Origin of the sequence: Sorangium sp. So ce1014, from assembly GCF_051521505.1 — a bacterium.
Taxonomy (GTDB): Bacteria; Myxococcota_A; Polyangia; order Polyangiales; family Polyangiaceae; genus Sorangium.
Genome location: NZ_CP150356.1, coordinates 3,610,858 through 3,726,200, shown reverse-complemented (window position 1 = coordinate 3,726,200; position 115,343 = coordinate 3,610,858). Strand labels below are relative to the sequence as shown.

Genomic DNA, 115,343 nt, shown 5'->3' with positions numbered 1-115,343 from the left:
GCGCTCGAGCGCCGCCGGCGTGGCCAGCTGGTGGATCGCCGACAGCGGCACGAACGAGAGATCGACCGGCGCGACGTCGGGGCGCTCGTCGAGCTCCGCACGGCAGAAGCGGATGCCCGCCCCGGCGCCGCGGGCGCACGCGGCGCGCTCGGCATAGGCGATCATCGCCGCGGAGCCGTCCGCGCCGGCGCAGCCGAGGCCGAGCTCCGCGAACGCCTCCAGGTGCCGCGCAGGCCCGCAGGCCCACGAGAGCACGCGCTGCACCGGGCGGGCACCGAAGCGGCGCGCGCACGCGAGCAGGAAGTCGCGCTCCGCGGCGTAGTCGCGGTAGCTGAAGGCCGCATCGTAGAGCGCAGGCTCGCCCGGCGCGGGCGCCTCGCCCGGCGCGAGCGCCTCGCCGGGCGCGGGCGCCTCGCCGCGCGCGCCGGGCGAGGCGGCGCGCGCCCCCTCGATGGCCGGGGGCGCAGCCGTGGCGCGCACCGGGGCGACCCGCTTCGTGTAGACGATGAGATCGTCGCCCGGCGCGTAGAAGTCGGCGATGACCGCCGCCCGCGTGAACTGCACCGCGTCGTAGAAGCGCACCGCCGCGCCGTGCCCCTCCCGGCTGCCCGTCTCGACCCGCACGAGGCCGCCGCCCTCGCGCGCGATCTCGCCCTCCAGGGTCGAGACGAGCCCGCGCGCCACGCCCGACCGCGCGAAATCCGGCGAGGTCGCGATCCAGTACAGGTCGTACGTGGACTGCGTCATCGGCGTGCGGCCATAGCAGAGATACCCCGCCAGCCGCGGCGCCCCGCCGTCGCGCGGCGCGCCGTGGAAGCTCAGCACGAACCGGTAACCGTCCGACGAGGGCTGGGCCAGCGCCACGTCGACGAGCTCCAGCGCCACCGCGCGCTCGTCGTCGGTGAACGCAGGGAGCGACTCGAGCAGCTCCGCGATGAGCGGCCGGTCCTCGGGGCGGAGCCCGCGCTGCGTGCTCACGGCGCCTCGGGCGCGGCGGCGAAGGCGGCGCGGGCAGCGGGGAGCACGGCGGCGCGGCCGCGCGCCGGAGGGCGGCCCCGCGCGCGCAGCAGATCGCCCTGGCGCGCGCCGCGGGCGAGCGCGGCGCGGAGGATCGCCCAGATGACGTCGGCGTACGAGAGCCCGGCGCGCGCCGCCGCCCGCGCGAAGCCGGCGTCCGGCGAGAGGTCGCAGTTCGGGTTGACGTCGATGACGTAAGGCGTGCCGCGCTCGTCGAGCCGCACGTCGACGCGGCCGTAGTCGCGCAGCCCGAGCACCTCGAACGCGCGGCGACCGATGGCGACGACCCGGCGCAGGTCGAGCGGCCGCAGCACCGCCGCCGTGGAGGGTGTGCCGAGCGACGCGGCCGTCTCCGGGCGCCACTTCGACTCGTACGTGACGACATGCGGGTGCCCCTCGGGCAACCCCTGAAAGAGGATCTCGCCGGGCGGCAGCACGCGCGGCGCGGGCCATCCGAGCAGCGAGACCGAGAGCTCCCGCCCGTGCACGTAGCGCTGCACCACGACCGGCTGGCGGCACTGCGCGACGACCGCGGCGACCTTGTCGCGGAGCGCGGCGCGATCGTGGACGACCGAGCCCCGATCGATCCCGGTCGAGCCGTCCTCGCGCTCCGGCTTGACGATGACCGGAAACGCGACGTCCGGGATGCGATCCGGACCGTCGACCCGCACCGTCTCGGGCACGCGCACGCCGGCGCGCGCGAGGATCCAGTTCGCCTCGGCCTTGTGAAGGCAGCTCCGGAGCGCGACGTGGTCGCTGCCCGTGAAGCGGAGGTCGAGCCCCGCGAGCAGCCACGCGCACATGACCTCGCGGCGGCTGTCGCCGTCGAGCGCCTCGCACAGGTTGAAGATCACGTCGGGGCGATGATCGCCGATGGCCGCGAGCACCTCGCTCGGCCGGAGCACCGGCCGGTGCGCCACGCGCACGCCGGGGGCCGCGGCGAGGGCCGCGAGGACGCTCTCGGCGACGGCCGCGCTGCCGTCCACCCGGCCGAGCCGGAGCCGACCGCTCCCCACCCGCTGCGCGAGTGGCGGCTCGTCGACGGCTTCCTCCGGGTCTCTGTTGGACAGGAGCAGTATCCGGGGCTCAGGCACCGCGCGCCTCCGCGCCACAGCGCCGCACGCCCGCGCGGGGCGGAAGAGCGCGCGACGGCGGCGCCGAGCTCGGGGAGCGACCCGAGGCAGGACTGTCCGAGCCGGAATGTGGAGAGAGCGCCCCGTCGAAGGACATACGAACGCGACGGAATCCATGCATGCAAGTGGCGCCACTTCACCAGCTTGCCCGGCAATCGCAAGGGGAGATTTGCGCTCTCTGGACGGAATGAACGATGCAGCGCGCCATGGTTCAGAGGCGCCGCGACGCATTCAATCCGGCGCGATAGGCCCCCTGGCGAGCTCTTCTACGCGCGGGAGGCCCGAGACAACGGGCGTCTGGTGAGCCCGCCGCCAATCCAGGAGCCTCCGTGACGGATCCAGGAGCGCCGGTGACGAGAGGAGAGGGCTGGAGTGGAGGGAAGAGGGGAGCCCGGCAGAGCGCGAATGAGCGACCGCGGAGGTGAATCGCTGGAGCCGCCGGGGACGCCAGAAAGGGGCTTCCCTTCCCGGCGCCCTCGAGCCTGCGCGGCCTCAGGCGGCCTGGTGGGCAGCGCGCGGCCGACGATCGGCCGGGAAACAGGCATGGATCTCGTCCATCCCGAGCGTCTCCTTCTCGAGGAGCGCCTTGACGAGCGTGTCGATCTCGCCCTGCCGGGACTTCACGATCTCGACGGCGCGCGCGAGCTGGGCGTCCGTGAGCGCACGCGCCGTCTCGTCGACGCGGTCGAGCAGGGCCGGGCTCCGCGCGGGGTGCCCGTCACCGACACAGATGGGGCCGAGGTGGCTCATGCCGAGCTCCGCGACCATCTTCCAGGCGATCGTCGCGGCGCGCTGGATGTCGTCCGAGGCGCCGGCCGTCATCGTCCCGAGGATGACCATCTCGGCGGCGCGGCCGCCCATCAGCATGCAGATCTGATCCTCGAGGTACTCTTTCCGGTACATCAGCCGATCCTTCTCGGGCAGCGCCTGGGTCACGCCGAGCGCGCGGCCCCGCGGAAGGATCGACACCTTGTGCACCGGATCGCAGCTCGGCGCGAGCAGCCCGACCGCGACGTGCCCGGCCTCGTGCACGGCGGTCGCGTAGCGCTCGTCCTCGTCGACCAGCACCCCCTTGCGCTCGAGCCCCATGAGCACGCGGTCGCGCGCGCGGTCGATGTGCGTCGGGTCCACCGCGTCGGCGCCCTCGCGGGCCGCGAGGATGGCCGCCTCGTTCAGGAGGTTGGCCAGGTCGGCGCCCGAGAAGCCCGGCGTGCTGCGGGCGATGGTGCCGAGATCGACCTCCCCCTCGAGCGGGATCGGACCGGCGTGGACGTTGAGGATCTCCTCGCGGCCGCGCACGTCGGGCAGCGGCACGGTGACCTTGCGATCGAAGCGACCCGGCCGGAGCAGCGCGGGATCGAGCATGTCGACGCGGTTTGTCGACGCGATCACCACGATGCCGGTCGCGTGGTCGAACCCGTCCATCTCGACGAGCAGCTGGTTCAGCGTCTGGTCGTGCTCCGCGGAGGCGGAGTCGCCGTGTCCCTTGGCGCGCGCCCGCCCCACGGCGTCGATCTCGTCGATGAAGACGATGCACGGGGCGGCCTTGCGCGCCTCGGCGAAGAGCGCGCGGACGCGGGAGGCGCCGACGCCGACGAACATCTCCTGGAAGCTCGAGCCGGACGCCGAGAGGAACCGCACGTCCGCCTCGCACGCGACGGCGCGCGCCAGCAGCGTCTTGCCGGTCCCTGGCTCGCCCGTGAGCAGCACGCCGCGCGGCGGCCGGCCGCCGAGGCGCGCGAAGCGGTCGGGGCTCTTCAGGAACTCGACCGTCTCGGCGAGCTCCTGCTTGACCTCGTGCATCCCGGCGACGTCGGCGAACCGCACGGGCGACCGCGCGACCCCGGCCTTCGCGTCGGAGAAGACCTTCGGGCTGCGGCGCCGGCTCACCGTGAAGAGCGCGAACCCGACCGCGGCGAGGACGACCACCGGCAGCACGGCGGACGCGGCGCGCGACGGCTCCTCCCGGGAGACGAAGTCGACCGAGGCGCCGGCGCCCACGAACCGCGAGACGAGCTCCTGCCGGAGCGTCGGCTCGTCGACGACGGCGGTCACCATCACGCCGCCCGCCTGGCGCACGAAGAAGCGATCGCCGCTCACCTCGACCGCGGCCGCCTGCCCCGCCTGCGCGATCTGGAGCAGCTCGGTGTACGTGGCCGCGCGCTCCGTGGGCGCCGCGCGGAGCGCGAGCCCGAGAGTCACCGCGAGCACCACCCCCAAGATCCCGAGTACCCAAAGCCGACGACCCGCGGGCCCCAGCCGCCTACCCACGTGCAAGAACCAGGAATTCACTGCTGCGCCACCTCACTACCCCAGCATTGGGCCGGAGCGGATCTCAGGTGTAGCAAGGATAAGAACCTCAGGAAGTTCCTTCTGCGATCATTCTGAGCGGCCTGAGCACAGAATACTGCGAAAGGGTGGTGGTGCCGAAAAACGGAACGCGGAGAAGGGACATCGAGGTAACGAAACTCCCTTCACACCCCTGATGGGCAATTGCCGAGCTCGCTGACCCCGAATTGACGAGCTCGCCGGGGGCGCGCTCTCCGGGACGAGGGGGAGCCGGCAGGGCAGGAAGACGCGCTACGCGCCGGCGGCGCGCTGGGCGTCCGGGGCGAGGGGCAGCGAGAAGCGGAATGTCGTCGTGCCGCCGGGGCTGCTCTCGACGGAGATGCTGCCTCCGTGGGCCTCCACGAGGCCCTTCGTGATGTAGAGGCCGAGACCGACGCCGCGGACGCAGCGCGGATCGCCCTCGGCCGCCCGCCAGAAGCGCTTGAACAGGTGCGGCAGAGACGCTTCCTCGATGCCGCGTCCCCAGTTGGTCACGCAGACCTGCGCGCTGGCCTGGTGGACGCTGACGGAGACCACGATGTCGCGCTCCGGCAGGCCGTACTTGGCCGCGTTGGAGAGCAGGTTGGTGACGATCTGCTCGAGCCGCCCGGGGTCCGCCAGGACGGCGGGCACGTCGCCCTGCACCTCCAGATGCACGGCGTGGCCCGCGGTCGCCGCGGTCGACCTGTCGATGATCTCCCGGAGCTGCGCGCTGAGATCGACCGGAACCCGCTCCAGATCGAGCTGCCGCGCCTCGATGCGCGAGGCGTCGAGGAGGTCGTCGATCATGCGGCGCAGCCGCTCGACGGACGAGGCGATCCTCCCGAGCTGCTTCTGGCCGTCCGCGACGAGCTGCTCGCCGGACCGGACGCCCAAGAGCTGGCTCGCGGTCGCGATGACCTGGATGGGCTGGCGGAGGTCGTGAGCGATGACGCCTACCCACTCCTGGCGCTGCCGTTCCAGCTCCTTGAGCGCCGAGATGTCCTGAAAGACGGCGACGGCGCCCTGGAGCTCGCCGTCTTCCGAGCGCACCGGCGCGGCGTTGACCAGCACCGGGACGACGGCGCCGTCGGCGAGGCGGCGCATCTGCGCCTCGGCGCTCGTCACGACCTCGCCGCGGCTGAGGGCCCGGATCAGCGGGCGCTCGAGCCAGTCCATGGGCTCCCCCGAGGGGTACCGGAGCTCGAAGCTCATCGCATTGCCCCAGGGATCGACCTCGCCCGCGCCACAGGCCGCGTACTCGAGCGCCAGCCTGTTGCACGTGATGACCCGCCCCTCGGCGTCGACGAGGATCGCCGCCTCGGGCATCTGCTCGACGACCGCCTCGAGCCGCTTTCGCTCGTTCGCCTCGACCCGGTAGAGCCGCGCGGTCTCGATCGCGCCGCAGGTCCGGTCGGCGAGCAGCTCCGCGACGCGCTCGTCATCCTCGGTGAACGGCGGACGGCCGGGGCGCTTGCCCAGATAGAGGTTGCCCACGCTCCGGCCGTGAAAGCGGAGCGGCACGCCGAGAAACGCCTCGATCGGGTGGTGGTGCGGCGGTAGCCCGATGAACTCGGGGTGCGCGCGGACATCGGCGAGCCGGATCGACCGGCCGCCGCGGGCCACCGCGCCGAGGACGCCGATGGGGCGCGGGAGGGCGCCGATCCGCGCGATCTGCTCCGCGGTGACGCCGCTCGGGACCCAGGCATCGAACGGCCGCAGGCAGTCCTCTCCGATGCCGAGCGCCGCGTAGTCGGCGCCCGAGATCTCCTTCGCGTGCCGCGTGATGACCTCCAGCACGGAGCGCACCCCCGAATCGGAGCGCGGCAGCCTCGCCAGCGCCTCCGAGACCTCCGCGCTCGCGGCGCCGACGGCCTCGATCTGCGCGCGGATGCGCCGCTCCGCCTCGTGGGCGCTCGCGACCTCGGCCTCCATCGCCTTGCGGCGCGCGATGTCCCGGCAGATCGCGGAGAAGCCGGTGATACGCCCCGCGTCGCCCGCGATCGGCGACACCGTGATCTCGACGTCGAGGGTCCTCCCGTCCCTGGTCAGGCCTGCGGTCTCGAAGTGATCGAGGTGCTCGCCGCGGCGCAGGCGCGCCAGGTTCTCCTTGGCTTCCTCGACGCGCTCGGGCGGGTACAGGGCGAGCACCGCGCGCCCGATCGCCTCCCCGGCGCTGTAGCCGTACAGGCGCTCCGCGGCCGGGTTCCAGCTCTGGATGGTCCCGTCGAGGTCGGTGCCGATCACGGCGTCGTCCGAGGAGTGCGTGAGGGTCGCGAGGAAGGCGCGCGCCCCCTCGGCCCGGCGCCGCGCCTCGTCGAGCAGGTCCAGGCGCGCCGCGCTGACCCAGAGCAGGGCCCCGAGCAGGAGCGTCGTGATGGCCGAGGAGAGCGAGAACGACGCCGCGAGGGGGTAGGCCCCGAGATCGGCGCCGATCAGGAAGAGCCGGCCGATCACGAGCGGAACCAGGACGACGAAGGGCAGGAAGCGCCGCAACAGGACGCCTCCGGGCCCGCTGGCCGTCAGCGCGGCGAACGCCCCGCAATCCGGCCGCGCCATGAAGAGCCCGGCGCAGAGCGCGAGGAAGGCGACCGCGGCGTGGAGCGCCATGCCCGTGAACGGGAACAGCGGCGGCAGCCCGTAAGCGTAGCCGACGCCGAACACGTAACCGGTCAACGCGGTCAGCGCGAGCGCCGCGGCTGAGAGCGCGCCGCCGTCCGAGAGCCAGCAGGCCCGCCGCGTCTTCACGGGCAGCGAGAGGAGCGCCGAGCCGATCAGGACGCAGCAGAGCGCGGTGTTCGGCGGGGGCCTGCCGGGGAACTTGCTCGCGAGCTCCACGCGCGCCGGGAACAGCAGGCGGTCGAGGCCGAGATCCCGCCCGACGACGTACTGCGCGAGGACCGCGACGCCGTACGCGATGACGAGAGCGGCGCACCCCTGTCCGAGCCGGCGGAGCGGCGCCGGACGCTCCCGCGCGCCCAGCGCCCAGAGCGACCCCCCCGAGAGGACGAGGGCGATCGCGGTGTTGGGCACCAAGATCGGCAGGCCTTCCACGATGGAAATAAGGGGGGTCGCCTGGAGCCACCAGCCGAGCAGGGCCGCGCACCCGAGGGCGAACGAGCAGGCTGCCGCGATGGCAACACCGCGCGGCGCGCCGTTCGATAGCGCCGTCGCCCCGCCGTCTCTCATGGTGCCTCCCGGCCACACCATAGTACCGGGGGCATCGGCGCGGCGCGGTTCCCCAGGCGCAAAATGGGTCGGGCGCTCGCTGTCCGCTCAGGATGGAACCGCGCGCTCCAGGGTGTGCCGGCCTCCTGCGCCGGGCCGGACGGAGCAGGCGGCGAGGCTCAGATCTGCCGCCCGAGCTCGGGCGGCGACGCCCTCGATCGATCGACCGCGCGAGGGCGCGCGGAGGAGCTCAGCGCTTGGTCCCGAAGATCGCGGCGTCGGCGGAGAGCCTCCCCGGCCCGACGAGGAGGAGCACGAGGGAGATGGAGAAGTAGACCGCCGCCACCTCGTAGGAGGAGCTGCCCATCGCGAAGAACGGATCACCGCGCATCAGGTGCGTCGCGACCGCGACCGCCATCGTGGCGGCGATGCCCAGCGACGCGAGCGGCGTCAGGAGGCCGAGGATCCAGGCGAGGCCGCCGCCGACCTCGGCGATCGCGGCCAGCGCCTGCAGGAACCCCGGAACGGGCGCGGTGGGCCCCATCCAGCTGAACGGGGCCTGGATCTTCCCCCAGCCGTGAAAGATGAACGCGATGCCGGTGACAACGCGAAGCACGAGCAGCGCGACCGAGGCCGAGAACGGCACGTCGGTCACCCGCAGGAATCTCTTGAGCATCGGGGAACACTCCTCTCGGCTCGTTAGTAAGGAAAAACGCAGGGAACATCAAGCGCGCTCACCGGAACTCGACGCGCCGCGATCCGGGGCGTCACGCCCGGATCCCCGCTGGCCGGGCCGGGCGAGCCGGCGCGCCCGGTCCGCGCTTCAAGCGCCGGTGTGCTGTTCGCGCCCCCGCGCGGGGGCCGCGGCGCTCGAGCGCCCGTCGCCGAGGGCGTCGAGGCACCGCCGCTTGATCGCGGCGAACTCGCTCGATCCCACGATCGCGGCGCTCCTCGGCCGCTCGAACGGCACCGCGATCTGCGCGCCGACGCGGCACGGCCGGCGGGTCATGAGGGCGATGCGGTCGGACAGGAAGATCGCCTCGTCGATGTCGTGCGTGACGAACAGCACCGTCGTGCGCACGTGACGGATGACGTCGAGGAGCAGCGCCTGCATCGAGAGCCGGGTCTGGGCGTCGAGCGCGCTGAACGGCTCGTCCATCAGCACGACGCGCGGCTCCGCGATCAGGACGCGCGCGATCTCGACCCGCTGCTGCATGCCGCCGGAGAGCTGCGCCGGATAGGCGTCCTCGAACCCCGACAGCCCGACGAGCTCGAGCAGCCGCCGGGACGCGTCCCGGCGCTCGCGCTCCGGGACGCCGCGCATCTTGAGGCCGAAGCCGACGTTGTTCAGCACCGTCTTCCAGGGGAGCAGCGAGCACTGCTGAAAGACCATGCCGCGCTCCGGCCCGGGCGCCTCGACCCGCTCGCCGCCGACCGCGATGCTGCCGCGCTCCGGCGCCACATACCCGGCGACGGCGTTCAGGATCGTCGACTTGCCGCACCCGGAGGGGCCGAGCAGGCTCACGAGCTCGCCACACTCGACGGTCAGATCGAGATCCCGCACCGCCTCGACGCGGCGGGAGCCCGTCCCCAGCGCCACGGACAGGCCGCGGATCTCGACGGCACCCGCCGGGCTCTCCCGGCGCGGCGCGCGCGCGGCGGACGTCATCGGCCCTTCTCCTCCGGCCGGTGCCAGGGGGTGAGCCACGCGCCGATCCGCTGGACGAGCGCGCTGCTGAGCATGCCCATCAGGCCGATGAGCAGCATGCCGAGGACGATGTCCGGATAGCGCTGCAAGTTGTACGACTCCCAGGTGAAGTAGCCGATGCCGTACTGGCCCCCGATCATCTCGGCGGTCACGAGGCAGAACCAGGACGTGCCCATGCCGATGCTCATGCCCGTGAGGATGCTGGGCAGCGCGCCCGGCAAGATCACCTCGAGGAAGAGGCGGAAGGGGCGCGCACCGAGGCTGCGGGAGCTCGCGATGAGCCGCGGATCGAGGGCGCCCACGCCGTGGAGGGTCGCGAGCAGGATCGGGAACAGCGCCCCCAGGGTCGTGATGAAGATCATGCTCAGCTCGGCCGACGGGAACATCAGGATCGCGAGCGGGAGCCAGGCGACGCCGGGGATGGGGCGCAGGACCTCGAGCGGCGGGAGGAGCGTGTCCTCGGCGAGCCGCGACCTGCCGATGAGGAGCCCGAGCGCGACGCCCGTGACGCCCGCGACGGCGAAGCCCGCGAGGACGCGGAGCACGCTGCTCCAGAGGTGCCGCCAGAGCTTCGGCGAGCCGAAGAGCTCCCGGGCCGCGACGAGGACCTCCGTCGGCGCGGGCACGTTGACGAACGTGATGAGGCCGAGGTCCACGCGCGACGTCGACGCCCACTGCCAGAGGCCGATGCACGCGACCACGGACAGGGCGCGCAGACAGGCGCGGCCGAGGTCGCGCCGCGGGCGCCGCTCGCGGAGCGCGCCGCCCGGCGCCGGGGACGCGCGCCGCAGGACCGCGCTCTCCAGCGCGGGCGCGAAGGCGGCGCGGCCGCCGAGCTCGGGCCCGGCCGGCGCGCTGCGCTCGGAGAGCATCGTCATGGCGCCGCCGCCGTGAGCTTCGTGACGTCGCCCCGCAGGGTCGCGAAGTCGACGACCGCCGCCGCGTTCTCCGCGGCCCATCGCTCGGCGTCCTCCTTCGCCAGGAACGCCGAGAGGCCCCCGCCGGGGTCCCTCGCGTACCACGCGCGATCGGCCAGCAGCTTCACCCCGCTGAGGCGATCGTGCACGAAGACGACGCGGATCTCCTTGCCCTCGGCCGTGAGCTGCTTCAGCGCGGCGAGCGCGGAGCCCGGGCTCCCGTACGCGCGCACCTTCGGCTCGCCCCCGACCCAGATCTGCGCGGCCAGCGCCGGCTCGGCGATCGGCCCGCCGGACAGGGCGTCGCTCCCGGACAGCGGGAGCTTGGCGTGGCTCGCGAGCCGCGCCTCGTAGTCGAGCCCGAGCTCCTGGGCCGCGCGCCGGATGTACCGGTCGTCCACGAACGCGCCCACGTCGAGGGTCGTGTCCGTGCGCTTGAGCAGCGTGAGCGTGTCCACGGCCACCTGGAGCGCGCGGCGGACCTCGGGCTTGATCGTGAAGTCCCGCGTCTGGATGCCGAGCGGCCCGTGGAACATGTAGGCGACCTCGGCGTCCACGCCGGTCACCTTCTCGATGAGCTCGCTGTATTTCTCGGGCTCCTCCGCGAACAGGCGGTCCGCCTCCAGCGCCGCCTTGAGGAAGGCCACGACGATCTCCGGGTGCTCCTCCGCGTACGCCGCGCGCACAAGGACGCCGTGCGCCGTCGGCACCTTGACGCTGGAGCCGTCGTAGATCTTCCGGGCGAAGCCGCGGAAGGGGAACAGCTCCGCGAACGGGACGAAATCGGCGTGCGCGTCGATCTTCTTCGCCTTCAGCGAGGAGCCGCCGACCTCCGGGGACTGCGACACGAGCGTCACGTCCTTCTCCGGATCCCAGCCGAGATCGCGGATCGCCCGGAGCAGCATGCCGTGGGCGGACGAGCCGAACGGGACGGAGATCTGCTTTCCCTTGAGGTCCTTCAGGCCCTGGGCCGGGGCGTCGCTCGGCACGACGATGCCGTTGCCGCTCCCCAGCGCGCTGCCGGAGAGCGTGGCGATGTAGAGGCTGCGGCTCCCCTGCTTCTTGTGGGCGACGCCGTTCAGCACGCCGGGGAAGTCGGCCATCCCGCCGATGTCGAGCTTCCCGGCCACCATCTCGGTCGTGAGCGGCGGCCCCGAGGTGAAGTCCTTCCACTCGATCTCGTAGGAGACGTCCCTGTACTTGCCGTCCTTCGGCAGGTGCTTCTCGAGCAGCTTGAGCTCCCGGATCAGGAGCCCGCCGGTGGCGCAGTTGATGGTCGTGTCCTGCGTCCCGATCGCGATGCGGATCGTCCGCTTCGCGTCCGGGGTGCACGACAGGCCGACGAGGATCGCCGCGAGGAGCAAGAGCACGCGCGCTGCCTGGATCATCGACTCAATCCCTCGCGAAGGTTCCATGTCGTCCGGCCCCGGCCCGGATGGCCTCGAGGGCGCGGGCCGTCGCCTTCCGCACCTCGGCGTCGGTGTCGCCCAGCAGCCGCTGGAGCGGCGCCTCGGCGGCCGCCGCCGCGAGCTCGCCGAGCGCCTGCGCGGCGGCCTTGCGCAGATCCGGGAGGTCGCTCCCGAGCAGCGCGACGAGCTCCGGCGTGGCCGAGGCGGCCCGGAGCCGCCCGAGCGCGAGCGCCGCCTCCTTCCGGACCTGCCAGGCGCCGTCCTCGAGCGCGCTCCGGAGGTGCGGCGCGGCGAGCCCGTGCGCCGAGCGGCCGAGCACGATCGCGGCCTCGACGCGGACCCGCCAGTCGGGATCGGAGAGCAGCCCGACGAAGTCCTGGACCTGCGCCGCCGCGCCGAGCGACTCGAGCGCGCCGATCGCGACCTGCCGCACCCGCGCGTCGGGGTCGCGCAGGCTGCCGCGGAGGGCAGCCGCCGTCTCGGGCCGCCGCAGGTACGCCAGGGCGACGACCGCCTCGCGCCGCACCTCGGGCGCAGGGTCGAGCAGCGCGCCCTCGAGGTGCTCCAGCGCCCGCGGATCGCGGAGCTCGCGGAGCGCCACGATCACCGACATCCGCACGAACGGGTCATCATGACGCATTGCATCAATCAGGTCCATGGCGGCGTCCGTCGCGCGGAGCTCGCGGAGCGCCGTGGCGGCCGCCTCGCGCACGTGGGTCTCCTCGTCGTCGAGCGCCTGGAGAATGGCGGGCACCGCGCGGGGGTCGCCGAGGTCCTCGAGGTGCCCCAGCGCAAGCGCCCGCACCGTCGGGTCCCCGTCGCGGACGGCCTCGATGAGCGGGTGGAGGATCTCCGGATCCGAGAGGTCCTCGATCTGCGTCAGCGCGAGCTGGCGCGCGCCAGGGTCTGGATCCCTGAGGACGCTCACGAGCTCCTGTGCGAGCGAAGGCTGTGTCATATCGTCTCTCCGCCTCCAGGACGCTACCGGATGAGAAAGGGGATCTTCACGGTGATGGCCTCTTTGGGGCAATCGATCTCGCACGCGAGGCAATACCAGCACTCGTCGTAGGCCATGTGTGCCTTCTTCGTCTCTGGATCGATGGCGAGGCAGTCGACCGGACACGATTCGATGCAGATGCGGCAGCCCTTGATGCAGGACGCCTCGTCGATCACGACCGGCAGATCGAGCCGGACGGCGGCCTCGGCGTGCCCCACGGTCCTGGCGCGCTGCGCCTTGACGGATTCGCGGTTGAGAAGGTGAGCCATCGATTGAACCTCGTTGCTCGTCAGAGCGGTGCGCGCTGCTCTTCGGCCGGGATGCGCAGCTGGCGGTAAGTCTTGAGCTCGCCGTCGTCGATCGGGAAGAGATAGGGATCGACGGGCCTCTTGAAGGCGACCATCTCGCCGTCATCGCCCTTCTTCAGGTTGACGTGGACGAACCAGCTGCGGTCGTCCATCTCGGGGAAATCGAGCCGGTGATGGTAGAGGCCCCAGCGGCTCTCGGTCCGGTACAGCGACGCGCGCGCGGCCATCTCCGCGCAGTCGCGGATGAAGTGGCACTCCATCACCCGCATGAGCTCGTGGGGGCTCGTCGCCGTGACCTCCTCGAGCTCGTCCTTCGCCCGCAGGAAGTACTCGAGCCCGAGCGTCATCCGGTTCCCCGTCTTCGGCGGCTGCAGGTAGTCGTTCACGAGGCGCCGCACCTTGTATTCGTACTGGTGAGGCGCCACCCCGCTCCTGCGCGAGAGCGGGGCGAGGATGCGCTCGCGCTCGGCGTCGACCGCGGCGGGGAGCGGCTCGACCGCGGGCGCGCGATCGAGGTAGTCGAGGGCGCTCTGGGCGCAGATCTTCCCGTAGGTGAGCGCGCCGAGGAGGTAGTTGTGCGGCACGCACGCCATGTCGCCGGCGGCGTAGAGCCCGGCCACGGTGGTCTCGCCCTTCTCGTTCACCCAGACCCCCGACGCGCTGTGGCCGCTGCACAGGCCGATCTCGGAGATGTGCATCTCGACGAGATCGCTCCCGTAGCTGTGCCCCCTCCCCTCGTGGAAGCGACCGCGGCTCGGCCGCTCCGTCTGGTGGAGCACCCGCTCGACCTCGGTGATCGTCTCCGGGGCGAGGTGGGTCAGCTTGAGGTACACAGGGCCGTTCGCGGAGTGGAGCTCCCGGTAGAACTCGAGCATCATCTGCCCGCTCCAGTAATCGCTCTCGATGAAGCGGTGCCCCCGCGCGTTCACCGTGTGTCCGCCGAGGGGCCCGGTCACGTAGGCGCACGCCGGACCGTTGTAGTCCTTGATGAGCGGGTTGATCTGGAAGCACTCGATGCCCGAGAGCTCGGCGCCCGCGTGGTAGGCCATCGAGTAGCCGTCTCCGGCGTTCGAGGGGTTCTCGTACGTCCCGTGGAGATAGCCCGACGACGGCAGCCCGAGCCGCCCGGAGGCGCCGCAGCAGAGGATGACCGCCCTGGCCTTGATGACCTCGATGTGGCCCTCGCGGGTGTCAAAGCCCATCACGCCGGCGACCTGCCCGTCGGCCACGAGGATCCGTGTGGCCATGACGCGGTTGATGACCCGCACCCCGGCGCGCTTCACCATGCGCGTAAGGATCTTCTTGAGATCGTAGCCCTCGGGCATCGGGAGGACGTAGCTCCCGTTGTGGTGGACCTTCTTGACGTCGAAATCGCCCGAGCGCGTCTTCTGGAACTTGACCCCCCACGAGTCGAGCTCCTGGATCATCGCGAAGCTGTTCCGAGCATATTCATAGATGGCGCGCTGGTTCACGATGCCATCGTTGGCCACCGTGATCTCCTTCACGTACTGCTCGGGCGTCGCATGTCCGGGGATGATCGCGTTGTTCAGCCCGTCCATGCCGATCGCGATCGCGCCGCTCCGCTTGATATGCGCCTTCTCGAGGAGCACCACCCGCCCCCGCGGCAACCGCTGCTGCGCCTCCACCGCTGCAGTGGAGCCTGCGCTGCCGCCGCCCACGACGACGACGTCCGCCTCTGTCACGCGAATATCCATTGCGAATCCTCGAGGTTTCAAGCGCGCACACGACGACCCCGCCGCCGATCAGCCCGGCAGCCAGGGGTCGGACGCGCCGCGTCTTCCATCACGGACGCAGCATCCGTTTTAACAGACGGAGCCTCCCTGGGCAATCGCTTTGTGGCCCTCGCCCGACAGCGGCGGCCGGTGGCCCGCGTGAGGGCGCCTTGCAAGCGAAAACTCAGGGGCGATCGTGGACGGCGCCGCGACCGGGGAGCCGCTGCGCGCAGGCGGGCTCACCGCCCGTGCGGATCTCCGACCCGCCCAGAAAGATTCGCCTTTCCACCATGGTTGTCTCCCCGAAGACGCGGGCGGGACGCTACCATGCGGGTCAACCCGTAGTCGTCCCATGGATCGGGGGAACCGCGCGCGGTCCTTCTTCTCATCGGTCACCCCGATCCACCGCGCCCGGCGCCTCCCAGCCGCGGCGCCCGCGCGCCGCTTCGCTGCATGGCCAAGCACCCGTCCCAGCTCGCCGACCTAGAGATCCAGCGCCGCCTGGGCGCTGGCGGCATGGCGGAGGTCTTCCTCGCCAAGAAGCGCGGCGCCGAGGGGACGTACAAGCTCCTCGTCGTCAAGCGGATCCTCCCCGCGCACGGGGCCTCGCGGCGCTTCCGCGCGATGTTCGTCGAGGAGGCGCACCTCGCGACGCGCCTGAACCACCCGAACATCGTCCAGGTCTACGAGTTCTCCGACCACGGCGAGGACGGGCTGCTCCTCTCGATGGAGTACGTCGAGGGCTACGACCTCGGCAAGCTGATGCGCGCCGCCCAGCAGAAGGAGTCGCGGATCCCGCCGCTCGTGTCGGCGTTCGTCGTCTCCGAGGCGGCCAAGGGGCTGCACTACGCCCACGAGCGCAGGGACGAGGGCGGCATGCCGCTCGCCATCGTCCACCGCGACGTCTCGCCGCAGAACATCCTGCTGTCGTTCGAGGGCGTCGTGAAGATCGCCGACTTCGGCATCGCCAGCGCCAACCTCTTCCGCGAGGAGCCCGGCGTGCTGAAGGGCAAGTTCGGGTACATGTCGCCCGAGCAGGCGCGCGGCGAGCGCGTCGACCGGCGGAGCGACATCTACGCCCTCGGCGTCGTGCTCTACGAGCTGCTCGCCATGCGCTCGCCCTACGGCAAGCTCGACGACGAGGCGCTGCTCCAGGCCGTCAAGGAGGGCCTCTTCGAGCCCCCGTCGACGCACGCGCGCGACATCCCGGCGGAGCTCGAGGCGATCGTGATGCGCGCCATGGCGCAGGCGCCCGAGGACCGCTTCCAGACCGCGCGCGACCTGGCCGGGGCGATCGCGCGCGTCCTGCTCGCGAAGCAGGAGCTCGTCGACAACGCGTCGGTCGAGCAGACCGTGGCCCACCTGCTCGGCCGCGACCGCGAGCAGGAGGCGCGCGAGAACGCCGCCGGCGGCGCGGAGGGGCCGGCCGAGGGCGACGGCTCCGTGGCGCAGCCGCAGACGCTCGCGGCGGTGCCGGCCGCGCGCACGGGCGGCGAGCACGAGAACACCGGCGCGCCGCGCGTCGTGCGCGAGGTGCGCCACGTGGCCGTGGTGACGATGCGCATCGAGGGCGTGGACGAGCTGCTCGGGGCGCAGGGGCGGCTCGCCGGCCGGCGCAGCGGGCGCTCGATCCGCACGACCCTCGACGCGATCGCCTTCAAGCACGGGGCGATCTGGTCCTGGGAGTCGCACGCGAGCGCGCGCGCGGTCGTGGGGCTGCTCGCGAACCCCTCACGCGCCGCCGCCGACGCCGCGTCGCTGGCGGTCGACGTGCACGAGGCGCTCGCGGGCGCGTCGGAGGACCTGCCCGTCGAGCTCCGCGCCGCCATCGGCATCGTCCGCGGCATCGCGTACGGCGAGCGCGACGAGCAGGGGCACCTCATCAACCACGCGCTCAAGGAGCCCGCGAACTTCCTCGCCGAGCGCCTCGGCAGCCGCACCCCGTTCGGCAAGACCTGGGTCGCGGGCGGCGTCTACCGCCTCGTCCGGCGCGACTTCCGCTGGGGCGACGCGCCGTCGCTCGATCTCAACGACGCCGGCGGCTACCAGGTCCCGCACCAGATGCGGCTCTACGCGCTGCAGCGCCCGCTCACCCGCGAGGAGCGGATGGCCGAGATCGCGCTCTCGCCGAACGACCTCGTGGGGCGCGACGCCGAGCGGGCCGACCTGCACGCCGCCTACCACCGCGCGGTCTCGCCGCCCGTGAAGGGGCTCGCCGAGCCGCCGTCGCCGCGCTACGGCGAGAGCGAGCCGCCGCCGCCGCCGAGCCGGCAGAGCAAGCCGCCGCCGCCGAGCCGGCAGAGCAAGCCGCCGAGCCCGCTGGGCGGCACGCTCCGGGGCCAGTCGGTGGCGCGCGTCCTCGTCGGCGAGATGGGCATCGGCAAGAGCGCGCTCATCTCGACGTTCCTCTCGGAGCTCCCCGGCGAGGCGCGCGTGCTCCACGTCGAGTGCTCGCCGGTGAAGAGCGAGCTGCCGCTCGCCACGGTCTGCGACGTGCTCCGCGACGTCACCGGGATGGGGCTCGACCACTCGATCGACGACGCCGCCCACGTGATCCGCGCCCTGCTCGGGCCCATCGCCCGCTCGCCGCTCGGGGCGCGCATCGTCACGCGCCTCGCCGAGCTCGTCACGGGCAAGCAGCTCGACCACCCCGAGGAGGACGCCACCGCCTACGGCCGCGACGTGGTGGTGCGCGGCGTGAAGTACCTGCTCGGCTCGCTGGCGCGCCACCAGCCGCTCGTCGTCGTCATCGACGGCCTCCAGTGGGCCGATCGCCCGAGCCTGGAGCTCATCTCGGAGCTCCTGAAGCAGCGCTCGGAGCGGCTCCCGATCCTCGTGCTGCTCCTCACCCGCCCCGAGGAGCGCGTGACCCCGTTCATCGAGGGGCTCGTGCGGATCGAGCTCCGCGGCCTCGGCGCCGAGGAGCAGATGCGCCTCGTGGAGGCGCGGCTCGGCGTGCGCGAGGGCGTGGCGGCCGTCTGCGGCGAGCTCGTGCCGCGCGTCGCCGGCAACCCGTTCTTCCTGCTCGAGATGGTCGACGCGCTCCTCGAGCGGGGCACGCTCGAGATCGTCGAGCACCCGGACGGGCGGCACGAGCTCGTCCGCCACGACCGGACCGGGGACCGCGGCGAGCCGCTCCCCTCGACCCTGGAGCAGCTCATCGGCGATCGCCTGCGCGAGCTGCCGCCCGCGGAGCACGACGTCGTGAACTGGCTGGCGGTCGCGGGGGGCCCGCTGCTCAAGGACGACATCATGAACCTGACGCGGCTCGCCGACGACGAGGCCGTGACGCGCCTCTGCGCCCGCGGCCTGTGCGATCGTCGCGCCGGGGCGGTGGACTTCCGGCACCCGCTCGCGCGCGACGTCGCCTACCTCGCGCTCGACGGCGCGAGCCGCGTGCGCATGCACCGGCGGCTCGGCGAGCACCTCTCGACGACGCCGCTCGCGCAGGGGCTCTCGGCCGCGATCGTGGCGCAGCACCTCGCGCGCGGCGAGGCGCCCGGGCCGGCGGCCGAGCTCTACCTCGACGCGGCGCGGGCCGCGCGCGCCGGACACCAGGCGCAGCTGTCGCGCCGGTACTACGAGCGCGCGCTGGCGCTCCTGCCGACCGGCGACACCCGCGTGATGATCGCGCACGAGGCGCTGGAGGCGATCTTCCGCCACCTCGGCCGCCGCCGCGAGCGGAGGAAGCACCTCGCGGCGCTGCGCCAGCTCGCGAAGGAGAGCGGCCAGGCGCGCTGGGCGGCGCTCGCGCTCGTGCGCACCGCGCGGCTCGACCTCGACGACGGCCACCTCGCCCGCGGCCTGCCGGCGGCGCAGCGGGCCGCCGAGATCGCGCGCATCGCGCGCCGCCCCGCGCTCGAGGTCGAGGCGCTCACGATCCTGTCCGAGGTGCTGCGCGAGCTCGGCGACGTCCAGGGCGCGATCAGCGCGGCCGACCGGGCCCTCCGGGTGACGCAGATGGGCGGGCTGACGCCGCGGGCGCGCGCGGAGGTGCTGCGCACGAAGGGGGTGCTGCTGCGCCGGGTCGGCCGCGTGCAGGAGGCGGTCGAGGCCTACGCCGAGGCGATCGCGGTGTTCCGCGCCGTGGGGGCGCGCCGCAGCGAGGCCCGCGCGAAGAACTCGCTCGCGGTGGCGATGTTCGTGCTCGAGCGCTTCGAGGACGCGATCGCGGTCGGGCTCTCGTCGATCTCCATCGATCTCGCGATCGGGGGTCGGTTCCAGATCGCGAAGACGCTGAGCAACATCGGCCACGCGTACGCCAAGCTGGGGGACATCTCGCGCAGCCTCGCTTACATGAAGCGGGCGCGAGAGGCGCACGAGCGCTATGACGATCAGGACGCGCGGGCCGACACGCTCCTCTGCTCGGCGGGGATCCTCCTCGAAGCGGGCGACCTCGACGCCGCGCACACCCTCTGCGCCGATGCGGGCGCGCTCATCGCGGTGACCGGCAGCGTCTACGACATGATCCACGAGCGCAACGTGCGCGGCCTCCTCGCGAAGGTGCAGGGCGACGTCCAGGGCGCGATCGCGAACGCCTCGGAGGCGCGGCAGCTCGCCGAGTCGCAGGGGCTGATGAGCTACCACGCGTACGCGACGGCCATCGAGGCGGGGGCGCGGGTGGACGCGGGCGAGGTGCACTCGGGGGTGCTGCTCGCCCGGACGGCGCTCGGCGCGGTCGAGGCGGGCAGCTCGGAGTACGGCATCGAGGTGCGCGACCTCTGCTGCGAGGCGCTGCAGAAGGGCGCGCCGGCGAGCGCCGGGGACGCGTACCACCGCGCCGGGATGCACGTGCGGCAGGTGGCGAGCTACATCCGCGACGCGCGGCTCCGGGCGCTGTTCCTGGAGCGCACGGTGGTGCGGCGCATCCTCGCCGCGGAGGCCGAGGGTCCGGCGGCGGGGCTGGACCCGCTCCGCCGCGGGGAGATGGCATGAGCGGTACCGGCGGAAGGACAGGGACGAAGCCGCGGCGCAAGGTCGCGGTGATCCTCTCGGGCGGCGGCGCCCGGGGCGCGTACGAGGTCGGGGTGATGTCGTACGTGCTCGACGCGTTCGCCCGGCTCCGCGGGGCGCCGCCGCGCATCGACATCCTGTGCGGGACGTCGGTCGGGGCGGTGAACGCGTGCTACCTCGCGGCGCACCTCGACGATCCGACGCTGGGCGTGCGGCGGCTCGTCAACCTGTGGACGCAGCTCAAGCTCGAGACGGTGCTCGGCTTCGGGGTCCGGCAGGCGATCTCCTTGCCGAAGCTCATGTTCGGCGGCGGCTCGGAGGGCGTGGGCCTGTTCGACGTCTCGCCGATGCAGCGGCTCGTCGAGCGCGAGATCCCGTGGCGCGCGATCGCGCGCACGCTGCGCCACGGCCACCTCTCGGCGGTCAGCGTGTCGGCGACCGAGATCGGGACGGGCCGCACGGTCATCTTCATGCAGACGGGCCCGGACGGCGCGCTGCCGACGACGGCGCCGCCGCGGACGATCATCCGCGGCGCGCTGATCGGCCCGCCGCACGCGCTCGCGTCGGCGGCGATCCCGATCCTGTTCCCGCCGGTGCGCATCGGCCGGGATCTCTACATGGACGGGGGCGTGCGGCAGAACACGCCGATCGCGCCGGCGCTCCGGCTGGGGGCGACGCACGTGCTGGCGATCGGCCTGTCGCGGGAGGTGCGGAGCATCGACGCGGGGGACAGCGGCAAGCCGCCGGGGATGGCGCTGGTGCTCGGCAAGGTGCTGAACGCGTTCCTGCTCGACCACATCCAGACCGATTTCGAGGTGCTGACGCGGGTGAACCACATGATCGAGGACGGCGAGCAGGCGTTCGGCCCTGATTTCCTGCACTCGATCAACGCGGCGGCGGCGCAGCGCGGGGCGCTGCCGTACCGGCGGGTGGAGACCCTCGTCGTGCGGCCGAGCGTGGATCTCGGCCGCCTCGCGGCGGAGCACGTGAGGGCGGGCAAGGTGCAGGGCGGTCCGGCGATGATGCGGCGGCTGCTCTCGCTGGTGGACGTGGGGGCGGCGAACGACGCGGATCTCGCGAGCTATCTCCTGTTCGACGGCTCGTTCACGCGGAAGCTGATCGAGCTCGGGCGGGCGGACGCCGAGGCGAGGCGGCACGACGTGGCGGATTTCTTCGGGAGCGCGGCGGAGGAGGCGGAGCCGAGGCTCTCGGACAGCGCGGAGTGGTCGATCCCGCCGCCGGTGGGCCCGGGCGGAGCCTAGATAGGCTCGTGCCTGGATAGGCTCGTCACCGGCTGCGCGGGAGGCCGTGCCGAGCTGCCCGGCCCTCGGAGGCCGTGTTCGTGGCGCGGCGGGGGCCCGCCGAGCTCGCCTGGGCCATTGCTTCGCCGGTAGGCCGGAGGAGCCATGGCCATCGGGCTCAGACCTCGGCCCGCGCCGCGCCGCGCCGCGCCACGAACACGGTCTCCGACGGCCTACCCTCTTTGCAGGACGCGTGACCGGGGTGAAGTAAAGCGTCCATCGTGGGTGCTCCTCGATCCACTCCACACCTCGCCGGTGGTGTGTGTGGACAGGCCATCAAGGACGAGTTGACCGCAGCCGGTCGCGCTCTCGTGATCGGCGCGGAGCACATCGCCGCACGCTTCGCGGGGCTCGTCGTCTTGATAGGAAATAGATTTTATTTACCCAGCAATCGAGCGCACATGATACAGTATGAACGTATCGATCAACGCGGCCAGTGGGCTTGTCGCCACTCGAAGAGAGAGTGAGTCCTCCACATGCGTTGCAGTACGCATTCCGTCTTCATCGCGGGCTCGGCGGAGCGTGTCTTCGGGGTGGTCTCCGATCCGGCGCAGATTCCCCGCTGGGCGGTTCATTTCTGCTCGAGCGTGCGCGCCGACGGGGACGCGCTCTGGGCCACGACCCCGCGCGGCGAGGTGCGCTTCGCCATGCGCGCCGACCGCGCCCTGGGCGTCGTGGATTTCGGCCACCTTGGAGCCGACGGTGCGTGGCGCTATTCACCGACCCGGGTGATGCCGGTCGAGGGCGGGGTCGTCTTTCTTTACACCTTCTTCCGGCGGCCGGGGATCTCGGACGAGCGCTTCGAGGCGATGAAGCGCGAGATGGAGGAGGAGCTCGCCCTGCTGAAGCGGCTCGTGGAGGGCCCAGCCGTCTTCACGACGAGCTCCCCGGGGCCGGCGAGCGCGGGGCCCACGCATTCGCTCGCGCGTGAGGCGCTGGCGAGCCCTGCGTGGCGCGAGCGCCTCGAAGCCGCGCGCCGTCGCGACGCGGAGGATCCGCTCGCCGCGTTGCGGGGGCGCTTTCATCGACCGCCGGGACCGGACGGCGTGGGGGCGGCCTATTTCTGCGGCAATGGGCTGGGGCTGCTCTCCACAGACGCGGAGTCGGCGCTCGCGGGGGCGCTCGACCAGTGGCGCGACCTCGGCTTCCGGGCGTATTTCGAGGCGACGCCGAGATGGCTGGACGCGGACGAGCTGCTCGCCCGCAGGCTCGCGTCCATCGTGGGCGCCGCGCCCGAGGAGGTGGCCGTGATGGGCAGCATCACCGCGAACCTGCACCTCCTGATGCGCAGCTTCTACCGTCCGGTGCCCGGCCGTCACGCCATCCTGCTCGAGCCCGATGCATTCCCGTCCGACCGCTACGTCGTCGCCTCGCACGCGGGGCTCGCGGGCGTCGATCCGGCGGCGAGCGTGCGCGAGATCCCCGTGCCGGCAGGGCAATCGTACGCGACCACCGAGGACGTCGTCGCGCACATCGCGGCGCACGGCCACGAGATCGCGCTCGTCCTGCTGGGCGGCGTGAATCACTTCAGCGGACAGGCCTATGATCTCGAGCCGATCACGCGAGCCGCTCACGCAGCCGGTTGCCTCGTCGGGGCGGACCTGGCGCACGCGATCGGCAACGTGGCGCTGAGATTGCACGATTGGAACGTGGATTTCGCCGTGTGGTGCCATTACAAGTATCTGAACGCCGATCCCGGCGGCGTCGCCGGCCTCTTCGTGCATGAGCGTCACGGGCGGGACACGCGGCTGCCGCGTCTCTCGGGCTGGTGGGGGCAGCGGAGGGAGACGCGCCTGGCCATGCCGGACCCCTTCGAGCCCGAGGTCGGCGCGTGGGGCTTCCGGCAGAGCGGGCCGCCGATCGCCAGCATCGCCACGCTGTCAGGGGCGCTGCAGGCGTTCGAGGAGGCCGGGATGGATCGGCTTGTCGAGAAGCGCGAAGCGCTGGTCGCGGAGCTCCTCGCCCACGTGGACGGGCTGCCGCGGGAGCGGGTGGAGGTGATCACGCCGCGGGGATCTCGCGGCGGGCAGATCTCGCTGCGCGTGCGCGGGGAGAGCCCCGCCGAGATCTCGCGGGGACTGTGGAGCCACGGGGTCCTCGTGGGCACACGGGCGCCGGACGTGGTGCGGATCGCTGTCGCGCCGCTGTATTGCAGCTTCGAGGACGTCTGCCGCCTGGGGCACGCGCTGGAGAGGGGGATGGTTCTTGACCATGGATAATCGCATCAAAGACGTCGTCATCCTCGGTGGAGGGACAGCCGGATGGATGGCGGCCGCATACCTCGGCAAAGCCCTCCAGGGCAGCGTGCGGATCACCGTGTTGACGGCCCCGTCCATCCCCAGGATCGGCGTCGGCGAGGCCACCATCCCCAACCTGCAAAAGACCTTCTTCGACTACCTCGGCGTCGCCGAGGACGAGTGGATGCGCGAATGCAATGCCGCCTTCAAGATGGCGGTCAAGTTCATCAACTGGCGCACCCCCGGCGAAGGCGCCGCGACGTCCAGGCCCCTCGACGGCAGGTCGGACCATTTCTATCACCAGTTCGGATTGCTGCCCGAGCACGATCACATCCCCCTGTCGCATTACTGGTACCATAAGCTGTCACGCGGACAAGCGGTCCAGCCGTACGACTATGCCTGCTTCTCCGAGCCGCCGATCATGGACGCGAAGCTCGCCCCGCGCTGGCTCGACGGCCGGCGGGCGACTCGATATGCCTGGCATTTTGACGCGCACCGGGTCGCGGACTTCCTCCGGCGCTTCGCCACGACGCGGCAGGGCGTATTGCTCGTGGAGGACGAGCTCGAGGGCGTGAACCTCGGCCCGGGCGGCGCCATCGCGAGCCTCGTGACAAAGAGCGGGAGGGTCCTCGAGGGCGATCTGTTCATCGACTGCTCGGGCTTCAGGGGCGCCTTGATCAACAAGGTCATGGGCGAGCCGTTCATCGACATGAACGATCACCTCCTCTGCGACAGCGCCGTGGCCACCGCCGTGCCGCACGACGACGAGCGGCACGGCGTCGAGCCGTACACCTCGGCCATCGCCATGAACGCCGGCTGGACCTGGAAGATCCCGATGCTGACCCGCTTCGGCACCGGCTACGTCTACTCGAGCAAGTTCTCCCGGGAGGACGAGGCAGCGCTCGATCTCTGCCGGCTGTGGGGCCTCGATCCCGAGCGGACCCCGCTGAACAAGATCCGCTTCCGCGTCGGCAGGAACCGGCGGGCGTGGGTGAAGAACTGCGTCAGCATCGGCCTCGCCTCCTGCTTCCTCGAGCCGCTGGAGTCGACAGGCATCTATTTCATCTACGCCGCCATCTATCAGCTCGCCAAGCACTTCCCCGACAGGCACTTCGATCCCGTGCTCATCGATCGCTTCAATCACGAGATCGAGACGATGTTCGACGACACCCGGGATTTCATCCAGGCCCACTTCTACCTCTCTCCCCGCGCGGATACGCCGTTCTGGAGGGCCAACAAGTCGCTGGCCCTGACCGACGGCATCAAGGAGAAGATGGCGCTTTACCGGGCGGGCATGCCGGTGAACGCGCCGGTGACGGACGAGACGAGCTATTACGGGAACTTCGAGGCCGAGTTCCGGAGCTTCTGGACCAACGGCAATTACTACGCCATCTTCGCCGGCCTGGGCCTCCTCCCCGAGCGCCCGATGCCGGCGTTGACCTACAAGACAGCGTCGATCGGGGAAGCCGAGGCGGTCTTCGCCAGGGTGGCGCAGCAGCAGCGACACCTCCTCTCCACGCTGCCCTCAAACTACCAGCTCCTCCGGCAGATACACGGCCAATGAGGGGCGCGACGGACCCGGCCAGCGCCGCGGAGGGGGCTCCCTCGGCGGCGCCCTTCGACGCGGGCGAGCTCGACGACCTCGCGTCGTTCGACATGGATGCGGTGCGGGGCTATCTCCCCGCCACGGATCCGGTCCTCCGGCTCCCGCCTGCCTACGATGCGTGGGAGCGCATCGCCGCGAGCCTCCCTGCGCTCCTCTCGGCGGAGAAGCTCGGAGAGGCGCTGGAGCGAATGCCCCTCTTGCCGGTCGACCGGCTCGAGGACGTCGGCCAGGTCCGGCGCGGCCTCTTGCTCGTCTCGATGCTGGCGTCGGCGCACGTCTGGGGCGGGAGAGCGCCTGCCACCGTCCTGCCGCGCAGCGTCGCCGTGCCGCTGTGGGAGCTCTCGGAGCGCCAGGGCCTGCCGCCGACCCTGGTCCACGCCACGATGACGCTCTGGAACTTCCGGCGCCTCGAGGACGACGCGGGCATCACGCTGTCGAACCTCGCCATCCTGCAGCTGTTCCACGGGGGCATGGATGAGCACTGGTTTTTCCGGATCGCGGTGGCCATGGACGCCGCGTGCGCGCCGGCGATCCAGGCGATCGTGCAGGCCCGGCGCGACAGCGCGAGCGGGCGCGTGGAGGGCGTGGCGCGCGCCCTCGAGGTCATGACGGCGGCCCTGGACGACATCCGCGAGATCCTCGCCCGCATGCCGGAGCAATGTGATCCGTACATTTTTTACCGGCGGCTCCGTCGGTTCATGAACGGCTGGCCCGAGCCGGGGGTCATCTACGCGGGGGTCGACGACACGCCCCGGCGCTTCGGCGGCTCGAGCGGCGCCCAGAGCCCTTTGCTGCAGGTCTTCGACGCGATCCTCGGTGTCTCGCCCTCCGACGGGGTGCGCTCGTTCCTCCTCAAGATGCGCGGCTCGATGTTACCGGGCCACCGCCGCTTCCTCGAGCTCGTCGAGCGCGGCCCCTCGCTCCGGGGTTTCGTTCGACAGCTCGCGCCGAGCCACCCCGCGCTGTGCGACGCGCACGACGCGTGCGTGAGCGCCCTCGTGCGCGTCCGGGAGGTGCACGCCGACATCACGGTCCGCTATATCCTCCAGGAGTCGGACGAGAAGCGTGCTCAGGGCACGGGCGGCAGCAGCCTCGTGGAATTTTTGAACGAGATGTGCGACGCCACGCGCCGACGTGCCGTCGGTGCAGACACAGCGCGGACGGCGCGTGCGTGAACGGACAGCGTCCGGGCGCGTGCTGAGCGCGTGCCGGGCGCCCCTGGGCGCGTGCCGGGGACCGCGGGCAAAAGTCCTTACGAACCCCTTGCCTTTTCGTGACGCGCGCGGGCAAGATGCGCTGTCCTGGGCCTCAGGCGACCGCCGAACGCGCGCCGTCCTCCGAGGAGCGGGCAGCTCCACCTTCGAAAGAAGCGGATATGACAACGGAACAGGTGATCGATCCTTCTGTCAAGCCCTCGGACCGATCTCGCTGGAACGACGCGAAGCTGGCGGTCATGGCCGAGGTGGCGCCTGTTGCGATGATCGTGTGTGACCGTGAGCGCGTCGTGCGCTTCTGGAACCGGCAGGCCTCGCGGCTGTTCGGGTGGACTGAAGCGGAGGTGCTCGGCCGCGAGCTGCCCTGCCTGCGCCCTGGCGATGTCGACGCCTGGTGGGAGCGCCGGGGCGACGAGGACGCCCCGCTCGCGGCGCAAGGTCTCCGCAAGGACGGCGCCCGCATCGATCTGGAGATCACGCCGGTGGTGGTGGAGCGCGACGCGTCCGGCGCGGCCTCCGGGCTCATGGCGGTCGTCAGGGAGGCCCGCGACAAGCACGCGCCGGAGTGCTCCGCCGAGAGGATGCGCGCGAACGACGCGCTCCGCGAGAGCGAGGAGCGCTTCCGCATGGTCGTCCTCGCCATCCAGGACGCGATCTACGATTTCGACGTCGCGACCGGCGCGGTCTGGCGCAGCGATACCTTCGAGAAGGTCTCGGGCGCGCCCAAGGAGCGCTACGCGGACGCAAGCTGGTGGCGCGAGCACATCCACCCTGACGACGTGAACAACGTCACCGACGCGCTCGGGTCGGCGATGGGCTCCGGCGCCAGCACCTGGAGCGCAGAGTACCGCCTGCGCCGGGCGACCGGCGAGTACGCCGTGCTCGTCGACCGCGGCGTGATCCTCCGCGACGCGGAGGGCAAGCTGGTCAAGGTCGTCGGCGCGGTCTCGGACGTGACCGAGCAGCGACGGCTCGAGGCGCAGGTCCAGGAGTCGATGATCCAGATCAAGGCAGCCGCCGAGGAGGTCGAGCAGCAGAATCGGCTCCTCGAGAACGAGATCCTCGAGCGCATGCGCAGCGAGGACAGCCTGCGCACCCAGAACGAGGCCATCCGGCTCATGTCGGCCCCCGTGGTCCAGGTCTGGGAGCACGTCCTGGCCCTCCCGCTGATCGGCGCGATCGACGATGTCCGCGCGTCGCGCATTACGGAGACGCTCCTCAATGAGGTCGTGCGCACGCAGGCCAGGGTCGCGATCATGGATCTGACCGGCATCGAGAGCGTCGATATCGCGACCACCAAGCACCTCCTGGACATGATGCGAGCCGTCCAGCTGCTCGGGACGCGCGGGGTGGTGTCGGGGATCTCGCCGCAGATCGCGGCCACCATGACGGAGCTCGGCGCCGAGACGCAGGGGCTCGTCACCTTCGGCACCCTGAAGGACGCGCTCCGCCACGCGGTCGCCTCGACCACGCGCGCCGCGACCGCACCCCGCTCGCCGGGGCCGAGCGCGGCAGCGGCGCGACCCGCAGGCCCCCAGGCCCAGCGGTAACCCCCGCGCGACGGTCCGTCGGCGCGGGCTGCCCGGACGACGGCGCGTGGCCGCCGTCCGGGCGCGGCGTCAGAGGACCTTCAGGAACGCGATCAGATCCGAGCGCTGAGCGCGCGTGAGGCGGATCGGGAACCGCCTGCCGTCCTTCGATTTGTTGTAGAAATCGCTGTTGAAGTAGTCGACGACCTCCTCGAGCGACATCGCCGAATTGTCGTGGAAATACGGGGCGTTCCGCGCGAGGCGCCGGAGCTGCGGGACCTTGAAGCGGCCGACGTCCTCGAGCCGCCCGGTCGTGGCCGCCAGCCCGATGTCCTTCGTGACCTTGAAGGGGACGACGACGCCGTCCTCGCGGACGAGCGGGAGAACGATGGGCTCGAAGACGCCCCCTCCGGCGTGGTGAGAGAACCTGAGACCGTGCCTGTTCCGCTCGGACACGCCCACGTTGAACGTCCGTGTCACGCTCGGCCCGAAGACCGGGTTCTTGACGTCCGTCTCACCGTTGCCGAGCGCCTCGACGTTCGAGAGGTTGTTGAACACGTTGGGCACGTTGTGGCACGTCATGCAGGAGCGCTCGAACACCTTCTTCCCGCGCTCCTCCGCCCGCGTCCGGATCCGGACCGTGTGGAAGGGATCGCGCGCCAGCACGCGGAACATCGGGTGCGACGGGTCGCGGAGCGCGGCGAGGCGCGGATCCGAGAGCTGCGAGAACTGGAACGCCTCGAGGTCGTTGCCGTCCTGGACCGTGAAGAGGTCCTCGAAGCGCCTGTCCGACTCCTGCGTGTGGCTGAAGACGGCGCCCCGGTCGGTCTCGAACATCGTGCGCGAGCGCGCGTCATGGAGGAACCCGTTCGAGAAGGCCAGGTTGACCAGCCGGATGGACTTGCGCCAGAAGAACACCTGCCGGAACGGGTCGTCCTCGGCGCGCTGGAGGTTGAAGCGGTTCGGGCGATACTTGATGAGGGCCAGCTCGTCGAGGTTGCGCATGCCGTCCGGGTCGCCCTGCGCGTCGCCGTGGAGGCCCGTGAACAGCGCGTCATCGAGAGACACCGACGCGGACAGCGGGGGGGGCGGGAGCCCGAGCTCCACCTCGAGCCCGCGGTGGCACGTGAAGCACGTGCGCTGGTTGCTCACGACCGTGCCCCCGAAGGCCACCGAGGGTCCCTCGAAGATCGCCTGGCTCTTGTCCTCCGTGTCGCTGTCCGGGGCCAGGCCGAAGAGGGCGCGGCCCCGCACCGGATCCGCCCCCGGCTGGGTCGGATTGAACCGAAGGGACTCCTCCAGATGCAGGTTGTGGGTGCCGCTGTTCGTGACCTTGATCTCGGACCCTGCCGCGCCGAGCAGCTCCAGGTCGTCGCGGGATCCGGTGCACGCCGCGAGGGACGCCGTGAGGCCGACGGCGAAGAGCAGTCGCAGAGGTCTCGTCGTCATGGCTAGCTCCCCTCCGGGCTGCAGAAGTTCAGGCCCTTTGTGTGAACCCCGGTGAAGAAGTCCTCGCACGTCCCGGCGCCCGCGAACGGCCGGATCGGCGGCGCCACGTTGCCGAAGGTCGCGTCGATATCCCAGGCATATCCCCGCGGGATGACGCCGCCGAACTGGGTGCCGTTGCTGTAGGTGGAGAACAGGTGACCGCGCGGCGGGAACGTGTAGTACTCCGACGGCTCGATCGTGACGCTCAGGAAGAAGCCGTTCCGGAGGTAGTCCGAGAAGCTGACCGCCTCCGAGGCAGGGAGCGTCTTGGCATAGCCCCGGATCGTCGACAGATCGATCCGGTTCGGGTCCGACAGGCACAGGTTCGGCGGCGGGAACCCCTCGACGACCTGAGCGTACTCGGGCAGATCCGCGCGCACCGTGTGGTCGTACGCGAGCGTGAACTCCAGATCGACGTCGCCGTCCTCGTCGGGCTGGAAGAGCGGCGAGCCGATGGCCCTCACCGTCGGGAGCTCGATGGCGATCGAGCCGGGCGGGGGCGACGCGAAATCGAGCTCGCTGCCGAGCAGATCCCGCGTGGTGGCGTCGTAATAGAACTTGAGGAGCCCTGCCTGGCTGACGATCCAGAACTGGTATCGCCCGTTCACGATGTCCTCGATCTCGGGCCAGAAGGGGTTTGGAAAGAAGCTCACCCCCGGGGTGCGATCGACGCTCGGAGAGGGCACGAGCACCCCCTTGCCGGTGACCTTGATCCGGACCGAGTTGTCCTCTTCGCTCCATCGCAGGGTGGCCTGCATCTCGCGTTCGCAGTTGTGTGGCAGCGCGATGACCGTGGCCTCCGGCGGGACGCCGGCGCCTCGGTAGAGAGGGACCTTCATGAAGCCTTCACGATGATCGCCTCCCGACTGCGCCTGCACAGGGGAGCCGGCGACGCCGGACGAGCCGGCCGTCAACACGCCGGCGCCGAGCACAAGCACGAACCCGACGTGACGCGGTCTCAGGTGACGTGGTTTGGACATCGAATGCTCCTGTCCGCAGAGGGGCGCCCGCGGGGGTAGGCGCTCGCTCCGCGCGCGAAGGGCAAAGTGGGACCGAGACGAGGCAGCGGCTTCACCGGCCGTAGCCGAGCCGTCAGCCGCCGCGCGACCGATGCATAGCCTGCGAGGACCAGCGCCTCTCGCCCCCACGGCGCAGAGGCACCCCTCGAACCCATGTATATATCCGAGATGGACGTAATTCAAAGACCAAATGAAATGGTCTTTACTCCATGACAGAGCCGCCGGAGACGCTCACGTCTCGTCACCGGACATCACAACCTGCTGAACTCGACGACAGCGCGGCTCGGCCGCGCATCGCAGCGGCGGAGTCCATGCCCTGTCAGGCAAAGCTCGCGGGGAGGCTGGGCAACCGGGGGAGTCGATGGGGCCCGTGCCTCCGTGTCCGCCTCCCTGGTCGACTGCAGGTGATGGTCGGATGGACCGTGAAGGCGAGAGCGCGAAGGCGGGAAGAACAGGGTCTGTTCTTCTCGCCTTCGCCTTCCTGTTCGTGGAGCGGGACCGCCCGGGCAGGGAGGCGCCGAGGGTCCGCTCAGCGCCTCGACCCGCCGGGGGCGCGCGAGCGCGTCAGCGCCCCTTATCCTTCTTGTCGCTCCCCTTCTCGCTCTTCTTCTTCTTCTTGTCGTCGTCCTTCTTCTTCGACTTCGACGCCACCTTCTTCGGCTCGTCGCGGCCGAGCGCGATCTCCAGGCGATCGCCGCGCGCCTTGGCCTTGTAGGCGGGCACGCCGTCCTTGAACTGCAGGGTGATCTCCGCGCCGTGCGGCGTGTTGACCACGCGCACCGACGCGATGCGCTTGTCCTTCCGGGCCAGGCCGCTGCCGGAGGACAGCGCGCGACGGTCGGGCAGCGACACCGTGAAGCCCATCGCGCCGGCAGCGCCGTTCAGCTCCTCGATGGCGCCGTCCATCTTCAGCTTCAGCACGACGGGGCTCCTCACGGTCCCCTGACCCCACTCCTTCGGGCCCTCCTGCGCGTCGTCGTCCGCCTCCGCCTCGTCGTCCTCGCCGGGGCCGCCCGGGATCGCGGCCGCCCGCGCGAGCGGGTCGTCGGCCACGGCGCCCGGGTCGGCCGGCGGCGTCGGCGGCACAGGCTCCGTCGTCGACAGCGGCGTCGCGCCGAACAGAGGGACGTTCGCCGTCAGCACGCCGCCCGGCGCGGCCGCCGCCCCCGCGGCCGCCGGCAGCGCAGGCGCGCCGGGCGACGCCGGCAGCGCCGGAGCGCCCGCGGCGGTCTGCGCGGTCCCGGCCGAGGGCGCATCGCCGCCCTGCAGGCCGAGGAGGCGCGCGGCCCCGAAGACAAGGAGCACCGCCGCCAGCCCGAGGAAGCTCCCGGCCGCGGCCGCCTTCTTGTTGAAGCGCGGCGGCTCGGCCTCCTCGCCCGCCGTCTCGTCGGCCTCCTCGCGCACCAGCCGGCGGCCGCCGGACTTCAGCGCGCCGGCCGGCGGCAGCGCCGTCGTGCGGCGATGGCCCCCCTCCTTGGACTCGTCCCCCTCGCCTGCCGCGCGCGCGGCGCGCCGCTCCTTGATCCGCGCCAGCATGCCGGCCATCGCGGTGGCCGCGCGCGCCCCGGCGCCCGCGAGCGCCGGGGCGATCTTGCCCGCCACGGCCTTGCCGGCCATCGCGGCCTTCTCGCCGACGTCGCGCAGCCGGCTCGGCTGCGCGTCGGCCGCCGGCGCTGCGCCCGCGTCCTCGGCTCCCTCCTGCGCGGAGGGGGGCGCCGCGTCCTGCGCCGAGACCGGCGCCGCGTCCGCCGCGCGCGCCTCCTCCGCCGAGGGCGCCGGCGACAGGTCGCCGTCGTGGTCGTCGTCTCCCTCGATCGCCGCACCGCCGCGCGCGGCGCTCGCGGCGCTCGCGCCGACCGAGGCGCGCTCGCCCTGCGGATCGCGCGCAGGCGCCGGCGCCGACGACGCCCGCGCCGGCGCGCGCTCGCCCGGATCGCGCGGCGGCGGCGCCGACGACGCCCGCCCCGGCGCGCGCTCGCCCGGAGCGGCCGGCGGCGCCGACGACGCCCGCCCCGGCGCGCGCTCGCCCTGCGGCGCCGACGACGCCCGCGGGCCCTCGCCCGGCGGCGGGACCGACGGCGCCCGCGCGGGCGCTCCCGCGTCGAGCGCCGCCGCCGGCCTCGCCGGGGGCAGGGACTCGGACGACGCCGCGCGCGGGCGCGACGCCCTGGCCGCGCGGGGCGCCTCGTAGCGCAGCGTGACAACGAGCTGCGGCACGCTCGTCGCCGGGTCGACCTCGACCTTCACGTGGTCGATGTACGCCTCGCGGCGCGTGCCCTGCTCGACCTCCTCCAGCTCGAGGGAGCGGCCCACCTTGAGGAACTCCAGGTTGGAGCCGACCTCGAGATCGTCGAGCCCCCCCGCGCGCACGCGCGCCTTCATGGGCGAGCCCAGCCCGTCGATGTGGAGCCGCACGCGCGCGCCCCGCTGCGCCGCGCCGGAGGGGACCGCGAGCGCCGGCGCGGCGCCGGCGGCGCCGGCATCCATCGACGAGCACATCGAGCGCACCGCCTCCTCCGCCTCGGCGTCGAGGCCGGTGAAGCGCAGGCCGAACTCGCCGCCGCGCGCCTCCTCGGCGCGCCAGCACACCTCGCCCTCGACGACGAGCTCCTTGCCGAGCCCGTCGAAGCGGCAGATCAGCGCGTCGCCGACCCGCGGCAGGTACGCCGTGCGCAGGCGCATCCCCTCCGGGGACATGTCGATCGATTCGGCCTCGAAGCCGCCGCCCGACGTCTCGCCGATCGCGACGAGCGCCTCGATGCGGACCCGCTGCCCGGCGCCGGCGCGCCGCTCGCCGCCGCCGCTCTCGCGATCTCTCTCCAAGGATTCCGGCGCCTTGCGAACGCCATCTCCCTCTGCGCCTCGAACGTTCATACGCCCACTCCTCCGCTTCGCCGCGAAGCCGCGTCCGCGATCGCGGGACCTCCGCGGTGCAGAGGGCCCTCTGGCCGGCAGTACGGCCTAAGCCCGGCGCTGGCCAAATTTTGGAGGCCGCGCGAGGCGGCGAGGCGCAGGCGCGGCATGGAGATCGGCCGCTCGCTTCGCCTGGCGCCCCGGGGGGCAAACGTGGGAAGCTTTCGGCGATGGGCAAGGACGAGCCGCCGCAGAACCGGGACAAGCCCGCGTCGCCCGCGAACCAGGACGTCGTCTTCATCCACAGCCCCGTCGAGCAGGGGGAGGGCTTCCGGGTCATCCGGAGCCGGGAGGACCGGATCGAGATCGGTGAGCTGCGGCCCACCGAGCACGGGCGCCCGCTGGCCGGAGAGCTCGTGAAGCTGACGCAGCGGTCCGAGCACACCCGGCTCTTCGACGTGGAGGTGCTGCTCCCGGGGCCCCGCGGGGCCGGCGCGCCCCGGTCCGGCCCCGCCCAGGTCGCGACCGACGCCTACCGCTCCAACTGGGAGTCGATCTTCGGCCACCGCGAGGAGAACAAGCTCGCCAACTGAGGCGCCCTCGGCGCCGGACGCCGCGCCGGCGAGCCGCGGCGCGTCGCGCAGGCTCGCCAGCCGGGCCGCCCTCAGCCACGGCCACCGGACGCCACGCTGGCGAGCCGCGGCGCCTCGCCGGTCCTCCGGATCGCGTAGGCGATCCCGCGCTGGAGCGTCCCCTGGACGACGGTCTCGCCGAGATCGATGCCGAGGCCGACGAGCGTCTGCGAGACGCGGGGGGCGATCCCTGTGATCACCGCCTCGGCGCCGAGCAGGCGCAGCGCTGTCGCGGTGCGCAGGAGCGTCGCCGCGACGCCGCTGTCCACGCCCCGCACGCCCGTGATGTCCAGGATGACGACCTGGGCCCCCGTCTCCGACACGCCGCGGAGCGCCGCGGCGAGCGCCTCGTCCGCGCGCTGCGCGTCGACGGTCCCGATGAGCGGCATGACCATGATCCTGTCGGTGATCGGGATGAGCGGCGTCGACAGCTCCGCGAGCCGCTCGCGCTGCATGCGGATGAGGTCCTCCTGCAGGCCGGCGCGCTCCTGCTCGGCGCGCGACCGCTCGGCGAGCTCCTCCTCGAGCTGCGCCTTCGCCGAGGAGAGCTCCGCCGTGCGGGCGGCGACGGCCGCCTCGAGCGCGCCGTTGGCGCGGCGGAGCTCGTCGCTCGCCGCCTGGACGCGCGCGTAGAGCAGCGCGTTCTTCACGGCGATGGCGGCCTGCGCGGCGACGAGCTCGAGCACGTCGAGGCGGGCGCGCGAGAACACGTCGGGCGCGGCGTTGTTCTCCAGATAGAGGATGCCCGAGACGTCCCCCTGGCTCACCATGGGCAGCGCGAGCACGGATCGCGGCTTGCGCGCCGCGACGTAGGGATCGCCGTCGAAGCGCGCGTCCTGCGCGGCGTCCGCCACGACGACGGCGCCCCCGCTGCTCATCGCGAGCTCGATCACCCGCGCGGCCGCGGCGCCGCTCTCGCGCACGGGCGTCGACGGGCCGACGCGCACCTCGCCCTCGTCCTCGACGACGGCCTCCACGCGCGGCCCGCCCTCGTGGTCCAGGATCAGCGCGCCCCGCTGGGCGCCGACGCTCTCGATGGCGAGCCGGAGCAGCCGCGTCATGACGCGGCCGAGGTCGATCTCGCGCGCCACGGCCTGCGCGGCGCGGATGAGCGCCGCCGCGTCGAGCAGCGCCACGCGCCGCGCGACCATCTCGGTCGTCGACGAGGCGACCGAGGTCAGGTTCGACAGGAGGTCCGCGGACGCGGGCTGGCCCGCCGCCGCGCGGGGGAGCAGCTCGACGTAGGCCTCCTCCATCTGCCGCAGCTTGGCCGTGGCGCCCCAGCGCGCGTAGGCCTGGTAGGCCTCGACGAGGCACGACCGCGCGAGCCACGGCATGCGCCTCGAGGCGAGGAACCTGCCGCAGCGCTCGCTGACGAGCGCGCGGTAGCGCACGTACCCCGCCTGCTCCGCCGCGTCGCTCGCCTGCTGGTAGAGCTCGAGGATCGGCTCCAGCGCCTCCCCGGCGACGCGCGCGCGCTCCGCCCGGACGAGCAGCTCCAGGTGCCGGAGCTCCGGGCAGTCCCGCGCGAGGACGGCGAGCTTGTCGTGGCTCGACGCGAGCATCTCGGCCAGCGCGCCGTCCTCCTCGCCGCTCGCCCGAGGGCCGAGCGCCAGGAGGGTGAGGCAGGTGTAGAGCGGCAGATCGACGACGCCGATGTACTGGCCCGTCAGGGCGCGGGCCCGCTCGTGCGCGCGGCGCGCCATCCGGAGCGCGCCCTCGTGATCGCCGTAGAGGTACGCGAGCGCGAGCTTGTTCGTGTAGTAGAAGCCGGCGACGATCGCGAAGCCCATCGCCTCGAGCTTCGGCGCGAGGGCGTCCTCGTCGAAGCCGGCGTCGCTCAGCGTGCCGCGGTCCAGCGTGCGCCCCTCGAGGTTCTGGATCACCTGCCGCGCGACGGTCTGGACCGCCGTCGACAGCGCGTCCTTCGTGCGGGAGGTGAAGCGCAGGAACCCGCCGACGTCCTCGCGCACGCGCCGGAGCTCGCCTTCCAGGCTGAGCTTCATCTGGGCGACGAGGTTGGAGGACGCCGACGCGAACATGAAGTCGCCGGTCTCCATCCCGGCGATCCGCGCCCGCTGGAGGACCTCGAGCGCCTCGCGCTGCGGCCTCGAGAGGCTCATGACGACCCCGTAGTTGAAGTCGACCTTCGCCCTGATGGCATCGACCCGGTACCTGTCGTTCAGGGCGACGCCCATCCGCACGATCCTGTAGCCCTCGTGCGGCTGGCCCCAGAACGCGGCCAGGTAGAAGCCGTGGAGCGCGTACGCCACGCTGGCCATCGGCGAGCTCCCGTGCCGGAGCGACAGGTTCGTCATCCTGACGGCGAGGAGCTGGGCCAGCGGCGGGTTGAGGAAATACGCCGACGGCGAGCCGTGGCCGAGCATCTCCACCACGGCCCTGACGCGCGGATCGGCGAGCTCCGGGCCCGCGCCGACGTCCTCGCCCCGCCGGGCGGCGAAGCCGCGCTCGGCCTCGGCGAGCTCCGCGCCGAGCGCGGCGGCGAGCGCCTCGCCCTCGGTGGGCACCTCCATGCCGAAGCGGCGCAGGCCCTGGAGCGCCACCGCGAGCGTGTCCGCCCAGCGGTGCTGCGCGTTGTAGAGGACCATCCGCAGGCAGTCAACGCGCGCGCGCTCCACGTCCGAGGCGGCGCGCTCGAGGAGGGTGTCGAAGAGCGCCTCCGCCTCGTCGCAGCGGCCGCTCAGGTGCGCGCACTCGGCCTTTGCGGCATGGATGTCGAAGACGTCGAAGGCGAGGCCAGGCTCGCCGGCCCATGGATCCGGGCCGAGCGCGGACGCCGCGGCGCTCAGGTAGCCGAACGCGGCGTCGTACGCGGTCGCCGCCTGCGCGCGCCGCCCCGCGGCCAGGTTGAGCCGCACGAGCTCGCCGCGCTCCGCCGGATCCTCGCTCAGGGCCGCGGCGACGTTCAGGTGGCCGACGACGACGAACAGCTCCTCGTCGCTCGGGTCCTCGCCGAGGCTCGCCGCGAGCAGCCGGCCGATGCGGTGGTGCAGCCGCTTCCGCTCCGGCTCGTCGATGAGCGCGTACGCCGCCTGCTGGACGCGATCGTGCAGGAACCGGTACGAGACGCGGAACGAGGGGTCCTCGAGCAGCCTGCCCGCGACCGCCGCGTCGCCGGCGTGGACGAAGCGGTACTCGGGATCGAGGGGTACGACGAGGCCCTCCCGCAGGGCCTCCCAGAGGGCCGCGGCCACCTCGCCCGGGGGCTGCTCGGCGACGAGCGCGAGCGTCCTGAGGTCGAAGCGGTGGCCAACGCAGGCGGCGAGCCGGAGGGCGCGCTGCGCGCCGGGCGCGAGCCGCCGGATCTTCGCGGCCATCAGCTCGACGACGCCCTCCGCGCCCTCCGCGCTCCGGGCGCGGTCGAGGCTCCACGCCCACGCCCCCGCGGCCGGATCGAAGCGCACGATCCCCTCGCCGGCGAGGGCGTGCAGGAGCTGGTGGATGAAGAACGGGTTGCCCGCGGTCCTCTCCAGGATCAGCGCCGCGAAGGCGTCCGTGTCCTCGAGGCGGCAGCGCAGGGTGTCGGCGAGGAGCCGGCGGATGTCCGCGAGCTGGAGCGGCCCGAGCCACACATCGGAGACGGGCGCGTTCGCCGCCCGCAGGTCGCGGACGAGCCTCGCCAGCGGGTGGGCGTCGTCGACCTCCTGGTCGCGGTAGGCGCCGATCACGAGCATCCCGCGGCCGTCCGGATCGGTCATCAGGAGCTCGAGGAGCTTCAGCGAGGCCGGGTCGGCCCACTGGAGATCGTCGATGAAGAGCACGAGGAGGTGCTCCTCCGTCACGGCGCGGACGAAGGTCTGGAACGCCAGGCTGAAGCGGTTCTTCGACTCGTTCGGCCCGAGCGGCTGCGCGGGGGGCTGGGGGCCGATGAGGCGCGCGAGCTCGGGGATGACGTCGACGACGACCTGCCCCATCGAGCCGAGCGCGGCGCTCAGCCGGGCCTTCCAGCGCGCCACGGACGCCTCGCCCTCCGACAGTATGCGCTCGCACAGCTCGCCGAACGCCTGCGCGATGGCCGCGTAGGGGGTACGCTGCTTGAGCTGGCCGAACTTCCCCGAGACGAAGTACCCGGGCCGCCGCGCGAGCACCTTGTAGACCTCGCGGACGAGGGCGGACTTGCCGACGCCGGCGTGGCCGGAGATGAGGAACAGCTCGACGGCGCCGGCCGCCACGCGCTCGCACGCGGCCACGACCGCCTGCGTCTCGGCGTCGCGCCCGTAGAGCTTCTCCGGCAGCCAGAGCCGGCCGCCCGCGTCGCGCTCGCCGAGCGGGAAAGGTTCGACGCGGCCGTCGGCCTCGTACCTCCGGAGGCACTCCTCGAGATCGGCGCGCAGCGCCTCGGCGCACGGATACCGATCCTCGGCGGCCTTGGAGAGGAGCTTCATGACGAGATCGGAGACGACGCGCGGGATCTCGGCCGACGCGGCGTGCGGCGGCGTCGGCGTCCTGGCCAGGTGACAGTGGACGAGCTCCATGGCGCTCGGCGCTGTGAACGGGGGAGCGCCCGTGAGCATCTCGTAGAGGGTGACGCCCAGGGAGTAGAGGTCCGTCCGGCAGTCGAGGCTGCGGTTCATCCAGCCCGTCTGCTCGGGTGAAATGTACGCCAGGGTCCCCTCCACGGCGTCGGGGCTCTCGGCCCGCGGCGCCTCCTGCGACAGGCGCGTTGCGATCCCGAAGTCGGAGAGCTTGACCACCAGCGGATCGAGGCGGACGAGGAGGTTGTGCGGCTTGACGTCCTTGTGAATGACGCCCGCGTGGTGCAGCGACGCGAGGGCGTCCGCGACGTGGATGCCGATCCGCAGGATCGTGGCCAGACCGAGCCTGTCGCTCCGCAGGACGATGTCGAGCGACGCCCCGCCGAAGTCTTCCAGGACGAGCACGGGCCCCCCGTCGCTCTCCTCGACGTCGAGGATGCGGAGGACGCCCGGGTGCGCGATCTCGCGCGTGATCACCTGCTCGTGGCGGAGCCTCGCGATCGCGCGCGGCGACGCCCGCCCGGCGCTCGGTCCCTTCAGCACGACGGGCTGCCCGTCCGACGCGCGGCGCGCGCGGCGCACGGTGCTCATCGGCCCCTCGTGGAGGAGGGCGTCCACGGCGTAGCCCTGCAGCGGGCTCGCTGATCCGGTGGCATGAACCGCGCCGAGCTTCGTCATGCGTTCAGGTTACAGCCGATACAACACCTTCCGTGACGGCGTTCCGTGACGGCGTTCCGTGACGGCGTTCGGCGTCGCGGCTCTTCGACGTGGAGGTGCTGCTCCCGGCGCCCCGCGGTCGCGCCGGAGCGGCCCCGGAGGTCGCGGCGGAGCCGCTCCGTCCACATGCTGAATCTTGAGCCGCGGAGCCCGCCCGGGGAGCACTGCTGGGTGTGATCCGAACGCGCCGCTCGACCGTCCCGCCCTTGACAGCGGTCGCGCCCTCCACGCAAAGGGGGAGCGTGCAGGCGCTGCCGCTGTCCGCGACCGACGACGTGGCGCTGGCGCGCGCCGCGGCGCAGGGACACCCGGGCGCCGCGCCGGTCGTGTGGCAGCGGTTCGCGCCGCTCGTGCGCCGGATCCTGACGCGCACCCTCGGGCCGGGCGACGAGGTCGACGATCACGTGCAGGACACGTTCCTGCGCTTCTTCCGCGTGGCGAAGGACCTGCGGGATCCGTCGCTGCTCTCGAGCTTCATCATCGGCATCGCGGTGCGCGTCGCGCGCGCCGAGCTGCGGCGCCGGCGCCTGCGCCGCTGGCTCCAGCTGTCGCCCTCGGGCGAGCTCCCGGACGTCGGCGGCGCGCAGCAGGATCCGCAGGGGCGCGCCGCGCTCACGCGGCTCTACGACATCCTCGACAAGGTGGACGACCGGTCGCGGGCGCTCTTCGTCCTGCGGTTCATCGAGGGGCTCGAGCTCACCGAGATCGCCGACGCGCTCGGGTGCTCCCTGGCCACGACGAAGCGCCACCTCGCGCGCGCCTCTCACCGGATCCTCACCGCCGCGCAGCGCGATCCCGCGCTCTCGGCCTACCTCACGAAGGCCCCGCAAGCGCTCGATCCGCCCGGAAGCCTTGCCTGCGGAGGAGAGCACGATGAATGAAGCGGAGAAGTTGAGCCGGCTCGCCGACCTCGCGCGGGAGGGCCTCCCCGCCGACGTCGACGCGGCGCACGACGCCGCCGAGCGCGCCCGCTTCGTCGAGGCGGTGAGCCGCGGGGCCGCCCGCCGCCGCGAGGGCGACCTGGGCCGCGTCGCGTCGTGGCTGCGCTCCCTCGGGCTCTGGCCGCTGCCCGCGGGGCGGGCGCGGTGGGGCTTCGCGCTCGCCGGCGCGGCGGCGCTCGCGCTCGCGCTCGTCGCGCTCTGGCCGTCGCGGCGGCTCGACTACGCCGTCGAGGGCGCGCCCGGCGCCGCGGGCGGCTACATCGCCGCGGTGGGCGAGGAGGCGCGGCTGCGCTTCACGGACGGCACCACCGTCGCGCTCTCGCCGGGCAGCGCGCTGCGCGTGGCGGAGGTCGACGCGGTCGGGGCGCGCATGCTGCTCGAGGACGGCCGGGCGTCGCTGCGCGTGACGCCGCGGCCGAAGGCGCGCTGGTCGGTCGAGGCGGGGCCGTTCGCGGTGCTGGTCACCGGCACGGCGTTCGACGTGTCGTGGACGCGCGGCGACGGCACCCTGCGCGTCGATCTGCACGAGGGGAGCGTGACCGTGCGCGGGCCGCTCGCGCCCGACGGGCTGCCGCTCCGCGCCGGACAGCGGCTCGTGGCGCGGATGCGCGAGGGCGACGTGAAGATCTCGAGCGGCGACGCGGCCAGCGCGGCGGGGCCGGCGCAGCAGGGGCCGTCGTCCGCGGGGGCGGCGCTGCCCGGCGGAGACAGGAACACCGGACCTGGCGACGAAGGCGACGCCGGGGCCGCACGGCCGGAGGGCTCGCGGGCTGAAGGGGCGCCCGCGGGCCTTCCGCCGGACGGTTCGGCGGCGGCGCCGGACGGCGCGGCGGCGGCGCCGGACGGCGCGGCGCTGGCGCCGAGCTGGGCGAAGCGCGTGGCGGCGGGGGATTTCCGGTCGGTCCTGGCCGAGGCGGAGCAGCGCGGCCTGGGCGGCGTGCTCGATCACGGCCCCCTCGACGACCTTGTCGCGCTGGCGGACGCGGCGCGGTACGCGCGGCGGGGCGACGTCGCGCAGCGCGCGCTCACCGCGACGCGCAAGCGGTTCCCCGGGACGAGCCACGGGAAGGCGGCGGCCTTCCTGCTCGGGCGCATGGTCGACGACGGCGGCTCACCGGGGGCGGCGGTGGCCTGGTACGACGCGTACCTCGCCGAGTCGCCGGGCGGCCCGTTCGCGGCCGAGGCGCTCGGCCGCAAGATGGTCGCTGTCGAGCGCACGGGCGGCCGGTCGGCGGCGCGCCCGGTGGCTGAGCTCTACCTGAAGCGCCACCCGCGCGGCGCGCACGCGCCCGTGGCGCGCGATCTCGTGAAGCCGTGACGCGTCGCCGCCCCCGCCCGCGATCTGATAAAGCCCTGGGCGAGTGCGCTCCTTTTCTCTTCTGACCTGGCTCTTGCTCGCCCCGGCGCTCGCCCCGATGCGGGCCGAGGCCGCGCCCCCGCCGGAGGCCGCGGCGGCCGCCTCGCGGGTCGTGATCGTCGAGGCCGACGCGGACGACCCGCTGGTCCGCGAGGCGGCCACGCGGCTCCGGGCCGAGCTCGGCGCGGCGGGGTTCGAGGTGGTGCGCGTCCCGCGGGCGCGCCGGGGAGACGCGCACGACGCGCGCGACGCGCTGGAGCGCGCCGCGCAGGACGAGGGCGCGTTCGCGGCCGCGGCGATCTTCCGCTCCCGCGCGGGCGCCACGGCGGACCTCTGGATCGTCGACCGGGTGACGCAGAAGACCGTCGTGCGCACGGTGGAGGTGTCCGGCGCCGCGGCCCCCTCGGTGATGGCCGTGCGCGCCGTCGAGCTCCTGCAGGCGAGCCTCCTGGAGGCCAACCTGCTCTCGACTCGCGCGCCGCCCGAGGGCGCGGCGGGCGGCGAGCGCGTCGCCGTCCCTGACGACGTGCGGCGGTGGATGGCGCCCGTGCGGCGGCAGGCCGGCGCGGATCCGGCGGCGGCGCGGGCCGGGATGCTCGCGGGCGTCGGCGTGGAGGCGGGGCTCGTGGCGCTCCTGAGCGCGGACGGCATCGGGCCGGCGCTGGGGCCGGCGTTGCGCCTGTCGTACGGGGCCGGCGCGGGCGGCGGCGGGGGCGCGCTGCCCGCGGGGCTCGCGGCGCGGCTGACGTTCGCGGGGCCGGCGCTGGGGCCGGCGCTGGAGGGCGTGCTCGGCACGGTGTCGGTCCGGCAGGAGATGGCGTTGCTGGAGGCCGTGTGGGCGCTGGAGACGGGCACCGCGGTCTCGCCGGTGCTCTCGGCCGGCCTGGGCGGATTCCACCTGTTCATCAGCGGCGACCCTCTGCCCCCGCTCCGGAGCGCCACGGGCGAGGTCTGGTCGATCGCCGCGACCTTTGGCGGGGGCGCCGGGCTGCGTCTCACCGAGCGCGCGGCGCTCCTGCTGGACGCGCACGCGATCTTCGCCGAGCCCCGCGCCGTCGTGACGCTGGGCGGCGAGCGGCTCGGCACGGCGGGAAGGCCGACGTTCGCGGGGTATCTAGGGCTGCTCGTGCGGCTCTGAGGCGAGATCGGGTCGCCCGCCGGCGGCGACATCGGAAGACGGCGCGGGGCCGTTTGCCGATGTTGGAGCCGCGCCGATTCCGTTACTGTCTCGAGATCAGTCGAGGGCGCGCCCGCTGTGGGCAGGGCCTCCTGGCGCGGGAGACATCGATGAAAACGCGAACAGTTTCGGCGGTTTTGCTCACCACGCTCGCCTTTTCGACAGGGTTCCTCGGTTGCTCTGACGACGCGGACGACGGCACGGGAGGGAGCTCGCCGAGCACGAGCTCCGTTTCCGGGAGCGCCAGCTCGGGTGCTGGCGGCGACGGCGGCAGCGGCAACGGCGACGGTGTCGACGGCAATGGCGGTGACGGCGGCAGCGGTGACGGCGGCAGGGGTGACGGCGGCAGCGGCGGCGACGGCGGCGGCGACGGCGGTGGCGGCGACGGCGGCGGGAATGGGGGGCTCGGCGCTCGGTGCGAGGTGGACGCCGACTGCGCGAGCGACATTTGCCTCTCCGAATCGGGCAACGAGTTCTTCGGCGGAGGCCCGGCGGGCGGGTACTGCACGACGTCGTGCGCTGTAGACGGCGATTGTGAGGGCGATGGCAGCGCGTGCCTTGAAGGCGTCTGCCTTCTGGGATGCCAGTTGGGAGAGCCCCCGCTCGTCAGCATCGTCGACGAGCTCGATCCGGCGAAGTGCCACGGCCGCGAGGAGCTTCGCTGTGACAGCATCGGTGATGATGTGACCGTGTGCATGCCGGGCTGCGGCTCGGACAGCCAGTGCGCCGGCCGCGTGTGCGACCCCCGGATGAACCTTTGCGTCGACGAGCCGACGGCCGGGCTCCCTGCGGGCTCAGCGTGCGAGATCGGGAACGAGGGCACGGATCCCTGCGCGGGGTGGTGCATCCGCTTCAGCGCGTCGCTCGCCGTTTGCGCCGGGCTGTGCGCGCTCGGCGGGGACGTCGCGAACGAGGACTGCGGAGGGCTGGAGAGCGGTCTGTGCACCTACGCGCTGACGGAGGATCCCGGCATCGGCGACGCCGGTGTCTGCGCCAAGGCGTGCACGAGCCACGGCGATTGCCCGATGCCGCACGCCTCGTGCGGGTTCGCGGGGCTGGACAGCAACGGTTTTTGCTACTTCGGACCGACGGCTTGCCCGCGGGGCCAGAGGCAATGCACGGAAGAAGGCGAGGTCTGCACGGTGACGCCTCAAGGCCGGCTGTGCCTCGACGAAAGATACCCGCTGAGCAATTCGGGAACGGGCGGCGCGGGCGGTGAAGGTGGTGCCGGCGGTACGGGCGGCGCGGGTGGCGCCGGCGGTGCGGGCGGTGCCGGCGGCGCCGCTGGTGCCGGCGGCGCCGCTGGTGCCGGCGGCGCCGCTGGTGCCGGCGGCGCCGCTGGTGCCGGCGGCGCCGCTGGTGCCGGCGGCGCGGGTGGCACCGGGGGTGCCGGCGGTGCCGCTGGTGCCGGCGGCGCCGCTGGTGCCGGCGGCGCCGCTGGTGCGGGCGGCGCGGGTGGCACCGGGGGTGCCGGCGGTGCCGCTGGTGCCGGCGGCGCGGGCGGCGCCGGCTGACCGGTAGCTCTCCATCAGACCGCCTCCCCATCACGGATCCGGTGCTCGCGGAGCGGTTCCACCGCCCTCCCCGGGGTGTTCTCGGGTGGTGCCCTAATTAGGGCAGACGACCTGCTGGCCCCTTGACCGACGGAAGTTTCGTAGCTGCGGCGCTCGGATCGGCGTGAGCGACGGGCTTCTCGCCGGACGCATAGGGGCGCGACCTTCCGAAGGCGCACCTTGGCCGCCCCACACCCATGCCTACATGGTGTGCTTAGGTGGCATCCGCGTGCTATCCATCGCGGATGAGCGAGAAAGATTCTGAAAAATTCCAGTATCAGCAGTGGGAATACAAGCAGCTGTCCGAGTCCTACGTGAAGGCCCACGCGCATCCGTTCCTGGACGCGCACCTGGCCAGTCTCGGCAAGGAAGGCTGGGAGGCGTATGCCGTCGTCTACGACGGCCACGACCGCACCCACTACTTCAAGCGGCCAATCATCGTCGAGCGTCCGTCCGGCGCTGAGCGCGCCAGGAAGATGGTTGCGGGAGTATAGGCGCCCCTTGACGGCCTGACCCTTTCAACTCGGCTCGACCGGCCCGTCCTCGTCCTGCCGGTCGATGCGGTGCCGCAGCCGGGTAGTGCTCAATTCTGAGCAATGGGCCCGGGGCGGCCTGATGGGCCGCGCTCTGGAACGTGCCCCCCCGCAGGCCATGAGCAGGACGGCCGTGTGCGCCTCGAGCGCCCATCGACGCGCGCGCTGAACGGCACGCCCGGCCAGCGGACGTCAGGCCGTCCCGCTGACGCGCTGCACCTCTTCCCACCAGGCTCGATGCGCCTCTTGCCATTCGTCAAGCAACTGCTGGCGCCGCGCTTGGCTCACGCCACCGTGAGCGCCTGCATTTAGCTTCACATTCGCGCGTCGGAGCGGCAGTGGACGGGCGATCAGACATTCCGCGGCGCGCCGGACCGCGAATGCGCGAGAATGCCGGTTCTTGCGGCATTGTCGCGAGGCGAGGGCACACCTCCCCCTTTCCCCCAATACAGTCGCCATGCTGGTCTGCTGATCAGTTGAGCCAGCGTCCGAGCAACGACATCTCCGGCACGCGGAGGATGCGTTCACGTCCTGGGCCTCGTAGCAGGCGCCCGGGAACGAGGATGAGCTCCCGGCGAAGCCAGGGCACGGTCCAGCGCGAGAGCTCGGGGAAGCGCCGGAGCACGTAACGGCGCATCAGGTTATGGGCGAGGAGCTTCAGCAGGAGCATCGCGTGGTTCGCCGCGAAGGTATGGCTCGGGACCTGACCACAGCCCCAACCGTGCTTGAGGTCGCGGATCAGCACCTCGATGCCAGCCCGAGGGTCGTAGCGGGCGGCGACGTCCTCCGGCGCTTCGGCCATCTCGTTGGTGAGGTAGACCTGCACGGTGTAGTCGAGATCGTCCCAGAGATAGATGTGCCTGGCGTACGTCCGGTCGAGCGTCCGGACGGCGATGACGCGAGCCTCGAGATTGCCCCATTCGCGGCGTCGAAACGGGACCTCCGCGACCTGGCGGCGAGGCCGACCGTCGGCGTCCCAGTCCACGGTCTTCCAGCGCGTGACCAGCGAGATCGCACCTGCGAGATCGCGCGTCAGCCTGGGCTTGGTCAGGAAGAAGGCCGCCTTGTCGGCGATGGCCCGGAGCAGCTGGGTGCAGTCGCCGGCGGCGTCGATGCGCACGTACACGGCGGCCTCGGGGGCGGCCGCGCGGACGCGATCGAGGCAACGTTCGACGTAGGGCACGTCGTCGTTGCCGAAGCTCGTGTCTCCCGGCCGGAGAAGGGCGCCGATGACGGTGTTGGTTTCGGCGACGCGGACGAGCAGCGGGTGATAGCTGGGCCGGCCGCGGTAGCGAGGATTGGGTCCCGGTCGGGCTCCTTCCTGCGAGCCGAACAGCGGCTCGACGGTGGTGTCCACGTCCAGATGGACGATCTCGGGCGGCGCTTGGGCGAGCGGAGCGAGCCCGTGCTCGGAGAGCATCGTATCGAGCGCGGCGAGCGCCTGCTCGTCGAAGCGGCAAAGGTCACGATAGACCGTGTCGATGCTGGGCACGACGCCACCGGCCAGATGCGCGAAGAGCGGGTCGTTCGCCAGGGCCTCCAGGCCGAACACCCGCGCTTCCCCGGCCACGGCGGCGTCGATGAGCAGCCGCATCTGGGCGGCCATGGGATAGAGCACCCGGCTGTCGGGCTTGAGTCGACCGAACGTGCGCCGGAGCTCGGCGTCGACATCGAGCTCACGGAGGAAAACACCGAAGCCGACCAGCCCAGCCACCGCCGTGAGGGTCGTCTCCGTCGCGCGGATGTGCACCGCGCGCGGGTCGGGACGGCGGACGCGAGTGCGTCGCGGCGGGATCGGTTTGGGCTTGCTTCGGCGGATGCGCCGTCGCACCTTCGAGGTGCTCGGCGTGCGCTTGCCTTGGGTCATAGCAAACGCAACGGCTGCGCACGCCGAGCCTTGTCTTCAAGGCGTTCCGCTTTGCGCCATCAGTTTGCCATTATTTCTGAATGGCTCAGCACGCGCGAAATCCAGGTTTAGCGCGGCGTAGCGCTTGTGGGCCTCCGCGCGCAGTTCATCCGCCTTTTCCCAGGGGTTGTTCGCCATCCGGTGCTCCTTCTGCGAGGGACGCGGATCCATACGCCATCCTGCCATCGCCGAACAATCTGCCCAGGTGAGCAGTCGAGCTTCCCGAACGGCTCGGCGCCGTAAGCGCATTGGTAGATCCTACTTTCTCCAGCCCGGCCGTGAAACCGGGCGATGAAGGGCAAGACCCCCTTTCAAACCGTGCGTGCGGATTTCCCGCACACGGCTTACCGGTGGCCTCTCGGGCCGCTGCATTACGCAGCCTCCGGGTACTGGACGGTCCCGCGCAGGCGGTGGAGCCCGTGACCTTCGACGAAGAAGTCGCATGTCCAACCCTCGACCTCACCCGCGCGCAGGTTGCGCCCCTTGCGCTTCTTGAGGAAGTCGCGGAGCCGCCGCCACACGTAGCTGTCGATCTGGTTGAACTTGCTCGTCGCGTTCCCGGTGCGGAAGTAGTTGCCCCAGCCGCGCAGCACCGGGTTCAGAGCGCGGATCAGCACCCGCACGTCCTTCACCCCGTTCCTGGCTCGACCGGTCAGCTCCTTCACGCGCTGCCGCACCCGCTTCATGCTGCGCTGAGAGGGCCAGCGCTGGAGGAAGTACACGCGCCGGCGTGACTGCTCCCAGATCGGCCCGCTCATGCGCTTGCGCAGGTAGCAGCCGAGGAAGTCGAAGCCCTCCTTGCCCAAGGAGAGATCCACCCGCCTCGTCTTATCCGGGTGTAGCTCCAGCCCGAGCCGCGCGAGCACCTCGCGTACGCGCCTCTCGGCCTGCTCGCACGCCGACCTCGTGGCGCACATGACCACGAGTCGAGTAGCCCGGGGGAATCGCACCCCCGGGCCCTCCCAGAACCGGACGTGAAGCTCTCGCCTCATCCGGCTCCTACGACCCAGCCTCGGGCCGGACGCCGAGCTGCCACAGGACGAACAACTTCGGATCCCGCTGCGCGATGCGCCCCAGCCAGTGCATCGACGCGCGCTCTCGACGTCGCAGCCGCTTGTACTTCCGTCGCGCCCATGCTGCGAGGGCCTCGTTGAGATGGCGAAGGACCTGGACGCACTTCGAGCGGTAGAACCGCCCGTAGTAGTTCATCCAACCCCGCACCACCGGATTGACGAGCTGCGCGAGATCTTCCAGGCGCTGGTTGTTCCTGGTCGACGCCATCCGCCATCTGCGGATGGTCTCGCGGACCGCCTTGGCTGCCTTGGTGCTCATCGCTGGCAGGAAGCTCACGAAGTGCTTCCCCCAGCGATTCTTCGCCCGTCGAGGTTGGAAGGTGTAGCCCAGGAAGTCGAACGCGACGTGCTCGAACTCCCCGCACCGATCGTCGTCCTTGCAGTAGACGATCCGGGTCTTCGTCGGATGAAGCTCCAGACCGCACTGCTCGAACCGACGACGGATGGCCTCCAGCACCATGCGGGACTGCCGCTCGCTCCTGCAGTGGACGATGGCATCGTCCGCGTAGCGCTCGAACGGGACGCTCGGGAAGGTCCTCCGCATCCAGTGATCGAACGCATAATGCAGGAATAGATTGGCCAACAGCGGACTGACGACCCCGCCTTGCGGCGTGCCCCTCGTACGCTGCTCCACCGTGCCATCCGGCTTCTGCACGGGGGCGCGGAGCCACCGGGCGATGTACAGCCGGATCCAGGGGTTGTCCGTGTGGTGCGCCACGGCGCGCTCGACCAGCTCATGGACCAGCGCATCAAAGAAGCCCTTGATGTCAAGGTCGATGATCCAGTCGGCGCTCCAGCATCGTCTCCTCGCCACCGCCACCGCGTCGAGCGCCGACCGACCGGGCCGATAGCCGTACGAATCCGGATGGAACATGGGCTCCACGACCGGATCGAGGACCATCTTCACGACCGTCTGCGCCACGCGGTCCCCCACCGTGGGGATGCCGAGGGGACGTGTGCCTCCGTTGCCCTTCGGAATCTCGACGAGCCGCACGGGCGGCGGAAAGTACGAGCCCGACGACATCCGGTTCCAGACCTTGTAGAGGTTGCCCTTCAGGTCCTTCTCGAACATCGCAAGCGACTCGCCGTCCACGCCCGCTGCGCCTCGGTTCGCCTTTACCCGCTGGTACGCATCCCAGACGAGCTGCTTCGGAATGTCGTAAGGCTTCGCCTCAGACATGGGCTCCTCCCGTTGCCGGTTGACCCATGCCCGCGGCCAGGTCGTTGGGCCCCTTCGCTCCGCCCGCGTTACCAGGCTTCAACGCTACTACGAGCCCATCCGCCCCTGCGCCCCGCATCGGTACTCTTCCCCCTCGTGGGTCCACCACTCGGAGTTCTCCCTTCGCATCGGAGCGACAGGTTCCCACGTTCCGCACGAGAGCCTGAGCCGGGCTCGCGCCGCCTTCATGCCGGTCACCGCTCGGGCAGCAAGCAGGAATCCCCCGAGCTTTGTCCCAGGCCAACGACTGGAGCCTGGTTTCGATGACGTCCCTACGCTTTCGACACGTCGTCAGCGGTTCACTCACGTTCGCCTTCCCGGCTCTCACCTGACGGGTTTGTCCCGCCTTTTCCGTGAACGCTCACCACCCGGGCCATTGGGCCCAAGCAGCTTCCGGTGGTTTGGGACCTGGCCCTGCGACCCGATCCCGAGGGGTCCTCCCTCATCTCTCGTGCAGCAAGGCTGCTTCAGGCGGCCATCAAGGCCTCCTTTCCGCGCCGTCGTGGCGCACAGTCGTCCGCGTAGCGCACCAGCGTGCCCAGATGGGCACCATGGCGCTCCCACGCCACATCGAGCACGTGCAGGAAGATGTTCGAGAGCAGTGGAGAGATCACGCCGCCCTGCGGTGTCCCCGAGAGCGTCGCTATCTCCCGCCCCTCTTCCATCACCCCGCACCGGAGCCACTGCCGCAGCAGCTTGAGCACCCGCCGATCCGAGACGCGTCGCTCGACCAGCTTCATCAGCTTGTCGTGGTCGATGCTCCCGAAGTAGTCGCGGATGTCCGCGTCCAGGACGTGGTTGCCTCTGCGAGCTCCCAGCTTGCGGAGGGTCTCCAGCGCCTGCGTCGCGCTGCGGCGAGGCCGGAAGCCGTACGAGCTCGGGCGAAAGTCCGCCTCGAAGATCGGCTCCAGCACCAGCTTCGCCGCCATCTGCACCACCCGGTCCCGGATCGTCGGGATGCCTAGCGGCCGCTTCTTCCCATCGGCCTTCGGGATGTACCGGCGCAGCACCGCTGCCGGCCGGTACGTACCTGCTCGCAGCGTGACGCCGAGCTCTTCGAGGAAGCGCTCCACGCCGTGCTGCTCGATATCGGCGAGCGTCTGAGCATCGACACCCGCCGCACCTCGGTTCCGCTTCACCCGCTTCCACGCTTCCGCGAGGACGTCACCCCTCGCGATGCGGTCGTACAACGCGTGGAACCGGCGCCCCGGATGCCGCTTGGCCGCGACCCACAGCCGGCGTTGGAGTTGTCGCACTTTGTCCATGGGCTCGCGCCCACGGGGGTGATTGGAGCCGGTCCTGCCGGCCATGCCCTCGCGCTTACCTCCTCGACCGACGCGACCACCGCAGGGGCCTCTCCCTCCGACGGCGTTGTTCGTCGCGGCCATCAACGGTACTACGGCCCCCTCGGACTCCCGCTGCGCAGCGCTCGATTTCACCTTCGGCTTATACGAGCCACCTTGCCGTGACGACAGCAACGCAGACGGGTCTCCCGTGTTCCGCACCTCTCCTTGAACGCGTGCTGCGCCCTCTACCCCGGAGGGACCCGTCGCGCGTTCTGCTCCGGACTGCGGCGCGACGGACGTGGCCTTCGCCGTTGCATGCGCGGCTCGGCTCCCTCGTTGTTTGTCTGTCGAGGCGGCAGGCTTCACTTGATGTTGCGGCCCGCGTTCTTGCTCCCTCCGTAGAGGCATTCGACGCCCCGCTCGGGCCCCGGGGTCTCCCCCGCGAACCTGGGGCCTGCTACCGGGCGCTCCGGCGCTTACCCGGGCGGGACTCGCACCCGCTGGAGATGTGCAGCTTGAGATCGCTCTCTCGCCCCGCGGACGGGGATAAAGATTGATCTCGTCACGACGCACCATGCTGTGACGCTACCACGAGCGCCCCGCTGTCCGTTGGCGCCCACGTCCGACAACGCAGAAGAGCCGTCAAACAGGCTCTAATCGCGTCTATCGGGTGTGACAGCGCATGTCCTAACTGCGCGGAAACCCCGGGGAATATAGGCTTTCGGTGCTACCTTGGTGGGACAGGCAAAGCGCCCCGCCTCGGCTGGTACCCGAAGCGGGGCTGCGGAACGCCGGATGGTGGCCCACCCGTCGCACGTCGCACGTCGCACTGCGATCATGGGCTCGCGTCCGGAGAGGTGCAAGGCCCATGGCGAACATGCTCTCGGCAGAGCGGCGGCTAGAGGTGCTCGCCGCGCTCGTGAACGGCACCAGCATCCGCGCCGCGTCGCGCATGACCGGCGTCCATCAGGACACCATCGGTCGCTTCGCGCAGGCCATCGGCGAAGGCTGCGCGCGGCTCCATGACCGCATGGTGCGCGACCTGACGTCCCCGCTCGTGGACATCGACGAGATGCACTCGTGGTGCGGTCGCCGGCAGATCCACGTGGACCCAACCAAACACGACGCTGCGACCAGCGGGGAGCAGTGGACGTGGGCCGCCATCTGCCGCACCAGCAAGCTCATCATCGCGTGGCACGTCGGGAAGCGCGACCAGGAGAGCGCCGATGCTCTCGTCGAAGACGTGCGCGCGCGGCTCGTGGTGATGCCGCAGATCACCACCGACGGGCTCGGCCTCTACGCGCAGCCCATCGCTGCGAACTTCGGGCGCGCCGTGCCGTACATGCAGACGGTCAAGAACTTCAGCGCGCGCCCTGGGAAGCCGGGGACGTCGGAGACGTTCGCCGTCGCGCGCGGCGTGGACTTCATCCAGAAGCGCGCCGTGTTCGGGACGCCGGACCCTGCGAAGGCGACGAACTACGCGATCGAGCGGAGCAACCTCACGGCGCGGCAGTGGAACGCGCGGCTGCGCCGCCGCACGCTCGCCTTCTCGAAGAAGGTCACGCGGCACCGCGCCGCGATCGCGTTGCACTACGTCTACGTGAACCTCTGCCACATCCCGCGGAACGTGCGGATCACCCCCGCGATGGCCGCGGGCATCACGGACACCGTGTGGACGCTGGAGCAGCTCAAGGTCGCCGCGCTGGCCGAACCCGCGGGCGAGAAGCCCGAGCCGCAACCGCTCACCATCCCGAAGCCGGAGGGGGCCGCCCGGGAGCTTCCCGCCGGGCGCGGATGGCTCCGCGTGGTGGACGGCGGAAGCCCCGGCGCGACGCCCACGCCGCAACCGCCGCCGCAGGTGCCCAGCACCGCACCGGCAACGCCTCCGCCGGCTCCCGTGCCCGCCGCCGCGGTCCCCGAGACGCCGGCCGCCGTCGAGCCAGCAGCGGCTCTCACTGAACCCTCGCGTCAGCTCGACCTGTTCGCGTGGCGCCCAAAGCCGAGGACGCTGGTGCAGCTGTCGCTGTTCGGGGATCCTCCCATCGAGCCGGCCAAGGGATAGCAACCGCCCCCCACGAGCGACGCTCGGACTGCATTGACGCCGGAAGCGCGCCGCAAGAGGCTCCGCGTCATGAGGGGCGAGAAACGGGCGGCAACGGTGTTGCTCTGGGCCACTGTTGCGGCTGCGTCTGGAGGTTGCGCGCAGATCCTCGGCGTGGACTGGTCCAGTTACGCGCAAGGCGACGGTACGAGCGGCATGGGCGGCTCAGGTCCAACCGGCGGAACCGGGGGCGATGTCAGCGCTGGAGGTGCCCACGGCAGCGGCGGAGCGGACGGCAGCGTCGGAATGGTAGGCAGCATGGCAACCGGGGGCGGCGGGGGCGACCCGGAGTGTTCTGCTGGCGAGGTGAAGTGCTCGGGAAACACGCCGCAGCGCTGCATCGACGGCCGGTGGGAGGACGCAGAGCCGTGCCCAGCAGCAGCGCCCGCGTGCGGCGCCGGGAAGTGCGTGCCGCGGAGCTGTGTTGGGCTAACTTCGACGTGCGGGCCAGCGGGTAACGAGAGCTGCTGCGCGACCGCGGACGCGGTGCCTGGGGGGACGTTCGTCCGGGACAACGATACGGCGTATTCAGCGACGGTGAGCGGGTTCTCGCTGGATCGGTTCGAGGTGACAGTGGGTCGTTTCCGGAAGTTCGTGGAGGCGTATCCCGGGAGCAAGCCGGTGGCGGGAGCGGGGGCGCATCCGCTGATCGAGGACAGCGGGTGGAATGCGGATTGGGCGAGCAACCTGCCCGCGGACGCAGCGGCGCTGAAGACGGCGGTAAAGTGCAGCTCCCAAACGTGGACGGATGCAACCGGTGATCACGAGCGCCTGCCGATGAATTGCCTGAGCTGGTACATGGCGTTCGCGTTCTGCGCGTGGGACGGGGGCCGGTTGCCAACAGAGGCTGAGTGGCACTACGCGGCGGCGGGAGGAGATGAACAGCGCGCATATCCGTGGTCGAATCCGGCAAACTCGACGACGATCGACAGTATTTATGCAGTGTATGACTGCACCGGGGACGGGTCTGCATCCCGCGCGTGTGGGTTCAGCGATATCCAGCCTGTCGGGTCTCGGTCGACGACGGGAGATGGGAAGTGGGGGCAGGCGGACCTGGCCGGGAATATGTGGGAGTGGGCGCTGGACTGGTACGCAGATTACCCGAGAGAGTGCAGTAATTGCGCCAATACGACCAATGGCTCGAACCGGGTTCGCCGGGGCGGGGGCTGGTACTACGATGCATCGTACCTGCTCTCTTCCCGCCGCAACAACGGCGACCCATCTTACCGCAGCGCCTACGTCGGGGTCCGGTGCGCAAGTACACCATAGCAACGAGCCGAGTCCACTCCGCAGCTCAGTTCTGCTGCCCCTCGTCACGGCGGCGCTCTCCGAAGCGCCCACGGAGCCCCCGAAGCCGAAGGCGCTCAAGCGTAAGCGCCCGGCCAAGGGCATCGTGACCGTCCGCGTGGCGTCGGTTACCTGTTCCCATCGCGACGAAGGAGGAAGCGATGGCGACGAGAATGGAGTGGGCCGAGCGGGTGGGTCGATGGGAGCGGAGCGGGCTGAGTGCCGAGAAGTTCGCGCGCCGCGAGGGCTACAAGCCCAAGCAGCTGTACTGGTGGCGCTGGAAGCTGCGGGCTGATGGGCCCGCGCAGCCGGCGCCGTCGTCGCTGGCGGAAACGCCGCGCTTCCTGCCGGTACACGTGGTGACCGACGCATCGCCGGTCGCGTCGGAGCCGATCGAGATCGCGCTGCCCAACGGGCGGGTGGTCCGCGTTCGGCCGGGCTTCGACCCGGCCACGCTCGAGCGCGTGCTGGCGCTCGCTGCCGAGGAGGTGCCGTGCTGACGCTGCCGCCGTCGGTGCGCGTGTACGTCGCGGCCGAGCCTACCGACCTGCGCAAGAGCTTTGATGGCCTGTCGGTACTGGTCGCTCAGTGCTTCGGAGCCGATCCGCTCTGCGGCCATCTGTTCGTGTTCAGGAATCGGCGAGGCGACCAGGTGCGAGTCTTATTCTGGGACCGCACTGGCTACGTGATTGTGGCGAAGAAACTCGCCCGCGGCCGATTCCACCTTGCCCGCGACCTGCCCAAGGGAGCGACCCACATCGAGGTCGAGGCGGCCGAGCTGTCGCTGATGCTCGAAGGCATCGACCTGTCGCAGGCCGTACGGCGCAAGCGCTGGAGGCCCGGCGTGAGAAATTTCGACGCGTCGAAGCAACGCTTGATGGATGCGCGCGGGATAGATATCCAACGCGCCACGTGAGCAGTCCCCCTCCGTCCCAAGCACAGCTCCCCGCCGATCTGGCCGATGTGCGACGCAAGCTCGAGCAGCTCGCGGCCGACGGGCAGGTCGCGGCGCTCATCGAGCTGGTACTCGGGCTTCTGCTCCAGCTGCGCGACAAGAACACCGCGCTGTCGGCGAGGCTCGCGAGCGCGCTGCGTGAGCTGTACGGCCGCAAGAGCCAGAAGGTCTCTACCGAGCAGCTGATGCTGCTGTTCGCCGAGCTCGGCGCCCAGACGCCGCAGGGGGGCGGTGACTGCGCGCCCTCGTCAGACCCTAGCGCGGAGGCTCCTGAGCAGCCGGGGCAGGGGCTGGTGCCGCAACCTCCTGAGCCGCCGAAGCCGCCGCGAGGACGGCGTGGGCGCGCGCCGCTTCCCGCACACCTGCCGCGCGAGACGCGCGTTGTGCCCGTCGCCGAAGCCGAGCGGAAGTGCCCGCAGTGCGGCGCGGACAAAAAGTGCATCGGTCACCGTACGAGCGAAGTTCTCGAGTTCGTCCCTGCACAGTTCCGGGTCATCGAGGAGCAGAGGGAGAAGCTCGCCTGTCCGCGCTGTCCCGAGCAGGGGGTGACGACGGCGGACAGCGAGAAGGTGATGGATCGGGGTCGCCCGGGGCCGGGGCTGCTCGCGAGCATCATCGTCGAGAAGTTCGAGGACGCGATGCCGCTGTATCGGCAAGCGCAGCAGTATGCCCGCTTCGGCGTGTCGCTGTCGCCGTCGACGCTGGGTGAGTGGTCGGCGTTCGCACTCGATGTGCTCGCCTCGGTGGCCAAGAGGATCCAGGAGCGCGTGCTGGGCGCATGCTACCTGCGCGCCGATGACACCGGGATGCGCGTGCTGGATCAGGATCATCCAGCGGGGGTGAAGCGAGGGCACATCTGGGCCTTTGTCGGGGCTGGGCTCGTCGCCTTCCTGTACGCACCGGACTGGAGGGCGAAGCATCCGGCTGCCCAGCTGCAGGGCTTCACCGGCTACCTGCAGGGCGATGGTTATGCAGGGTACGGCGCGATGTTGCGCGGAGACGACGGTGGCGAGGTGATCGTGCCCGAGGAGCGCCGGCTCGGCTGTGGAATGCACATCCGCGCGAAGTTCGAGAAGGCGGCGAAGGGCGGCGACGAGCGAGCCGCTGTGGCGCTTGCGTACTTCAAGGCCATCTACCGCATCGAAGCTGCCTGCAAAGCTGAGGCGCTGTCCGCGGAGGCACGCCTGACGCGCCGGCAGGCGCTGTCGCTCCCCGTGCTCGAGGAGCTCTATAAGTGGATTCACGATCTGCACCTGCGGCTCGTGCCAAGTACGCCGCTATACGTCGCGACGCTGTACGCCATCAACCAGGAGGCAGCGTGGCGGCGCTGCTTCACGGATGGGCGCTTCGAGATCGACAACGGTGAAGTCGAACGGCGAATAAGATGTGTGGCGCTCGGAAGGAAAAACTACTTGTTCGCGGGCTCGGACAAGGGAGCTGAACGCCTCGCCGTCGGCTACACCGTATTTGGCTCGTGCCGGATGCACGGAGTCAACCCGCTCGCCTGGGCGACGGAGGTGATCGGCAAGCTGCAGGCGGGCTGGCCGCGCGAACGGCTGGACGAGCTGCTGCCCGACGCGTGGGCGCGAGCGTCGCTCGCGGCTCCGGCCGCCGGCGACGCCGACGCGTCCTGAACGACGCGGACCTCAATCCTCGCCGCCGGGGGTCCGGGGGGAAAGCTTCTCGCCGGCCCTCTCGTGTCCGCCCGCGTCTGCCCGGACCATCGGTAGGCGCCGCCCCGCGCCCAGCATCGTCGACCCCGGTGAGAGCCGCAAGGGGCCGCGCCCATGGCGATGGCTGGGCGCTTACGCTCAAGCTCCCGGAACCGCCCGCCGGAGCGCCCACGGCGCCGGCGAGGGCCCTGCCGAACGCGCGCGGGTTCCTGCGGCTCGTCGGGAGTGCGCCGGCTGCGCCTGTGGTCCCTACGGCGCCCGCGGAGGGCAAGCCGGAGCCGCCGCCGTCAGAGCCGCCGCCCGCGCCGAAACCAAGGCGGATGGAGCAACTGAACCTGTTCGGAGATCCCGAGCAATTCCCGCTTGTTTGTGGATCGGCGGCGTGTTTTACTACGAGATGTCGCGCGAGGTAGAGCTTCGTCGCTGCGGAGAGCGCAAAAGAGGGGGCGCTAGGACAGCAGGTGTCATAGCCGAGCAGGCTCGTGCTCCTCCGGCGGATCCAACAGCACGTCGTTGTTGGAGCCGACACTTGAGAGGAGGCACGGCATGAGAACTACAGAATCCGCACACGACGCATTGCTCGGCGCGTCACGCGCGTTCGCCAAGGCGGCCGGGCGTTGCCTGAAGGAGAAGACGCCAGAGGGCAACGAGCAGGCTGTCAAGCTGTTAGAGGCTAGTGTGATGGCGTTCAAGTTTGTCGCCAGAATTGCGCACGAGAAGAGCGACGGGAGCCGCTAAATCTTTCGACCGACGAAGGCTGGGATCGCGATGCGGCCTCACTCGAGTGAGGCGTCGGCTCGACGCTTCATAACCCACTGAACCTCGCCGGTTCGTGGGTGAGTGTCGCGACTCAAAGTTTCCCTCAGCCGTACCGCTCTCCCAGCGCCAAGTACCCACAGCGACACATCGGCTTCGACGGTCTTACGAAGCTTGCCGAGCTTCGCATCTATCCGCGCATACATGGTCACCATGCCAGCGCCAGAAACAATCGTCTCCGACGCGCTCTCGATCACGGTCTTTGATTCTATGTGACCATATCCAGGCTTGGTCGTGTGATGCGGCGACGCAGTGATTCGCGCGACGCTCATTGGGACCCATCTAATCTTGCCGTCGGCGCGAGTGTTACCAATTGCGGCCTTGCACTTATACAGAGGGAATGTCACCTTCTCGCCCGTCGCCGAATGCACGTACATCTCGAAGCGTAGCGAGAGCTGAAGTGCGTCATGGCGGCCTCCCTCGCTAACAATGCATTCGCGCGGCTCAATATCTGGCACGGCCTCGACGGGAGCCAGCACCCTCATGAGGTCCTCCCGCGTTGCAGTTCTAGCAGCGTTTCCCTCCCGCCATGGCACCTCCCTGGTAGGCTCGCTTAGGCGAGGGTATTTTAGTACGTATGGCGCTCGCGACGTGTCAAAACGGAGCGCAACAACCGACACGTCGCCGACTGGAACGACTAGATTTATGAGCAAGTCAGGGGCCAGGCCATCGAAGTGCGACTTAAAGATAGCGAGCCATGTCGACAACTCGTCGTCTGTTGCGCCTGGTACTGTGGCACTCTTGTCATGTATCCCGATTATCCACAGTATGGGACTGCCGCCAGCGGAGTTGGCATGACCGGCGATCTGGCGCGAGAATTCGTATCGTTTCTTGTCCGTGTGCTCTGGCCACTCGCGCTTAAGCTCCACCAGAGAGTCTTCGATGGGAACTCGGCGTTTGACGCGATCGGCGATGTCAATAACCCTACGCTCCAGTTGCGCATGTGTGGGCATGCTCGTCTGGTACCGGAAATCGGCACACTCTGGTAACTCGCCGCCCGTACAGCGACAGGCGTTCAGGGTGTGGCTGTTGCTGGTTGGGGGAGAGGAGGGCGCGATGATGGCGGGGAGAGACGGGCAACTTGTCGTGCCGAACGAAGAGCCGATCGATCGCGTCGAGCGCTTGGATGGCGCCGAGTGCCTGCTGGGCCGCGTCGCGCCCGCTCTTCGTCTTGGCCTCGATGAGGGCATCGAGCACGGCAGCCCAGATGCGGCTGCGGTTCCAGGGGCTCACGCCTGGGAAGTCGGCCAGCGCAGGAACCTCGCTGGCGATGAGGGACAGGTCCTCGTCGGCCAGGACGCGCTTCTTGAAGTCGGGGCTGCTCATCGGCGCCACCTCCGGATCTTGAGCGCCAGGACTTCCCGGGCGATGCGCAAGCGGCTTGCCGCCGTGCCCGGGCTCATGCCGCGCCGCTTGGCGTACGCGACGAGCGACTCCGGGTTGTCCACGGAGAGCAGCGCCTCGGCCTGCCACGGCGGCAGGCTCGCCAGCGCCTCCAGCACCTCGCGCGCCTGGAGCTGCGCTTCGAGGCTCGGTCCGACGGGCTCGCTGAGCCTGCCGAGAGGCTGCGCATGAAGCACCGCACGCCGCACCCACGCACTGCCGAGGTAGTGCCCGTCTTGCGCCAGCTGATGCCATACAACCACGCGCGCAACGCCTTCCTGGGGTCCTGTGCGGGGTCGGGTCGGTACCTTCCACCCTTCACGGAGCGCCACGCGCCCATGAGCACCTGCTGCTCGACGTCGGCTCGATCGCGCGACGGCACGCCGCTGGCGATGAGCACGGCGAGGATGACCGAGCGCTCCGCGAGGATCGCCTCGATGCTCGGTCGCTTCCTGGGATGTCGTGCGGCAGGCGGGCGGCGAGCCCCCTTCCGCCGCCGCGTCATCCAGACCTCCGGCAGACGCTGCACCTATCGGCTGCGGCAAGCCCGCCGAGCATTGCTCGACGGGGACGCCGGCCGCCTTGGCGGCGCGCATGGCCATCGCGAGCGAGCCGCCGTCATGGCCCTTCACGATGTTGCGGAGGGTGCTCCGCGAGACGCACATGACGTCGGCCAAGCAGTCCCAGGTGCCGTACGCGGCGCGCAGGTTCCGCAGGGTCGCCCGGAGGCGCTTGCTCTGTGTGGGTGTAAGGGAGAGATGTGCGCGGCGACGTGCGAACGCACGTCCGCCTTGCCCGCCGTCATGGGGGATCAGGTATAACTGCACTTGTTCGGCTCCGTGTAAGCGGATGTCGGACCACACAGCCCGGTCGGTTGGCGCCGACGCGGGCTGCACCTATTCCGGCAGAGCCTAACCGCTCATGCGCGACACGGAGTCAAACTAGGGCAGAGGAAGCCTAATTAGGGCACCACCTGTTCTCGGTGCTCGCGACGCGGTTCCACCGCCCCCGGCTTACCTGCCTCCGCCCCCCCCGGCCGTCGCGCCGCCCAGCGACCGGATGCACATCCGCAGCCCCTCGCGGAGGTTCCGCTGCGTGGCGACGGCGGACATGTCGAGGCCGAGCGACGTGATCAGCGCCGCCACCGCGGGGCGCACGCCGGTGATGACCCCCTTCGCGCCGAGCAGCCCGACCGCGCGCACGATCCGGATCACATGGTCGGCGGTCGCCTCATCGATGCCGTCGACGCCGGTCATGTCGAGGATCGCATAGCGGGCGCCGGTCCGGACGATCGCGTCGAGCAGCTCCTCCGTGATCACCCCGGCCCTCACGCCGTCGAGCGTGCCGATCAAGGGGAGCGTCAGCACGCCGTCCCACACCTGGAGGATCGGGGTGGCGAGCGCGCGCAGCTCGTGCTGCTGCCGCTCGATCAACGACAGCTTCTCGCGGAGCTCCTGCTCGGTCTGCTGGAGCTCCTCGGCGATGCGGACCCGCTCCTCGACCTCGCGTTTCAGCTCGTGCAGCGCGATGGCCAGGTCCGCCTTCGTCGCCAGCTCCTCGTCGAGCAGGCGCTGCAGCCGCTCCTCCAGGGTGATCGTCGCGCAGCGCACCGTGAACTCGTCGTGGAGATCGCCCCGCGCGGCGAACGACGTTTGCTCGACCTCGCACTCCTGCCCGAACAGCCTGGTGCAGAATCCAGCGAGCTTGCCCGCCATCATGCTGCTCCCCCAGCAGACATCCAGCTCCTTCTGGTAGAGCGCCTCCCACCCGTTCACGACGCGAAAGCGCGCCTCCTTCCGCTCCCGGTCCACCGAGACCGCCTGCCACCGGCCCCAGCCCGCGGTGGCCGCGCCGATGCCAAGCGCCCTGAAGCCCTCCTCGAACGTCGGGTAGCCGGAGAGGAACGTCCAGTCGTCCTCGATGCTGCGCCGCCCCCCGCTCTCCACGGCGAGGTTGAAGCGCTCGGTCCCCGCCATCCGCTGGAAGCCGGACATCAGCCCGAGCACGCTGCTCGGCACGAACATGGACACCGACGGGACGCCGGCCCAGGTGCACTGGCCGTTGTCGACATCCCATTCGATCGGCATTCCCCCAACGTCGACGCGGATCTTCTCGCCCGAAAGCTGAGAGCTTGTGCTCATAAATCCTCCGAGTCCACGAGCTCGCGTGCCCGTCTGCCGCAGTCTACCGGCTCAGCACGCCACGCGTCGCCCTCGACGTGCACGCCACGACTGGCACCGATCCGGCCAAGACGGCAATCTGGGATTCGCGCAGGCGCGCACGTCCGTGACAGCCCCTCGGGGGTGGGGCCGGAGCAGCGGTGGCGAGGGCTCGAGTGGACCGGAGAGCGGCCGGCTCACTCGCACGTGGAGAACTGAGACGACGCGGTCTGCTCGGCCGTGCTGACCTGGACCGTGGTCTCGATCGTCTCGCCGAGGACGTCGGTCACGCGCACGCGCCACGGCCCCGGCGTCATGTTGCCGTTGCCGACACGCCAGTAGTTGTAGGACTGCCGCGTGGCCTCCCTCCACGTCCCGCCGAGCTGGACCTCGACCCGCTCGATCGGGTTGCGATGGCCCTGCACGCGGAACTCGTTCCACCAGCTGTTCTGCTCCTTGAGCGAGATGGAGAGGTTCCCCTCGACCGGGCACGCGACGTACTTCCAGGAGATCTTGCCCCTCGCCCCGCCGTTGCCGGTCCCGAGATAGCCCTCCTCGGTCGACCCGATCTGCTGAAAGGCCTCCTTGCTCAGATCGATGTGCCCGGCCGTGCACTTCGGGTTGCTGCCGATGGGACACTGATCGACGACCGTCGCCACGACCTTCCGCCCGTCGTCGCGGCTCACCTCCACGCACGCTCCGCACGCGGCCGCGGTGTCGTAGTCGGCCGTGTTCATGGCCGCGAAATACCGGCCTCCGCCGGTCGCCACGTGCGCAATCCTGTCCGGGCTGCGCCCGAGGACCGGGAAGCTGCAGTTCACCGCGCCCGAGCCCTGGCTGAGCGTGTACCACGTCGCCGATCCGTCGCCGTCCTCGTAGCTCGGGAGCGGGATCGAGCAGGTCCCGCCGCCGTCGGAGCTGCCGCCGGCCGAGCCGCCGGCGCCGCTCGTCGCGCCCCCACCGCTCCCCCCTGCCCCGCCCGCGCCCGAGCCGCCGGTCGTGGCCCCCGAGCCGGTCGTGGCCCCCGAGCCCGTCGTCTGACCCGAGCCGGTCGCGCCGGTCTGGGTCATGGACACCATCACCGGTTGGTAATCGCCCCCGGTCGCGTTCGCGCAGAACCCGAAGCTGGTCAAGCCTCCCACCGGGATCGGCGCGTTACCGGAAGACGGGGTCACCGTCAGGATCGAGCCGTTTCGGCTGGACTGGGCCCCCCACAGGCTGGACACGACGGACTGCTTGAGATCGATCACGACGGTCCACGACGTCACCGGCGTGATCCCCTCGTTCACGACGTTCACGTTCACGCAGTAGCCGCTGCCCCAGTCGGACGACCTCGTCAGCGCCGCGACCCCGAGCCCGTCGGTCGTCACCACGGCGCTGGTGAGGTCCCCCGCGACCTCCTCCTCGCCCGGCACCTCGGCGGTGCACGCGGCGGCGAAGAGGCCAAAGAAAGATAGCGCAACAGCAGATCGATAAGCCAAAGATCGCATCCTGTATCTCCACGTCATGGGCGCGCCGACAGAGCGCGACCGGCAGCACCTTCATGAATGCAAACTCATGAGCTCGCCATCGCTCGAACACACAGAAAAATCATTTTGACAGACAAGCACTCTGGAATGATCTCTTCAGACCGAAGAAAACGGCTGTTCCAGCGAACATTTCACCTCTGGCAAAAGCACCTGCACAGGCGCCGATCCCCCACATCGCGCCCCACGAGCGCCCACGTCACCACCGTCTCCCCCTCGAGCGCTCGACTTCAACCAACCCAGCTGGAGAGATCCTCTGTCTGCCGCGCCGGGCGCGGCGCACGCTGCGCGGCGAGCGCCGCGCGACCGCGATTGTCGCGAGTTGCCCCGCGCACGTAGACTGCGGCCCCCGATGCTCCTCACGCTCACCACCACGCACCGGCCGGCGACCGATCTCGGCTACCTCCTCGTCAAGAACCCGGCGCACACGCAGTCGTTCGCGCTCTCGTTCGGCAAGGCGCACGTGTTCTATCCGGAGGCGACCGAGGACCGGTGCACCGCGGCGCTCCTGCTCGACGTCGACCCCGTGGACCTCGTGCGCGGGCGCGGCGCGGGCGAGCCGGGCACGCTCGCGCAGTACGTCAACGACCGGCCCTATGTCGCCTCGTCGTTCCTCTCGGTGGCGATAGCGCAGGTCTTCGGCTCGGCGCTCGGCGGCAAGTGCCGCGACCGCCCGGAGCTCGCCGACGTGCCGCTCCCCCTCTCCGCCACCCTCTCGGCCCTGCCGTGCCGCGGCGGCGAGGCGCTGCTCCGGCGGCTCTTCGAGCCGCTCGGCTACGAGGTCGCGGCCGAGCGCCTCCCGCTCGACGAGACGTTCCCGGAGTGGGGCCAGAGCGCCTACCTGCGCGTCTCGCTCGCGAGGACGTGCCGGCTCCAGGAGCTGCTCGCGCACCTCTACGTGCTCGTGCCCGTGCTCGACGACAAGAAGCACTACTACGTGGGCGACGCCGAGGTCGACAACCTCCTCGCCAAGGGCGAGGGCTGGCTCGCGGAGCACCCCGAGCGCGAGGCGATCGCGCTCCGCTACCTCAAGCACAGCCGGCCGCTCTTCCGCGCGGCGCTCGCCCGGCTCGTGGCCGACGAGGCGGCGAGCCCCGAGGAGGCCGAGGACGAGAAGGCCGCGCCCGAGGACAGGGCCGAGGCGCGGATGAGCCTCGACGAGGAGCGGCGCGCGGCCGTCGTCGCGGCGCTCCGCCGGGCCGAGGCGAGGAGCGTGCTCGACCTCGGCTGCGGCGAGGGCAAGCTGCTGAAGCGCCTCGTCGACGAGCGCGTCTTCGAGCGCGTCGCCGGCGCCGACGTCTCGATGCGCAGCCTCGAGATCGCCAGGAACCGGCTCCGCCTCGACGACCTCCCCGACAAGCAGAAGCGGCGGATCCAGCTCTTCCAGGCGTCGGTCACGTACCGCGACGCGCGCTTCTCGGGCCACGACGCCGTGACCCTCGTCGAGGTCATCGAGCACGTGGACCTCTCGCGCCTCGACGCGCTCACCCGCGCCGTCTTCGAGCACGCTCGGCCGCGCGTCGTCGTCGTGACCACGCCGAACGCCGAGTACAACGTGCGGTTCGAGGGGCTGCCGCCCGGCGCGCTCCGCCACGGCGACCACCGCTTCGAGTGGACGCGCGCCGAGTTCCACGCCTTCTGCGCGGAGGTCGCGGCGGCGCACGGCTACGCCGTCGAGCACCTGCCCATCGGCCCGATGGATCCGTCGCTCGGCGCGCCGACGCAGATGGCGACCTTCACGCGCGCGGACGGCGAGGGCGGCGCGAACGGCGCGAACGGCGAGGGCGACGCCGGCGGCGCGGACGGTCAGGGCGACGCCGGCGCCGCCGCGCCGGCGGCGGAGGTGGCGTCGTGAGCGAGCCGAAGCCCCTCGTCGTCCCCTCGCTCTCGCTTGTCGTGCTCGTGGGCGCGTCCGGCTCCGGCAAGAGCACGTTCGCGAGGGCGCACTTCAAGCCGACCGAGATCCTCTCGTCCGACCACTACCGCGGCGTCGTGTCCGACGACGAGAACGATCAGGCCGCCAGCGCGGACGCGTTCGAGGTCCTGCGCTTCATCGCGGGCAAGCGGCTCGCGGCCGGGCGGCTCGCCGTCGTCGACGCGACAAACGTGCAGCCCGACGCGCGCAGGCCGCTCGTGGCGCTCGCGCGCGAGCACCACGTGCTGCCGGTCGCCATCGTGCTCGACCTGCCCGAGAAGCTCTGCCGCGCGCGCAACGCCGGCCGCCCGGACCGGCAGTTCGGCCCGCACGTGGTGCGGGGCCAGAGCCGCGATCTCCGCCGCTCGCTCCGGGATCTCCGGCGCGAGGGCTTCCGCTACGTGCACGTGCTCTCCTCGCCCGAGGAGGTCGCGGCGGCCACGATCGAGCGGCAACGCCTGTGGACCGATCGCCGCGACGATCACGGGCCGTTCGACATCATCGGCGACGTCCACGGCTGCTTCGACGAGCTCGTCGAGCTGCTCGAGGCGCTCGGCTACCGCCTGGAGGGGCTGCCGGACGCGCCGCGCGCGTCGCACCCCGAGGGCCGGCGCGCGCTCTTCCTCGGCGACCTCGTGGACCGCGGGCCGCGCTCGCCCGACGTGCTGCGCCTCGCGATGGGGATGGTCGAGGCGGGCGCGGCGATCTGCGTGCCCGGCAACCACGACGTGAAGCTGCTGAAGAAGCTGCGCGGCCGCGACGTGCGGGCGACCCACGGCCTCGAGCTGACGCTCGCGCAGCTCGAGGTGGAGACGGACGAGTTCAAGGCGAAGGCGGCGGACTTCATCGACGGGCTCGTCAGCCACTACGTGCTCGACGACGGCAACCTCGCGGTCGCGCACGCGGGGGTCAAGGAGGCGTTCCAGGGCCGCGGCTCGGGGGCGGTGCGCGAGTTCTGCCTGTACGGCGAGACCACGGGCGAGACCGACGAGTACGGCCTCCCGGTGCGGTACAACTGGGCCTCGGAGTACCGCGGCAAGGCGATGGTGGTCTACGGCCACACGCCAACGACCGTGGCCGAGTGGGAGAACCGCACGATCTGCATCGACACGGGGTGCGTGTTCGGCGGCGCGCTCACGGCGCTCCGCTACCCGGAGCGCGAGCTCGTCGAGGTCAAGGCGCGCCGCGTGTACTACGAGCCGCAGAAGCCGCTCGCGCCGCGCGGGGGCGACCCGAGGGCCGGATCGCGCGGGCAGGCCGGCGATGTGCTCGACATCGACGACGTGAGGGGCCGGCGCGCGATCCGGACGCGGGTGCACGGCATGGTGACGATCCGCGAGGAGAACGCCGCGGCGGCGCTCGAGGCGATGAGCCGCTTCGCCGTGGATCCGCGGTGGCTCATCTACCTGCCGCCGACCATGTCGCCGAGCGAGACCGCGAAGGACGGGGGCCTGCTCGAGCACCCGCGCGAGGCGTTCGCGTACTTCCGGCAGAACGGCGTGGGCCGCGTCATCTGCGAGGAGAAGCACATGGGGTCGCGCGCGGTGCTCGTCGTGTGCCGCGACGAGGCCGCGCGGCAGCGGCGGTTCCGCGTCGACGAGGGGCCGCTCGGCGTGTGCGTCACGCGCACGGGCAGGCCGTTCTTCCCGGACGAGGCGCGGAGCCGGGAGCTCATCGACCGGGTGCGCGCGGCGATGGATCGCGCGGATCTCTGGACCGAGCTCCGCACCGACTGGGTCTGCCTCGATGCGGAGCTCCTTCCCTGGTCCGCGAAGGCGCAGGACCTCTTGCGCGGGCAGTACGCCGCCGTGGGCGCGTCGGGCCGCGCGTCGCTCGGCGCCGCGGTCCGGGCGCTCTCGATGGCGGCCGCGCGCGACGAGAGCGCGCGGCCCTTGCTCGAGCGCCACGCGGCCCGGGAGGCGGCGATGGACGGGTACGTGGCGGCCTACCGGCGCTACTGCTGGCCGGTGCGGTCGCTGGCCGATCTCCGGCTCGCCCCGTTTCACCTGCTCGCGAGCGAGGGCGCGGTGCACGCCTCGCGGGATCACGGCTTCCACCTGCGGCAGCTCGGGCGGCTCTGCGAGGTCGATCCGGGGTTCTTCGTGCCGACCCCGCACCGCGTTGTCGACCTCTCGGACCCGGAGAGCGAGGCGCAGGGGGTGGCCTTCTGGACCGAGAGGGTCGAGCGCGGCGGCGAGGGGATGGTGGTCAAGTCGTGGGAGTGGGTGGTCCGCGGCCCGCGCGGGCTCGTCCAGCCGGCGATCAAGTGCCGTGGGCCGGAGTACCTGCGCATCATCTACGGCCCGGAGTACCTGATGCCGCCGCACCTCGCGCGGCTGCGGAGCCGCAGCGTCGCCGGCAAGCGCGCGCTCGCGCTCCGGGAGTACGCGCTCGGCCTGGAGGCGCTCCACCGCTTCGTGGAGGGCGAGCCGCTCTATCGCGTGCACGAGTGCGTGTTCGGCGTGCTCGCGCTGGAGAGCGAGCCCATCGATCCTCGGCTGTGATCGCCTCGGCTGTGATCGAGAGCGGGAGAGCGCTCGAGCGGTGCTCGCTCGGCCTCGCCGCGACAATGCATCGCGTCAATTCGCATGCATCTTGATCATCCGAGCGCTTTGCGGGAATCTTTGCGATCGAACTATGTTGAACCTATCGCGATTCCGCCACCTCAGAAATTTTACTGCATCATCGTCACCCGTGCTCGGTGCGATGCTGCTGTTAGGCGCGCTGCACTGCACCGGCTGCGGCGATGACGGTGGGGGTGGGGGTGACGGAGGCTCCGGCGGCAGCAGCAGCAGCGGCCAGCCGGCGACGAGCGGCAGCGGCAGCGGCACGACGGGAAGCGTCACAACCGGCGATCCGGGCGGCACGACCTCGGCGTCGACCGGAGGCACCGGCGGCGCGAGCACGAGCACCGGCACCGGCACCGACACCGGCACAAGCACAAGCACCGGTACCGGCGGCGACGACGCAACGGGTGGAGGAGGAGCGGGCGGTGGAACGCCGGTCGATTCCGGCCTTCCGACGCCCCCCGGCCCCGACAACGTGGCGAAGCCGTCCGGCGCGGTCGGCGGGTTCAAGGTCATCGATTGGGCCGGCTTCGCAGGCGCCGTATCGTACAGCTTCGACGACTCGAACTCGAGCCAGATCCAGAACTACGACGCGCTGAACGCGCTCGACGTGCCGTTCACCTTCTACCTCCAGACCGGCAAGAACGAATCGAACGATCCGGTGTGGAAAAAGGCGCTGATGGACGGGCACGAGCTCGGCAACCACACGCAGCGGCACCAGGACCAGGACAACGGCGGCGCCGATACGGACGCCGCGACGAAATTCATCAAGGACACGTTTGGCATCACGCCGTACACGATGGCGGCTCCGAACGGCTCGGCGGTGTACACGGGTATCGCCAAGACGCGCTTCCTCATCAACCGCGGCGTGTCCAACGCGCTGATCGCCCCGAACGACTCGACCGATCCGTTCACGCTTCCCAGCTACATTCCCCCGCAGAACGCCTCCGCGTCAACGATGGACCAGCAGGTCACGAGCGCGCGGTCGGAGAAGAAGTGGCGCACCTTCTGTATCCACGGCTTCAACGGCGGCAGCGACGGCGCCTATAACCCCATACCGCTCGCGGGCCTCATCGAGCACGTCCAGCACACAAAGGCTCATGGCGACGTGTGGATTGACAGCATTGTCAACGTCGGCGCCTACTGGCTCGGCCAGAAGGCGATCAAGCCCAACGCCGGCACTCAGTCCGGCGGCGACACGACCTGGACGTGGCAGTTGCCCGACCACTTCCCGCCGGGCAAGTACGTGCGCGTGACGGTCACCGGCGGCACGCTCAAGCAGAACGGCGCCGCGCTTCCCTGGAATCCGCACGGCTACTACGAGATGGCGCTCGACCCGAAGTCCGTCACGCTGTCGCCGTGACGCCGGCGTGGCGCTTCGCCCTCGACATCCTCGAATCGTCTTGATGTCCCTTTCCTGACGCGCGCTCGCTCGCGGGACGTTGTCCTGCCGCGGGCGCGCGCCGCGGCGCCGGTCTTCAGCGACGCGGCGCTCGCCTCGATGCCATCATTCGACGTCTGGCCGTCCGGGGTCAGACGTCTGACTGCCCGCGCTCGGCAGCGAAGATCTGGATGGATACGCCCTGCCGGCGCGCCTCAGGGCACCGACATCTCGAACGCCACCGCGTAGTTCGGCTGCGCGGTTCCCGTCATCGAGCCGACGAAAGGATCGGAGTCGCGCAGCTGGCCCGAGCGCCACGTCCGGCCCGAGAACGCCGTGCCGTCGCTGGTCATGGCGTAGCCGACCCAGAGGCCCGTCGAGGGGAGATCGCTGCCGGCCGTGATGCGCACCGTGTCGCCCGAGATCGCGACGGAGCTGATCGGGATCCGGGTGCCCGCCGTGCGGACCTCGAAGCCGCGCCCCTGCGCCCACTCGGTGAGCGAGCTCTGGTGCGGCGAAGGGAGCGAGCTGTCCCAGGCGAGCGGCGGCACCGGCACGTGGAAGTGCACAGTGATCACCCGACCGCTGCGCTCGACCCGGGTCGGCTGCAGCGGCTGCCAGTCCTCGCCCAGCACGACCTTCTCATGGTAGATCTGCCCGAGCTTCTCGCCGAGCCGCTCGTAGCCGATCGCCGTCATGTGGATGTTGTCGCTCGCGTACGGATACTGATACTTCGGCCCGGAGCAGAGGATGTCGCCCGGGCGGTCGAGCCCGACCTGCCACTGCGCGAGCGTGGCGGCCGACCGCTGGTTCGCGCCGGTCGGATAGGCGTGCTGCTGCGACACGAACATCGGGATCGACCGGGTCTGCCCGGTCAGCGGCCGGAGATCGGCGTTGTAGTCCGACCAGAGCTTGATGAGGTCGTTCCTGTAGCTCGAGCTGCCGGCGTCGGACTCGCCGTGGGTGATCACGATCGCGCCGATGCCGTACGTCTTGCCCGACGCGCCGGCGAGGCGGGCGATCGCGGCGGCCTCGAACAGCGACGCCGCGTACGCCCGACCCGTGGAGCCGGTGTCGCTGGCGCCCTTCCTGATGACCGACATGGCCTGTCCGCTCTCGCCGACGACCGTGTGCACGCTGACGTGATCGCCGCCCGTCGCCGACTTCACAAGCGACGAGATCTGGTCGCCCATGGCCGTGTGCGGCGTCTCGCCGTAGATGTTGCGCGGATACGCGCTCGGGTAGCCCGTGGCGAGCGGGCGAATGGGCTCGACGAGCGGCACCATCGAGAGCGCGCTGCTGCTCGGATTGAACGGAGGCACGCTCGCGCTGCCCAGCGAGAGCTTGAGGTTGTGGTGGCGCTGGGTGGTCGCCCTGGCCGGCCCCTGCGCTCCGACCGACAGGCTCTGACCCGTGCCGATGATCCCGGCCCAGTCCCAGCCAGGACCCACGGGGCCGCCCCCGCCAGAGCCGCCTCCGCCTCCCGCGCCGCCGGCACCTCCGGCACCGCCGGAGCCCCCGGCGCCGCCGGCACCAGCGCTTGCCGAAGCGCTGCTGCTGGCGCTGCTCGAAGCGCTGCTGCTGGAGCTGCTCGAAGCGCTGCTGCTGGAGCTCGCCGAAGTCGAGCCTCCGGTCCCGTTGCCGCTGACCGAGAGGAGCGAGGCCCTTCCGGTGCCGTTCGCGCAGAACCCCCAGGTCGTCGACCCTTGCGCTGCCAGCGAGCCGTTGTGGGACGCGTTTGTGACGCTCAGCTGCCCGCCCGACGGCGTGCCCGTCGCGTTCCAGCTGTTGGTCACCGTGGAGCCGTTGAGCCCGACCACCACGCCCCAGCCGGTGATCGCGCGACCGCCCACGTTCTTCACGGTCACGTCCGCGCAGTACCCCGTCTGCCACTGCGACTGGAACTTGAGCTCCGCCGACATCGTCGAGTCCGGGCTGAGCAGCTCGTTCTCCAGGGAGACAATCTCTTCGTCGTCGGAAGACATGCCGCCGCAGGCGACAAGGCAACAAGCGAGCGCGACCGAGCAGCGGCTCAGTAAGCTGGTAGAGCGCATGAATTTTCTCCTAAAGGCGGCCGAGAAGGCCGCAAGTCAAGTCAGCAAGAGGCTCACGCCAGTGTGCTGCGCGCGAAGCGCATGACACGGCGCGTTCAATCTGTATTCCCGGCCAGCGACTCTCGGATCGCGACACATGCTGAATCCGGATTCGCGAGCGCGCGTGGCGCGCGGATGGGCATCGAGCGCGCTGCGACGCGATGCCGCGGATCTCGGCAAGGGCATGGCGGTCCCGCGGGAGCGCGGTCCGCTTCGGTCAACTCGGGGCTAGGCGGGGGCGACGGCGCGCGGCGGCGCGCCGTCCGGCGAGGCGTCGCCTCGTGGCGTCAGGACTCGCGCGCGTTATCGAGCTCGTCCCAGATGCGGACGTCGCTCCGCTCCTTCAGGTAGATCCCACCGACGACCACCGTGATGAGCGCCACCGTGATCGGGTAGAGGAGGCCCGCGTAGATGTTGCCGGTCGCGACCGTCACCGAGGAGGCGATGAGCGGCAGCATCCCGCCGAACACGCCGTTGCCGATGTGGTACGGGATCGAGAGCGACGTGTAGCGCACCTTCGCGGGGAAGGCCTCGACGAGGTAGGCCGCGATCGGGCCGTAGACCATCGTGACGAAGATCACGAGCACGAACACGAGCGCGGTGAGGATGACCGGGCTGTCCGCGTTCTGCTTCATCGCCCAGAACACCGGGAAGAACCCGATCGCGCCGCACAGGTTGCCCGCGAGCATGATCTTCTTCCGGCCGATGCGGTCCGAGAGCGCGCCGAAGAACACGAAGAACGGCATGCCGAGGGCGAGCGCGGCGGCGATCACGACCGTGGCCGTGATGAACGGGACCTTCAGCGTGTTCTGCAGGAAGTAGAGCGCGTAGAACTGCCCCGTGTACCAGACCACGCCCTGGCCGGCCGTGGCGCCGAAGAGGGCAATCAGGATGACCTTCCAGTTGCGCTTGTTGCCGAGGCTGTCCTTGATGGGAGCGGACGACGTCTTCCCCTCCGCCTTGAGCTTGGCGAAGATCGGCGACTCCTTGAGGCGGACACGCACGTAGAAGGACACGCCGACGAGGAGGACCGACAGGAGGAACGGGACGCGCCAGCCCCATTCCTTGAAGTCCGCCTCGCCGAGGAGGAGGCGGGTCCCGAGGATCACCGCCAGCGAGACGAACAGGCCGAGGGTCGCCGTGATCTGGATGAACGAGGTGTAGAAGCCGCGCTTCGCGTCGGGCGCGTGCTCGGCGACGTACACCGCCGCGCCGCCGTACTCGCCGCCGAGCGCGAGGCCCTGCACGAGCCGGATCAGGACGAGCGCTATCGGAGCGAGCATCCCGATGCTGTCGTACGTCGGCAAGAAGCCGATGAGCGACGTCGCGCCGCCCATGAGCAGCAAGGTCACGAGGAATGCATACTTCCGGCCGACGATATCGCCGATGCGCCCGAACACGAGCGCGCCGAAGGGGCGGACCACGAAGCCGGTGGCGAACGTGCCCAGCGTCAGCAGGAAGCCCGCCGTCGGGTTGTCCTTCGGGAAAAAGTGCGTGGAGATGATCGCGGCGAGACTCCCGAAGATGTAGAAGTCGTACCACTCGATCATTGTGCCGCCGGCGGACGCGAAGATGACCTTCCAGAGCGTGCGGCTGTCGACGACCTCATGCGCGCCCTTGCTGGCGCTGCTCGTGGGGGTCACGGCGACGGTTGCGGGAGACGTCTGTGCCATGGGAGCGGTTCCTCGAAGGAGTTCCAGCGCTTGTCGGGAGGGCCGAAGTCGGGCCTAGAGCCGGCGTCGAGCCGTGGAGAGGGAGCCACTGTGTCGTTCATGGCCTCTCGTCCCCCGCGCGCGACGGCGTGACCGTCGCGCGCGGGGGACGAGAGGCCGGGCAGCGCACGGCAACGCGTGGTTCGATGCCATGTACCCCTGCTTTTCCGTCTCCTGATCTCCAGGATCCGAATATCACGCAAAGAGTCGAGAGAATACCCGTTCCGTCACCGGCCGATCACGTAGGCCGGCTCGTCCGGTGACGCTCCGTTACGATCGGTAACACCCAGCAGCGCTCCAGATGACCCTCTCGTCCTCGACGCGCAGGCTCGGGCTCATGGCGCCGCCTCGGGCCCGCGCCGCGCCCCGGTCGCGCCCGCGAGCGGGAGCCGCACGACGACCGTCGTCCCCTGCCCCACCGCGCTCCGCAGCGTCAGGGTGCCGCCGTGATCCTGGACGATCGAGCGCGAGAGCGGCAGGCCGAGGCCCGTGCCGCTCGGATCGCGCTTCGTCGTCACGAACGGCTCGAGCACCGCGGCGAGGAGCTCCTCGGGGATGCCGCTGCCGTGGTCCTCGACCTCGACGACGATCTCGCCGGCCTCGAGCCGCCCCCGGACGGCGATGGTCGCGCCGGCCCCGGAGGCGTCGCGGGCGTTCGCGAGCAGGTTGACGAAGACCTGCACGAGCTCGCGCCGATCCCCGATGACGACGAGCGACTCCGGGCAGGCCTGCTCCACGAGGACGTGCGGCGCGGCGCGGTCGAGCCGGAGCAGCCGCTCGGCCTCGGCGACCACCTGGGCGAGCGGCACGCGCCCGACCCGCGCGCGCGGGCTCTCGCCGGGCGACGACACGGCGCCGGTGCGGCTGTGCTCGAGCAGCGATCGCAGGATGGCCTCGATGCGCGCCGTCTCGCCGAGGATGAGGCCCGCCCGCGCGCGGATCTCGTCGCTGTCGGCCTCGGCCCGGAGGTTCTGCGCGAGGCAGGCGATGCCCGTGAGCGGGTTGCCGACCTCGTGGGCCACGCCCGCGGCGAGGCGGCCGATCTGGGCGAGGCGATCCCGGTGGGCGAGCTGCGCCTCGAGCGCGCGCTGCTCGGTGCGATCTTCGACGAGGAGGACCACGCCCCCCGAGGCGGCGCGCGCGTCGAGCGGGTCGAGCGCGGCGCGGTGCACGCGCAGCGAGCGCGCGCGCCCGGCCACGTGCGCCTCGATCTCCTCGGCGCCCGCGCCGGACTCGCCGGCGGACGCCGCGCGCGCGGCGCGGGCGAACAGCTCGGCGAACGGGGCCGGCAGCCGGTCGAGCGGCGCCCCGACGAGGTCGCGCTCCTCGACGCCGACGAGCGCCTCGAGGCGCCGGTTGACGAGGCTGATCGCGCCGTCGGAGCCCACGGCGCAGACCCCGAGCGGCAGCTGCGCGAGGACCGAGCGGAGCCACCGCCGCAGGAGGTCGAGCTCCCGCGCCGCGCCGACGAGCCGCGTCTCCCCGCGCGCGAGCCGGCGCTCGAGCCACCGGAGCTCCTCGGTGAGCGCGCCGCTCACGGTCCCACGCGGCGCCGCCGCGGGGGCGTGCGCCTCCTCCGCCTCCGCGGCCGTCCTCGCGAGCACCGGGCCGACCAGCGGGGACAGGTTGCGGTGCAGGCGCTCCTGCAGCGCGTGGAGCTCGGTGGGGCGCGTCTCGTCGCGCGGGATGTCGAGCTCGATCCGGGCGCGCGTGACCTCGATGCCCGCCGCCTCGCGGCCGAGCAGCCGGGCGAGCCGCTCCTCCAGCGCGGCGACGCTCGCGGCCACCGTCGCGCGCTCCACCGACGGGCCGATCTCGCGCCGCCTGCACAGGCGCGCCGCCTCGCGCTCCGCCTTGGCCGGCGGGCGCAGGAGCGAGACGAGCCCGAGCGTGGCGCCGTTGACGGCGAGCGACACGAACGTCGGCAGCGACCAGGTGTCCGGGGAGGTCGCGTGCGCCGCGCGCGCGGCGCGGCCTCCGTGGTCCGCGCCCTCGCGCAGGAGGTCGAGCCACGCCGGATCGAGCCCGGGCATGCCGGTCAGGAGCGGCGCGAGGCACATGGCCGTCCAGATGCCGATGCCGGCGAGGAGCCCGGCGATGAACCCCGCGCGCGTCGCGCGCTCCCAGAAGAGCACGGCGAAGAGCCCTGGCAGGAGCTGCGCGAAGGCGATGAACGACACGATGCCGCTCTCGACGAGCAGCCCGCGGCTCGGCTGCGCGCGGTGAAAGAGCCACCCGGCGACGAGGATGGCGGTCAGGAGCCCGCGGCGCATCCACAGGACGCGCGCGTAGACGTTGCGGCGCAGCGTCCTGCGGGCGAGCGGCAGGAGCAGGTGCGTCGCGCTGTCGTTCGCGAGGGCGACGGCGGTGACCATGACCATGGCGCTCGCCGCGGAGATGCCGCCGATGAAGGCGGCGAGCGCGAGCCAGGGCAGGTCGAGCAGCTGGGGCACGAGCAGCACGTAGCTGTCGGCGGGCCCGGTCGGGGCGATGCGGGTCCCCGCCCAGAGGATGGGCAGCACGGGCAGGTTGAGCGCGAGCAGGAACAGCGGGAAGGCCCAGGCCGCCTTCGCGAGCGCCCGGCCCCCGGCGACGCCGGCGAAGGCGAGGTGCCATTGGCGCGGCAGGAGGAAGGCCGCGGCGAAGCTGATGACGAGCATCGAGGTCCAGCCGCTGTCCTCGCGCACGGGGCGGCCGAGCGCCTCGACCTCGGCGGCGTGATCGCCGAGCCAGTCCGCGAGGCCGCCCAGCCCGCCGAACGCCCCGAGCACGGCGAGGAGGCCCACGGCCGCGAGCACGGCGAGCTTCGCCGCCGACTCGAAGGCGACCGCCGCCGCGAGGCCGTCCTCGCGCCCCTGCTCGGCGGACGGGCGGGCGCCGAAGAACGCCGTGAAGAGGGCGAGCAGGACGCAGAAGACGGCGCCCACGGCCTCCTCGTGCCCCGGCCCGGACAGCACGCGGACCGACTGCTCGGTCGCGCGGAACTGCTGCGCGACGTAGGGGAGGCTGGCGACGAGGGAGAACGCGGCGACGAGCGCCCCGGCGGCGGGGCTCTGGAAGCGGAACGCGAGCAGGTCGGCGAGCGAGGAGAGGCGCTGCTCGCGCGTGATGTGCAGGACGCGCGACCAGAGGAGCGGCGTGGCCACGCACGCGAGCGTCGGGCCCAGGTAGACGGCGAGGAAGACGAGCCCGTGGCGCTGCGCGAAGCCGACGCCGCCGTAGTAGGTCCACGACGAGGCGTAGACGCCGAGCGAGAGGGCGAGGACGAGCGGGTGCCGCGCGAGCGCGCGGGGGATGCGCTCGCGCTGCGCGGCGAGCGCGATGGCGGCGAGCACGGCGAGCCAGGCCACCGTGGCGAACAGGAGGACGCCGACGTCGATCACGGCGGCGGCTCCCGCTCGCCGCGGCCGGCGTCGCCGCGGTCGGCGCGCGTCGCGAGCCAGGCGAGCGCGATCAGCGCGACCCACACCGCGAAGACGGCCGCCACCGCGAGCGGGCCGCGCGCCCAGAGCAGGCGCGCCGGCGACACGAGGAGGACCGCGCCCAGCAGCACGAGCGCGAGCGCGCGATCCGCAGCGCCGGCCTCCGCGTCGTGTCCTCCGCGCATGGGGAAGAGGCTACCCAGGGCCGGGTCGCGCTGTCATGCGAACTTGGAGGCGGAGAGATAAGAGGAAAATTTGAATGATTTTCGTTGTTTACAGCTCACATGGGCCGCTCACCCGCTCTCGGACGCGAGCTGGCCGAGCATCGAGCGCGCGTGCGCGATCACCCCCTCGTTGCCCGACTCGACCCCCCACTTCGCCGCGAGCGCGGGGAACGCCGCCCAGCGCTCGAGGGCGTGGACCGCGAGGCCGGGCCAGGTCGCGCCGCCGGCCGCCTCGAAGCGCGCGATGCATTCGTCGAGCGCCGCCTTGCCGAAGGCGCCGACGAAGAGCGCGAAGTCGATCGAGGGATCGCCGAGGTGGGCCTCGGTCCAGTCGAGGATCCCGGTGAGCCGGCCGCCCTCGTCGAGGAGCATGTGCCCGGGGTGGAGGTCGCCGTGCACGAGGGCGAGGTGGCGCGGCCACACCGCGTCGTTCGCGAGCCAGCGCTGCCACCGCGCCCACAGGACGTCCGGCGGCGCCAGCGCGGCGCGCGTCTCGTCCATGGCCAGGGCGTGGAGCTGGCGCGCGTCATCGATGGACTTCATGGGGACGCCCGCCGCCTCGATCGCCGCGGCGCCGACGCGCTGCAGCGCCGCCAGGGCCTCTGCCATCGACGCGATGAACGCCGCCGAGGGCGCCGCCGGATCGACGCGGTTCCAGCGCACGCCGGCCTCGGGATCGACGGACACGGCGGGAACGTCGCCGAGCCGCGGATAGGCGATCACCTGGTCGGTGTGCACGCGCCAGTCGGGCACGGCCACCGGCAGGTGCTCGCGCACCAGGGCCAAGACGCGCGCTTCGACGCGGGCCGACTCGACGACCGCGCGCCGGCGCGGCGTGCGCACGACCCACGGCACGCCCTCCTCGTCGTGGGCGTGCACGACGAGGAAATCGAGCCCGGTCTGGTCGAATTCGGCGTGCGACGTGACGAGCCGGAGCCCCTCGCGGCGCGCCGCGTCGAGGAGCGCGTCGACGGAGTCGATCGGCGCGAAGGAAGAAGAAGCCGGAGACGGGGTCTTGGTACGTTCGGTCATGATCGCGAGCCTCTTCGCGCGCCGTTGAACCAGGCGACGGCGCGCGTACATGGGGAAGACTCGCGGCGCGAGCTCACGACCGATCAGGCGTGCGTGGCGTATTCCTTCCAGGCTGCCGGGCGTGAGGCTCCGCGCCCCGGTCTTCCACGTTGCGGGAGGAAGACAGGGCACGGACAGGCACCCGCGCGCTCGCCACGTGACCCCGGCCGCGCCGGGACACCAGGGAGGACGAGGATGCCGAGCTCAGCGCAGCCGGGAGAATGCCACGGCCGGAGCATCTCATGCGGCGCCCCGCGCCGCAACGACGTTCGGGGCGCTTGGCAAGTCCGCGAGCGACAGCCCGCTAGCCGCGCTGGGCTGCGCCGGACCGCCCGCGAGCCGGATATCGACGACGAGCTCCGCACACGAGGCGGCATCGTCCTCCGCCCGTGGACGGCCGCTCGCATGCCGCGGCGCTCCTGTCAGAGGATCGCTACGAGCTCGCGGCCAACCCCGCGGCACTCTCCGAGCGCCGCCGCCGCGCTCTTGTCGATGAGCTCAGGTCGATTCATCTCCCGTCCCCGGACCGGCGCGCATCGGTGCCTCGCCCGAAAGGCGAAGCGAACCGCGGATCGTGCAAGAACGTCGTGTCCGTCAGGCTCTTCAGGAACGCGATCAGATCCGCCTTCTCCTCGGCGGTGATATCGAATCCGCGAACGAGGGCGTCCTTGTAAGGATTGCTCGAACCCTCGCCGGCACGCTCGCCCTCGATGGTTCGCCCCCCCGCCGCGTAATGATCGATGACGTCCTCGAGGGTGGTGATGCTCCCGTCATGCATGTAGGGCGCTGTCACTTCGACGTTACGGAGCGTCGGCACACGGAACTTGCCCATATCGGTCGGCTCGTCGGTCAGGTCGAACAACCCGGTGTTCGGGTCGGGGTATGCCCCGTCACCGTCGATGTTGTAGAGACCGGTGTTCACGAAGCTGGTTCGAGACGACTCGCCGTTCGCTGTGCGCACGGCGGTCGTGAAGTTGAAGCCTTCGTGGCAGTGGTAGCACTCACAACGCTCGCTATTGAACAACTCCACCCCACGCTTGGCGGAGGGAGAGAGCGCGTCGTCGTCGAGCCCCTGGACGTACCGATCGAACGGTGAATCGCCAGAGACGAGCATACGCTCGAAACTCGCGAGCGCCTCGACGATGCGTAGAAAGGTGATCGGGTCGTCGTCCTCGGGGTATGCCTCGCGAAACAGCCCCTGGTAGCGCAGATCGCCTCGGAAGCGGGCGAGGATCACCTCCTCGTTGCCGGTCGCACCGAGCTCGATTGGAAAGTCGCCGAAGATCGGCACACGCGCCTGTTCTTCCAGGGATCGGAGGATCGGGTTCGCCCACGTAAAGACTGGCAGGTAGCCGACGTTCGCGAGGGGTTGCGCGTTGCGCGGCAGCTCTTCACCGGTCGACCCCACCGGCCTTGCCTCTCCGTCCGTGAACGCGAGCTCCTGCTTGTGGCACGACGCACACGACTGCGACTCGTTGGCCGAGAGTCGCTCGTCGTAGAATATGTGCCTCCCCAGCTCGAATCGCGCCTCTGTGAGAAGGTTCTCTTCCGGGATAGCCATCTCGGGGAAGCCCGCCGGACGCGCCGGATCTAGGCGCTCCTCCCGTGGCGTCTCGCTGCCAGCGCATGCGGCGGCAGCGAGACTGACGCCGACCGCGACGAGGCGGAGGGGTGTGGTCACATCGGCTCCACGGCGCGGATGCGAAGCGCTTCTCCGTGGCAGTAATTGCAGCCGCCGGTGGTGACGCCGCCACCCATCTGCGCGGGTCGTCCATCGGGGGCCAGCAGCTCCTCTCCCTCCGGCCCGAAGAACCGAGGATACAGAGGGGCCTCGGGCCAGCCAGGAAGCGGTTCGGTGGTGAAGAAATTGCCGTATCCGTCGACCTCCAGCGTCGCCACCTCGTCCGACAGAACCGGCGGTGCCCCTTCCATCGTCTCGGCCGTCGCGTACAACCTCAACGTCGCGTTCGGCAGCGGGGAGCCGTCGGGATGAAATAGCGTCCCTGCGAGCACGAACCTCCCGAGCCCGGGGCCCTTCTCCTGATGACAGCGGAGGCAGTTCTTCCCGGCGTTGTGGCTGCGCTGACCTCCGCGCGCACTGACATTGCTCACATCGAGCGCCGGGTCACGCACGAAGTTGGGGTCGCCCGGGATGAAGTCGCGCGACAGATCGACCGCAGGCGCCTCCGGCTCCTGGTCGGAGCCGGGGTCCGCTTCTCCTCCACAGGCGACGACGACCACGCTGCAAAGCGCCGCCACGCACGTGGCGCTGAAGAACGAATGCATCTCGATCACCTGACTCCGAAGAACGTCTGGCCTGACGCCCTTTGGGCTTCGCCATACGAGAGCCCAAACGCCTCGAACATCGCGGGGCACAGCGGGTTCGTCGTGCCACCGCTCATACAAGCAATCGTCGTCTCGTCGGGCGCGTCCACAGCGAGATTTTCGTAAACCTTGCCGATGTCAGCGACGACGACCGAGCTGCGCGGATCGAAGTCGTCCAGCGAGATCGGAGCCGTGTTCTCCACCGCGCACGAGATGCTCCCCGGCTCGGCTGGATTGCCGTCGCACCCCGTGCTACCCAGGTGAAAGTAGTATTTTTCGTGCGTTCGGGTCGCTACATCGAGCCGCACGAAGCGGTAGCCCGACTTCCATTGCCACGCCATGCCCGGCGCGCCCATCGGGTAGTCCGCGGCCGGCGCGTTGATGTGGTTCAGCGCTTTCGGGACGCCGACGATGAAACGAAGCGAGGTGTAATCGTCGTGCTCCGGCGCGTACCCGCTCACGACCTCGCGGGTCTCTTCTGTTCCTTCACAGGTCCCCGTCGCGTCTTCAAAATCCAAGAGGGCCACGTTGTCCTCTTGCCAGTAGCCGTCGTCCTTGAGCGTGTTCGTGGCAAAGTCCTGCTTCAGTCGGAGCGGGATCTCCTCACCGTCCGCACGGACGAGCGTGACGTCGTGCACCCAGAAGCGAAAATCGATAGGATTGATCGACGTCTTCATGGTCCCGATCTCGCCGAACTCAGTACCGCAAGAAAACGATTGACCGTTAACTGTGGCATCGAACTGGATCGTGAACAGCGTTTCGCTCACCTCCTCGATCGCGGGGTCGTCCTCGCCGCCGCCGCAGCCTGAAAGCACCGCACCAAACAATAAAACGACCATGCAACGTCGCTCGAAGCTCGCCATACTGGATCCTTTGAATGGGTGAAGTCCTGGGACCCTATCAGATTCTCGTTGCCGACGATTGCGACAGGTTGTCGCAGCGCTGGGAGGTGACGGTCCGAGCGGTCAAAGCCGTCGCCGGGCCACCATCAACGCAGCTTGAGCAGCCACGACAGCCCGAGCTGGACCTCGGTGTCTGGCTTGGTGTCCCGAGTGCTTCCAGACCCAGGAGGCCGACGGTGCTCTCGCTGGCTCATTGCGAAACAGGCTAGCGCCACCGTCCGCCAAGGCCCTGCGACACGATGTCGCGCTAGTCGCCGCGCGGCCACGTGCGCGCCGAAGGCCGGAATACGGCTGCATCGTTCGAAGCGATGCGACACCGTGACGCATTGCCCGACCTACTCGGCTCCGCGTAATGTCGCGCGCATGCCGCACGAGGTTCTCTCCTCCTCCACGTCTCCGGCGTCATCGCTGGCAGGCGCCGGAGCGCCGGTCCGCCGGCGCTGGCGCCTCCGGCCGGCGCAGCTCTGGCTCTCTGTCTCTGCGCTCGCGGGGCTCGCCCTCTTCGGTGCGCTGTCGAGCGTGCGCGAGGCGCCCGCCTCGCCGCCCGTGCTCGGTGAGATGCCGGCGTTCTCGATGACGGATCAGGACGGTCGCCCCGTCACGCGGGAGTCGCTGCGCGGGCAGACGCTGATCGTCGACTTCTTCTATGCGAGCTGTCCCGTGTCGTGCCCGAGACTCTCGGCGCAGATGGCGGCGTTCCAGGAGAGACTCGCCAAGCGCAGCGAGGCGCGCCGACAGGCGCTCCCCATCCACTTGATCTCGATCACGCTGGACCCGGAGAACGATACACCCGAAGTGCTACGCTCGTATGCGGAGCGCTACAGCAACGGCCGTGGAGCCTGGTCATTCCTCTCCGGTCGGAGCGAAGAGCTGAATCGCGTGGTGGTGAAGGGTTTCAAGGTGCGCTTCGAGCGAGCCGATGAGCGCGATGACAATGTCGTTTGAGCCCCAGAGCCCGTCGCAGCTAGACGGCATCGAGGTCGGCGATCGTATCGCCTTCGACTTTCTCGAAACGGAGGACGCGCGCCGTGTCCTTACGCGTGTAGAGAAGCGTAGGTAAGCCGGCTGTGAGGCGGGGCGCGTAGAGGGCCTCAGCCTCTACGATAGGGTACCACTTCTGTTCAGTATGCCGTAGCTGTTCGTCAACCACTTGGCCGGCGAACAGCCTCCGCTTGACCATGGCGGCGGTACCGTGCTTGCGCGGTGTGCGCTTCGACCTCTGCGACCGCCGCGGCGGAGAGGCGCCGCGCTTGCGCCCGCGCTCCTCGTCTGGCCACGGATACCGTCAGTCGCTTCCGGCAAGGCCCTCCTGCCTGCCCGAAGCCGCGTCCTCCCCCGCGAGCTCGAGGAGCCGCGCGAGGACGACCTCGAGCCACCCCACCGTGCGCCCGCACCGCCCGCTGCCCCGCGGGGCCGGCTCCCCGGCCTGGAGCGCCCGCGCCCCGTTGGCGATGCCGCCGGTCCGCCGTCGCAGGTGCCGCGCGCAGAGGTCGCGCAGGTCGAGGAAGGGCGCGCGCCCGAGGCCCTCCTGCGCGAGCAGGTCCACCGTGAAGGCGCCCCAGGTGGCCAGCACGCCGCCGTGGCCGACGAAGGCGCGGAGCCGCGCCACGGCCGCGCCCGCGTCCTCGCCGTCGCGCAGGCGGGCCTCGGGCACCTCGAGCTGGTGCGCGACGCTCTCGCCCAGCGGGCGACGCGGGCGGAGGAACGCCTCGAAGCGCTCGCCCGAAGCGCGGCAGGCCACGACGTGCACGAGCTCGGTCCTGGGCTCGGCCGCGCCGGCGGCTGCCGGCCACCCGGCGTTGGCGCCGCCGTCGACGAGCACGACCTTCGCCGGATCGGCGAGGTAGGGGCGCAGCGGCGAGAGCGGCGGGGCCGCCTGCGCGCGCCGCCGCCGCCGCGGGCCGTCGCTCGTCGCCTGGTGCTCGATCTGCCGGTCGACCATGAACTCGAAGGCCCGCAGCATCGCGTCGAAGCGCGCGGGCTCGCCCTCGAGCGCGCCGAGCGCGCTGGCCACCGCCTCGACCGTGGCGAGGCACTCGGGCCGCGGCTCCTTGCGAATGCGGTAGTTGCCCGGGGCCCGGGGCGTCACGCCGATGCGGCGCACCGCGGCCAGGCGGGGGTTCAGCGCGAGCATCTTCTTCGCCTGCCACCACGTGCCGTCGACCACGATGAGCGAACGCACCGGCGCCCCGTCCGCCGGATGCGCGTCGCCCCCGGGATAGAGCACGGCCGTCGTCGGATCGGCGGCGAGGGCGGCGATCCGGGGGTCGTCCTCGAAGACCACCCCTTCGTGCAGCTCGGAGTTGGGCAGCGACAGGTGCGTCATGCGCGCCGTGCCGATGCCCACCCGCCGCTCGCGCGGGTGCTGGAGGAGCACGACCCGCGTCCTCGTCGACAAGGAGGGCAGGAGCGCGCAGTAACAGACTGAACGGGGGCGCCGGCAGCGCCAGCAGACGTCGCGCATCGTCAGTCCTCTCCGGCCGGCTCCCAGGCCTCCAGCAGCTGTCGCGCGGCGCGCAGCGGGCTGAGCGCGCCGGCCTCGACGAGGCCCTCCAGCCCGGGCAGCCGCGCGCGCACGGCGGCGCTGCGCAGGAACGTCTCGCGCAGGTGCCCCTCGATGAGCTCGACGAGCCAGCGGCGCGCCTGCGCGGCCCGGCGGCGCGAGAGCCAGCCGCTCGCCTGCATGTGCGCGCGGTGGCGCAGCACGAGCTCCCACGCCTCGCGGACGCCGCGGTTCTCCTGGGCCGAGCAGACGGAGACCACGGGCGGGAAGCCGTGGGGCGGCGGCGGGAACAGGTGCAGCGCGCCCTCGTACTCGCTCCGGGCTCGCGCGGCCCGGCCTTCGTTCCCGCCGTCGGCCTTGTTGATGATCACGAGGTCGACGAGCTCCATGATGCCCCGCTTCATGCCTTGCAGCTCGTCGCCGGCCCCGGGGAGCAGGAGGAGCAGAAAACAATCCGTCATGTCGGCGACGGCGACCTCGGACTGACCCACACCGACGGTCTCGACAAGGATGTTGCGGTAGCCGGCCGCCTCGCAGAGCAGGATGGCCTGGCGCGTGGCCCGCGCCACGCCGCCGAGCGAGCCGCCCGACGGCGACGGGCGGATGAAGGCCCGCGGATCGCTGGCCAGGCGCGGCATCCGGGTCTTGTCGCCGAGGATGCTCCCGCCGTGAACAGGGCTCGTGGGGTCGACCGCGAGCACGGCGACCGTCTCCGCCCGCTCGCGCACGAGGTGCACGCCGAGGGCGTCGACGAACGTGCTCTTGCCGGCGCCGGGCACGCCGCTGATGCCGAGGCGCACGGCGCCGCCGCTGTGCGGCAAGCAGAGCTCCAGGACCTCCTCGGCGAGCTCCTGGTGGCGGGGGAGCGCGCTCTCGGCCAGCGTGATGGCGCGCGCGAGCGCCGCGCGGTCGCCCGCGAGGAGGCCGTCGGCGAGCTGTCTCGGCGCCGGCTTCAACCTAGCGCGCCTCCGAAGAGAGCCTGTCCATGAGCGTGCGGACGATCCGCGCCGCGGCGTCGGGGATGACCGTCCCCGGCCCGAAGATGCCGGCGACGCCGCGCTCCTCGAGATAACGGTAGTCCTGCGGCGGGATCACCCCGCCCGCCACGACAAGGATGTCCCCGCGGCCGGCCGCCCCGAGCGCGTCGATCAGCTGGGGGACCAGGGTCTTGTGGCCGCCCGCGAGGGAGGAGATGCCGACCACGTGGACGTCGTTCTCGACGGCGTGCCGGGCCACCTCCTCCGGGGTCTGGAAGAGGGGGCCGATATCGACGTCGAACCCGAGATCCGCGAAGGCGGTGGCGATCACCTTCATGCCCCGGTCGTGCCCGTCCTGACCCATCTTGGCGACGAGGATGCGCGGGCGGCGGCCCTCGAGGGCGGCGAACTCGCGGACGAGCGCCTCCACCTCGCGACCGGCGCCCGCCTCGCGGATCTCCGCGCCGTAAACGCCGCTGACGGTGCGCACCGGCGCCTCGTAGCGGCCGAAGACGCGCTCCAGCGCGCCCGAGATCTCGCCGAGCGTCGCGCGGCGTCGCGCGGCGTCGACGGCCAGCGCGAGCAGGTTCCCCTCGCCCGTCGCGGCGGAGCGGGTGAGCGCGGCGAGCGACTCGCCCACCGCGGCCTCCGCGCGGGCGGCCTTCACCGCGCCCAGCCGCGCGACCTGCGTCTCGCGCACCGCGGTGTTGTCCACCTCGCGGAGCTCGATCGGCGCCTCCCTCTCCAGCCTGTACGCGTTGACGCCGACGATGATGTCGCGGCCCGCGTCGATGCGGGCCTGCTTGCGGGCCGCCGCCTCCTCGATGCGCAGCTTGGGCAGGCCGTTCTCGATGGCCTTGACCATGCCGCCCAGCGACTCCACCTCCTGGATGAACCGCCACGCGCTCCGCGAAAGCCGCTCCGTGAGGCGCTCGACGAGGTGGGAGCCGCCCCACGGGTCGATGACGCGGCAGACATCGGTCTCCCTCTGCAAGAAGAGCTGCGTGTCGCGCGCGACCTTGGCCGAGAAGTCCGAGGGGAGCGCCAGCGCCTCGTCCAGGGCGTTCGTGTGGAGCGACTGGGCGCCGCCGAGCACGGCCGCGAGCGCCTCGATGGCCGTGCGGGTGATGTTGTTGAACGGGTCCTGCTCGGTGAGGCTCCACCCCGACGTCTGGCAGTGAGTCCGGAGAGCCATCGTTCTGGGGTTCTTCGGGTGGAACCCCTTCACGATCTTCGCCCACAGGAGCCGCGCCGCCCGCAGCTTGGCGATCTCGGTGAAATGGTCCATGCCGATCCCGAAGAAGAACGAGAATCGACCGGCAAAATCATCGATATCCATGCCCGACGCGATGCCGGTGCGCAGGTACTCGAGGCCGTCGGCGAGCGTGTAGGCGAGCTCCAGCTCGGCGGTCGCGCCCGCCTCCTGCATGTGATAGCCGCTGATGCTGATCGAGTTGAACCTGGGTGTCTTCTCGGCCGTATATCGGAAGATGTCGGCGACGATCCGCATCGACGGCGCCGGCGGGTAGATATACGTGTTCCGGACCATGAACTCCTTGAGGATGTCGTTCTGGATGGTTCCGGAGAGGAGCTCGGGCCGCGCGCCCTGCTCCTCGGCGGCGACGATGTAGAACGCCATGACGGGGAGCACGGCGCCGTTCATGGTCATCGACACGCTCATCCTGTCGAGCGGTATCTGGTCGAAGAGGATCTTCATGTCCTCCACGGTGTCGATGGCCACGCCGGCCTTCCCCACGTCGCCGACCACGCGCGGGTGGTCCGAGTCGTAGCCGCGGTGGGTCGCGAGGTCGAAGGCGACCGAGAGCCCGGTCTGCCCGGCGGCCAGGTTGCGCCGGTAAAACGCGTTCGACTCCTCGGCCGTGGAGTACCCGGCGTACTGGCGGAGGGTCCACGGGCGGACCACGTACATGCTTGTATACGGCCCGCGCAGGAACGGCGGAATGCCGGACGAGAAGCCGAGGTGCTCGGGAGGCGCGGTGTCCTGCGGGGCCGCGGGCGGCGCGGGGAGCTCCACGGCGTCGTCGAGCTGCCGCATCGCCGCCCGGGCGAGGCTCAGCGAGAGCTGCTCGATGTACCAGCAGCCCGCGGCGGGGCTGCCCTCGGCCTCGAAGCGGGCCTCCTCGCGGAGGATGACCCGGGCGTTGCCGAGCAGGCGCTCGGGCGGGGTGATCACGACGTCGTCCGCGCCGCCGGCGACGGCCGCCATCATCGCCACGATGCCGCGGAGGAGGTTCTTGTGCTGCTCGTCGCCGGGCACGGCGGCCGACGGGATGACGGCGGTGACGGTGGCGCCCGGCCGCAGGCGCTCGGCGAGGAGCCGCGCGGCGCGGAGGCGGGCGATCTCGAAGAAGTAGCTGCAGCCGAGCGTGAAGCGCAGCTCCGGCGCGCCGCTCCGGAGCTCGGCGACGAGCGACTCCACGAGCGGTCCGCCCTCGGCCGCGGGGAGCGGGGGGCTGTCCGGCGCGAAGATCGGCGGCACGAGGAGCCCCTCGGCGCTCGCCCAGGAGAGATCGTCCGCGGTCTTGCCCTTGAGATCCCGCTGGAGCGCCTGCTTCCAGGTCTCCAGCGCGACCGGCGCGAACTCGGCGAAGAGCCTGTCATCCATGGGCCTGCACGACCTCGATGAGGTGACCGAACGGCGCGTCTTCACGCGACTTCGGGTGCATGAAGAAGATCGTGGTGCCCCGGGAGCCGGGCCGGGGCGCCGCGTCGATGAGGCGGAAGCCCCTCGCCTTGAGCTCGTCGAAGGCGGCCTGAACGTCGCCGACCCGGTAGGCGATGTGGGCGAAGCCTCCGCGTCCACCATTCTTGTCGATGAGCTTCTGGACGGGAGACTCCGGAGAGAGGGGCTCGAGGAGCTGGATGTGGTTGTCGCTGTCGCCGACACGCAGCATCACCTCGCGGACCTGATCCGTGCCCCGGACCTCCTCCCGGTGCACCTCGCGAAAGCCGAGCAGCTCGTAGGCCTTCACCTGCGCGTCGAGCTGCCCGGCGGGCACCGCCATGGCGATGTGGTCGATGAGCAGAAAGCCGGGAATCTGGTCCTTCATCGCTCTCCTTCAGGTCAGCTTCAGGTCAGCGAGCAGCATCGAGCAGCGAGGCGTGGAGCGGATCGCCACCTCGTGAAAAAGCAGAACGCCGGAGAAATGCCAAGCCTCCAGGCTCACCGGACCCGCCAGGCCGGGTGCTCGTCCCCGACGGCGGGCACCTCGACGAGGCCGTTCTCGACCGCCCCGTCGTCGCTCTCGGGCTCGCACAGGTACACGGCGATCGCGCCGAGCGGCTGCTCTGTGTCGACCCGGGACCAGCCCTCGGGGGCCCGCCGGGCCTCCTCGCGCCACCGCACGGCCACCTCGCCGACCCGGGCCGCCTCCAGGATCGCGCGGCCGCCCTCGGCGCCGAGCGACGCCACCCGCGCGACCTCGACGTCGTGGACGCCCTCGGCCGGCTCGACGCGGAGCCCGTGCCGGCGCAGCGCCTCGGCGAGCGACGGCGGCACGAGGTAGGCCCGCGGCCGGTCCACCACGGTGGTCCCGACGAAGCGCGCGTGGTGCGGGATCCGCACGGTGACGGGCTCGCCGTCGAACGCCCGCGGGCTGCGCGTGAGGATGTCGATCGAGGTCCCGGTCGGCTCGAGGCGGTACCGGACCGCGACGCGCTCCGGCGGCCGCGCGCTCGCGGCCACGACCTCGCGGATGGCGCCGTCGTGCGCGGCGGCCCAGGAGAGGGCCTCGATCTGCCACGCCGAGGCGGTCTGGACGCGCTCCTCGAACGGGAGATAGCTGTAACACTCGAGCAGCAGGTCGAGCCGGCCCGTGAGCCCGCGGTAGTTGGAGCCGAACCGCGGATGGTGCGGGTACGTCATCCAGCCGAGGCCGACGGGCGCCGCCGGATCGACGTCGCCGCCCGCGTCGATCACGCGCTCGTCCTCGACGAAGTTGCCGTACCAGCCGCTCTCGAAGCCGCGCTTCCGGACCGCCGCCATCACGTCGGGGACCAGGCGATCGCGCATCATCGCGATCGGCTCGGCGCGGCCGGACTCGACGGTGTGGGGCACGTCGACCGTCATGTGGAACCGGTGCACCGAGCCGTTGGTTGCGTGGTTGTCGATCGTGAGATCGGGCGCCCACGGGATGCACACGCGCTCCTGGAGCAGGCGCATCTCGGGCGCGGCCTGGCGGAGGTAGTCGCGGTTCAGGTTGATGCCCTGGCTCTGCGTGCGGGTGCCCACGACCGGGCCGGGCTGGCCGGCGAGCTTCTTCAGGTCGAGGCGGCGGTTCCGCGGGTCGAGCGCGTCGTTGCCGTCGGGGTTGAACAGCGGCGCGACGAGGAGCACGAGCGTGTCGAGCCAGTCGGGGTGCCGGCCGTCGAGCAGGTCGCGGACGAGCGCGAGGCTGGCCTCCTTGCCCTCCACCTCGCCGGGATGGATCCCGTCGAGCATCAGCACCACGGGGCGTCCGGTGCGGCGGGCCTCGGCCGGGGAACGCACGCCGTCCTTCGACAGCACGAGCAGCGGCAGCTCCCGTCCGCCGGGGCTCGTCCCGAAGGTCGTCACGGAGAGGCGCGGATCGTTGCGGGCTTCCAGCGAGCGGACGAACCGCATCACGTCGGCGTGCAGGGAGGTCTCGCGGAATCCGGTGGCTTCGGCGCGGGTGAGCAGCATGAGCCCGATCTCTACCCCGCCGTTCGCCGGACGGGGCAGCTATCGGCGCCGAGGACGCGCCTCGCAGGAAGAGCACGCGCGCGTCGCTGTTTCAGGAGCTACGATCGAGGCGTGGGCCCGTCTCCAGCGGCCCGGCGAGGACAAGCATGAGCACCAGCGAAACCAGGACGATCACCCGTGAGCTCAAGCTGCATGCGGCGCTGCTCGGAGGCCTCGTCGCGCTCCTCTGGGCCATCGAGATCTTCGATTTCCTGATGTTCCGCGGATCGCTCGATGCCCTGGGAATCCGCCCTCGCACGATCCCGGGCCTCCTCGGGATCGCGCTCGCGCCATGGCTGCACGGCGGCTTCGCCCACCTCATGGCGAACACGGTCCCGTTCGTCGCGCTCGGCTGGCTCATCCTGCTCCGCAGGACGAGCGACCTCGTCCTCGTGACGCTGCTCTCGACGCTCGTGGGCGGCCTCGGCGTCTGGCTCATCGGGTCGAGCAGCTCGGTGCATATCGGCGCGAGCGGCGTCATCTTCGGCTATTTCGGCTTCCTGCTCCTCCGCGGCTGGTTCGAGCGGAGCGTCCTCTCGATCGCGCTTTCGCTGGGGGTCGGGTTCGTCTACGGCGGGATGCTCTGGGGCGTGCTCCCGACGCAGGTGGGCATCTCCTGGGAGGGCCATCTCTTCGGCTTCCTCGGCGGTGTGCTCGCGGCGCGCCTCCTCGGGGGGCGCCTGCGCGCACAGGCGGCGCAGGCCCCCGGCGCCGGAGGGCGCTCGATGTCGACGCGATGAGGGGCCCCGCGATCCGCCTTCCCGTCCTCAGCTCGGAGGAGAGGCTCGCCGCGCTGCACCGCGAGCTCGAGGCGTGCCGCGCCTGCCCGAAGATGGTCGGCCCGGTCGTCCATGGTCCGGCCGTCCCGAGCCGGATCCTGCTCATCGGCCAGGCGCCCGGCCCGCGCGAGGGCAGCTTCGGCCGCCCGTTCGCGTGGACCGCGGGCCGCACGCTGTTCCGCTGGTTCGAGGCGGCGCTCGGCGTCCCCGAGGAGGAGCTCCGGCGGCGCGTCTACATGTCGGCCGTCGCTCGCTGCTTCCCCGGCAAGGCGAAGGGCGGCGGCGACCGGAAGCCTGATCCCGACGAGATCCTGCGCTGCCGGACGCACCTCGAGCGGGAGGTCGGGATCCTGGAGCCGAGGCTGATCCTGCCGGTGGGCGGCCTGGCGGTGGAGCAGGTGCTCGGCCACCGAGGGCCGCTCGCGGGCGTGATCGGCGAGGCGCGCCGGGCGCGCTTTCACGGCGTCGAGGCCGACGTCATCTGCCTGCCGCACCCGAGCGGCGCGTCGACCTGGCACAAGACCGAGCCGGGGATCTCGCTCCTCGGCCGCGCGCTCCGCCTCATCGCGGAGCACCCGGAGGCGCTGCGCGCGTTCGCCGGCGCCTCCCCTGCCGCCCCCGCGGCGCCTGACGCGCCCCCGAAGTCGCGCTGAGAGGCATCTCCCGACGAAGCGGCGGACGCCTCCTCGATGAGGATCAGGTCGACTGGACAGGAGGCGCGCCGAGAGCACGGAAGGCCTGGCAGCTCCGTCGGGCGTACACCGTGTTCCGTGCGCCACGATCGCCGGACACGCCGCGGTGGCGGCGCTCCCGAAGAACGGATTGTCATTTTGGCAGGATGCGCCATTGTACAGGTCGCCGACGTGTCCACTTTGGCAGAGCGGTACCAGAGGCGTTGCGATCCATGCGGTACTTCCAGCGGGTGGTCGATGGCACGACGCTCGCATTCACAGGAGATGTCGCAGAGACGCTGGCGGCGAGCGGGCGCTCGCGAAAGAGGCAGGTAGCACGATGTTGAAGATCCTCCGGAAGTTGAATGAAGGCAGCCTCCTCCAGCGCACCATGATGCATATCGCGGTGTTCGTCGCCGGGTCGGCGAGCGTCGTCGCGCTGACCAGCGTGCTGCTCGTGTCGACCGCGAAGGCCGTGCTGCCGCCTCACGACGCGACCGAGACCGGCGCCGACAAGGCGGAGGACAAGACGGATGAGGCGCAGGACGCCGACTCGGATGCTGATCCGAGCTCGCCGGAGGCGGCGGTGGGGAACACCGGCGCGAGAGGTGGGTCAAGGGCGCTGGCGCAGGCGCGCGTGGCGAAACGCCGCGAGAGCGCGGTCGCGCAGTGACCACCGCGCGGGCGCGGCCGCTCCAGCGAGCGTCACGATGTCGGTGAGCGCCCTGTTCCATACAGCATCTTTGCTGTAGGTCTCTTCTCCTCTTCTCCGCTTCTCCTCGATATCCTGCGACTGCCGCCGGGCGGTGCCGGCTGGATCTTGCCGGCGCGCACGTGGTAGCACCGTGGCCCATGAGCCAGCCCCCGAGCCCCCTCGCCACCCCCGTCGCCTGGGACCTGGTCGCAGACGATTACGCGGTCGATCTCGTCCCGCATTTCGAGAAGTACGCCGCCGACGCCCTCCGTCTGGCCGGTGTCGGTCCGGGCGCCCGCGTGCTCGACGTGGCGGCCGGGCCAGGCACCCTGTCCCTCCTCGCCGCCGGGGAGGCGCAGGTGACCGCCATCGACTTCGCCCCGGCGATGGTCGAGCGGCTGCGCGAGCGCGCCGCGCGCGCGGGGCTCGCGGTGGACGCCCGCGTCGGCGACGGCATGGCGCTGCCGTTCGAGGCGGGCTCCTTCGACGCCGCCTTCTCGATGTTCGGGCTGATGTTCTTCCCCGATCGCGATCGCGGCTTGCGCGAGCTCGTCCGGGTGCTCTGCCCCGGCGGCCGGGCCGTCGTCGGGAGCTGGGCGCCGATGGACAGGACGCCGATCCTGGACGAGCTCTTCTCGGCGCTCCGCGCCGAGCTGCCCGGGCTGCCCTTCGGCGAGGGCAAGGCGCCGCTCGGAGACCCGGGCGAGTTCCGCGCCGAGATGGAGGCCGCGGGGTTTCGCGACGTCTCGGTGCGCGAGGTCGAGCACGCGGTGGAAGCGACCTCGACCGAGGAGCTCTGGCGCTCGATGCGCCGGAGCAACGCGCCGCTTGTGCTCCTGCGGGACAAGCTCGGCGAGGCGCGCTGGGACGAGCTCGGCAAGGCGGTCCTCGCCCGGCTCAAGGCGCGGTTCGGCGAGGGACCTCAGCGCCTCGCGATGATCGCCAACCTGGGCGTCGGCACGCGCTAGCACCGCGTCGCCAGCGATGGGCAGCCCGCGGGTCAAGGGCTTCAGCGAGTGAGGTGAGGGATGCATCGGGTTGCCTTCAGAACATGCGAATACCTGGCCGTGGTGTGGCTGCTCTCGCTCGTGGCTTGCGGTGGCGACGAGTCCGTTGAGCGACCGTCGATGTCCGGAAGTGGGGATGCGGGCTCTGGAGGCTCGGCGACCTCGACAGGCTCGGGCGGCGCGGGCGCGTCAGAGGAGGGAGGTGCGGGCGGCGCGGGCGGCGGCGACGTGACGGGCTGTCCCACGCTCGCTGGCCGCGGTCCCGTGCCGGAGCTCGGGCCATGGATGTATGGGTCGCTCCCCGGACCGTGCGCCCAGACGGAGACGTCGAGTGACACGGGAGCGGAGACGTCGTTCGTCTACGAGTACGATGGCGAGCGTGTCGTCGGAGCGGTCGAGACGCAAGGCAGCGATACCCACACGCACAGCTTCGAGTACGAAGGCGGGCGTATGGTCCGCATGATCCGGAGCGGCCCGGCCGACACCCGTGTTCTCGGCGTCGCCTACGACGACGACGCGCCAGCGATCACCATTGGCCACGACGACTACTTCATCAGATACGATTATGACGGCCAAGGGCGCCCCGCGCGCGCGACGTTCGACCACTTCACGGATGAGCTCCCGACCATAACGACAGCGTTCGTCTATGAGGGTTGTCGGCTCCTCCGTCGGGAGCAGGGCGTGAGCCCGCTCGACGGCACCCCGAGCCCATCCCTGCCGGCCTTCACCTACGTCTTCGACGGCGATCTACTGGTCGAGCGCGTCGGGGAAAAGCTACGTTCGGTGTACGACTATAGCTGCTGGTGATCGAGCCCTCGAGGGCGGAATGCTCGGGGCAAGGTGGAGGAAGATTCCTCGCGCGAACCGCCTTCTTCCTGGGCCGGCTTCGGATCCGAGCGCTCCTCGCGGCGCGACGGCGCGGGCTACGGAGCGACGCGGAGGGTCCGCGACGCCACGAGCGCCCGGCAGACGGCGATCCGGTCGTCCAGGTCGAGCCCGGGGAGCTCGCGCACGTAGAAGATGCCGTGCCGGGCGATGAAGCGCAGCGCAGGCTCGCCCCAGGCATCTACGCGGACGAGCACCGCCTCGCCGTCGACGAGCTCCGCCTTGCCGTCGTTCAGCCGGACCGACACCTCGCGATCGCGGATCACGCGCCGCGGGCCGCAGACGGACGCCGCGTCGTTCCACACCTCGGGCGGCGGCTCACCGTAAAGAGCGCTGTACGCGGCCGCGAACTCGTCCCACGTCGCCTCGGGGGCCGCGTGCGTGACGGGCGCGTTGGCCGGCGCGTGGTGCAGGAAGCGCCCGAAGAAGCGCTGGCAGAAATCGGCGTACTCGATCGTGAAGAGGACGAACTGGTGCCAGGCCTCGTCGACGCGCAGCGAGAACATCGGGGTTGCGCGGGTACGGTCGGACTCGACGAGCCAGAGATAGCGCGCGAGCTCCCGGAACAGCGCCTCCGCCTCGCGCTCGGTGGCCACAGTCTTGTTCATGAGCAGCTTGGAGATCACGAAGGGCGCGCGGTAGGCGAAGAGATCAGGCCGCCTGCGCGCGCTCGACGTCACCAGATCCGTTTGCATGGGTTGCATGGGTTGCATGGTCAGTTCTCCTGGGCTGCGAAGGGCTGAAAGGTCCCCCAGTCGACGAGCGCGCGGGCCAGCGCGAGCTGCTCCGCCTCGACGAGACCTGGGATGTCGCGGGGCCTCATCTCGCCCGCCGCCGCGAGCGCGCGGAGCGCGGGCTCGGCCCACGCCTCGATGCGCAAGAGGAGCTGCGCTCGCTCGCCGCAGCGCGCGCGGAGCTCGGCGCGACCCGCGCTCCGGATCACGTCGAGATCCACGCCCGGCCAGCGGCGCACGAGGACCGCGCGCGGGTCGAGCTCCTCGGGCCGGCCGAGCGCGCGGGCGGCGCGCTTTCGGGTGCCGGCGTCGCCGCGGGCGTGGAGGCGCGCGAGGAGCGCGGCGGCCCGCGGGCCCCGCTGCGCGAGGGCGTCGATCTGCGCCCGCCGCACGCACTCGCGCTCATGCGCGAGGAGCGCCGCCGACAGCGCATCTTCCCCGGCGGCCCGCGGCGCCGCGGGGGTCAGCCCGTCGATGGGGCCCACCTGCTCCTCGAGCACCGGACCGTCGTGAGGGCCGAACAGGTGCAGCGAGATCGACCAGCTCCCGGTCGGGTTCCGCGGATCGTGGATGCAGGGCCCGTAGATGTGGCCGACCCGGCCCGCCTCGGCGGAGAACAGGTGCTTCGGCACGAGCCGCCTCGCGCGGACCGTCGCGTCCCAGTCGAAGGTCGCGACGTCGAGCGTGTTGTGGAACACCGCCGTGACCGTCCAGTCCGAGTGCTCGTGCGCGCCGGCCGCGCGCCCCGGACGCCAGTACGCGAACGCCATGCGGACGCCGAGCTCGGGGACCACGTGGAACGGCGCGAGGCCCGGCGCGCCGTCCCGCCGCTCGATCTCGAGCGCGAGGAGCTCCAGCGGGAGCTCGTCGTCCGAGAGCCCGGCCCGGACCGCGGCCTCGACCGCGCGGACGTCATCGCGCGGCGGCCGCATGCGGTCCTCGGCGCGCGGGAAGTCGAGCTGCCCGAACAGGGCGGTGAGCTCGGCGAGCCTCATGGCGCGATCCGGAGGATGTCGCCCTTCACGAGCGGACGGCAAAGCGCAACGCGGTCGCCGTCCTCGAGGCCGGGGAGCTCGCGGACATAGAAGTGATCGCAGTCGACGATGAACTGCAGCGCTTCCCTGGCCCACGCGTCGATGCGCAGGAGGACGCGCGGCGGCTCGAGCGACCACACGAGCTCCGCCATCCCCTGCTCGACCTGCACGAAGATGGGGCGGCCGAACTTGACGCGGATGAGGCGCGTGTCCGGCGTCACGGCGAGCTCGTCTCGCCACGCCTCCGAGATGGGCCCGAAGAGCGCCTCGACCTCGGCGCGGTACTGGTCGAAGGTCATCTCGGAGCGCGCGCCGAGCTCGCCGCGAGGGGCGGTGTTGGCGGTGTGGTGAACGAACTCGCCGAAGAAGCGATGGCCGAACGCCGCGTACTCCTCGGTGAAGAGGACGAACTGGTGCCAGACCTCGTCGATCCTCCGGGAGAACATGGGGATTTGCCGGCTCCGGTCCGCCCGGCAGACGAAGATGTATTTCTTCACCTCGTCGAAGAGCCGCGCCGCCTCCTCGCGAGAAGAGGCCATCCGGTCCTTGACCAGCTTCTCTTCGAGCCACGGCGCACGGAAAGAGAGCAGCTCGGGGATGATTGACGTGTCCATCGCCCGTGGCTCATTGCGAGCTTCGTGCCGAGTGGCGCTCACCCGCTTCGAGGGCCCCATCGCGTGTACCGGAGCTCGCTGGAAGGGAAGGTCGATTCCAGAGGGGCTTCCCCAACTGGGAAAGGAGTTGCTCAACAGAGGTCGCGGCCACGCAGAAACAGAGGTCGCGGCCAGCAGAAACCGCGGTGGCACGGCGACTGCAATAGCCCTCCTCGCAGGACGTCGAGTCCGCAACTGGAAATAACCAACGCACCCACGGAGCAATCACCATGAACGAGCAAATCAAGGTCGAGGTCGAGGTCGAGACGAAGCAGGAGACCAGCGAGGAGCGCCCTGCGCGCCTGACGGTGGAGGTCCCCACGGAGCTCCAGGCCGGCGCCGCGCCCGTCTGCACCTGTCCGCCCGGCTGCTGCTGCTGACACGCCCGCGAGAGGCCGGGGACCGCGACCCGCGGCGACCGGCCTCTCGACCCTGACAACACGACCGCGAGAGGCCCGCGCCGCGATGAGCAGCGTCGGGCCTTTCGCGTCTGATCCGCATGAAACGCCGGCCGAGCCGGCCGTCCGCGCAGGCCGATCAAGCGGCCTTCGCGCGGGCGCCGGCCGGGGCGGCTCAGGGGTGCGCGATGACGATCAGCGCCGGGGCCCGCTCGAGCACGGCGCCCACGCAGTCGCGGACGGTGAGCGGATCCAGCGCGCCGAAGCTCTCGTCGAGGATGACCACGTCCGAGCGCTGGAGCAGCGCGCGCGCGAGGAACAACCGGCTCCGCTCGCCGTGCGAGAGCTGCCACCCCGTCTCGCCCACGACCTGATCGAGCCCCGACGGCATGCGATCGAGCAGCGGGCCCAGGCCGAGCTTGCGGCACACGAGCTCCGCCTCCCGCCGGTCCTCGGGCGCCGCGGGCCACGCGCGGCCCATCAGCAGGTTGAACGCGAGCGTCCCGGAGAGCACGTGGTTGTCGTGGAACTGCGGCGCGCTCGCGACGCGGCTGCGCCACGCGGCGCCGCCCAGCGTCCGCCGATCGAGGCCGCGAAGGAGCACGAGCCCCGACGACGGGGCGTGAAGGCCGCTGAGCACGGCCGCGAGCGTCGACTTGCCGCCGCCGGAGCGCCCCTCGAGCAACAGCCGATCGCCCTTCGAGAGGACCAGGCCGCAGTCGCGCAGGACGGGCTCGCCGCGCTCCCCGCCATAGCGGAACGAGACGCCCCGCGCCTCGAGGACGACGTCCGACGTCGCCGGGCGCCCCAGCACGGCCTGCGGGATCCCGGGCGGCTCGCGGCCCTCGGCCGCCGAGAAGAGCCGCGCGATCGAGCGCCACGAGACGGCGGCGGAGAGCAGCGCGCCGAGGCTCGTCGCCAGCGTCGCGAACGCCGCCTGCGCCTGCAGGATGCCGCCCGTCGCGACGACGAGCGGTCCGACGCTCACCCCGCCGAGGACCGCAGGGAAGAGGCCGAGCAGCCCGAGCGCGAGCCACCCGCGCGCCGGGAGCGACGCAAGGAGATCGCCCACGCTGTCCATCGCGCGCGAGGCGCCGTGGTAGCGCTCGAGCACCGCGTCTTCCTCCACGTGATGGAGGTGCGGGGCCTGCTGGGCGACGCGCGTCCGGTGCCCGACGACGTTCTCGACGAAGGCGGTCGTGATCGCGAACCGCTCGCCCGTCCACGCCGCCCGCCTTCGGGCGAACCGGCGGGCGAGCAGCGCCACGGCGATCGTCCACCCGACGAGCAGCGCGACATGGAGGCCGCCGCCGGCCCCGGCGGCGAGGACCACCGCGGCGCTCGCGAGCTGCACGAGCGCGACGACCGCCCCGAGGGCGCCGCCGAGCCCCGCCGTCTCGACGGCCTCGGACTCCGACACCATGGCGAGGAGCTCGCCCGAGCCGCGCGTCCGGATGGCGGCGGGATCGAGGCGGAGCGCGCCGCAGAGCAGGCGCTGCTTGAGGAGCGCGGCGACGTCGATCGTGAGCAGCCCCCCCGTCCAGGAGGCGAACAGCTGCACGAGGATGGCCGAGAGCGACAGGAGCACCCACGCGAACAGCCACCCCGGCTGCACGGCGCCGTCGAGCGCGCCCGCGCCGATGAGCCACCAGGCGAGCACCCCGAGGGCGATCTGCGCGGTGGCCGCGGCGAGGAAGATCGCGCCCCGGCGGAGCACGCCGCGCATCGAGAGGAGGCGCCGGAAGCTCGACCCGGGATCGGGGCGGAGCAGCCACATGCCGCCGATCGGGCGGTCCGCGACGAGCTGGCCGAGGAGCTCGGCGCGCGCCCGCGCGGCGCGCCGCGGCGAGATGCGCGCGGCGGCGAGCCATTTGTCGACGTGCGACGCGGGGCGGTCCTCGAGGTGGGCGGAGAGCGCCCGGCGCACGGTCTCCAGCGGGATCCGCGCCGGCGTGAGCGCCGGCGTCAGCACCGAGAGACCCCGATGGCTCGCGGACATCACCGCGAGGTAGCCCTGCTCGAAGCGGATGAGGGAGGGACCGAGCGACGCGATGCTGCGCGGGAGATCGGCGAAGCTGCACTGGACCGCCTCCGCCTCGATGCCCATGCAGCCCGCGTACGCCTCGATCCACGCGGTGGGATCGCCGTCCGCCGGCGCGCCGGGCGACGGCGCCGCGCCGCTCGCGAGCCCGCACGCGGCCGTGAGGGCGCTCATCGCGTGGCCGAGCGCAGAGGGCTGCCACGCGAGCTCGGCCAGCGCCGCTGCCCGCTCGGTCTCGTTCGCCTTTGTGTCGCTCGCCTTCATGCAGCCCCCTCGATGAGCCGGCCGCTCTCCATCGTCGCGCTCCGGAAGCGCCCCTTCGACCAGACCTCGTCGCGCGCCCGCGCGTCCGCCTCGGCGAGCGCGCGGTAGCGGCTCCGCGGGTCCTCCATGAGCGCGCGCGGCGCGCCGTCCTCGACCACCCTGCCCCCCTCGATCACGAGCACGCGATCGAAGCCGAGCGTGTCCATCACGTCGTGGCTGACGAAGACAAGCGTCGCGCGCGCCCAGTGCTCGCGCGCGCGGGCGAGGAGCGCCCGGCGACGCTCGCGCTCGAGGCCGCGGAACGGCTCGTCGAGGAGCACGAGGCGCGCGTCGCCCTTCATCAGCGCCCGCGCGAGGCGGACGCGCTGCCCCTGCCCCCCCGACAGGCGCGCGCCGCCCTCGCCGATCGCCGCCTGCAGCCCGTCGGGCAGGCTCTCGAGCACGCCGGTGAGATCGGCCTGGCCCATCGCGAGGGGCACGCGCGCGAGGGCGTCGCCGGCGTGGCCGAAGGTGATGTTCTCGAGGAGCGTGCGGTTCCAGAGCTGGATGGCCGGGTCGACCCACGCCGTCGCGCAGCGCAGGCGCCCGACCGCCGCGTCGTCGAACGGCCGCCCGTCGACGAGCACCTCCCCCCGGGACGCCCTGAGCCAGCCGAGCAGCAGCGAGAGCAGCGACGACTTCCCCGCGCCGGACGTCCCCACGATCGCGACGTGCGACCCCGCCGCGAGGCGCAGCGAGACCTCGGACAGGAGCGTGTGTCCGCCAGCCTGGACGCTGACGCCCCGGAGGTCGATCGACGTGGCGCACGCGGCGCCCGGCGCGGCGTCCTCCACGTCCTCGGCGACTGGCGCGCGGGGGAGGCCCATCTCCGGCGCCGCGAGCGGCGCGAAGAGGCGCACGGAGGCGTTGCGCACGTTCCTCCAGCCGAGGAGCGCGGCGACGAGCTCCTGCGCCGCCACGGGGAGGCGCAGCGACCAGAACACGAGCAGGAGCAGCGCCGCGGCCGGGCCGCCGGAGGCGACGTAGCCGCCGACGATCGCGACCGCCACGGCCGTGCTCGCGAGCCCCTGGACGGCCTGCATGGCGGTGGACTGCGCGTGCACGAGCCGGCCGGTCCGCGCCCACTCGACGAGCAGCGCCTCGTGCTCGCGCCGCACCGCGCGCTCCGCGCCGTGGACGCGGATCGGCACCACGCCGAGCAGCGCGTCGAGGTAGAACCGCTCGAGCGACGCCGCGTGCGTGCGCAGGCGCATGAGGCTCTCGACGAGCGGCCTCCGCGCGACGTACGGGGCGACGAGCGCGACGGCCGCCGCGACGAGCGAGAGCCACGCCCCGCCCGGGTACAGCCAGAGCACGCCGAGCAGCGTCGCGGCGAACGACAGCGCCGCGCGCGCGATGCGAGAGAAGAGCGCCGGCGCCTCGCGCATCAGGTGCATCGCGTGGCCCCGCGCGGTCATGTCCGAGGTGGGCCGGCTGCGCAGGTAGCGATCCTCGAGCCGCGGCAGCTTCTCCAGGAAGGCGGCGCGGAAGCGCACCTCGAGGGCGCGGCCGAGGCGCGAGACGGCGTGGGCCACGAACAGCTCGAGCAGGAGGCCCCCGGCGGCGAAGGCGACGAGGGCGAGGAGCCCGAGCGCGCGCTGGTACTCGACCGTGATGTTCTTCACGGCGTCGAACAGCCCGCGCAGGACGACCACGTCGATCACCGCGATCGCCGCGCTCGCCGCGAGCGCCACCCCGATGAGGGCGAGGGCCCGGCCCGCGTCGGCGCGGAGCATCCAGAAGAAGAGGCGCAACGCGGACGGGGTCGGCAGCTCGAGCTCACGACGGACGGACGCCGGGAGCACCGCGGTCGCGACCGCGCGCGGCGCCTGGTCGACCGGCGCGGCCACCGGCGTCGCGCTGTCGCGGTAGCTCGGCGGAGGCGGCGGCGCGGCCGGACGCGCGGCCGCAGCGGGGGCGCTTGCGCCGGCCGCGCGGGCGGCGAAGTGGACGATGACGGCGCCGTGCACGAGGAGCTTCCCCGGCGCCTTGCCCTCCGCGGCCCAGAAGAACCCCTTCGGGATGGCGCCCGCCTCCCCGGCCAGCGCGCGGTCGAAGACGCCCTCGAGCACGCGCTGCGCCTCGCCCCCGCGCGAGATCGCGCCGCCCCGGACGAGGCGCGCGACCATCCGCACGGCGGCGTCGAGCGCCGCGAACGGCCGCCACCCCGGGTCGGCGTCGGCCTGGCGGATGAGCGCCTCCCCCTGCGCGCCGAGCGCGCGCAGCTTCGCGCGGAGCGGCCCGAGCGAGTCCTCGGACGACACCCACCGCCGCCACCTCTCGATCGAGATCGGGATCGGGAAGTGCGGCATGTCCTCCATGAAGCGCTCGCCGTGCACCCAGCGGCGCCCGCTGCCGGGGTCGAGGATCTGCACGAACGGCCCGAGCCGGCGCCAGACGACGAGGAAGTGGAGCGCGTCGCCCGCGCCGCGCTTGACCACGATCGCGGGCAGGCAGTCGGCCTCGGGCAAGAGGAAGCTGTCGTGCGGGACCACCACCTCGGCGGTCGCGAGCCCGAGCTCCTGCCCGAGCGCGGCGAGCGCGTCGATCGAGGTCCCGTCGACGTCCGTCTGGCATCGGTCGCGGAGCCACTCGTAGTGCACCTCCACGCCGAACCCCTGGAGCACCGCCTTGAGCGCGGCGGGCCCGCAGTCCATGAGCGACGCCTGCAGCACCTCGGGGACGAGGAACGCGCGCTTCATCGCGGGCCTCCCGGCGCCACGGCGCGCAAGAGGAGCGTCCAGGGAGAGACGCGCTCCACCTCGACCTCGGTGGTCCCCGGCATCCCGTGCTGCACCGGGATCGACGCCGCGCTGCCCGGCCGCACGAGGAGCTCGACGCGGATCGCGCCGTCGTACGGCTCGCTCGCCACGTGGGAGACCTCCCCCTCGAGCATGCCGAACTGCGTCCACGCGAACCCGTCGAGGCGCATCCGCGCCTTCTGCCCGGGGACGACGCGCCCGACCGCGTCGGACGGCGCGAAGAGCGCGACCGCGTGCACGTCCTCGCCCGGGACCACCGTCGCCACGAGGTCTCCGGGCTTGAGCACGTCCCCCACCTGGAGCGCGGCGATATTCCCGAGCTTTCCGGCGATGGGCGCGCGGAGCTTGCGCCGCTCGATCTGCGCGAGCGCCGTGTCCACCGCGGCCTCGGCCGCCCGCTGCTCGGCCGCGAGGTCGCCGAGCGCGCGCTCGAGCTCCGCGAGGTGGGCTGCGGCCTGCCGCTCGTCGTGGCGCCGCGCGACCGACAGCCGGTGGAGATCGGCGCGCGCCCCCTCCGCCTCGAGGACCTCGTCGGCGGCGCGGGTCTTCGCCTGGAGGTGCTCGGCCGTCGACGCGAGCTGCTCGTGATGCAGCCGCTCGGAGATGGCGCGGAGCTCCTCGCCGTGCGCGGCGGAGAGGTCGCGCTGGCGCAGGTCGATCCTGGCGCGCGCGATCGAGGCGTCGGAGAGCTTCCCTTGCCACGCGCGCACCTCCTCCTCGACGGCGATCTGGCGCCGCATCGCCTCGAGCTTCGGCGCGAGCACGGCCACCTTCGTGCGCTCCTCTCCCAGGCGCTTCTCCTCGACGGCCGCGTCCAGCTCCACGAGCACCTCGCCTTGCTCCACGTGGCGCCCGAGCTCCACGCGGACGACCGCCACGCGCCCGGCCTCGGCGGCGGCCACGCGGTGGGCCATCCGGCTGACCTCCAGGCGCGCCTTCGCGGTCGTGGCGTAGACCGAGACGCGCGCCGCGTGCATCCAGGCCGCCCAGGCGCCGAGCACGGCGAGGATCACGGCGAGGCGGATCCAGGTCCTCGCGTCGCGCTCGAGCTCGAGCGACCGCATCGTGCGGAGGAACGGCGAGGCCACGTCAGCACTCCTCCAGCGCGACCTTCTTCCGGGGTCGCGCGATGCCGTACGTATTCAGCTTGTTGGTGAGCGTGCGCCGCGACACGCCGAGCAGCTCGGCGGCGCGCGTCTGGTTCTGGCGGGTCCTGTCGAGCGCGGCGACGATGCGGTCCCGCTCGAACGAGCGCAGGTCGCCCCTGATCCCGGCCTCGACCTGGGCGCGCGGCGCCTCCAGCATCAGGTGGTCCGCGAGGATCGGCTCCCCCTTGGACATGACCACCGCGCGCTCGAGCACGTGGCGCAGCTCCCGGATGTTCCCCGGCCAGGTGTGCGCGAGCAGCGCGGCCGTCGCCTCGGGCGCGAGCCGCGGCGCCGGGCGCCCGAGCCGGCCCGAGAGGCGCGCCGCGAAGAGCTCCGCGAGCGGGAGGATCTCGGTGGTGCGGGCCCGGAGCGGCGGGATCCGCAGCGTGATCGCGTTGAGGCGGAAGTAGAGGTCCTGGCGGAAGTCCCCGTCACTCACCATCTGCTCGAGATCGCGGTGCGTCGCCGCGATCACCCGGACGTCCACGCGCCGCGGGCGCGTGCTCCCGACGCGGACGATCTCGCCGTACTCCAGCGTGCGGAGGAGCTTCGCCTGCGTGCGCGGGGACAGCTCCCCGACCTCGTCGAGGAAGAGCGTGCCCTCGTGGGCGGCCTCGAACAGCCCTTCGCGCGGCGCCACCGCCCCGGTGAACGCGCCGCGCTCGTGGCCGAAGAGCTCGCTCTCGACGAGCGACTCCGACAGGCTCGCGCAGTTGACCTTCACGAACCGCTCGCGCGGGTGCCGCGACATGCCGGCGATCCACTCCGCCACGACCTCTTTCCCCGTCCCCGTCTCGCCGAGGATCAGGACCGGCAGCGGCGTGGGAGCCACCGTCTCCAGGGCGTCCCGCAGGCGCCGCATCTCCGGATCGATCGCAAGAAAACCGGGTTGACAGTCATCCACCATGAACGCTCCTCATCACGACGAAAGGGCGTGATTCACGTCTCTCACGTTCCGTAGCCGATTCCGATCCTGATTCCGATGCTGCGAAGGGACCTGTGCGGCGTGTGGACGGCGCCTCCGCGCGAGCCGCGCTGGCGCGCGGGGTGGTGCGGCGGCGACCGGGGCCGGGAGCGACTCAAAGCAAGTCGGTGGCCAACGCCTCAGCCTGCCGGCAGACGCGCCTCGGAACCAGCGGGGCCATCAGGTCAAGCCTGTACGACGACTCTTGCGAGGACGGCGCAACCTGGCGCAAAGCCGCACTTTCGGTGATCCCCTCGCCGAACGCCGCGCCTCGGCCCCTGGACGGGCCGGGATCGCGCCGGTGCTCCGGCGCTGCCTGGTGGCGCGGAACACCGCCGCTGAGGGGAGCGCGTATCGTGCGAGATGTCCCGCGCGGCACCCGTGCGTCGAGACGCGTCGCGCGCGGTGGAGGCTGGAGCCTCCACCTGAGGGCGGACGCCACCACCGGGAGATGGCAGGAGCCCAACCGCCTGTTCCTCGCCGGCGTGCGAGCCCGCGTCCGTCCTCGCGCTACGCGGCCGGCGCGCTACGCATCGCACTGCGGCTCGGCGTCATTCACGGTGACATCCATGCTCCGGGCGTGCCCGTACGGGCCCGAAGTGGACTGACATCCTCCAGGAGAGCGTGTCTTGCGGGTCTCGGCGCCCGGCGCGCCGCGGAGCCTATCGCAGGATGCCGAGGGCCGCCTCGATCTGCTGGCGGGAGACGACGCCGTGGTCGTCGACCGAGTAATCGTCTGCCTCGAGCCGGAAGGTGCGCGTGGCCGTGACGTCCGCGCGGCCGCTGAAGCGGTACGGGATGACGGGCGAGGAGAACGACTCGCGGACCAGCTGGAAGCCGAGATCGACGGGGAGGCTGACGGGGACGCGGACCTGGGTCGTGCGGTCGGAGGGGAGCCAGACCCCGTCGCCGCTGGCGCGGAAGTCGACCGGCATCGTGTAGCGGCCGGCGAGCACGACCTGACCGCGGACCGCGCGCACGGCGACGTCGTACGAGTTCGGGTTGTGGACGTTGACGACCACGGTCATCAGGACGCCGAGGCTCGGCGGGAAGGCGATGCGGATGCCGGTGATCTCGGCGTGATCGAGCTGCATCGTCGGCTTGCTGACGCAGGCGGGACCGGCGATCGCCGCCAGCGCCGCGATCGCGAGCACGGGCAGGCGGCGCAGGGGGTTCATTTTCCGGGGGCTCGGCACGGGCGAGAGCTTAGCCGCGCGGGGACGCGCCGTCACCTCGCAGCGAGCGTGGCGGCGCGCGGGGCGCCGGCGAGGGAGTCAGGACGAACGCCCGGCGGGAGCGGCGGTGAAGGCGTCGTGCACCTCCTCGCGCGTCCCGGTGCCGACAAGGACGAGCCATGTCCGCAGCGTCGGCAGGTCGCTCATGGCTTCGACGGCGGAGCGCAGCGACGGCGGCATCGGGCCGAAGCGAGCTTCGTACAGCTCGATGGCTCCCTGCGCGATCCCCTGCGCCATGCCCTGCGTGCGTCCCTGCTCGATGAACTGCGCGACGAATGCCGCAGCCAGACGTCTGGCCACGCACCGCCAGACGTCTGACCACGCACCGCCAGCCCGCCACCGTCGACGCCAATCACGGTTCAGCGCGCCCGAAGCGGATCCTGCGGAATCCATCGCGGGTGATCTGCTCCACGATGACCTCGTCGCCCGACGCGATCCATTGTACGACGCCCCCGTCGTCCGAGAGCGCGACCGCGCCGGTCGCACCGCCGTCGTCCCACCGCTCATACGGGACGCCGGCCGGCATCTCGGGCGCCGGCGCGCCGCTGCGCTCCTCGCCCTGCGCCCCGCCGACGCGCACGCTCAGGCCGAGATCGGGGAATCGCTCGCGCACCGCCGCGACGAGCGCACGCACGCTCTCGATGTCGCTCGCCACCGCGGTGCACGGCGCCACGCTCATCTCCGCGAACGCAGGCGGAGACCAGATCGCGAGATCGCCCTTCTGGAACACCGCCTGACAGGCGTCGCTGAGCTCGTCCACGCGCTCGGCGCCCATCGCCGCGGCGAGCTCAGCCGCGACATCGACCGTCATCTCCACGCCGACGCGCCCGGGCCAGCTGAAGGCGGCCACCGGATACTCCTGCCCGATCGCGAACCGCTCGAAGAGGCGCCGCGCGTCCTCGGCCAGGACGAACGGCTCCACTACCCCGTCGTCGACCACGACCCGACCGCGCGCGTCCATCCAGTACGTTCCCTGCGGGAAATCGCCCATCGCCGCCCGCCCCGCCCGCGGGCGCACCCCGCGCTCAATCTCCAGCCCGATCCCGAACCACAGCGCCTCTCCCTCCGCCGACGGGACACAGACGCCGCCGAAGACCTCCTCGAACCGCAGCAGGACCGCCACCTCCGTCAGCCCCCGGCGCGCGAGGTGCTCGCGGAGGACCTCCGGCGCCATGACGCGACCGGAATCGCGCACGGCGCCGCGCTGCCGGAGCCACCACACCGCTCGGGGCGAGAGGACCCCCGCTAGCGACTCCGCCGCCCCGCCGAGGCTCTGTTGGTCCGCCGCGCCTCCCGCCGGCTCGCCCGATGCGAGGGCTCGACCCGCGCGGACCTGCTCCTGACTCCCAACGCGCTCGTCCTTTCCGCTGCTCACACCCACCCCTCCTTCGCTTGATCCGTGGTCGGATGGCCCCTCGATCGCCAGCCACCCGGCCGCAGAGCCACAGTATCCCGCCGCCCTTACCGCCGCGACCCCCTCGGACGCCAGTTCGGCGGCGGCCGGACGGCCATGTTGCCGGGCGCGTTCGGGTTCTGCATCGCTTCGACGGCGGTGCGCTGCGGGTTCCCCGCCGCCACGGCGTCCCGGTATCGCTGGCTCGGCTCGTCGATGCCTGGGCGGACACGGTTCACGAGGTCGACCGGCGGCTCGCCCTCCGGACGCCCCTGGTTCGCCTGGTTCTGGAGGTTGCGGATCAGCACGCCGCAGTTCGGACAAGCATTGCGCTGCCCCCCGTCGTCCTGGGTCGACTCGATGGACTCGACCCCCCGGAGCGCCGCGCGCAGGTGGTTGTTGTTGGGGTCGTTCGCGGACCCGCACGTGCCCTTCGGGAGCTCGTTCCGAGCCTCGTAGTCGAACAGGTGCTGGCTGAGCGCGTCGGGCTCGGAGCAGTTTGCTGGATGGCGCGTCGCCTGCGGAAACTCCCAGTTGGTCGTCCCGTTCGGCGACTGCACCTGGACCTGGTTGGCCATGTTGTTCCAGACCGTCGGGTGGACCTCGGCGGGGCTGTTCCGATCGCGGCCGGCCGCGCTCCGGCCCGTGGCGCCGGACGGCCGGATCGTCGTCGTCATCGGCTGGAGACCGTCCAGGTCGACGACGTTCGGCGGCGAGTTCTCCGCATACCCGAACAGCCGCGGGCTGCGCGAGATCTCGATCGGATCAGCGCTGATGTACGCGCCGATCTCCGGGTCGTAGTAGCGGAAACGGTTGTAATAAAGCCCCGTCTCGCGATCCGCGTACTGCCCCGGGAAGCGGAGCGGCGTCGCGCCCTCGCCGTCGACGCCGCCGAACGCCCGGTGGGGCTGCGCGGCCTCGATCGAGCCAGAGGCGGAGATCACGAGCTCGGGAAAGCCGTTCGGAGCGTGCACATAGAACCGCCGCCTGCCCGACGCGTCGACCTCGCCGAGCGGCGCCGGGCTGCCGTCGAGGAAGCAATACGTGCGCACCGAGACGCCGGACGCGGCGCCCTCCGGCGCCCCACGAACCAGCTCGTGGAGGATCTGCTCGCCGTCCCACACGAACTGCACCCGCCGCGTGTCCTTGTCGCCGGCGCGCACGCGCTTCTCCACGCGCCTGTACAGCGCATCGTAGTCGAACTCGGTGACCTGACCGGCGGGATCGCGCACCGACCTCAGGAGCCCACGGGCGTCGTACGCATACGTCCACCGCCCGCTCCCAGGCACGTCCTTCGCGACGAGCCGGCCGCCCTCGTCGTGGTGGTACTGCCTGCCTCCGACCCGCAGCGTCCTCCCGCCAGGGCCGTGCTCGTGGACCTCGCTGCCCAGCCGGAGATTGCCCGCGGCGTCATAGCGGAACAGCTCGCCAGCCGCCTGCGCAGGCAGCCGCGCCACGAGCTGACCGACCGGATCGTACTGGTATTGCGTGGTGCCGAGCAGCGCATCCATCTCTCGATCGAGCAGCCCCACAGGCGACCAGGCATAGGACACATCGGAGACGACGCCGCGGGGCAGTCGGCCCACCCACGGCGGCTCCCCATGCGCCGCGATGGCCCCGTCGGCCTCCATCACCGTGCGCCGCGCGAGGCGGCCTACCCCATCGTACGCATAGGCGACCCGCCCGCCGCGCGGGAGCACGATCTGCTGCTCGCGACGCAGCGCGTCCCGAAAGATGTCGATCGCCTCCGTGCCCCAATCGACGCGCACGACGTCGCTCATCGCGTCCCGGGTCAGCCGCTCGACATACCCGAGCGACGTCGACCGCTCGACGCGCTTGCCCATGGAGTCGTGCTTGCTCCTTATCTCGTACCGCTCCCCCCCGATGGTGATGACCTCGTGGACGAGGCAGCCCCGCGCGTCGTAGATGCGCCTGCACTCGCTGTTGCCATTGCGAGCGAGGATCAACCTGCCCACCTCGTCATATTCGAAATCGTCGGCGGTATCGTCGGCATACACGCGGCGCACCAGCTGGCCGGCCGCGTCGTATTCGTAGTCCACGCGGTCGCCGCTCGAGCTCCGCCAGGAGATCAGCCGGCCACACAGATCCCGTCGCAGCGTGTGGACGCGCCCGTCGAGCGTCTCCTCCTGCACGACATGGCCGGCGCCGTTCCGCCGGTAACGGTGGACGCGCCCTTCCTCGTTGATGAGGTCGAGGAAGCGTCCATCCCTGTCGTACCTGTAGCCGATCCGCGTCCCGTCGGGCCGCTCCACCTCGCAGAGGGCGTTGATGCCACCCCAGGTCAGCTTGCCTGTGCGTCCGGCCGCGTCGGTGATCCTGACAAGCCGCTTCCGGCCGTCGTAATCGTAGCGGGTCGTGGCGCCGGTGGGGTCCTTCAGGAAGCCGAGCGATCCGCGGGCGTCGTAGGCGTACCGGGTCGTCCCGCCGGCCGCGTTGGTCATGGCGACGGGGCGACCCAGATCGTCGTAGGCGATCCGCTTCGTGGCCCCGCTGGGTTCGGTCACGGCGGTGCAGTTGCCGTGCGCGTCGTGCTCGAACGCGGTCACGCCGCCGTTCGGCAGGACGGCGCGCCGCACGAGGCCTCGTTCATCGTGCTCGTAGCCGACCACGAGCCCCGCACGATCGGAGATGAAGGTCACGTTGCCTCGCTCGTCGCGCTCGAACCTGATCTCCTGGCCGTCTGGCCTGACCATCGCCGTCACGGCGCCCAGCGCGTCGTAGGCGTACTCCGTGCGCCGAAAGAGCGGATCGATCACGACCGTGGCTCTGCCCGCCTCGTCGCGCTCGACGCGCGTGACCGCGCCCAGGGGGTCCGTGTACGAGACCCAATTTCCGAGCGCGTCGTACTCGTGGGACAGCACGCCGGGTCCCCATGCCACTTTCTCCGCCTGTCCGTTGGCGTTGCCGATGACACGCTTCAGCTGGGAGGAGTCGATGACCTCGGTATAACCGTCGTCGAGGTAGGCGAGCCGGGTGTGAAAGAGACCTTTCGCCTCCGTCTTGCCGTCGGCCAGCACCTCGGGGACACCGGCGGCGAGGCTCGGATCGCGCCCCTCGCTGCGCGCTCCCCACGTCTCGACGCAGCGCCCTTGTCGATCGTAGCGCCAGTGGACGATCAGCCCGTCGGGCAGATGCTGCTCGACGAGCAGGTGCTCGCTGTAGACGAACCGCGTCGCCGAGCCCTCGGCGTCCACGACGGCGACGAGATCGCCGGCCGCGTCGTACTCGTACCTGTAGAATGCGTGCCAGCCGTTCGGCGCGGTGGCGGTCTTGACCTCGAACCGCGCGATGCGCCTCGAGGCGTCGCGCACGCACCGGACGACGCGGCCGGCGGACTCGGTCACGGTGAGGAGTTCCGGGCCGTCGTACGCGAGGCGGATGACATTGCCATGTCGGTCCACGATCGAGCTGAGTCGGTACACGTCGTCGAGGGCGTCCTGCTCGTGGAAGAGCAGCGTCACCCCGCTCTCGAGGGACAGGGCGAACCCCGAGCGCGCGGCGCGCAGCGAGACCCCGCCGAACAGCCGGCGCGACTCGCCGATGGCCGGGAGGGGCGCCTCGAGGACGGTGCCGTCTTCCTGGAGGATCTCGACGCGCCGGCGGTATCGCACGAGGGTCCACGCGAGGGAGTGCGACCAGCCGAAGCCGAGCCCGATGTCGCGCTCCCGCGCGGTCGAAGAGTACTGGCGTTGTAGCACGAGGGGCAGCGGGCCTGGCAGGCCGAGATCGACGACCGGCACCGTGAAGACCCGCCCCGTCACGATGTCCACGGGATCGCCGGCGGCCGTGCCGCCGTTTCCGCCGTGGCGGGGGTTCGTGCAGGCGGCCGCGCCGGTGCCCTGCCCGCACGCACCCCCGCCCCTCCCTCCTCCGTCGGCGTTCTGGCCGCCGTTGTTGTCCCCGGCGCCCTGCCCGTCGCCGTTTCCGTTGCCCCCGCGCCCGCCCATTCCTCCGGCGCCACCGCCCCCGCCGAGCACGAAGACGCCCGGGTTCATTCCGGGAATGGCAGGGATGTTCGGGACCGGAGCTGTTCGAGCCATGGCGACGATCTTTCCCGGACGCGATGCGCGGATCAAGGGGAGCATGCAGGGATGGACCTCCGGAGTCGCCCGTCGACGGACGCGTCGGGAGGGCGCTCGAGCGCGGGGCGCGCCGGCGTGGTCAGACGTCTGGCTGTCCGCGGTCAGACGTCTGGCCATGGCACCTGGAGGCTTCGCTTTCGCTTCCACACGCCGCGCTCGCGCGATAGCCTCGCTGCCTCTACGCGCAGACAGGGAGCACCGGATGGCAGGGAGCAGGGGGAAAGCGTCGAGCGCAGCGTGGAAGCGAAGGCCGGCGGGCGAGGAGGCCGCGCCAGCGGGCGCGGCGCTGACGCGGGTCCGCGCGGAGGCGGCGAAGGGAGGGGCCGCGGCCGAGAGGCGGGCTCAGGCGCTGCTGGAGCTCATCGCACGCCGCAAAGCCCAGATCGCGGAGGACTTCTACGAGATCGGCGAGGCGCTGCGGGAGCTCCAGAGAAAGAAGCTGTATCTGGCGCTGGGGCACGCCTCGTTCGGGGACATGCTCAAGGCGCGCGACATCATGGGGCTGACCCAGGCCAAGAAGCTGATCGGGGTCGTCGCCGCGCTGCCGCGCGACAAGGCCCTGGCGCTCGGGCCGGAGAAGGCGTATGCGCTGACGCGGTACACGGCGGCGACACCGGAGGTCGATACGCCGGCGTGGCTCATGGACCAGGGAGCGACGGTCGCGGGAAAAAGCCTCGAGGAGATCTCGGTCCGCGAGCTGACCGCCGAGGTCGGCAAGGTGCGCACGCAGACCGCAGCTCCGAAGCGGCGTGACCCCGAGGAACAGCGGGCGAAGGCAGCCGCACGGGCGACACAGGCGGCGCTGCGAAAGCGCGGGGCCAAGGGGGCGACCGTGGAGGCGCGCCGCGCGAAGGGCGGCTTCTGGCTGCGCGTCGAGGTGCCCGTGGAGGCGGCCGCGGCGCTCCTCGGCGAGTAGCGAGCGTCGCCGGGGGAGAGCTCGGCGCGGAGCGAGCAGCGCGTAGCGGGCATCAGCAGGGAGCGAACGAATGCAGGGTGCTGCGGGTGGGTCCACGTACACACGGGTCGCCGTAGTGCAACTCGCCTACCATCCGGCGATCCTCCTCGGTAGACGATCGCCGCTCGAGGATCCGCTCTTCGATCCCAAGGTGGAGTCGGACGCGTTGCTCCCTTCGCGGGGCGAGGTGCCCGAGGCGATCCGGCCGGAGCTCAACTCGCTCCGGCGGCGCATCCGGGAGGCGTACTGCGCGCAGCTGCTCGCACGGATCCGGGCGGTGCTGTCGGCCTGCCGGGAGTACGGGGCGAGGATCGTCGTCTTTCCCGAGCACAGCATCCCGTGGGAGATCCTCGACGGCGTCGCCGGCGCCGCCGGCGACATGGTCGTCGTGGCGGGGACGCACACGGTCGAGGCAGCCGCGCGTGGATCCGCGGTCTACGAGCGCCTCGGCGCGGCCGCGCTTCCTGCGATCGGACACTCGGTATGTCCTGTGCTCCACGCCGGCAGGCTGCTCGGACTTCAGGCCAGGCTGAGCCCGGCACCCGCGGAGCGGAGCGCGACGCGCGCGGGCGAGACCTGGGCGCCCGTGGCGATGCCGGACGGCATCCCGGGGCCCATGGGCGTGCTGGTCCATTCCGACTTTGTGTCTCGAGACAGCGGGCCGCACGCGGCGCTCGTCGCCGAGCGGCTCGGGGAGTGCCGCTTTCTCGCCGTGCCGAGCCTGACGTCACGCGACGCGCCGCCGGAGCTCGCGGGCCAGGCCTGGGAGGAGGCGCGCCGGTATGGGCGGCCGGTGCTCTATTGCGACGGCGCGGAGGGCGGCGGCACGTCGGTGTACGTCGACGAGGAGCGGGCGCAGGACCTGCTAGGGTTTCCGGAGCGCGCTGGGTACCTCGAGGCGGGCGACGAAGGGGTGATCGTCGCGGACGTCGACCTCGGATACGAGCGCACCGGCCGGTCGACGCACGGCGCGGCGTCGCGGCCGGTGGTGCCTGTCGCCGCGGCGATACTCGTGTACCGGGGGCATCCGGCCGGGGAGGCCTATGCGCGGTGGCTCAACCTGGCGCGGGAGCTGCTCGCGCGGGACGACGACGAGGCCATGAGGGCGCTCGTCGCGAGGCTCGGCGAGGCGCGCGATGTCCTCTTGAATGCCGGCGCCCTGTCCGGGGCCGCGGCGAGGGGTAGGCGGCTCCGGCGGCTGTACGGCGAGCTCGACAGGCTGAGCGGCGTCGAGCGGATACGGCAGCTCACGCGCGAGGTGGTGGTCCCGGCGGAGGTGCTGCCGCTCGAGGCGCTACGGACTGCGATGGCGGGGGCGGCCGCGGACGTGGTGTTCGCGTGGATGGCCCGGCGGGAGGCGCGCGAGGCCGGGTTCGCCGAGATCGAGGCGCGGCTCCGGAGGGCGGTGGACTCGCAGCGGGGAGCCGGCGAGTGGACGAGCGACGGCGTGGCGGCGCTCGGGGCCGTGGCGCAGGCGGTGGTGCGCGGCGCGCCGGAGGCCAGCGAGCGCCGGCAGCACGAGCGGGCGGCACAGGAGGCGCGGGCGGAGCTGCCAGGAGGGCTGTCCCCTTCGGCGCTTGGAACGCGGAGGGCTCGGGGGTGGGTGCTCTCGTTCGGCAGGCGCTCAGCCGATCTGAGCGCTGTAGTGAAGGACTCCGTCCGACGCGCGCCGAGGGCTGCGGGAGTGCATTGGCTCGGCGAGGAGCTCGACGAGGATCATCGCATCACGGCAATCTCGGAACATCAGGTCCGCGCGGCGGTGAGCCTGCTCTTGCTCGCGACAGCGGAGGGCAGACGGCACGTCGTGGCCGTGAGCATCTCGTCGGAGGCTCACCCAGCTCAGTCCGCGATCGTGATCGCGTCGTCCGGAGGCGACGGGTGGGCCGTGTGGACCGACGGCGGCGAGAGCTGGCTGGAGAGCTGCTCGGAGGCGGTGCTCGCCGCGTTCGCCGAGACCGGGCTGACGGATCCGCGGCGCGTGGCGATCCCGTCGGACGCGCTGATGGCCCGGATCGATGCCCTCCTGCCCCGCTTCGGCGGCGCGCGCGCCGTCGTCGCGGCGCTTCGCCAGCAGCGGCTGCAGGAGGTCAACGGCAAGTTCGTGGAGCCCGACGCGCGGGTCGACGGGGACGAACCCACCCCCATGCTCGCCGCCCTCGATGCGTGGCTGTCGTCGAGCGAGCAGACAGCGCTCGTGCTCGGCGAGTTCGGCCTGGGCAAGTCGACGGCGCTCGCGGCGTGGGCTGACGGGCGCTGGGCGTCAGGCGCGAGGCCGCTGCCCCTCCTCGTGAACCTCGCCGGGGCGTCCTCATCGGCGAGTGCGGAGCAGCTCCTGCTGCAAGCCGCCCGGCTCGACGACGCGCCCGAGAACCGGGCCGCCCTGCGCCTCCTCGTCCGCCATCGCCTGGTCGTCCCCTGCTTCGATGGCTTCGACGAGATGGCGGCCCGCCTCGAGGCCACGGAGCTCGCGGGCAGGCTCTCCGCACTGCTCGAGATCGCTGAGGGCGGCGGGAAGGTGCTCGTCTCCTCGCGGGACAACTACTTCCCCGGCGATGCGCACCTTCACACGATGACCGAGAGCGCGCTGGCGCAGGCGCACGGCCTGTTGACAGGAATACGGCGCTTCGTGGTCCAGCCGTTCACCGACGATCAGGTGCGTGATCTCGTGCAGCAGATCCACGGAGAGGGCGGCGCCGCGGCGGCGCTCTCGCGCATCGCGGGGATCTACAACCTCAAGGACCTGGTGCACCGCCCGCTGCTGCTCGGGATGGTGCTGGCGACGCTGGACGATCTCTCCTCCGGGGTGCAATTCGGCCGGGCGGACCTCTACGAGGCGTACCTGAAGCGGTGGCTCGACAACACGCGCAAGGACGGTCCGGAGAGCTTCACGGATGAGCAGAAGAAGGAGTTCGCCGAGGCGCTGGCCGAGCAGCTCTGGCGGTTCGGAAAGCCTACGTGCACGTGGCAGGAGCTCCAGAGCTCCGTCCGCGCCCGCCTCCGCCCTCTGTTGCCCGAAGGCATGCCGCCGGGCGCGGCGTTCCTGGAAATCCAGGGCGACGCGTTTTTCGTGCACGAGGGCGAGGACCGGTATCGCTTCGCACACAAGTCGTTCCTCGAGTACTTCCTGGCGAGAGCGCTGGTCGCGACGCTGCCGGAGCGGCCGGAGGAGGCGCTCCGGACGAGGCCGATCACGCAGGAGGTCGCAGCGTTCGTGGGAGAGATCCTGAGGACGCGCGGCGAGCCGAGGCGCGCGGGGGCCGTGCGCGCGGTCCAGGCGTTCCTGGCGGAGGATCGGCAGCCGGCCCGTCGCGCCGGCGAGGCAGCCGAGAATGCCCTGCGGCTCCTGCTCGGCCTCGCTCGATGGGCAGAGGACGCTGCGAACTGGATTCCAGAAGGCGCGGACCTCCGTGGGGCGCAGTTCGCGGGCGAGGACCTGCGAGGGGCCCGCCTCGTCGGCGCGATACTCGAAGACGCGAACCTTGCGGGCGCCGATCTATCGGGAACGGATTTGACGGGTGCCGTGCTGAGCGGAGCCACGCTATCCGGCGCGAAGCTCGACGGAACGGTCCTCCGGCGAGTCACAGCGCATCGAACGGACTTTACCCAAGCCGAAGCGAAGGGTGCTGTAGTCGAAGCGGCGGACTTCACAGGGGCGATCTTCCGGCAGTCTACCTGGACCGCATGCCTCTGGAACGGTACTCGGGCCGAACGCGCCGATGCGAGCACATGGATAGTTGCGGGAAGCAACGACCTTTTCGAGCACGGGCGCACGCTGGCCGCGATACCGACGCAAGTGCGGGCGGAGCTCGTCTCGGGACATACCGACCCCATCAACAGACTGGCTTGGGCTCCCGATGGGAAGCGCCTGGCCAGCGCGGGAGACGACAACACGGTACGCCTCTGGGACGCTAGCACCGGAAAGGAGCTCGCTCGCCTCGAGGGGCATTCAGGCTGGGTCAGGGCCGTGGCCTGGCACCCTGACGGCAAGCTCCTGGCCAGCGGCGGAGACGACGAGACGGTACGCCTGTGGAACACCGGCACCGGAAAGGAGCTCGCTCGCCTCGAAGGACACTCGGGCGGGGTCAGGGCCGTGGCCTGGCACCCTGACGGCAAGCTCCTGGCTAGCGCCGTAGCCGACAGCACAGTGCGCCTGTGGAGCACCGACACCGGAAAGGAGCTCGCTCGCCTCGAAGGACACTCGGGCGGGGTCAGGGCCGTGGCCTGGCACCCTGATGGCAAGCTCCTGGCCAGTGCCGGCGACGACGGCACGGTGCGTCTCTGGGACGCCGGCACCGGAAAGGAGCTCGCTCGCCTCGAAGAACATTCGGAGGGGGTCAGGGCCGTGGCCTGGCACCCCGATGGCAAGCTCCTGGCCAGCACCGGAGACGACAGCACGGTGCGCCTCTGGGACGCTAGCACGGGAAAGGAGCTCGCTCGCCTCGAAGGACATTCGGAGGGGGTCATGGCCCTGGCCTGGCACCCCGATGGCAAGCTTCTGGCCAGCGCCGGAGACGACAGCACGGTGCGCCTCTGGGACGTCAGCACCGGAAAGGAGCTCGCTTGCCTTGATGGATATTCGGGCGGAGTCCTGACCGTCGAGTGGACCCCTGATGGCAAGCTCCTGGCCAGCGCCGGAAACGATAACTCGGTACACCTCTGCGATGCTGACACCCGAAAGGAGCTCGCGCGCCTCGAAGGACATTCACACTGGGTCCTGGCCATGTCCTGGCACCCTGATGGCAGGCTCCTGGCCAGCGCCGGAAACGATAACTCGGTGCGCCTCTGGGACGCCGGCACTGGAAAGAAAGTCGCTCGCCTTTTAGGACATTCGAGCTGGGTCACGGCCGTGGCCTGGCATCCCGACGGCAAGCTTCTGGCCAGCGCCGGAGACGACAGCACGGTGCACCTGTGGGACGTGAAAACAGGCAAGGAGCTCGCTCGCCTCGAAGGACATTCGAACTGGGTCACGGCCCTGGCCTGGCACCCCGATGGCAAGCTTCTGGCCAGCGCCGGAGACGACAGCATGGTGCGCCTCTGGGACGCTCGCACCGGCAAGGAACTCGCTCGCTTCGAAGGACATTTGGACGGGGTCGCTGCAGTGGCGTGGCACCCTGACGGCAAGCTTCTGGCCAGCGCCGGAGACGACAGCACGGTGCGCCTCTGGGACGCCGGCGACGGACAGGAGTTCGCTCGCCTCGTGGGTCATTTGCACGGAGTCAGAGCCGTGGCGTGGCACCCCGACGGCAAGCTTCTGGCCAGCGCCGGAGACGATCGCACAGTGCGCCTTTGGAACGCAGGCAACCAAGAGCATGTCACTAGCCTCGAAGGACATTCGGAGGGGATCAGGGCCATAGCCTGGCACCCCAATGGCAAGCTTTTGGCCAGCGCTGGAGACGACAGCACTGTGCGCCTCTGGGACGCGACGATATGCAAGGAGGCCGCTCGTCTCACGGGACATTCGAGCTGGGTCAGGACTGTGGTCTGGCACCCCAATGGCAAGCTTCTGGCCAGCGCTGGAGACGACAGCACTGTGCGCCTCTGGAACACGACTACATGGAAGGAGATCGTGTCGCTCGAGTCCGCGGGCCCGGCCACGCTCACCCGCACCGCCGGAGGCTTCTGCTTGTTCGATGACGCCCAGCCCGACCGCGCCCGCCTCGTTCTCCGCCGCCCCGACTCGACAACGACGCTTTATCTTCCCCTTGCCGGATTCCGTGAGGTCCTCCACCGCCCCGACAAGGTGATGGCGGCCCTCGCCGGGGATTTCAGCGGCGACAACCTGGAAGAGGAGCTTGCCAGGCACGGCTATGCGGGCGGCGTTCCCTGGGATGGCGAAGAGCACTTCATCCCGGCTACCGCCGCATCCCCCGCGCTCGCCGTCGCTGCGCCGTTAGCCGCCGCCGCGCCCTTACCCGCCGCGCCAGCGCCTCCGGCCGCCGCGCCCGCCCCTCCAGCCACGGCGCCTGCCCCTCCAGCCGCCGCGCTGGCCCCTCCATCCACCGCGCCCGCCCCTTCAGCCACAGCGCCCGCAGCTCGAGCCGCCGCATCCCTCGCAGGCGCCGCCCCCGCACCTCCGCGCGCC

Annotated in this window: 80 protein-coding genes (2 of these 80 only partly in view); 31 read left to right on the top strand and 49 right to left on the bottom strand. The window is 71.5% G+C overall.

Annotation, left to right across the window (positions count from 1 at the left end; all coding sequences use genetic code 11):
• The 11 genes from WME75_RS14230 to WME75_RS14180 all read right to left on the bottom strand — a co-directional run.
• Positions 1-978, bottom strand: the 5' portion of a protein-coding gene (locus WME75_RS14230) for a GNAT family N-acetyltransferase (RefSeq protein ID WP_437490695.1). It extends 417 nt beyond the left edge of the window; 978 of the gene's 1,395 nt are visible here — the first part of the coding sequence; its start codon is at positions 976-978; its stop codon lies beyond the left edge, outside the window.
• The gene (locus WME75_RS14225) at positions 975-2,111 is read right to left on the bottom strand and encodes a D-alanine--D-alanine ligase family protein (RefSeq protein WP_437490692.1); all 1,137 of its coding nucleotides are present in this window, start codon (positions 2,109-2,111) and stop codon (positions 975-977) included. Before WME75_RS14225 ends, WME75_RS14230 begins: the two co-directional genes overlap by 4 nt.
• Before the next feature lie 531 nt (positions 2,112-2,642).
• Positions 2,643-4,361, bottom strand: a complete 1,719-nt coding sequence (ftsH, locus tag WME75_RS14220) for an ATP-dependent zinc metalloprotease FtsH (protein WP_437490690.1) — start codon at positions 4,359-4,361, stop codon at positions 2,643-2,645.
• 369 nt (positions 4,362-4,730) lie between these two features.
• Entirely contained in the window at positions 4,731-7,646 is a 2,916-nt protein-coding gene (locus WME75_RS14215; RefSeq protein WP_437490688.1) for a PAS domain S-box protein, read from the bottom strand.
• A gap of 229 nt (positions 7,647-7,875) precedes the next feature.
• Positions 7,876-8,301, bottom strand: a complete 426-nt coding sequence (locus WME75_RS14210; RefSeq protein WP_437490685.1) for a DoxX family protein — start codon at positions 8,299-8,301, stop codon at positions 7,876-7,878.
• Positions 8,302-8,448: 147 nt separating this feature from the next.
• A complete protein-coding gene (locus WME75_RS14205; RefSeq protein ID WP_437490682.1) occupies positions 8,449-9,294 on the bottom strand; it encodes an ABC transporter ATP-binding protein in 846 nt (281 codons plus the stop codon).
• Positions 9,291-10,205, bottom strand: a complete 915-nt coding sequence (locus WME75_RS14200) for an ABC transporter permease (protein ID WP_437494818.1) — start codon at positions 10,203-10,205, stop codon at positions 9,291-9,293. Before WME75_RS14200 ends, WME75_RS14205 begins: the two co-directional genes overlap by 4 nt.
• A 2-nt stretch (positions 10,206-10,207) precedes the next feature.
• Positions 10,208-11,638, bottom strand: coding sequence for an ABC transporter substrate-binding protein (locus WME75_RS14195; protein ID WP_437490679.1), 1,431 nt, complete (start codon positions 11,636-11,638; stop codon positions 10,208-10,210).
• Positions 11,639-11,642: 4 nt separating this feature from the next.
• Positions 11,643-12,617, bottom strand: a complete 975-nt coding sequence (locus WME75_RS14190) for a HEAT repeat domain-containing protein (protein ID WP_437490677.1) — start codon at positions 12,615-12,617, stop codon at positions 11,643-11,645.
• A 23-nt stretch (positions 12,618-12,640) separates the two neighbouring features.
• A complete protein-coding gene (locus WME75_RS14185) occupies positions 12,641-12,925 on the bottom strand; it encodes a 4Fe-4S dicluster domain-containing protein (RefSeq protein ID WP_437490674.1) in 285 nt (94 codons plus the stop codon).
• A gap of 20 nt (positions 12,926-12,945) precedes the next feature.
• A complete protein-coding gene (locus WME75_RS14180) occupies positions 12,946-14,679 on the bottom strand; it encodes a fumarate reductase/succinate dehydrogenase flavoprotein subunit (RefSeq protein WP_437490671.1) in 1,734 nt (577 codons plus the stop codon).
• Between the two features lie 471 nt (positions 14,680-15,150).
• On the opposite strand from WME75_RS14180, the gene WME75_RS14175 reads away from it, so the two are divergent.
• The 6 genes from WME75_RS14175 to WME75_RS14150 all read left to right on the top strand — a co-directional run bounded on the left by WME75_RS14175 (position 15,151) and on the right by WME75_RS14150 (position 27,558).
• Positions 15,151-19,632 carry a serine/threonine-protein kinase gene (locus tag WME75_RS14175; RefSeq protein WP_437490668.1) on the top strand — a complete coding sequence of 1,494 codons (4,482 nt, stop codon included), beginning with the start codon at positions 15,151-15,153 and terminating at the stop codon, positions 19,630-19,632.
• A complete protein-coding gene (locus WME75_RS14170) occupies positions 19,629-20,912 on the top strand; it encodes a patatin-like phospholipase family protein (protein WP_437490665.1) in 1,284 nt (427 codons plus the stop codon). Before WME75_RS14175 ends, WME75_RS14170 begins: the two co-directional genes overlap by 4 nt.
• Positions 20,913-21,427: 515 nt before the next feature.
• Positions 21,428-23,170: a kynureninase gene (gene kynU, locus WME75_RS14165; RefSeq protein ID WP_437490663.1), complete on the top strand. Its 1,743-nt coding sequence runs from the start codon at positions 21,428-21,430 to the stop codon at positions 23,168-23,170.
• Positions 23,163-24,752, top strand: coding sequence for a tryptophan halogenase family protein (locus WME75_RS14160; RefSeq protein ID WP_437490660.1), 1,590 nt, complete (start codon positions 23,163-23,165; stop codon positions 24,750-24,752). The genes kynU and WME75_RS14160 overlap by 8 nt, the downstream gene beginning before the upstream one ends.
• A complete protein-coding gene (locus WME75_RS14155; RefSeq protein ID WP_437490657.1) occupies positions 24,749-25,969 on the top strand; it encodes a hypothetical protein in 1,221 nt (406 codons plus the stop codon). The genes WME75_RS14160 and WME75_RS14155 overlap by 4 nt, the downstream gene beginning before the upstream one ends.
• A gap of 200 nt (positions 25,970-26,169) precedes the next feature.
• A complete protein-coding gene (locus WME75_RS14150) occupies positions 26,170-27,558 on the top strand; it encodes a PAS domain S-box protein (RefSeq protein WP_437490655.1) in 1,389 nt (462 codons plus the stop codon).
• A 69-nt stretch (positions 27,559-27,627) separates the two neighbouring features.
• Here the strand turns inward: WME75_RS14150 and WME75_RS14145 are convergent, their stop codons facing one another.
• From WME75_RS14145 to WME75_RS14135, 3 genes are all read right to left on the bottom strand, one after another.
• Positions 27,628-28,986, bottom strand: coding sequence for a hypothetical protein (locus WME75_RS14145; RefSeq protein WP_437490652.1), 1,359 nt, complete (start codon positions 28,984-28,986; stop codon positions 27,628-27,630).
• A 2-nt stretch (positions 28,987-28,988) separates the two neighbouring features.
• On the bottom strand, positions 28,989-30,005 hold the full coding sequence (locus tag WME75_RS14140) for a hypothetical protein (RefSeq protein ID WP_437490649.1): 1,017 nt from the start codon (positions 30,003-30,005) through the stop codon (positions 28,989-28,991).
• A 603-nt stretch (positions 30,006-30,608) separates the two neighbouring features.
• Entirely contained in the window at positions 30,609-32,867 is a 2,259-nt protein-coding gene (locus WME75_RS14135; protein WP_437490646.1) for a PilZ domain-containing protein, read from the bottom strand.
• A 260-nt stretch (positions 32,868-33,127) separates the two neighbouring features.
• Between WME75_RS14135 and WME75_RS14130 the strand changes: the two genes are divergently transcribed.
• Positions 33,128-33,490 (top strand): hypothetical protein, encoded by a 363-nt coding sequence (locus WME75_RS14130; protein WP_437490643.1) that lies wholly within the window; start codon positions 33,128-33,130, stop codon positions 33,488-33,490.
• A 71-nt stretch (positions 33,491-33,561) separates the two neighbouring features.
• On the opposite strand, the gene WME75_RS14125 is transcribed toward WME75_RS14130, so the two are convergent.
• A complete protein-coding gene (locus tag WME75_RS14125) occupies positions 33,562-38,703 on the bottom strand; it encodes an AAA family ATPase (protein WP_437490640.1) in 5,142 nt (1,713 codons plus the stop codon).
• Positions 38,704-38,915: 212 nt separating this feature from the next.
• Here WME75_RS14125 and WME75_RS14120 point away from each other — a divergent pair, with 212 nt between their 5' ends.
• From WME75_RS14120 to WME75_RS14100, 5 genes are all read left to right on the top strand, one after another.
• On the top strand, positions 38,916-39,623 hold the full coding sequence (locus WME75_RS14120; protein ID WP_437490638.1) for an RNA polymerase sigma factor: 708 nt from the start codon (positions 38,916-38,918) through the stop codon (positions 39,621-39,623).
• The gene (locus WME75_RS14115; RefSeq protein ID WP_437490636.1) at positions 39,616-41,001 is read left to right on the top strand and encodes a FecR domain-containing protein; all 1,386 of its coding nucleotides are present in this window, start codon (positions 39,616-39,618) and stop codon (positions 40,999-41,001) included. Before WME75_RS14120 ends, WME75_RS14115 begins: the two co-directional genes overlap by 8 nt.
• A gap of 43 nt (positions 41,002-41,044) precedes the next feature.
• Complete coding sequence (locus WME75_RS14110; RefSeq protein ID WP_437490633.1) at positions 41,045-42,178, top strand: hypothetical protein; 1,134 nt, start codon at positions 41,045-41,047, stop codon at positions 42,176-42,178.
• Between the two features lie 149 nt (positions 42,179-42,327).
• Positions 42,328-43,731 (top strand): hypothetical protein, encoded by a 1,404-nt coding sequence (locus WME75_RS14105; protein ID WP_437490630.1) that lies wholly within the window; start codon positions 42,328-42,330, stop codon positions 43,729-43,731.
• Positions 43,732-44,015: 284 nt separating this feature from the next.
• Complete coding sequence (locus WME75_RS14100; protein WP_437490628.1) at positions 44,016-44,264, top strand: hypothetical protein; 249 nt, start codon at positions 44,016-44,018, stop codon at positions 44,262-44,264.
• A 511-nt stretch (positions 44,265-44,775) separates the two neighbouring features.
• Here WME75_RS14100 and WME75_RS14095 read toward each other — a convergent pair.
• The 5 genes from WME75_RS14095 to ltrA (WME75_RS14075) form a co-directional block, all read right to left on the bottom strand.
• Entirely contained in the window at positions 44,776-46,170 is a 1,395-nt protein-coding gene (locus WME75_RS14095; protein WP_437490625.1) for an IS1380 family transposase, read from the bottom strand.
• Between the two features lie 36 nt (positions 46,171-46,206).
• A complete protein-coding gene (locus tag WME75_RS14090; protein ID WP_437490623.1) occupies positions 46,207-46,347 on the bottom strand; it encodes a hypothetical protein in 141 nt (46 codons plus the stop codon).
• Between the two features lie 233 nt (positions 46,348-46,580).
• A complete protein-coding gene (locus tag WME75_RS14085) occupies positions 46,581-47,201 on the bottom strand; it encodes a group II intron maturase-specific domain-containing protein (protein ID WP_437490619.1) in 621 nt (206 codons plus the stop codon).
• A 7-nt stretch (positions 47,202-47,208) separates the two neighbouring features.
• Entirely contained in the window at positions 47,209-48,462 is a 1,254-nt protein-coding gene (ltrA, locus tag WME75_RS14080) for a group II intron reverse transcriptase/maturase (RefSeq protein ID WP_437475748.1), read from the bottom strand.
• A 506-nt stretch (positions 48,463-48,968) separates the two neighbouring features.
• Positions 48,969-49,757 carry a group II intron reverse transcriptase/maturase gene (gene ltrA / locus WME75_RS14075; protein WP_437490616.1) on the bottom strand — a complete coding sequence of 263 codons (789 nt, stop codon included), beginning with the start codon at positions 49,755-49,757 and terminating at the stop codon, positions 48,969-48,971.
• An 898-nt stretch (positions 49,758-50,655) separates the two neighbouring features.
• Here ltrA (WME75_RS14075) and WME75_RS14070 point away from each other — a divergent pair.
• From WME75_RS14070 to WME75_RS14045, 6 genes are all read left to right on the top strand, one after another.
• Positions 50,656-51,849 carry an IS1 family transposase gene (locus WME75_RS14070; protein ID WP_437490613.1) on the top strand — a complete coding sequence of 398 codons (1,194 nt, stop codon included), beginning with the start codon at positions 50,656-50,658 and terminating at the stop codon, positions 51,847-51,849.
• Positions 51,850-51,918: 69 nt separating this feature from the next.
• Positions 51,919-53,157, top strand: a complete 1,239-nt coding sequence (locus tag WME75_RS14065) for a formylglycine-generating enzyme family protein (RefSeq protein WP_437490610.1) — start codon at positions 51,919-51,921, stop codon at positions 53,155-53,157.
• Positions 53,158-53,336: 179 nt separating this feature from the next.
• Complete coding sequence (gene tnpA, locus WME75_RS14060) at positions 53,337-53,675, top strand: IS66 family insertion sequence element accessory protein TnpA (RefSeq protein ID WP_437476348.1); 339 nt, start codon at positions 53,337-53,339, stop codon at positions 53,673-53,675.
• Entirely contained in the window at positions 53,669-54,091 is a 423-nt protein-coding gene (tnpB, locus tag WME75_RS14055; protein ID WP_437476351.1) for an IS66 family insertion sequence element accessory protein TnpB, read from the top strand. The genes tnpA and tnpB overlap by 7 nt, the downstream gene beginning before the upstream one ends.
• Complete coding sequence (gene tnpC, locus WME75_RS14050; RefSeq protein WP_437488108.1) at positions 54,088-55,764, top strand: IS66 family transposase; 1,677 nt, start codon at positions 54,088-54,090, stop codon at positions 55,762-55,764. Before tnpB ends, tnpC begins: the two co-directional genes overlap by 4 nt.
• A 585-nt stretch (positions 55,765-56,349) precedes the next feature.
• The gene (locus tag WME75_RS14045) at positions 56,350-56,541 is read left to right on the top strand and encodes a hypothetical protein (RefSeq protein ID WP_437490608.1); all 192 of its coding nucleotides are present in this window, start codon (positions 56,350-56,352) and stop codon (positions 56,539-56,541) included.
• Between the two features lie 38 nt (positions 56,542-56,579).
• Here the strand turns inward: WME75_RS14045 and WME75_RS14040 are convergent, their stop codons facing one another.
• The 5 genes from WME75_RS14040 to WME75_RS14020 all read right to left on the bottom strand — a co-directional run bounded on the left by WME75_RS14040 (position 56,580) and on the right by WME75_RS14020 (position 61,642).
• Positions 56,580-57,572, bottom strand: a complete 993-nt coding sequence (locus WME75_RS14040; RefSeq protein WP_437490606.1) for a hypothetical protein — start codon at positions 57,570-57,572, stop codon at positions 56,580-56,582.
• The gene (locus tag WME75_RS14035; RefSeq protein WP_437490603.1) at positions 57,544-57,945 is read right to left on the bottom strand and encodes a hypothetical protein; all 402 of its coding nucleotides are present in this window, start codon (positions 57,943-57,945) and stop codon (positions 57,544-57,546) included. Before WME75_RS14035 ends, WME75_RS14040 begins: the two co-directional genes overlap by 29 nt.
• Positions 57,942-58,265 carry a hypothetical protein gene (locus WME75_RS14030; protein ID WP_437490601.1) on the bottom strand — a complete coding sequence of 108 codons (324 nt, stop codon included), beginning with the start codon at positions 58,263-58,265 and terminating at the stop codon, positions 57,942-57,944. The genes WME75_RS14035 and WME75_RS14030 overlap by 4 nt, the downstream gene beginning before the upstream one ends.
• 750 nt (positions 58,266-59,015) lie before the next feature.
• A complete protein-coding gene (locus WME75_RS14025) occupies positions 59,016-60,143 on the bottom strand; it encodes an STAS domain-containing protein (RefSeq protein WP_437490599.1) in 1,128 nt (375 codons plus the stop codon).
• Positions 60,144-60,358: 215 nt separating this feature from the next.
• Positions 60,359-61,642: an expansin EXLX1 family cellulose-binding protein gene (locus WME75_RS14020; protein ID WP_437490596.1), complete on the bottom strand. Its 1,284-nt coding sequence runs from the start codon at positions 61,640-61,642 to the stop codon at positions 60,359-60,361.
• 397 nt (positions 61,643-62,039) lie between these two features.
• Here WME75_RS14020 and WME75_RS14015 point away from each other — a divergent pair, with 397 nt between their 5' ends.
• From WME75_RS14015 to WME75_RS14005, 3 genes are all read left to right on the top strand, one after another.
• The gene (locus WME75_RS14015) at positions 62,040-63,542 is read left to right on the top strand and encodes a 3' terminal RNA ribose 2'-O-methyltransferase Hen1 (protein WP_437490593.1); all 1,503 of its coding nucleotides are present in this window, start codon (positions 62,040-62,042) and stop codon (positions 63,540-63,542) included.
• Positions 63,539-66,106 (top strand): polynucleotide kinase-phosphatase, encoded by a 2,568-nt coding sequence (locus WME75_RS14010; protein WP_437490591.1) that lies wholly within the window; start codon positions 63,539-63,541, stop codon positions 66,104-66,106. Before WME75_RS14015 ends, WME75_RS14010 begins: the two co-directional genes overlap by 4 nt.
• A gap of 190 nt (positions 66,107-66,296) precedes the next feature.
• Positions 66,297-67,532, top strand: coding sequence for a polysaccharide deacetylase family protein (locus WME75_RS14005; RefSeq protein WP_437490588.1), 1,236 nt, complete (start codon positions 66,297-66,299; stop codon positions 67,530-67,532).
• A 233-nt stretch (positions 67,533-67,765) separates the two neighbouring features.
• On the opposite strand, the gene WME75_RS14000 is transcribed toward WME75_RS14005, so the two are convergent.
• The 8 genes from WME75_RS14000 to WME75_RS13965 all read right to left on the bottom strand — a co-directional run bounded on the left by WME75_RS14000 (position 67,766) and on the right by WME75_RS13965 (position 79,260).
• Positions 67,766-69,604, bottom strand: coding sequence for a cellulose binding domain-containing protein (locus WME75_RS14000; RefSeq protein ID WP_437490585.1), 1,839 nt, complete (start codon positions 69,602-69,604; stop codon positions 67,766-67,768).
• Between the two features lie 326 nt (positions 69,605-69,930).
• Entirely contained in the window at positions 69,931-71,316 is a 1,386-nt protein-coding gene (locus tag WME75_RS13995; protein WP_437490582.1) for an MFS transporter, read from the bottom strand.
• Between the two features lie 374 nt (positions 71,317-71,690).
• Positions 71,691-74,738, bottom strand: coding sequence for an ATP-binding protein (locus WME75_RS13990; protein ID WP_437490579.1), 3,048 nt, complete (start codon positions 74,736-74,738; stop codon positions 71,691-71,693).
• Positions 74,735-74,962 (bottom strand): hypothetical protein, encoded by a 228-nt coding sequence (locus tag WME75_RS13985; protein WP_437490576.1) that lies wholly within the window; start codon positions 74,960-74,962, stop codon positions 74,735-74,737. Before WME75_RS13985 ends, WME75_RS13990 begins: the two co-directional genes overlap by 4 nt.
• Before the next feature lie 108 nt (positions 74,963-75,070).
• Positions 75,071-76,033 carry a macrolide 2'-phosphotransferase gene (locus WME75_RS13980; RefSeq protein ID WP_437490573.1) on the bottom strand — a complete coding sequence of 321 codons (963 nt, stop codon included), beginning with the start codon at positions 76,031-76,033 and terminating at the stop codon, positions 75,071-75,073.
• A gap of 547 nt (positions 76,034-76,580) precedes the next feature.
• Positions 76,581-77,753 carry an MbnH family di-heme enzyme gene (locus WME75_RS13975; protein ID WP_437490570.1) on the bottom strand — a complete coding sequence of 391 codons (1,173 nt, stop codon included), beginning with the start codon at positions 77,751-77,753 and terminating at the stop codon, positions 76,581-76,583.
• Entirely contained in the window at positions 77,750-78,358 is a 609-nt protein-coding gene (locus WME75_RS13970; protein ID WP_437490567.1) for a hypothetical protein, read from the bottom strand. Before WME75_RS13970 ends, WME75_RS13975 begins: the two co-directional genes overlap by 4 nt.
• A 5-nt stretch (positions 78,359-78,363) precedes the next feature.
• Positions 78,364-79,260 carry an MbnP family copper-binding protein gene (locus WME75_RS13965; protein WP_437490564.1) on the bottom strand — a complete coding sequence of 299 codons (897 nt, stop codon included), beginning with the start codon at positions 79,258-79,260 and terminating at the stop codon, positions 78,364-78,366.
• A 558-nt stretch (positions 79,261-79,818) separates the two neighbouring features.
• Here WME75_RS13965 and WME75_RS13960 point away from each other — a divergent pair.
• Both WME75_RS13960 and WME75_RS13955 read left to right on the top strand, forming a co-directional pair.
• Positions 79,819-80,244 carry an SCO family protein gene (locus WME75_RS13960; protein ID WP_437490561.1) on the top strand — a complete coding sequence of 142 codons (426 nt, stop codon included), beginning with the start codon at positions 79,819-79,821 and terminating at the stop codon, positions 80,242-80,244.
• On the top strand, positions 80,219-80,359 hold the full coding sequence (locus WME75_RS13955; protein ID WP_437490559.1) for a copper-binding protein: 141 nt from the start codon (positions 80,219-80,221) through the stop codon (positions 80,357-80,359). The genes WME75_RS13960 and WME75_RS13955 overlap by 26 nt, the downstream gene beginning before the upstream one ends.
• 225 nt (positions 80,360-80,584) lie before the next feature.
• Here the strand turns inward: WME75_RS13955 and WME75_RS13950 are convergent, their stop codons facing one another.
• From WME75_RS13950 to WME75_RS13930, 5 genes are all read right to left on the bottom strand, one after another.
• Complete coding sequence (locus WME75_RS13950) at positions 80,585-81,763, bottom strand: DTW domain-containing protein (RefSeq protein WP_437490556.1); 1,179 nt, start codon at positions 81,761-81,763, stop codon at positions 80,585-80,587.
• Positions 81,764-81,765: 2 nt separating this feature from the next.
• Entirely contained in the window at positions 81,766-82,758 is a 993-nt protein-coding gene (gene meaB, locus WME75_RS13945) for a methylmalonyl Co-A mutase-associated GTPase MeaB (RefSeq protein WP_437490554.1), read from the bottom strand.
• Between the two features lies 1 nt (position 82,759).
• Positions 82,760-85,405 carry a methylmalonyl-CoA mutase gene (gene scpA / locus WME75_RS13940; RefSeq protein ID WP_437490551.1) on the bottom strand — a complete coding sequence of 882 codons (2,646 nt, stop codon included), beginning with the start codon at positions 85,403-85,405 and terminating at the stop codon, positions 82,760-82,762.
• Positions 85,398-85,850 (bottom strand): VOC family protein, encoded by a 453-nt coding sequence (locus tag WME75_RS13935; RefSeq protein ID WP_437490548.1) that lies wholly within the window; start codon positions 85,848-85,850, stop codon positions 85,398-85,400. Before WME75_RS13935 ends, scpA begins: the two co-directional genes overlap by 8 nt.
• Before the next feature lie 113 nt (positions 85,851-85,963).
• Positions 85,964-87,463: a M14 family metallopeptidase gene (locus WME75_RS13930; RefSeq protein WP_437490545.1), complete on the bottom strand. Its 1,500-nt coding sequence runs from the start codon at positions 87,461-87,463 to the stop codon at positions 85,964-85,966.
• A gap of 146 nt (positions 87,464-87,609) precedes the next feature.
• Here WME75_RS13930 and WME75_RS13925 point away from each other — a divergent pair, with 146 nt between their 5' ends.
• The 5 genes from WME75_RS13925 to WME75_RS13905 all read left to right on the top strand — a co-directional run bounded on the left by WME75_RS13925 (position 87,610) and on the right by WME75_RS13905 (position 91,460).
• A complete protein-coding gene (locus tag WME75_RS13925; RefSeq protein ID WP_437490542.1) occupies positions 87,610-88,242 on the top strand; it encodes a rhomboid family intramembrane serine protease in 633 nt (210 codons plus the stop codon).
• A complete protein-coding gene (locus WME75_RS13920) occupies positions 88,239-88,934 on the top strand; it encodes a uracil-DNA glycosylase family protein (protein WP_437490539.1) in 696 nt (231 codons plus the stop codon). Before WME75_RS13925 ends, WME75_RS13920 begins: the two co-directional genes overlap by 4 nt.
• A gap of 358 nt (positions 88,935-89,292) precedes the next feature.
• Complete coding sequence (locus WME75_RS13915) at positions 89,293-89,625, top strand: hypothetical protein (RefSeq protein WP_437490537.1); 333 nt, start codon at positions 89,293-89,295, stop codon at positions 89,623-89,625.
• A 179-nt stretch (positions 89,626-89,804) separates the two neighbouring features.
• The gene (locus tag WME75_RS13910) at positions 89,805-90,614 is read left to right on the top strand and encodes a class I SAM-dependent methyltransferase (protein ID WP_437490535.1); all 810 of its coding nucleotides are present in this window, start codon (positions 89,805-89,807) and stop codon (positions 90,612-90,614) included.
• Positions 90,615-90,713: 99 nt separating this feature from the next.
• Positions 90,714-91,460: a hypothetical protein gene (locus tag WME75_RS13905; RefSeq protein ID WP_437490532.1), complete on the top strand. Its 747-nt coding sequence runs from the start codon at positions 90,714-90,716 to the stop codon at positions 91,458-91,460.
• 116 nt (positions 91,461-91,576) lie between these two features.
• Here WME75_RS13905 and WME75_RS13900 read toward each other — a convergent pair whose 3' ends face one another.
• The 3 genes from WME75_RS13900 to WME75_RS13890 are packed head-to-tail and all read right to left on the bottom strand — an operon-like array spanning position 91,577 to position 93,920.
• Complete coding sequence (locus tag WME75_RS13900) at positions 91,577-92,233, bottom strand: glycine-rich domain-containing protein (protein ID WP_437490529.1); 657 nt, start codon at positions 92,231-92,233, stop codon at positions 91,577-91,579.
• A gap of 20 nt (positions 92,234-92,253) precedes the next feature.
• Positions 92,254-93,267 carry a hypothetical protein gene (locus tag WME75_RS13895; protein WP_437490528.1) on the bottom strand — a complete coding sequence of 338 codons (1,014 nt, stop codon included), beginning with the start codon at positions 93,265-93,267 and terminating at the stop codon, positions 92,254-92,256.
• Positions 93,264-93,920 carry a hypothetical protein gene (locus WME75_RS13890; protein WP_437490525.1) on the bottom strand — a complete coding sequence of 219 codons (657 nt, stop codon included), beginning with the start codon at positions 93,918-93,920 and terminating at the stop codon, positions 93,264-93,266. The genes WME75_RS13895 and WME75_RS13890 overlap by 4 nt, the downstream gene beginning before the upstream one ends.
• 269 nt (positions 93,921-94,189) lie before the next feature.
• On the opposite strand from WME75_RS13890, the gene WME75_RS13885 reads away from it, so the two are divergent.
• The gene (locus WME75_RS13885) at positions 94,190-94,339 is read left to right on the top strand and encodes a hypothetical protein (protein WP_437490523.1); all 150 of its coding nucleotides are present in this window, start codon (positions 94,190-94,192) and stop codon (positions 94,337-94,339) included.
• Between the two features lie 193 nt (positions 94,340-94,532).
• On the opposite strand, the gene WME75_RS13880 is transcribed toward WME75_RS13885, so the two are convergent.
• The 8 genes from WME75_RS13880 to WME75_RS13845 form a co-directional block, all read right to left on the bottom strand.
• A complete protein-coding gene (locus tag WME75_RS13880) occupies positions 94,533-96,662 on the bottom strand; it encodes an ATP-binding cassette domain-containing protein (protein WP_437490521.1) in 2,130 nt (709 codons plus the stop codon).
• Positions 96,659-99,403: an ATP-binding cassette domain-containing protein gene (locus tag WME75_RS13875; RefSeq protein ID WP_437490518.1), complete on the bottom strand. Its 2,745-nt coding sequence runs from the start codon at positions 99,401-99,403 to the stop codon at positions 96,659-96,661. Before WME75_RS13875 ends, WME75_RS13880 begins: the two co-directional genes overlap by 4 nt.
• Entirely contained in the window at positions 99,400-100,551 is a 1,152-nt protein-coding gene (locus WME75_RS13870) for an HlyD family secretion protein (RefSeq protein WP_437490517.1), read from the bottom strand. The genes WME75_RS13875 and WME75_RS13870 overlap by 4 nt, the downstream gene beginning before the upstream one ends.
• 1 nt (position 100,552) lies before the next feature.
• Positions 100,553-101,518 (bottom strand): sigma-54 interaction domain-containing protein, encoded by a 966-nt coding sequence (locus WME75_RS13865; protein ID WP_437490514.1) that lies wholly within the window; start codon positions 101,516-101,518, stop codon positions 100,553-100,555.
• Positions 101,519-102,237: 719 nt separating this feature from the next.
• Positions 102,238-102,771 (bottom strand): LEA type 2 family protein, encoded by a 534-nt coding sequence (locus WME75_RS13860; RefSeq protein WP_437490511.1) that lies wholly within the window; start codon positions 102,769-102,771, stop codon positions 102,238-102,240.
• A gap of 78 nt (positions 102,772-102,849) precedes the next feature.
• On the bottom strand, positions 102,850-103,110 hold the full coding sequence (locus WME75_RS13855; RefSeq protein WP_437490508.1) for a hypothetical protein: 261 nt from the start codon (positions 103,108-103,110) through the stop codon (positions 102,850-102,852).
• Positions 103,111-103,162: 52 nt separating this feature from the next.
• On the bottom strand, positions 103,163-103,984 hold the full coding sequence (locus WME75_RS13850) for a hypothetical protein (protein ID WP_437490506.1): 822 nt from the start codon (positions 103,982-103,984) through the stop codon (positions 103,163-103,165).
• Positions 103,985-104,271: 287 nt separating this feature from the next.
• Positions 104,272-108,264, bottom strand: a complete 3,993-nt coding sequence (locus WME75_RS13845; protein WP_437490503.1) for an RHS repeat-associated core domain-containing protein — start codon at positions 108,262-108,264, stop codon at positions 104,272-104,274.
• A gap of 244 nt (positions 108,265-108,508) precedes the next feature.
• On the opposite strand from WME75_RS13845, the gene WME75_RS13840 reads away from it, so the two are divergent.
• Together WME75_RS13840 and WME75_RS13835 are read left to right on the top strand one after the other, a co-directional pair.
• A complete protein-coding gene (locus WME75_RS13840; RefSeq protein WP_437490501.1) occupies positions 108,509-109,222 on the top strand; it encodes a hypothetical protein in 714 nt (237 codons plus the stop codon).
• A gap of 115 nt (positions 109,223-109,337) precedes the next feature.
• A protein-coding gene (locus WME75_RS13835; RefSeq protein ID WP_437490498.1) for a pentapeptide repeat-containing protein crosses the window boundary here: on the top strand, positions 109,338-115,343 show its 5' portion. It continues 1,050 nt past the right edge of the window; only the first 6,006 of its 7,056 coding nucleotides appear in the window; the start codon lies at positions 109,338-109,340; its stop codon lies off the right edge, out of view.

Excerpts from the sequence above, each read along its gene's own strand:
- WME75_RS14215 (WP_437490688.1), bottom strand. The coding sequence starts at position 7,646 with ATGAGAGACGGCGGGGCGACGGCGCTATCGAACGGCGCGCCGCGCGGT.
- WME75_RS14210 (WP_437490685.1), bottom strand. The coding sequence starts at position 8,301 with ATGCTCAAGAGATTCCTGCGGGTGACCGACGTGCCGTTCTCGGCCTCG.
- WME75_RS14205 (WP_437490682.1), bottom strand. The coding sequence starts at position 9,294 with ATGACGTCCGCCGCGCGCGCGCCGCGCCGGGAGAGCCCGGCGGGTGCC.
- WME75_RS14200 (WP_437494818.1), bottom strand. The coding sequence starts at position 10,205 with ATGCTCTCCGAGCGCAGCGCGCCGGCCGGGCCCGAGCTCGGCGGCCGC.
- WME75_RS14195 (WP_437490679.1), bottom strand. The coding sequence starts at position 11,638 with ATGATCCAGGCAGCGCGCGTGCTCTTGCTCCTCGCGGCGATCCTCGTC.
- WME75_RS14190 (WP_437490677.1), bottom strand. The coding sequence starts at position 12,617 with ATGACACAGCCTTCGCTCGCACAGGAGCTCGTGAGCGTCCTCAGGGAT.
- WME75_RS14185 (WP_437490674.1), bottom strand. The coding sequence starts at position 12,925 with ATGGCTCACCTTCTCAACCGCGAATCCGTCAAGGCGCAGCGCGCCAGG.
- WME75_RS14180 (WP_437490671.1), bottom strand. The coding sequence starts at position 14,679 with ATGGATATTCGCGTGACAGAGGCGGACGTCGTCGTCGTGGGCGGCGGC.
- WME75_RS14175 (WP_437490668.1), top strand. The coding sequence starts at position 15,151 with ATGGCCAAGCACCCGTCCCAGCTCGCCGACCTAGAGATCCAGCGCCGC.
- WME75_RS14170 (WP_437490665.1), top strand. The coding sequence starts at position 19,629 with ATGAGCGGTACCGGCGGAAGGACAGGGACGAAGCCGCGGCGCAAGGTC.
- kynU (WP_437490663.1), top strand. The coding sequence starts at position 21,428 with ATGCGTTGCAGTACGCATTCCGTCTTCATCGCGGGCTCGGCGGAGCGT.
- WME75_RS14160 (WP_437490660.1), top strand. The coding sequence starts at position 23,163 with ATGGATAATCGCATCAAAGACGTCGTCATCCTCGGTGGAGGGACAGCC.
- WME75_RS14155 (WP_437490657.1), top strand. The coding sequence starts at position 24,749 with ATGAGGGGCGCGACGGACCCGGCCAGCGCCGCGGAGGGGGCTCCCTCG.
- WME75_RS14150 (WP_437490655.1), top strand. The coding sequence starts at position 26,170 with ATGACAACGGAACAGGTGATCGATCCTTCTGTCAAGCCCTCGGACCGA.
- WME75_RS14145 (WP_437490652.1), bottom strand. The coding sequence starts at position 28,986 with ATGACGACGAGACCTCTGCGACTGCTCTTCGCCGTCGGCCTCACGGCG.
- WME75_RS14140 (WP_437490649.1), bottom strand. The coding sequence starts at position 30,005 with ATGTCCAAACCACGTCACCTGAGACCGCGTCACGTCGGGTTCGTGCTT.
- WME75_RS14130 (WP_437490643.1), top strand. The coding sequence starts at position 33,128 with ATGGGCAAGGACGAGCCGCCGCAGAACCGGGACAAGCCCGCGTCGCCC.
- WME75_RS14125 (WP_437490640.1), bottom strand. The coding sequence starts at position 38,703 with ATGACGAAGCTCGGCGCGGTTCATGCCACCGGATCAGCGAGCCCGCTG.
- WME75_RS14115 (WP_437490636.1), top strand. The coding sequence starts at position 39,616 with ATGAATGAAGCGGAGAAGTTGAGCCGGCTCGCCGACCTCGCGCGGGAG.
- WME75_RS14105 (WP_437490630.1), top strand. The coding sequence starts at position 42,328 with ATGAAAACGCGAACAGTTTCGGCGGTTTTGCTCACCACGCTCGCCTTT.
- WME75_RS14100 (WP_437490628.1), top strand. The coding sequence starts at position 44,016 with ATGAGCGAGAAAGATTCTGAAAAATTCCAGTATCAGCAGTGGGAATAC.
- WME75_RS14095 (WP_437490625.1), bottom strand. The coding sequence starts at position 46,170 with ATGACCCAAGGCAAGCGCACGCCGAGCACCTCGAAGGTGCGACGGCGC.
- WME75_RS14090 (WP_437490623.1), bottom strand. The coding sequence starts at position 46,347 with ATGGCGAACAACCCCTGGGAAAAGGCGGATGAACTGCGCGCGGAGGCC.
- WME75_RS14085 (WP_437490619.1), bottom strand. The coding sequence starts at position 47,201 with ATGAGGCGAGAGCTTCACGTCCGGTTCTGGGAGGGCCCGGGGGTGCGA.
- ltrA (WP_437475748.1), bottom strand. The coding sequence starts at position 48,462 with ATGTCTGAGGCGAAGCCTTACGACATTCCGAAGCAGCTCGTCTGGGAT.
- WME75_RS14070 (WP_437490613.1), top strand. The coding sequence starts at position 50,656 with ATGGCGAACATGCTCTCGGCAGAGCGGCGGCTAGAGGTGCTCGCCGCG.
- WME75_RS14065 (WP_437490610.1), top strand. The coding sequence starts at position 51,919 with ATGAGGGGCGAGAAACGGGCGGCAACGGTGTTGCTCTGGGCCACTGTT.
- tnpA (WP_437476348.1), top strand. The coding sequence starts at position 53,337 with ATGGCGACGAGAATGGAGTGGGCCGAGCGGGTGGGTCGATGGGAGCGG.
- WME75_RS14045 (WP_437490608.1), top strand. The coding sequence starts at position 56,350 with ATGAGAACTACAGAATCCGCACACGACGCATTGCTCGGCGCGTCACGC.
- WME75_RS14040 (WP_437490606.1), bottom strand. The coding sequence starts at position 57,572 with ATGCCCACACATGCGCAACTGGAGCGTAGGGTTATTGACATCGCCGAT.
- WME75_RS14035 (WP_437490603.1), bottom strand. The coding sequence starts at position 57,945 with ATGAGCAGCCCCGACTTCAAGAAGCGCGTCCTGGCCGACGAGGACCTG.
- WME75_RS14025 (WP_437490599.1), bottom strand. The coding sequence starts at position 60,143 with ATGAGCACAAGCTCTCAGCTTTCGGGCGAGAAGATCCGCGTCGACGTT.
- WME75_RS14015 (WP_437490593.1), top strand. The coding sequence starts at position 62,040 with ATGCTCCTCACGCTCACCACCACGCACCGGCCGGCGACCGATCTCGGC.
- WME75_RS14000 (WP_437490585.1), bottom strand. The coding sequence starts at position 69,604 with ATGCGCTCTACCAGCTTACTGAGCCGCTGCTCGGTCGCGCTCGCTTGT.
- WME75_RS13995 (WP_437490582.1), bottom strand. The coding sequence starts at position 71,316 with ATGGCACAGACGTCTCCCGCAACCGTCGCCGTGACCCCCACGAGCAGC.
- WME75_RS13985 (WP_437490576.1), bottom strand. The coding sequence starts at position 74,962 with ATGCGCGGAGGACACGACGCGGAGGCCGGCGCTGCGGATCGCGCGCTC.
- WME75_RS13980 (WP_437490573.1), bottom strand. The coding sequence starts at position 76,033 with ATGACCGAACGTACCAAGACCCCGTCTCCGGCTTCTTCTTCCTTCGCG.
- WME75_RS13970 (WP_437490567.1), bottom strand. The coding sequence starts at position 78,358 with ATGCATTCGTTCTTCAGCGCCACGTGCGTGGCGGCGCTTTGCAGCGTG.
- WME75_RS13965 (WP_437490564.1), bottom strand. The coding sequence starts at position 79,260 with ATGGCGAGCTTCGAGCGACGTTGCATGGTCGTTTTATTGTTTGGTGCG.
- WME75_RS13955 (WP_437490559.1), top strand. The coding sequence starts at position 80,219 with ATGAGCGCGATGACAATGTCGTTTGAGCCCCAGAGCCCGTCGCAGCTA.
- WME75_RS13950 (WP_437490556.1), bottom strand. The coding sequence starts at position 81,763 with ATGCGCGACGTCTGCTGGCGCTGCCGGCGCCCCCGTTCAGTCTGTTAC.
- scpA (WP_437490551.1), bottom strand. The coding sequence starts at position 85,405 with ATGGATGACAGGCTCTTCGCCGAGTTCGCGCCGGTCGCGCTGGAGACC.
- WME75_RS13935 (WP_437490548.1), bottom strand. The coding sequence starts at position 85,850 with ATGAAGGACCAGATTCCCGGCTTTCTGCTCATCGACCACATCGCCATG.
- WME75_RS13930 (WP_437490545.1), bottom strand. The coding sequence starts at position 87,463 with ATGCTGCTCACCCGCGCCGAAGCCACCGGATTCCGCGAGACCTCCCTG.
- WME75_RS13925 (WP_437490542.1), top strand. The coding sequence starts at position 87,610 with ATGAGCACCAGCGAAACCAGGACGATCACCCGTGAGCTCAAGCTGCAT.
- WME75_RS13920 (WP_437490539.1), top strand. The coding sequence starts at position 88,239 with ATGAGGGGCCCCGCGATCCGCCTTCCCGTCCTCAGCTCGGAGGAGAGG.
- WME75_RS13915 (WP_437490537.1), top strand. The coding sequence starts at position 89,293 with ATGTTGAAGATCCTCCGGAAGTTGAATGAAGGCAGCCTCCTCCAGCGC.
- WME75_RS13910 (WP_437490535.1), top strand. The coding sequence starts at position 89,805 with ATGAGCCAGCCCCCGAGCCCCCTCGCCACCCCCGTCGCCTGGGACCTG.
- WME75_RS13900 (WP_437490529.1), bottom strand. The coding sequence starts at position 92,233 with ATGCAAACGGATCTGGTGACGTCGAGCGCGCGCAGGCGGCCTGATCTC.
- WME75_RS13895 (WP_437490528.1), bottom strand. The coding sequence starts at position 93,267 with ATGAGGCTCGCCGAGCTCACCGCCCTGTTCGGGCAGCTCGACTTCCCG.
- WME75_RS13890 (WP_437490525.1), bottom strand. The coding sequence starts at position 93,920 with ATGGACACGTCAATCATCCCCGAGCTGCTCTCTTTCCGTGCGCCGTGG.
- WME75_RS13885 (WP_437490523.1), top strand. The coding sequence starts at position 94,190 with ATGAACGAGCAAATCAAGGTCGAGGTCGAGGTCGAGACGAAGCAGGAG.
- WME75_RS13880 (WP_437490521.1), bottom strand. The coding sequence starts at position 96,662 with ATGAAGGCGAGCGACACAAAGGCGAACGAGACCGAGCGGGCAGCGGCG.
- WME75_RS13875 (WP_437490518.1), bottom strand. The coding sequence starts at position 99,403 with ATGAAGCGCGCGTTCCTCGTCCCCGAGGTGCTGCAGGCGTCGCTCATG.
- WME75_RS13865 (WP_437490514.1), bottom strand. The coding sequence starts at position 101,518 with ATGGTGGATGACTGTCAACCCGGTTTTCTTGCGATCGATCCGGAGATG.
- WME75_RS13850 (WP_437490506.1), bottom strand. The coding sequence starts at position 103,984 with ATGGCGCCGGAGGTCCTCCGCGAGCACCTCGCGCGCCGGGGGCTGACG.
- WME75_RS13845 (WP_437490503.1), bottom strand. The coding sequence starts at position 108,264 with ATGGCTCGAACAGCTCCGGTCCCGAACATCCCTGCCATTCCCGGAATG.
- WME75_RS13840 (WP_437490501.1), top strand. The coding sequence starts at position 108,509 with ATGGCAGGGAGCAGGGGGAAAGCGTCGAGCGCAGCGTGGAAGCGAAGG.